The following is a 113,418-nucleotide window of genomic DNA, read 5'->3' on the forward strand; positions in this document are numbered from 1 at the left end:
TGCTGCCGATGGTGACGGTGATTGGCTATTCGTTCCAGAACAGCGCGGTGCTGCGTCGCGACCCGTCCTTTGCCGGATTGAAACACTACCAGGCGATCTTTGCCGATCCGGTGTTCTGGGCCTCGCTGTGGCACACGCTCTACTTCACCTGCATGAGTGTCGTCTTCCATATGACCATCGGCATGCTCTTCGCACTCATGCTGAACAGCGACCGCATCAATCCGACGCTGCGCAATGTCCTGCGCGTGCTCTACATACTGCCCTGGCTGTTCACCGCGGTGATTATCGCGGTGATCTGGCGCCTGCTGCTTGAGCCGAACGGTGTCGTCAACAGCGTTCTCATGCAGATGGGCATCATCGGTTCCAAGGTCGAGTGGTTTTCCTCGCCCGCGACCGCGCTGCACGCCGTCACCTTCGCCAATATCTGGGCGGGCTACCCGCTTTTCATGGTCAGCCTGCTCGCAGGCTTGCAGGGCATTCCCAAGGATTTCTACGAGGCCGCCGATATCGACGGCGCGAAGGCCTACCAGAAGCTGATCTTCATCACCATTCCGCAGCTGATGCCGATCATCATCAGCATCTCGCTGCTCGACTTCATCTGGACCATGCAGGTCTTTCCATTGATCTGGATAACGACGGGTGGCGGTCCGATCTACTCGACCGAGGTCCTCAGCACCTACACGTACAAGCTGGCGTTTTCGAGCTACAACCTGTCGCAGGCCTCGGCGAGCGCCGTGGTCATCCTGCTGATCTCTCTCGGCCTGACGCTGTTCTACATCCGCTATCAAAAGGCTCGGTAGTCACATGAGGAAAAGACACACACCGAAAGACAGGCTGATCACCGCCGCGCTCCATGTCGCGCTTGCCGCAGGCCTCTTGTTCGCGGCCTTCCCGATCTACTGGATGCTGAGCAGCTCGTTCAAGTCGAATACCGAAATCTTCGCCCTGCCGCCAACCGTCCTGCCGAAGGCCTTCACGCTGGAAGCGTATGCGGCCATCCTTGGTGATCCGGTAAAGCTGCGCTTCTTCTTCAACAGCTACTTCGTCGCCGGAGCGGTGACCGTGCTGACGGTGCTGATCGCCTTGCTGGCAGCCTATGGGTTCAGCCGTTTCAATTTCCGCGGCAAGGGCAGCCTCAACACTCTCATCATCAGCACGCAGACGATCCCGCCGATCACGCTTTTGATCCCCTTCTTCGGGCTTGTCGTCTCGTATGGCATCTTCGACACCTATGTCGCGCTGATCCTGACCTATCTGGTGTTTACGCTGCCCTATGCGATCCTGCTGATGACGGGATATCTGAACACCTTGCCCCGCGACCTCGATGAAGCGGTGGCTGTCGACGGCGGCACCAGTTGGACCGCACTGTGGCGGGTGATCGTCCCGATTTCACTGCCTGGTATCGTGGCGACGTCGGTCTACACCTTCCTGTTGTGCTGGAACGAATTTCTCTTTGCGCTGACACTGACGAAGTCGACGTCCATGCGCACCGTCCCGATCGGCATCCAGTTGTTGATGGGGCAACACGCCTTCGAATGGAACCAGATGATGGCGATGAGCGTGCTCGGCTCGCTGCCGCTCCTGGTCATCTACCTGGTTGCCCAGAGGTTCTTCCTCGCCGGCATGACCGCGGGCTCGGTCAAGTAGGGTATCCCTCGAACGGAGGTGGAATCAAGGAATGAAAGGATGACCGTGAAAGACCTGAAAGTCGGCTGCCAGACCTTTACCTGGGAAATGCTGGGCGACCGTTTTGCCGGCGGCCCGGACGATCTGCTCAAGGCGATCGCCAATGGCGGCTATGCCGGCATCGAGATTACCGACACGATGATCGGCCGCTATGCCGGCAAGCCAAAGGAGTTCGCGGCCGCGCTGAAATCATCCGGGCTGACGCTCGTCTCCTTCGCCTTCGGCTCCAAGAGCGGTTTCACGCTCAGGGATGAGATCGGCGCCGACCTCGAGACCGCCAAACGCTGGATCGACTTCGCCGCCGCCTTTCCCGGCGCGCTGGTGTCGATGGGCTCGGCCACGATCGTTTCCGACGGGCCGCGCGACGACAAGTTTGCCATCGCCGCCGAGGTCTACAACAAAGCCGGCGAGCTCGGGCGCGAGGCCGGCGTCCAGGTCGCGGTGCATCCAAGCTCGCATCACAACACGCTGCTGTTCGACCGCGCCGACTACGACCGCATCTTCGGGCTGCTCGACGCCTCGCTGGTGGGCTGGGTGCCCGACACCGGCCACATCTTGCGCGGTGGCCAGGACATGGCGGATACGCTCACCACTTATCGCGACCGCATCCGCTATGTGCATCTGAAGGATGTCGACGCGAATGGAACCTGGGCGATGCTCGGCAAGGGCGTCTGTGACACGGCGAAGGTGATCGAGATCGCTGGTGCTGCACCCAATTTCAACGGCTGGCTGGTGCTGGAGGAAGAGTCCGAAACGGCCGCCGCCGACCCTGCCGGCGCGGTCAAGACCAACCGCCAGACAATGCGCGGCTACGGAGCCTGAGACGATGACGACGAACAAGCCCCTGTCCGGCCCCGCCGCAATTGCCGCCCTGCCGCGCAACCGGCTTATCGGCGAGTTTTCGCTGTGGTCGGCCGACCTCGCCAATATGGAGCGCGATTTGAAGCGCATCGAGACCCATGCCGATGTCCATCATATCGACGTCGCCGATGCCCGCTTCACCCCTGGCTTCCTGTTCTTCCCGGATCTGGTGGCGCACATCGCCAAGCTCACCGCAAAGCCTGTCCATGTCCATTTGATGGTCGAAGCCGAGATCGTCGAGGAACAGACGCGCCAGTTCATCGAGGCCGGCGCCGACCTGATCAGTGTGCACGCCGAAAACGGCGAGACCGGTCTGCGTGCCGTGAAACTGGCGCGTGAACTCGGGGCCGAGGCCGGCGTGGTGCTGCGGCTGGAAACACCGGTCGCGGCCGTCACGCCGTTCCTGCCGGAAGTGGCGTTCGTGACGCTGCTCGGCACTTCCATCGGCGTCAAGGGCCAGAGCCTGTCCGATCAAGCGTGTCCGCGCCTGATCGAGGCGCGCGCGCTGATGCGCAAAGCCGGCCGCGAGGCCGACATCGTGCTCGCCGCCGATGGCGGCATCCGCCACGAGACCGTGCCGCTGCTGCGCGCCGCAGGTGCGGAAACCGTGGTGCTGGGCTCGCTGGCCTTCGGCGATCCCGACCTTGCCCGGCGCATGGCCTGGCTGCACGGGCTGGAGGTCGCCGCCTGATGACCAAGCTTGCGCTCGCCTTCGATCTCGGTGGCACGGCGCTGCGCGGTGCGCTGGTCGAAAGCGATGGCCGTATCGTCGCTCATGCTTCAGCGTCGACGCTTGCCGGTGCGGGATCGGAGGCGGTGATCAGCCAGATCGTCGCTTTGGCAGGCACGCTGCTTAGGGAACACCCGCAGGCAAAGGTCGCCGGCATCGGCGTCGGTGCGCCGGGGCCACTCGACCCCAAGGCGGGGATCGTCATTGCGCCGCCAACGCTGGCCGGCTGGCATGATGTGCCGCTGATCGACATTCTGGGGCGGCATTTCGGCCTGCCGGTGCGGCTGGAAAACGACGCCAATGCGGCGGCGCTCGGCGAATGGCGTTTTGGCGCCGGACGCGGCAGCGGATCGCTGGTGTTCGTGACCGTATCGACCGGCATTGGCGGCGGCGTCGTCGCCGATGGCCACATCTATCACGGCAGGCGCGGACTGGCGGCCGAGATCGGCCACATGACCATCACCGGTGAAGGCGACCGCTGCTTTTGCGGCGCCATCGGCTGCTTCGAGGCCGTTGCCTCCGGAACCGCGCTCGGCCGCCGCGCCACGCGACTGACCGCGCCGGGCGACGGCTCGCTCTTACGACGGCTGTCAAATGATGGCGACGTCTCGGCCAGGCATGTCGTAGAGGCTGCCAAGGCCGGCGACGCCAACGCTCTCGACCTGATCGAGGCGGAAGCACAATGGCTGGGCATCGGCTTCACCAACCTGCTTCATCTCTATTCGCCCGATCTGATTGTCATGGGAGGCGGCCTTTCCAACGGGTTCGACCTTCTGGCACCGTCGATCAGAGCGGTCATCCAGCAGCGGGCGATGCCGGCCTATCGCGACGTGCCGATCGTGCAGGCTGAACTCGGCGACCGCGCCGGGCTGATCGGCGCCGCCAGCCTGATCCTGTGGGAAGGCGGTGCGCCGCTGGCGATGGCGCAGGACGACAAGGACAGAGGCGCGACCCCCGATGCCACGGAGGCACGCCATGGCTGAACTCGAGCTGCGCGGCGCGCGCGAAGATGGTGAATGGTCCAGTTTGAATGCAGCGCCAAGGTCCCCGAAGAGGACCCCTACCCTTCGCGATTCCAGCTGGCGTATTTTCGGATCGTTTGCCGCTTGTCTTCCGACAAGCCAACAAGGAGATTCTCCTCGAGATAGCCTTGCCGGATGAGATTGGCGAAGACCTGTATTAGCTGTGAATAGCGATAGTCGAACATCTGGTCCATCTTCCGTCGCTGCTGCAGCAGAAGTCTTCGACATCCCACATTTCGGAAGGCGTTGCCGCAACGTGGGCCCTGCTCTTGAGTTCAGCCAGCATCTTGTCGAGCGCCACCTTCAGCGCTGCGTCATAGGCAGTGCGGGCGACTTTCTTTTCGGACGGAGACCATTTCTCATCAGCGGTCATCGACTGTCTCTCTCAAGTTCGCGGCGGCCGTCATCCGGTAAAACCTGGGACGCAGGACAACCCCGCCGTTGGGACCAATCTACTTTCCGCAATGGTGATCGTTGACCTTGTTCAGCGCATTCGCGTCCGGCCCGACCCGGTCGTAAGAGCACGGGCCGGCCGCCGTGGTGATCAGCATCTTGTCATAGTAGCGCGGGCCGCCGAACAGGGCATAGACGAGGTCGCGATGGGCGGGAACGTAGCGTTGCTCCGGTTCCGGCTGGCGATGGCGGTGCTTCTTCTCCTTGGCGAGCGCTGCGGTAGACAGGCTGCAGCCAAGCGCGAGAACAAGGGCGGAGATCGCGAGGATCTTGATGGTCATCGGCAATACCCTTCTGACGGTTCGGAATCGCAGCATATCCAAAAGCGTGGGCCGAACAAAGGTTCCCTGATTACCATAGCCAGCGAAATCAGCCTGTAACGGCACTGCGCGCGCGCCGCCGTTCGGCTGCAACCAGGAGGTCGACGAAAGCGCGCACCTTGGCCGGCCTGAAGCGCGCCGGCGGGAAGACGGCATGGATGCCACCGGACGGCAAGGTCCAGTCCGCGAACACCCGCACCAGCCGGCCGCGCGCAATGTCGTCGGCGACACTGTAATCCGGAAAGATGCCGAGGCCGATGCCGGCCAGCACGCAGGACAGCACGCCTGGTGTCTTGTCGCAGCTGACGACGGGGTTGAGTTCGGCCAGCACCGTTTCCGTGCCCCTCGAGAACAGCCATTGGCCGACCCCGCGCAACTGGGCGTTGCCGACCCAGGGCAGCGACTTCGCCTGCCTGGGGCTGGCTTCCCCAGGCAGCCTGGCGGCCAGTTCCGGGCTGGCGACGACGAATTGCTGCAGGCTGCCCAGCCGCCGCGCCAGATTGCTGGAATCGGCAAGCCAGCCGACGCGGATGCCAAGATCGATCTGCTCGTCGACCAGGTTGCTGACCGCATCGTCGAAGATCGTCTCGACCCGCATTTTCGGGTATTTTCTGATGTAGGCGGCGATGGTCGGCGCCACGACCTTCTCGCCATAATCGAGCGGCGCCGTCAGCCGCAGCGTCCCCGTCGGCTGCGCCGCTCGCTGCGAAATGTCGCCATAGGCTGCCTCCGCCTCGCGCAGGATGATCGCGGTCCGGTCATAGAACAGACGACCCTCTTCGGTCGCCGTCACGCGCCGGGTCGTGCGCCGCAACAGCGTAGCGCCAAGCTCTTCTTCGAGCTTGCCGACCTGATGGCTGACCACAGCCTTGGCAACATCGAGACGGTCGGCAGCGGCCGTGAACGAGCCGGTCTCCACCACGGTGGCGAAGTAGACGAGCCGGTTGAGATTGAGGAGTTCGGTCACAGGCCGCTCATTGTCCGATTTTATCAGACAGTTTGTATGATTGATCGCTATTTTTCGCAAGCCGTCCAGCTGTCATCTATCGGGCAACAGAATGAGGCCGCCATGACCAATGTAACCCTAACCTATCTTTTCGACCCGCTCTGCGGTTGGTGCTATGGCGCCACGCCGATGCTGGATCGACTGGCCGCCGGGACCGCGCTCGAACTGCTGCCGGTGGGGCTTTTCTCCGGTGCCGGCGCGCGGCCGCTGGATGCAGGCTTCGCCGCCCATGCCTGGGACAATGACCAGCGCATCGCACGGCTGAGCGGACAGCGCTTCAGCCAGGCCTATCTCGACAATGTGCTCAATGTCAGCGGCACCTTGCTCGATTCTTCCGCTGCCACCATGGGCATCAACGCCGCCGGACTGGACGACTGGCGCCAGGAACTTGCGGCACTGAAGGCGATCCAGCATGCCCGCTATGTCGACGGCCGCGATATTGTGACGGTTGACGGCGTCGCCGCGGTACTGGCCGACGCCGGCATGAGCGACGCGGCAAAGCTTTTGAAAGCGCCGACGCAGGCGTTTCTGGCGAAGCATGACGACCTGGTCAGCCGCGGGCGGACATTGTTCCAGCGGCTGCATGCCAATGGCGTTCCCGCGCTCGCGGTGATCGGCCAAACGGCGCCGCGCCTGATCGGCGCCAACGCGCTGTTCGGCAGCTACGACAATCTCGTCGCTCACATCGAGGCGGCGTAGTCCCAGAAATTCTCCCCAGACGAAATTCTCCCCAGACGAAAGGAAAATCCCCATGAAAATCGCACTTATCGGCGCGTCCGGCCAGGTCGGCTCCCGCCTGCTTAAGGAACTCTCCGATCGCGGTCACAGCATCACCGCCATTGCCCGGCATCCAGACAAGATCGCGGCACTTCCGGGCGTGACTGCCAAGAAGGGCGACGTCTTCGACAAGGATGGCCTTGCCGCCCTGATCAAGGGTCATGACGCGGTGATCTCCTCGGTTCATTTCCTCGACAGCGATCCCGATACGCTTATCGCAGCCGTGCGTGCTTCCGGCGTCAAACGCTACCTCGTCGTCGGCGGCGCCGGCAGCCTTGAGGTTGCGCCCGGCAAGCGCCTGGTCGACACGCCGACCTTCCCTGATATCTACAAGGCCGAGGCGCAGAAGGGCGCCGACTTCCTCGACACGCTGCGGACGGTCGACGATCTCGACTGGACCTTGCTGTCGCCTTCGGCGCTGTTCGTCGCCGGCGAGCGGACCGGCAAATACCGCATCGGCAAGGACACGCTGCTGACGTCCGACAAGGGCAGCAGCATTTCCTTCGAGGACTATGCCATCGTCATGGCCGACGAGATCGAAAAGCCGGCGCATATCAAGCAGCGCTTCACGGTCGGCTACTGAGCGCACTTCATTGACAGGTGGGCCACTCGACGGAGCGGCCCGCGCCGGTTCCTATAGACGATAGTGCCATCGGAGTCTCCGATGGCACTATCGCTTTCTTCCGTTTCCACTCCTGCCGCCGGCCTGCGAACTCTCGCCCGGAGCGGTTCAGGACAGGAACGGAAACATGGCAGACATAGACATCTCAAAATCGAAAATCATTATCGTTGGCGGCAGCTCCGGAATGGGGCTGGCGTTGGCAAGGCGGTGCCTGGTCTCAGGCGCCGAAGTCATCATCGTCGGCCGCAGTGAAGCCAGGCTCAAGCGTGCCGGCGAGGCGCTGCAGAACCCTTCCGCTTTGAGCGCCGTCGCGGCCGATATCGCCAGGGAGGATCAGTTCGCTGACCTGTTCAAGCGAATTGGCCGGCTCGACCATATCGTCAGCACCGCCGCCGACATCGAAGGCGCCTATGAGCTATTGCCTTCAGTCGACCTGAAGGCGGCGCAGCGGGTCGTCGAAAGCAAATTCTACGGGCCGCTGCTGCTCGCCAAGCATGGCGCGCCGCAGCTTTCGGCCAACGGCTCCATCACCTTCACCTCAGGCATCGCCGCCTACCGGCCGGCGGCGCGCGGCTCGGTCGTTGCCGCTGTCAACGCTGCGCTGGAAGCGTTGGTGCGGGCGCTGGCGGTCGAGTTGGCGCCGGTCCGTGTCAACGCCGTCTCGCCGGGCTGGGTCGACACGCCGATTTGGAGTTTTGTGGCCGGCGACAAGAAGGACGAGACGCTCGATGCAATGGCCAGGCGCCTGCCGGTCGGCCGCGTCGGGCAACCGGACGACATCGCCGATGCCATCGCCTTTTTGATGGGCAATGGTTTTACGACAGGGACGGTTCTGCATGTCGAGGGCGGTCACCGGCTGATCTGAGCGCAGCGAAATTCCTGGCCGCGGCCGCCAGCAGCAGTTTCAGCGCCGGCGGCTGGACGCGCCGGCGGCGCCAGATCATGACCAGCGACGCCGTGCGGGCCGGACCGGCCACGGCAATTCGACGATCTCGCCGCGATCGAGCGCGTCGGCAACGGCCAGCCGCGGCACCAGGCCCATGCCGACACCAGTCGCCACCAGGCCCGCAATGGCGCCGATGCTGCCGACTTCGGCGGCAAGTTTCTGGCGCTGCCATCTCGGCAAAGGCAGTGTCGAACAGATGCCGGTAGACGCATCCGGTTTCCGTCACCACGAAACGCATCGCGGCGAGCGCGGCCAGGTCGCTCTGCCCCGATGCGGGCGCATGTTCGGGTGAGGCGACAAGGACCAGCGGCTCGGCCGATATCGTGCGCCGGGCCAGGCGTTCATCCAGACCGCCCTTGTCGAAACAGAAGGCGACGTCGATCTCGCTCTCTTCGAGCTGCCGCAGCAGGGCATCGCTGCCGGCGATTTTGAGCCGCAGACCGATCTCCGGGTGGTCGCCTCGAAAGGCCGCCAGCCATTGCGGAAGTTTGACAGTGGCAATCGTCTCCAGCGCGCCGACCGTAACCGTTCCGGCGGTCATTCCCGTCGTTGCCTCGGCGGCAATACGCGCCTCCTCCGCCAGTTGCAGAATCTCTTCCGCATAAGGTTTCAGCGCGTCGCCGGCCGTCGTCAGGTCGAGGCCGTGGCGCGAGCGGATGAAGAGGACGATACCAAGTTCGCTTTCCAGCGACTGGATCTGGTCGCTGACGCTCGACTGCGCCAGATGAACCTCCCGCGCTGCGCGGGTGATGTTGCGGTGCCGCGCCACGGCGAGGAAGGTCTTGAGCAATCGTGGGTGCATGCCGTTTCCGGATCTGGTCTCAGTCCGATATTTCGGGCTTGGCCGGTCCATTTGCAACCCTGGTCCATTTGCAACCCCGGTCCATTTGCAACCCATTGACGCCGGCGTCATCTGGTTGCGGCAGACCAAGGGGCCAGAATTTCGCGGCAATGACCCGCAAGTTTTCCCACGGCCGGCGCGGTGGCCCAAGAGATCGCCTCTGGCAGATCGCATCGCACGTATGCTCTATGCCAAGCTGATTTCCAGCACCGATGGAAGGACCGACATGCCCCGCCCGCAAGGAACCATCGCCCCGATCCTGACGCCGTTCGAGAACGATGGCCGCATTGCCCGTGACCTGTGGATCTCACATGCCAAATGGGTGCTGGGCCAGGGCGCCCATTTGCTGTCGCCGTTCGGCACCACGGGCGAGGCACTGTCGCTCTCGCTCGACGAGCGCATGCAGGCGCTGGAATGGCTGGTTGCATCAGGCATTTCGCCGGGGCGCATGATGCCCGGCACCGGCGTCACCGCACTGCCCGAAACCGTCGAACTGTCGAAGCACGCGGTCGGCCTCGGCTGCGCCGCCGTGATGGTGCTGCCATCGTTCTTCTACACGGCCGCCGGGGACGATGGCCAGGCGCGCTACTACAGCGAGCTGATCGAAAGGGTGGCCAACCCGGCGCTGAAGATGATCCTCTACCACATCCCGCAGAACTCCGGCGTGCCGGTAAGCCCTGCCCTGACCGCCCGGTTGAGCGCGGCGTTTCCAGAGACGGTCGTCGCCTACAAGGATAGCGCCGGCGACTGGAACAACACGGCGGCGGTGATTGCCGCCGCACCAGACGTCGCGGTGTTCCCCAGCTCGGAGGCGCAACTGACCAAGGGGCTCGCCAGTGGTGCTGCGGGCTGTATCTCCGCGACCGTCAATCTCAACGCTGCGGCCATCCGCGCCCTCTACGACGCGACGATCGCTGGCCAAGACGTCACGGAAGCGGACGCCGCGATCAGGGCGTTCCGCAAGGTGATCCAGGATGCCGGCCTGATCCCGGCGATGAAGGCAGTGCTGGCGGTGCGCTCCGGCGACAAACGCTGGCTCAACCTGCGCGCGCCGCATGAGAATGCGACGCTGGAAAGCGGCAAGGCGCTGCTCACTGCGCTCGGTCCCGCAGCCGATCACATTGGCCGAGGTCACCCATGATGGCGGTTGGCGCAACCCACATGCTCGCATCTTTTCAATCGGCCTAAAGTGACGAGCCTGCCGCCTCTAACGCCGACACGGGCTTAAGCGGTCGCGGACGATCAGCCCCTTTCAGGCACAGTGCGATACCGCCATTGGCCCTTGAACGGTCAAAATCGAGGCGTACCATCGCGGTATCTGAAACTGAGTCTGTTTTCATTCGTCTGGGCTAATGTCCGGATCGGATTGGGTATTTTCCTTGGCAATGGATGCAACCCGCGGCGCAGCGATGCGCGGCAAATCGTTTGCCCATGTGGCGGAGGCGTCCTGGGGCAAGGGCCTCAGCACGCTGCTGCGCATCCTGCGCATGACGTTGCGCCATCCCTGGCAGGTTGCGATCACCATCTTCTCGACCTTCATCGCCGCGACGCTGCAGCTGTTCATCCCGCGCCTGCTGGGCCACGCCATCGACCAGGCGCAAGGCGTGATGGCTGGAGGCGGCGGCGCGGCGGCTGAGCAGGCGCTGTGGACGACGGCGATCACCTTGCTCGTCGTCAGCATTCTGCGCGGCCTCTTCACCATGGCGCAGAATTATTATGGCGAGGCCGTTGGCCACCGCACCGGCTATGAGCTGCGCCTGGCCTTCTACGAGAAGATCCAGCGGCTGAGCTTCTCCTTCCATGACCGGGTGCATACCGGCGACCTGATCACGCTTGGCCTGCTCGACCTCGACGGCGTGCGCATGTTCTTTTCCACCGGCATATTGCGCGTGGTGCTGCTCGGCGTGCTGATCGGCGTCGGCTCCTATCTCCTGATCAGCACCGATCTCGAGCTCGGGCTGCTCAGTCTGAGTTTCGTGCCGTTCGTCGCCTGGCGCTCCTCGGTCACACAGCTCAGGCTGCGCAGCACCTGGCTGACGCTGCAGGAGCGGCTGTCAGTGCTGAGCCGGGTGATGGACGAGAACCTCGGCGGAATCCGCGTCGTGCGCGCCTTTGCGGCGCAGCGGCATGAGCTGGAAAAATTCGACCGCGCCAAGAAGTCGGCGCTGGAGCTTGCCGACCAGCGCGTCGACATCCGCGTCTCTAACACCAGCGCCATGAATTTTTCCTTCCTGGCGGCCATGGGCCTGGTGCTGTGCTTCGGTGGCCAGAAGGTGATCGCGGGCCAGATCAGCGTCGGCACGCTGGCGCAGTTCCTCACCTTCATGACCATCCTGCAGATGCCGGTGCGCCAGCTCGGGCTGATGGTCAACTCGTTCGCCCGCGCCTCGACCTGCGGCACAAGGCTGTTCGAACTGCTTGACGCCGAACTTGACATCGAGGATGCGCCTGATGCCAAGGATCTCGTGGTCACCGAAGGCTTGCTGCGCTTCGACAATGTCGGCTTCCGCTACGCGGGCGCCGGCGGCCGGCCGGCGCTGTCGGGCATTTCCTTCGAGGCCAGGTCCGGCGAGACCGTCGGCATTGTCGGCCCGCCGGGCAGCGGCAAGTCGACCATCGCGCATCTGATCCCGCGCTTCTACGATGTGAGGTCAGGCGCGATCACCATCGACGGGCAGGATATACGCGAGGTCACGCTGCAATCGCTGCGCAAGGCGGTCGGCGTCGTGCAGCAGGACGCCTTCCTGTTCACCACCTCGATCGAAAACAACATCGCCTATGGCAATCCGTGGGCGCGCGAGACCCGCATCGGGCAGGCGGCTGAATACGCCCAGCTGCACAATTACATCATCGGGCTTCCGGCCGGCTACACCACGGTCGTGGGCGAGCGCGGGTCATCGCTTTCCGGCGGCCAGCGGCAGCGCCTGACCATCGCCCGCACCCTGATGCTGCGGCCTTCGGTGCTGGTCTTCGACGATTCCACCGCGGCTGTCGACGCCGGCACCGAGCAGCGAATCCGCACCGCGATGAAGCGCTTCGCCAAGGACCGCGTGACGCTGATCATCTCGCACCGGCTGAGTTCGCTGATGCATGCCGACCAGATCCTGTTCATCGAGAATGGCCGCATCGCCGAGCGCGGCACGCACCAGGAATTGCTGGCGCTGGGTGGTCGCTACCGAGCGCTTTACGACCTGCAGCTGCGGCCGGACGACGATTTGCCGGTGGCGGTGGGAGCCGCATAATGTCGACACCGGGTCACGACGAAAAAGAAGACACCAGCCGGCGGCCCACCAGGGCCGTCGTCGGTTCGCACCGCGACGAGGAAGAGGTCTTCGGCAAGGTCTACGATCCGCGCATCGTGCGCCGCATCTGGAGCTTCGTGAGACCGTATCAGTGCCGGATCTTCATCTCGGTGGCCGCCGTTTTGGTGTTCACTCTGACGCAATTGGCGATCCCGCTGGTCATCCGTTACGCCATCGACCACGGCATGGCGGCGGGCAAGGCCGACAGCTCCGTCATGAACTGGGCGATCGGTGCCTTCGCCCTGATCATCCTGATCAACTATGCCGCCAGCTATGTCCAGGAAAGCGTCGTCGGCAAGGTGGCCGAGAATGTGCTGTCGGATTTGCGCCGCGCCATGTTCAGCCATCTGCAGCGCGTCTCGCTGAGCTTCATGGACAAGACCGAGGTGGGCCGGCTGATGTCGCGCCTGCAGGGCGACGTCAATTCGATGCAGGAATTCCTCGAGACGTCGGTCATGTCGGTGGGCGACATCGTGCTTCTTTTCGGCATTGTCAGCGTGCTTTTGTGGCTCGATTTTCGTCTCGGCCTGTTGACGCTGTCGACCATGCCGGCGCTGTTCATCGTGCGCCTGTTCTGGCTGCCGCGCGCCAAGGTCGCCTTCATGGCCGCGCACGAGACCAACTCGATTGCCAATGGGGCGCTGGCGGAAGGCATCCATGGCGTGCGCACGGTGCAGAGTCTCGAACGCCAGCACGTCAATTTCGACCTCTATGACGAGAAGGTGCTGGCCAATCTCAGGGCTCACCTGACCTCGGCCAAATATGCGCAGGTGATGGTGCCGATCGTTGACACGCTGACCGGCATTGCGATGGCAACCGTGATCGTCGTTGGCGGTTCGATGGTGCTGTCGCACAGCCTCGACATCGGCGTCATGGTGGCGTTCCTGTTCTACATCCAGCGCTTCTTCGACCCAATCCGCTCGCTCACCATGCAGTACAGTGTCATGCAGCGCGCAATGGCGTCGGGCCAACGCATCTCCGAAGTGCTGGACGTGCCGGTCGACGTCAGCGACCGACAAGGCGCGGTGGCGCTGACGCGCGACATGGACGGTTCGGTCGAGTTCAGGAACGTCACTTTCGGCTACCGGCAGAACCAGCCGGTGCTGAAAAACATCTCCTTCCGCGTCAATCCGGGCGAGACGGTTGCGCTTGTCGGTCCGACCGGTTCGGGCAAGTCGAGCTGCATGGCGCTGGTGCACCGCTTCTATGATGTCTGGTCGGGCGAGGTGCGGGTCGGCGGCCACGATGTCCGTGACGTCACGCAGGATTCGCTCGGCGACCAGGTGGCGATGGTGCTGCAGGAGCCGTTCCTGTTTTCAGGCACGGTGCTGGAAAATATCCGCTACCACAAGACCGAGGCCACCCGCGAAGAAGTGGTGCGCGCCGCGCAGGCCGTCGGCGCGCACGACTTCATCGAGCATTTGCCCGATGGCTACGACACCGAGCTCGAGCAGCGCGGCGGCAATCTCTCGCTCGGCCAGCGCCAGCTGATCAGCTTTGCCCGCGCGCTGGTGGCGGACGCCAAGATCCTGGTGCTCGACGAGGCCACGGCGAGCATCGATTCCTACACCGAGATGCTGATCCAGAAGGCGCTGGTCACGCTGCTGGAGGGGCGCACCGGCCTGGTCATCGCCCATCGGCTGGCGACCATACGCGGCGCCGACCGCATCATCGTTTTACAGAACGGCGAGATCGTCGAAAGCGGCAACCACGAGCAGCTGATGGCGGCCAAGGGCCTCTATGCCAGGCTCTACAACATGAACTACGCATCGTTCGACGATATTGCCGAGGAAGACATAGGCGCGCTGGCCGGCAAGGCGACGTGAGCTGCTGCCGGTTCGGCTCGACTGGAAATGGTGCGGGGCCAAAACTCGTCGTCGACCAATTCGGCTTCAGATGTCGACACGTTTAAGCTCGCCTTCCAGCGTAAGCTCGGCGTCACGCCTGCCGGCGCGTTCGGGTGGACGAGCCGCCGGCCGCCTTAAGGGCGATCCCGCGCAAATTCTGAATTCTACGCGCCGCCCAGCGCGCGTGATGGCACGCCGAGCTTGCGCCTGAACCTCAGCAAACGCCGTGATGATGGCTTTCGTTCCTTAGCCGTCGGATGAAAATCGCCGGGGAACAGGAAGGCTTGCTGGGAGTTTAGTTCTTCGAGCCGCGCCGTGAACGGCGCGGCAGCGAAGGAGACGGCATATGGGCCTGGGTACCATTCTTATTATCATCCTGATCATCGCGTTGCTCGGCGGCTTCAGCGGCCTCGGCGGCGGCCCGTTCTACGGCACTGGTTACTATGGCGGCGGTGGCCTCGGGCTGGTGCTGATCATCGTGATCATTCTGGTTGTTCTCGGGCGAATATAGCGTCGCCATTGGCGGCCGCCGAGTTTCTACGGCGGCCGCGTTTTCGCCTGACATCGAGGTTTGAAGACATGGCAGCTGAAGACATTGCTGGTCCGGACTGGGCCGGCGTCGGCGCGAGCGAGAGCGAACGCGACGAGCTGGGATATCCTAATGGTGGCACTATCCGAAGGCGGCGGGCGTAAGCTGCAGACCCCGACACCCGCCTGGCGGCCGTGGCGTTCATCGAGGCGGATCGGACGCTTCGAGAAACCCAGGACGGCGACGAGGCGGGTCCGGCCTTTCTCGCTATTGTCGACAAGGGCAGCATCGGCCTGAAGGCCGCAATGGCAGGCACGCCTTACGCCTGAACGCGGTCAACCCGCCGTAACTCCGCCAGCAGAAACACCACCAGCACGCAGCACAGCAGGCCAAGCGACAATGGCAGTCCCTGATGTCCGGTCAGTTGCATCGCCAGCCCGGCCACGGGTGAGCCGACGATGCCGCCTACCCCCCATACGAACGCGAAGGCGGCATTGCCGGCGATCAAGGCTTGACCGGTGAAACGCTCGCCGAGCTGGATCAGCGACAGCGTGTAGATCCCGAACGAGACCCCGCCCCAGACGAAGAAGAGCGGCCAGACAAGCCATGTAGCGAAGAGCAACGGCAACAGCAAACAACCGGCCAGGCAAGCCAGGACACAGAACAGCATCATCGGCTTCGAGCCAAACCGTTCGGCGGCGCGCCCAAGCACGACCTGCAGCACGGCATTGCCGGCGATGAAACAGGTGATGAGCGAAGCGATGCGCTGCTCAGTGCTGCCGAGCGCGGCACCATAGACCGCGAACAGCGAAAGCAGGACTTGCTCGAAGGCGGCAGCCGTGAAGACTGCGAACAAGAGCAGCGGCGCCAGCGCGAAGAAGCCGCCGACCGACACCGCTTCGCCCTCACGCGGCATGTCGGGCAGGCGTGGCGCGACGGCAAGCACGATCAGGCCGCAGACAAGGAAGGCCGCGCTGCCGATGATGAAGGGTGGCCATCCTTGCGTGCCGACCAAGCCTAGCGACAGCGGGCCGAGGCCAAAGCCGGCGGAAACGATGGAGGAGTATAGGCCCATGATGCGGCCTCGGCGTGCGGCGGGTGTGATCGAGACCAGCCAGGTTTCACTGATCACGTAAAGCGGATTGGCAAAGAAGCCGAGCAGGAAGCGCAACGGCATCCAGGCCCATACATCCTGCGTCCAGGCAATCGCGATCAGGACGGTTGCTGCCAGGATCGAACACACAACCGCAAAGCGCGCCGCGCCCACCCGCCGGACCAGCGCCGGCGTGAAGAGCGACGATATAATGAAACCCAGAGGCGTCATCGCGGCCGAGAGGCCGATAAGGCCCGGTGTCGTCCCTTGCCGTTCCAGGATGAAGCTGAGCAGCGGATACGTCAGCCCCTGTGCTATGGCGAACACCGTAACTGTCGCGATGATGCCGGCCATCGCGGCCCATGCGATGAGGTTCTCCGGCGGTGACGTCGCGTCTTCGGCGCTCATGCCGACTTCGAAGCAGGATCGGCACGTTCCGGCAAGTGCAAATGCCGGCAAAACGCCGCGGTACGCCCAAACAGGCGGGCGGGTCTTATCCGCGACATCAGCTCACACTTGCCAGAAGCGTTTGACGATTTCGGCCTCGACCTGGCGTCTGGTCAGACCGATATCGTCGATCAGGTGCGGATTGGCCTCCGCCATCTGCTTGAGGTCCCAGCGAAAGCGTATCCGCTCGCGCCAGGCCGCGATCATGCCCCGCGGGCCCGTCGGACGCCGGCCCGATGACACCGCCTTTTCCGGCAAGGCTGCACGAGCAGAAGCAAGGGTATCGTTCATGGCAACCTCCATTCGGTTTGAGGGGCGACAGCCCTCGGCTTGAAAGAGGTTGAATTCTGCCGCATGCGGACGGCGCCGTAATTAAGCGCGGCCAAATAGTTCTCAAAAGTTCCAAAGCAGTTAGAGCACCTCGCCGATTCATCGAAACGACGAGGTGCTCAACTCTTTGTTTTGACGCCATACGTCCGTGAAGCGCTCTGCGCTTTCCCGTGGGAAAACCGCCTTCACACCTTTCCTGGAATTGCTCTATAGATGCGCGTTATGCAGGGATCGCGCTTTGCCTTTGGTCCGTTCGTGCTTGATCCGGGTGCGGGAACGCTCCTTCGGGACCAAGTTCCCGTCGCCGCCGGCCACCGCGGACTGCAGCTGCTGGCGGCGCTCGTCGCCCGGCCCGGCGAGATCGTGGCCAAGGCCGAGTTGATGGATGCGGCCTGGCCAGGCACCGCCGTTGAGGAAGGCAACCTCACCGTCCAGATTGCGCAATTGCGCAAGCTGCTGGGTCCGGCCACGAACGGCGGAGAATGGATATCGACCGTTCCGCGCGTCGGCTATCGCTTCGCCGGCGCCATCGAACAGCTCGGCGACGAGAAGCGACAGGCTTTGCCGCTGCCCGCCAAACCGTCGATAGCCGTGCTGCCCTTTGCCAATTTCAGCAACGACCCCGAGCAGGAAGCCTTCGCCGACGGGTTGACCGAAGACCTGATCACCGACCTGTCGAGGATCGGCGGCCTGTTCGTCATCGCGCGCAACTCGACCTTTGCCTACAAGGGCAAGGCGGTGGATGTGCGCGAGGTCGCCAGGGAACTTGGCGTGCGCTATCTCTTGGAGGGCAGCGCCAGACGCGCCGCCGGGCGCGTGCGCATCAACGCCCAGCTGGTCGACGCGCTGAGCGGCGAGCATTTGTGGGCAGACCGCTTCGATCGCGGCCTGGAAGATATTTTTGCCGTTCAGGACGAGGTGACGGCCAAGATCGTCGAGGCGCTGCTTGGCCGGCTGCGCGCGCCGCTGCCGCGCAACCGGCCTCGAAATCTCGAGGCCTACGATCTGTGCGTGCGAGCCCGCAACCTGATCGACGTCTCGCCGGAGACGGCGCGCGAAGCGCATCTGTTGCTGACGCGCGCGCTTGCGCTCGATCCGGACTATGCCGAAGCCTATCGCTGGCTTGCCATGAACCACTGGATGGGATGGGTGCATTGGGGAGAGCCCATTGAGCCTGCCCGCAGCCTTGCCCTGGAACTGGCGCGCAAGGCTGTGGCGATCGATCCCAACGATGCCGGCTGCCACTGGGTGCTTGCTAACCTGCTTGCCTATGAGCGCAGATTCGACGAAGCGGATGTGGGATTTGCCAAGGCGTTCGAACTCGACCCGAACGAGGCCGATGCCTGGGCGACATTGTCCGACATCGCGGTCCTGGCCGGGCGCGTCGAGGACGGCCTCGACTATATCGGCAAGGCGTTCCGGCTGAACCCGTTTCCGGCAAGCTGGTACTACCTGACGCTCGGCCAGGCGCAATATGCGGCGCGCGACTATGAAGCCGCCGTCGAGACGACGCGCCGGGACGAGACGTATCGGACAAGCTCGCGCCGTTTCCTTGCGGCAAGCCTTGCGCAACTCGGCCGGATCGATGAGGCGCGCGCCGAGGTCGACCTGTTCCTTGTCGCTAACCCACATTTCACCACCCGCCACTGGGTCGAGACTGAGCCGTTCCGCGACACTGCCACGCTCGACCATTTCGTCGATGGCTTCCGAAAGGCCGGACTTCCGGAGTGACGGACCGGCGTGCTCGATCGATGCAGGCACCGTCGGTTGCGGCTCAATCTGCCAATGTTTGCAAGTCGCGAGGCCGCTGACCGATCTTGCTTCCGCGAGCAGTCATCCAACAGCGATTGCAGCGAAGCGGCGCGCGAAACCTCTGTCACGGTGAAGCCGGCTGGAACGGCCACGATTCGATCCGGCCACGGGTGAGCGCTGGGTGGCGGCTGGCGACTACCTGTTGCGCTCTCGTCTGCAATGCCGGCATCGCGGTCGCCGTGGGCAATGATCGGCTTGCCTCCTTGAGCTTTCAGCGACGCGCTCCGACAACTCGCGATGATTTTTCTAGATGCCGGTGATTTTCTAGATGCCGTTTGTCGAAGCATGATCTTTTCCGAAAACCGTTTCCCACTTTTCTGGATCACGCTCTAGCGGCTGGCGTGATCGGGAAGTCCGCGCAATCTGATTGTCCGAGCGCCCTTTAGCTTTCCTTGTTTGAGGTCGGCGGCGGGAGTAATAGTCGCCACGGAATTGCGAGGAGGAAGAGATGACGCTGAACTTCGACCCGAAGGCGAAGGCCACGGCGTTGTACCATGGCGAATTCCGACCGATGTTCATTGGCGGCAAGTGGGTCGCGGCGCAGTCCGGCCACGGCATGCAGGCACTCAATCCGGCAACAGGCGAGGTGCTGGCGACAGTGCCGCGCGGCGGGGCTGCCGATATCGACTCGGCGGTGGCCGCCGCGCGCGCGGCCTTCGAAGGCCCATGGTCCAAATTCTCGCCCTACGAGCGGCAGTGCGTGCTGCTCAGGATCGCCGATCTCTTCGAGACGCATTGGGAAGAGCTCAGCGTTTCCGACACGCTGGATATGGGGCTGCCGATCACGCGCACGCTCGCTAACCGGCGCCGCGTCATCGGCATGCTGCGCTTCTATGCCGGCATGGCGACGGCGCTGCATGGCGAGACGATCGACAATTCGATTCCCGGCGAGATCGTCACCTTCACCCAGCGCGAGCCGGTGGGCGTCGTTGGTGCGATCATTCCCTGGAACGCGCCGACCGCCGCCTCGATCTGGAAGATCGCGCCGGCGCTGGCGACGGGCTGCACCATCGTGCTGAAACCGTCCGAGGATGCGTCGCTGACGCCGCTGCTGATCGCGCAACTGATGCAGGAAGCCGGCGTGCCCGACGGCGTCGTCAACGTCGTCACCGGCACCGGGGCCGAAGCCGGTGCGCGGCTCGCCGAACATCCAGACGTCAACAAGATCGTTTTCACCGGATCAACGCTGACCGGCCAGGCCATCGCGCGGGCAACCGTGGCCAACCTCAAACGCGTTTCACTGGAGCTCGGCGGCAAGTCGCCGATCATCGTCTGCCGCGACGCCGACATCGACAAGGCTGTTCCGATCGCGGCGATGGCGGTGTTCGTGCATTCGGGCCAGATCTGCATTGCCGGCTCGCGGCTGTTCGTGGCGCGCGAAATCCATGACGAGTTCGTCCGCCGGCTCGCCGATTTCGCGGGCAGACTGCGGATCGGCCATGGCATCGAGGCAGAGACGGAAATCGGACCGCTCATCAATGCCAGGCAGGCAGGCAAGGTGGAGGGCTATATCAGGGCCGGCAGCGACGAAGGCGCCGAACTGGTCGCCGGTGGCTCGCGGCTGACCGGCGAGCTCTACGATGGCGGCAACTTCATTGCGCCGACGGTCTTCGGCGCCGTGTCGGACCAGATGACCATCGCGCGCGAGGAGATTTTCGGCCCGGTCATTTCGGCGATGCCCTTCGACACGCTCGACGAAGCGGTGGCGCGTGCCAATGCGACGCCCTATGGCCTGGCCGCCGGCATCTTCACCACGCATCTGGGCACCGCGCACAAGCTTGCGCGCCGGGTCAAGGCCGGCTCGGTCTGGGTCAACATGTACCATGCCATCGACCCGGCGGTGCCGTTCGGCGGCATGAAGATGTCGGGTTATGGCCGCGAGGGCGGCATCGAGCATCTGCACGAGTATCTGGAGACCAAGTCGGTCTGGATCCAGACCGACTGATATTCGCGCGGCGTACTCTGCGAAATCACGATGAAACCACAAGGGCCAGGACGGCGGCGCAGTCACCGGCTTTGACCAGGCCGGGGAAATGCCGCGCCGCCAGAATGCCGGACATTTTTGCCTTGATCTCCTGCGGAGCGATGCCGGTGCGGCCGGTGGAATGGATGCGCGCCAGCACCGAGCCTTCTTTCACAGGCTCGCCGAGATCGACCATGGTCTCGATCATGCCGTCGTCCTCGGCGAAGGAGAAACAATCGCCTGACGGCATGTCGAGCCACTGAGTTCTGCCCTTCTCGACCGCACCATCAACAATACCGGCATGGCGCAGCACATTGCTGATGCCGCGCCGCGCGATCCGCACGGTCTGGGCACGCGAGGTGCCGCCGCCGCCAAGCTCGGTGCTGACGAAGACCTTGCCCATTTCCTCGGCCGCCGTGTCATACATGCCGACGGAGTCAATCTCGATCATGCGCATCGAGAACGGGGCCGAGAACGCGGCGACCGCGTCGAAGGCTTTCTGCTCCAGCGCCTTGTCGGGCACCGTATGGGCGGCACAGAAGGGCACGAAATCCAGCGTCCTGCCGCCGGAGTGGAAATCGAAGACGAGGTCGGCGCGCGGCAGCAGTTCGCGTTGAAAGTAGTCGGCGATCTTCTCGGTCACCGTGCCGTCGGGACGGCCGGGAAAGCTGCGGTTCATATTGCCCTTGTCGATCGGCGACGTCCGCGTGCCGGCGCGGAAGGCCGGATAGTTCATCGCCGGCACGATGATCACCGTGCCGCTGACCTGTTTGGGATCGAGCGTGCGGGCGAGATCGAAGAGCGCCAGCGGCCCCTCATACTCGTCGCCATGATTGCCGCCGGTGAGCAGCGCGGCCTGTCCCTTGCCGTTGCGGATGACGCAGATCGGGATCATCACCGAACCCCAGGCCGAGTCGTCGCGGCTGTAGGGCAGGCGCAGGAAACCATGTTGCACGCCGTCCTTGTCGAAATCGACGGTCGGCGCGATCGGAGATGGGCGGAGGCTAGGCATCGGGCTCAATTCTTCACCACCAGTTTGCGCGGTACATTGGCGAGGCACTCTACACCGGTTTCGGTGATCAGGATGGATTCGGTGATTTCCAGTCCCATCGTCTCCAGCCACAGGCCGGTCATGAAATGGAAGGTCATGCCGGGCTTGAGTTCGGTGCGGTCGCCGGGGCGCAGGCTCATGGTGCGCTCGCCCCAATCCGGCGGATAGGACAGGCCGATCGAGTAGCCTGTGCGGTTGTCCTTGACGATGCCGTATTTCTTCAACACGGCGAAAAAGGCGTTGGCGATGTCCTCACAGGCATTGCCGGGCTTTGCCGCCGCAAGCCCCGCCTCCATGCCTTCCAGCGTCGCCTTCTCGGCATCTAGGAATTCCTGCGTCGGCTTGCCGAGAAAGACGGTGCGCGACAGCGGGCAATGGTAGCGGCTGTAGCAGCCGGCGATCTCGAAGAAGGTGCCCTCGCCCGACTTCATCGGCTGGTCGTCCCAGGTGAGATGTGGCGCCGAGGCGTCGGCGCCCGACGGCAGCAGCGGCACGATCGCCGGATAGTCGCCGCCGATGCCGTCGACGCCGCGCGTGCCGGCATCGTAGATCTCGGCGACCAGATCGCATTTGCGCATGCCGACCTGGATCTTGTCGACGATGCGCTGGTGCATGGCTTCGACGATGCGGGCCGCCTTGCGCATATAGTCGATTTCAGTCGGGCTCTTCACCGCGCGCTGCCAGTTGACCAGCGCTGTCGCGTCGACGAAGCGGGCGTTGGGCAGGTGCTTCTGCAACGCGGCGAAGGCGGCAGCCGAGAACCAGTAATTGTCCATCTCGACGCCGATGGTCAGCTTGCCCCAGCCGCGATCACTAAGCACGCTGGCCAAAAAATCCATCGGGTGGCGCTCGGTCGACTGCACGTAGTGGTCGGCATAGCCGACGATGTTGTCATGCGCGAGATAGGCGGTGCGCTTGGCGCCATTGGCATCCTGGCCGCGGCCGTACCAGACCGGCTCGCCCGATGGGGGCACAATCACTGCTTGGTGCACATAGAACGACCAGCCATCGTAGCCGGTCAGCCAGGCCATGTTGGAGGGGTCGCTGACAACCAGGAGATCGACGCCCTTCACCTCCATGGCTTTCCGCGTCTTGGCGAGGCGATCCGCAAATTCGGCGCGCGAGAATTTCAGGTTCGGTTGCATTGTTCTTGGTCCTCGTTTGTTGGGCCTTGCGGCCAGCATCAGCTTTCAAAAATGGTTCCGGCATTGGCCGCCCGCGCCCGGTCGCGAGCGAGCGTGGCGATCGCCGTATCCTGCACGCCGGTGCCGGTGAGGTCGGCAATGGTGATATCGCTGGGTGAGCGCCTTCCGTGCCGTTCGCCGGCGATGATCTGGCCGAGTTCGGTGACCGCGGCATCGGCTCCCATCACGCCCGATGCGATGGCGTGATGCAGTTCTCCCAGACGCCGTGTCTGCTTGGCGCTGTCGGCGACATAGAGATCGGCCATGCGCAGGATCGCCGGCGCGATCTCGTTCTTGTGTTCGGCATCCGAGCCCATGGCGGTGATGNAGAGATCGGCCATGCGCAGGATCGCCGGCGCGATCTCGTTCTTGTGTTCGGCATCCGAGCCCATGGCGGTGATGTGCTGCCCGGCAACGACAAAGCCGGCCTTGATCAGCGGCTCGGTCGACGGCGTGGTGGTGACGATGATGTCGGCGCCGATGGTTGCTTTGGCTGCATCCGGCTCGGCGCGCACGAGAATGCCGAGCTTTTCGCGCAGCGCGCCTGCGGCCGTCTGCGCCTTGACCGCATCGCGCGCCCAGATACGTGCCTCGGCGATCGGCCGCACCAACATGAGTGCTTCGAGTTGCAGCCCGGCTTGCACGCCGGCGCCGAAGATTGCGGCGACGGACGAATCCGGCCGCGACAGATGCTTCGCCGCGACGGCGCCGGCAGCAGCGGTGCGGACATCTGTGAGATAGCCATTGTCCAGCAGCAGCGCCTCGACCACACCGGTTCTTGCCGAGAGCAACACCATCATGCCGCCCCCGCTGGGCAGACCGAGCTTCGGATTATCGAAGAAGCCGGAGCTTATCTTGACGGCGAAACCGTCTATTCCAGGCACATAGGCGGACTTCACATCCACCTCGCCGCGCTGCTCGTGAATGTCCAACCGCAGAATCGGCGGCATCGCCACCGGCAATGTGGCGAGCGCGCGGAAAGCGTTTTCGACGCAGGCGACCGCGTCGAGATCGAGCGTCACGATTGTGCGCAGTTCCTTCTCGGTGAGGATCGTCATCCGGCTCATGCGACGCGCTCCGCGAAGGCGCGCACTGCGAAGGATAGTGTTCCGTCACCCCCCCCTCTGGCCTGCCGGCCATCTCCCCCGCAAGGGGGGAGATTGGACTGCACTCCTGCCTTCGCCAATCTCCAGCGCAGCAAGAACAGCGACCGCATCGAAGCTGCCGATCTCCCCCCTTGCGGGGGAGATGTCCGGCAGGACAGAGGGGGGTGGGCGGGAATTCGGCGTGGGAGAGTTTTCATGCCGCGCGCTCCGCGAGTGCGTCACCGCAGACGATCTTGCGATGCGTGTTCATGTCGATATTGCGGCCCGAGAGAAGAACGACCACCGGCCCGGTCGCCCTGACCTTGCCGACGAGTAGCGCAGCGATGCCTACCGCTCCGGCGCCTTCGACGATCTCGCGCTCCTGTTCATAGGCATGGCGGATGCCGGCGGCGATCTCGTCCTCGCTGAGCAGGATGACGTCGTCGAGCAGATCGCGGCACATGGCGAAGGTCAGCCGGTTGCCGAGACCGATGCCGCCGCCGAGCGAATCCGCCAGCGTCGGCAGTTCTTCCACCTCGACCGGGCGACCGGCATCCAGGCTCGCCTTCATCGCAGCACCACGCGCCATCGAAACGCCGATGATTTTTGTCCCGGGGCTGACGGCCTTGACGGCGGCGGCGATGCCCGAGGCGAGTCCACCACCGGAGAGTTGCACCAGGACGAGAGCGGCATCCGGGACCTGCTCGATCACCTCCAGTCCGAGCGTGCCTTGCCCGGCGATGATGGCCGGGTGGTCGAAGGGCGGCAACATCACCAGCCCCTCTTGCGCCACCAGCCGCTCGACCTCCTGCTGCGCCTCGTCCTGACTGTTGCCGATGATGCGGACATCCGCGCCAAGCCGACGGATTTCGTCGAGCTTGTTGCCCGGCACCAGTCGCGACATGCAGATCACCGCACGCATGCCTTCCAGCTTCGCGGCATGGGCCAGCGCACGGCCATGATTTCCGGTCGACGCCGCGACCACGCCGCGCGCCTTCTCCTCGGCGCTCAGCGAAGCAACGGCATTCGAGGCGCCGCGCAGCTTGAAGCTGCCGGTGGTCTGGCGGTGTTCAAGCTTGAGGTGGACAGGGACCCCCAGTCGTTCGGAAAGGCTGTGAGATAACCCTGTCGGCGTGCGTTCGATTTTGCCGGCAATTCGCTCCCGGGCGACACGAATATCGTTAAGGGTGACTGTCGTCATGATCGTCAATCGCGCGGCAAAGGCAGCGTCATCAGACGGCCAAATTCGGGATGCGACGTCCCGTCGCCACACAACCGCAAACAGTTCCAGGCGCTCGCCTGGTTGCTGGTGACGACCGGGCGGTCGATCGCCTGTTCCATGCCGGGAACCGCGAGCGCTCCGCGCAATGCGGTGCAGGACACGAACAGTGCATCGGCCTGCGCATGCGTCGCCTCACGAGCCAGGTCGACGATCGCTGCCGGCGCAATGCGCGCCATCTCGCGATCGTCCTCGAAGCCGAGGCAGGTGAAGCTGACGATCTCGAAGCCGCGCTCGGCGAAATACGTCGCCATCGGCCTGGAGGTTTCGACCGTGTAAGGGGTGAGGATGCTGATCTTTTTCGCGCCTAGCGCCTTCAACCCGCGCACGCCTGCCATGGGCGGCGTGACCATAGGAACACCCGGCTTGGCAGACTGGATCGCCGCCTCGATCTCGGCGTCGCCAATCACCACCGAGGCCGAGGTGCAGGAGTAGCAGATCGCGTCGAGCGGCTCATCGGGCAGGATGAGGGCAGCACCCGCTGCCAGCTCGGGCTGCATCTTGCGGAGATTCTCGGGTGTGGTCGGATTCTTGTAGGGAATGCGCGCGACATAGACGCCGACCCGCTCGCTCGCCACCATGCGGCGGAAATCCGGTTCGCTGGTGTGGTCGGTGGCAAGGATGATCAGGCCGACGCGCTTTTCCAGCGGGCGCGCATCGAGCGCCGGCCTTGTCGGCATCAGCCTGATCTCGGGCAGCGGTTTCATCTCAGAATTACCTTTCGATCTTGCCGTAGCGATGTTCCAGCCAGCGCAGCAGCACGACCGAGAAGAGGCTGATGACGAGGAAGAAAGCGCCGACCAGCGTGATCGGCTCAATGTAGCGATAGTAGGTGTTGGCGACGCTCTTTGCCTGGTTCATCAGCTCCAGCACGGTGATTGCCGATAGCAGCGGTGTCTCCTTGAACATGGCGATGAAATAATTGGCCAGCGCCGGGATCATCGGTGGGATCGCTTGCGGAATGATGATGTTGGTCCAGGTCTGCGTGGCGCTCAGATTGCAGGCCTTGGCCGCCTCCCACTGGCCGCGCGGCACGTTGTCGATGCCGGCGCGATAGACTTCCGCCGTGTAGGTGCCGTAGTGCAGGCCGAGCCCGATGACGCCGGCGACCAGCGGCGGCAACAGGATGCCGAAATCCGGCAGGACATAGAAGATGAAATAAAGTTGCACCAGAAGTGGCGTGCCGCGGATGAATTCGGCCGCCCAGCCGACGGTGCGCGACAGGACCTTGTTGGGCGAGCGTCGCGCCAGCGCGATGCCCAGACCCACGATAGCGGCCAGCACGGAGCCGAGCAGCGTTGCCAGGATGGTGATCTTCACGCCCTGGATCAGCGTCGGCAGGATCTCCCAGACGAAGTTCCAGTCCCAATCCATCAGACGCGCACTCCGTCGAGGCCGCGCGCCATGCGGCGTTCCAATGAACGCACGCCCCAGGAGATGATCAGCGCCAGGGCGAAATAGATGATCAGGATGGTGGTGAACGGCGCCAGCGTGTTGCCGGTCTGCGAGCGCACGACCTGCGCCTGAAAGGTGAGATCGGCGAGCGAGATCAGCGACACCACGGAGGTCGCCTTGAGCAGCTCGATGGCGTTGTTGCCGAAGGTCGGCAGCATGACCAGCAGCGCCTGCGGCAGGATGACATGGCGCATACCTTGCCAGCGGGCGAGGTTGAGCGCGATGCAGGCTTCATATTGTTCGCGGCCGACCGACTGGATGGCGCCGCGTACCACCTCGGCCGCATAGGCGCCGACATTGAGGCCCAGCGCCAGCACACCCGCCTGCAGCGGGGTCAGTTCGAGGCCGATCAACGGCAACACGAAATAGGCAAAGAACAGCTGCACGAAGATCGAGGTGCCGCGGAAGAATTCTATATAGGCGGTGGCCAGCCAGCGCAGCGCAAAGAAGCGCGACACGCGGCCCATGCCGGCGAGGAAGGCCATGATCAGGGCGAGCACCGACCCCATCAGCGTCAGCTCGATGGTGACAAGCGCTCCCTGCAATATGAGGCCGAGGTAGCCGGACCACTGGGTCATTCGGGTTCCAACGTTGGCGGTTAGCTTCCTTCTCCCCGTTCACGGAGAGAAGATGCCAGTCCACCCTCCGAAGCTGCAGCGCAGCTGCTGCGGAGGACGGGCAGGCAGATGAGGGGCAGCGCTAAATTCTCAGAACTTGGCGCCGCCCCTCATCCGGCCCTTCGGGCCACCTTCTCCCCGTGAACAGGGAGAAGGCAAAAACGGCGCTATTTCGCCGCGCAGAGCTTGTCCCGCGTGGTCGACATCGCGGCTGCGGCCGAGAAGCCGTAGGGCTCGATGATCTTGGCGAACTCGCCGGATTTCTTCAGCTTGGCGAGCTCGACATCGAAGGCATCGCGCAGGGCCTCATCGCCTTTCTTGAAGGCGGCGCCGTCGCAATAGACCGGCGCGCCGACCACCGGGGCGATGACTTCGAGGTTCGGATCGTTGGCTTTCTTGACGAGGTCGTTGATCGACAGGACGGGAAGCGAATAGGCATCGATGCGACCGTCCTGCAGCATCTTCAGGCCGCTCTGGCCGTCCGGCACGACGATGACGCGCTCGCGCGGCACGCCGGCGTTGAGCGCCAGCTTCTCCTCGGTGCCGCCGCCCGGCGCGCCGATGGTGGCCGACGTGTCCTTGGCGACGTCCTCGTAGCTCTTGAAGCCCTTCGGATTGCCCTTCTTCACCAGCATCGCCTCGGCGTCGCACAGCACCGGCTCGGAATAGACGACCGCCGCGCAACGCTCCGGCTTCATGAACAGGCCGGCGGTGACGACGTCGAAGCGGCCGGCCTGCAGGCCGGGAATCATCGCGCCATACTCCGAAATGGAAGCGACGATGTCGGCAACACCGAGGCGCTTGAAGACCTCGCGCGCCACGTCGGGCGCCGCACCCGAAACCTTGCCGTCGGCAGCGACCGCAGTATAGGGCGGCTCGTTGGCGATGGCGACGCGGGCAAAGCCCTGTGCCTTCAATTGCTCGAGCTTGCCGTCATCGGCCGAACCGGTGCTCGACGCGGCGAGCACCGCCGTCAGTGCGAGACCGGCGACGCCGGCCAGAATGCCAAGTTTCTTCATTGTTCCCAACTCCTTGTTGTCTTCTTGGTTTTGTCTGGGGCGGTCTTCCGCCCCGCAAAGCGGTCAGACACGATGTCCGGCCGCGATGATCTTCTTCAGGAAGCCTTGCGTGCGCTCCTGCTTTGGATGGCGGAAAATCTCGTCTGGTTTGCCCTCTTCGACGATCTTGCCGCGGTCGAAGAACAGCACGCGGTCGGCGAAGTCGTGGGCAAAGCCCATCTCGTGGGTGACCAGCAGCATGGTCATGTCGGTCTCTGCGGCGAGCTTGCGCATGACATTCATCACCTCCTCGACCAGCTCCGGATCGAGGGCCGACGTCACCTCGTCGAACAGCATGATCTTCGGCGACAATGCCAGCGCACGGGCAATCGCCACGCGCTGCTTCTGGCCGCCGGACAGCTGCGCCGGCATCGACTTCGCCTTGTCGGCCATGCCGACCATGTCGAGCAGTTCCATGGCCCGCTTTTCAGCGGCGGCGCGAGGCGTGCCCTTGGTCAGCATCGGCGCCAGCGTGACGTTATCCATGACGCATTTGTGCGGAAACAGATTGAACAGCTGGAAGACCATGCCGATCTTCTGCCGCATCTTGGTCAGGTGCCGCTCGTCGGCGGGCAGCAGCTGGCCGTTGCGCTCCATGTGATAGAGCTGCTCGCCATCGATCTGGATATGGCCGCCGTCGATCTTCTCCAGCGTCATCAGGATTCGCAGGATCGTCGTCTTGCCCGAGCCGGACGGGCCGATCAGCGCCAGCTTCTCGCCGGGCATGACCTGCATCGACAGGCCGTCCAGTACCTTGAACGAGCCGAAGCTCTTCGAAATGGCGTCGACCTTGATGATGGGTGAGGACAAATGAATTTCCCCTGCTGGAGAAGCCTGTGCCCTTAACGATGCGGAACGCGCCAAATCATGTCAATTGGGAAAATAAAATCATGACAATATTTCCGGCACTGCATGATTCCAGAGCAATTCCCGCTTAGATTGCGAGCAGCAGATGCTCCGGATCGCCAAGCAGCAACTTGGTGACAACGCCGAGGCCGGCGCGCAGTTCCCCCTCGGTGGTCGAGCCGAGCGAGATGCGCACCGCCGGATGCCAGGGCGCATCCGAGATGCGGAAGGAGGTGCCGGGCGCGATCGCCACGCCTTGCAGGCGGGCCTGGGCGACGAAGCTTTCCTCGGCACGGTCCGCGGGCAGTTGCAACCAGACATGCAGCCCGTCGCGCCTGGCGCGATAACCAACCCCGCCCAGCACCTCGGCTGCGATGTCCTGGCGGCGGCGCAATGCCGCGCGCTGCCAGCGAACGAGTTCCATCGCCGTGCCGTCGGTCACCCATTTGGTGGCGATCTCGGCCACCAGCGGCGTCGCCATCCAGTTCGACACCAGATGCCGGTTGGCAACGGCGGCGACATAGCGGTCGGGCGCCGCGAGATAGCCGATGCGCAGGCCAGGTACGGTGATCTTGGTGAAGGAAGTGACGTAGAGCGTGCGCTCCGGCGCAAAGGCGGCGACCGGCGGCGGCCGGTCCTCGACCAGCGGACCCAGCACATCGTTCTCGATGATGGCGATGTCGTGCTTGCGCGCGACCGCGGCGATCTCTTCGCGCCGCCGAGCGTCCATCAGCGTCGCCGTCGGGTTGATCACCGACGGTTGCACGAATACCGCGCGAATGTCGGTGAGCCGGCAGACCTCGTCCAACGCCTCCGGGATCAGGCCATTGCCGTCGATCGGCAGGCCTTCCAGGTTGAAGCCGAGATAGCGCGCCAGCGGCACCAGCGTGTGGTGGCCGATAGCCTCGGTGGCGACGGTCGAGCCCGGCGGCGCCACGCTCATCAGCGCTACGGTCATCCCAGCAGTGGCGCCGTTGGTCAGGCTGATATTTTGCGCGGAGACGTCAAGCCCGCACAGTTTCAGCCATTCGACCGCCACCGCGCGGTGGCGCGGAAACACCATGTTGGGCCGAAACGACAGCGCCGAACTCGATGGCAGGTTTTCGGCCAGCCAGCCCAGCGCCTGCTTCAGCCGCTCCAGATGCATCGGCTCGCAGACCGGCTTCAGGATCGATAGGTCGATGACCTCGCCGAGGCGCTCCGGCAGATAGGGCGGCTCCGGTTCACGGCGCTGCGTCTGGACAAAGCTGCCGCGGCCGATCTCGCCCGAAATCAGGCCGCGCCGGATCAGTTCTTCGTAGGCGCGGCTGACCGTCTGCACCGACAGTTTTAAATCGTCTGCCAGCCTTCGATGCGTTGGCAGCCGCGCGCCATTGGCCAGCCGCCCGTCATGAATGGCGCGGGCGAACTGGTCGGCCAGCGATTGATAGGCTGGCCGGCGGAGGAGCGCAGGGTCGGGTTGCCATAATGTCATGACTTAATAGAGATCGAAATCAGTGCAATTGACAATCGAAATAATGCGCCGTCATGGTGATGCCGACAAAAAGCGGACGCCGATGACATCGAAACTCGACGCGGTCGACCTCAGGATACTCGACGCCATCCAGCGCGACGGGCGCATCACCAAGCTGGCGCTGGCCGAACAGGTCGGGCTGTCGCCGACGCCGTGCTGGATGCGGCTGCGCAAGCTGGAGAAGGCCGGCATCGTCTCGGGCTACCACGCCAGGATCGCCATGCGCGTCGTGGCGCCGGTCGCCACCGTGCTGATGGAGGTGACGCTGGCCAGCCATCGCCAGGCCGATTTCGATCGCTTCGAACGCGTCATCCGCGATATCCCCGAAATCGTCGCCTGCTGGTCGGTGGGCGGCGGCGTCGACTATGTGGTGAAGGTGATGACGCGCGACATCGACGCCTATCAGCGGCTGGTCGACGGCCTGCTGGAGCGCGAGATCGGCATCGACCGCTACTTCACCTACATCGTCACCAAGACGGTGAAGGACGAAATCGTGCTACCGATATCCGACCTGTTGCCGGCGTCGGCATAAGCCCGGAGAGAATGTCTGTCGGGACGGCACAATAGAGAGAGTCTCTCTCCTTCAGGGCGTCGAAACAGTCTCTCTGTCTGTATGTGACGGATAGTCTTCCCGCATCGTCCGAACCGGGAGGCCTCGACCATGTCCGCGCATTTTGCCCGCTCGCATCGCCATGAGGCGCTCGACCGCCTCTCCGACCGCCGGCTGCTGCGCGAGCTCGCCTATGTCGACGGTCACTGGACGGCAAGCGGAGCGGCGAAGAGTTTCGAGGTTACCGATCCGGCGACCGGCACCACTGTCGCATTTGTCGCGGCGCTCGATGCCGGGCAGACGACCAAAGCAATCGACGCCGCCGCACGTGCCTTTCCGGCTTGGCGTTCGTTGCTGCCGCAGGAGCGGTCCAAAATTCTGCGAAAATGGTTCGAGCTGATCATTGCAGCCAAGGATGATCTGGCCCTGCTGATGACACTGGAACAGGGCAAGCCGCTGCAGGAATCGTTTGGCGAAATCGACTACGCCGCCTCCTTCGTCGAATGGTATGCCGAAGAGGCAAAGCGCCTCAACGCCGAGAGCGTCACCAGTCATCTGCCTGATGCCGAAATGATGGTGCGGCGCGAGCCGCTCGGCGTTGTCGGCGTCGTCACGCCCTGGAATTTTCCGGCGGCGATGCTGACCCGCAAGGCGGCCGCCGCACTCGCCGCCGGCTGCACCATCGTCGCACACCCATCCTCGGAGACGCCGCTGTCGGCGCTGGCGCTGGCTGAACTCGGCGAGCGCGCCGGCCTGCCCGCCGGCGTCTTCAATGTCATCACCGGCAAGGCTGCTGCCATTGTCGGTCGCATGTGCGAGGACCCGCGCGTTCGCGCCATAAGCTTCACCGGCTCGACCGAGATCGGCCGGCTGATCGCGGCGCAAAGCGCGCCGACGATGAAGCGGCTGGTGATGGAGCTTGGGGGCCACGCGCCGCTGATCGTCTTTGCCGATACCGATCTGGACAAGGCGGTGAGCATCGCCATCGATGCCAAATTCGCCACCTCCGGCCAGGACTGCCTCGCCGCCAACCGCATCTACGTCCAGCGCCCGATCTACGATCGCTTCTGCGCCGCTTTTGCCAGGCGTATCGAGGCGCTGCGCACCGGCAACGGCCTTACCGACAAGATCGACATCGGGCCGCTGATGCATGAGCGTGCCGTCGCAAAGGTCGAAGAGCAGGTCGCCGATGCCATCGCTCGTGGCGCGCGCTGCCTCACCGGCGGCAAGCGGCATCAGGCCGGGCCGCTGTTCTACCAGCCGACGTTGCTGGCCGATGTCAGCGACGAAGCGCTGATCATGCGCGAGGAAACCTTTGGGCCGGTCGCCGCAGTCACGCCGTTCGACAGTGAGGACGAGGTGATCGCCCGTGCCAACGCCACAGAATATGGCCTCGTCGCCTATGTCGTTACCGAGAATGGCGCCCGCCAGCAACGTATGGGCCGCGCGCTCGACTACGGCATGGTCGCCATCAACCGCGTCAAGATCACCGGAGCGCCGATCCCCTTCGGCGGCGTCAAGCAATCCGGCATCGGCCGCGAAGGCTCGCGCCACGGGCTCGAAGCTTTCGCCGATCTGAAGTACCTCTGTCTGGACGTCGCATAGTCCGTCCGGCCATCTCTCAAGGAGTAAAAAAAATGCTCGACCAGTCCAACGAACTCAACGCCTGGGATCGCGACCACTTCTTCCATCCCTCGACCCATATGGGCACTCATGCGCGGGGTGAATCGCCGACCCGCATCATGGCCGGCGGCGAGGGCGTCACGGTATGGGACAACAATGGCAGGAAGAGCATCGATGCCTTTGCCGGCCTCTATTGCGTTAATGTCGGCTATGGCCGCCAGAAGATCGCGGACGCGATCGCCACCCAGGCGAAAAACCTCGCCTATTACCACGCCTATGTCGGCCACGGCACCGAGGCTTCGATCACACTGGCCAAGATGATCATCGACCGCGCGCCGAAGGGCATGTCGCGGGTCTATTTCGGCCTCTCGGGTTCGGATGCCAACGAGACCAACATCAAGCTGATCTGGTACTACAACAATGTGCTGGGACGGCCGGAGAAGAAGAAGATCATCTCGCGCTGGCGCGGCTATCACGGCTCGGGCGTGATGACGGGATCACTGACCGGGCTCGACCTGTTCCACAACGCCTTCGACCTGCCGCGCGCGCCGGTCCTGCACACCGAAGCGCCCTACTATTTCCGCCGCGCCGACCGCTCGATGAGCGAGGAGCAGTTCTCGCAGCATTGCGCCGACAAGCTTGAAGAGACGATCCTGGCCGAAGGTCCCGAAACCGTCGCCGCCTTCATCGGCGAGCCGATCCTCGGTACTGGCGGCATCGTGCCGCCGCCGGCCGGCTACTGGGAGAAGATCCAGGCGGTGCTGAAGAAGTATGACGTGCTGCTGGTCGCCGACGAGGTGGTGACGGGCTTCGGCCGTCTGGGCACCATGTTCGGCTCCGACCATTACGGCATCAAGCCGGACCTGATCACCATCGCCAAGGGCCTGACCTCGGCCTATGCACCGCTGTCGGGCGTCATCGTTGCCGACAAGATGTGGCAGGTGCTGGTGCAGGGCTCCGACAAGCTTGGCTCGCTCGGCCATGGCTGGACCTATGCGGCGCACCCGATCTGCGTTGCCGCCGGCGTCGCCAATCTCGAACTGATCGACGAGATGGACCTGGTGACAAATGCCCACGAGACCGGCGCCTATTTCCGCGCCGAACTCGCCAAGGCTGTCGGCGGCCACAGACACGTCGGCGACGTGCGCGGCGATGGCATGCTGGCGGCGGTCGAATTTGTCGCCGACAAGGACGACCGGGTGTTCTTCGACGCCTCGCTCAAGATCGGGCCGCAACTGGCGACAGCACTTGCCGCCAGCGGTGTCATCGGCCGCGCCATGCCGCAGGGCGACATCCTTGGCTTCGCGCCGCCGCTCTGCCTGACGCGTGAGGAAGCCGACATCGTCGTCTCGAAAACCGCCGATGCCGTCAACAGCGTGTTTTCCAATCTCTGAGATCGACCCATGAATGCCATGACCAAGACCCTCCCCGCCACCATGGCCGCCGTGCTGCTCACCGGGCATGGCGGACCGGAAAAGCTCGTCTATCGCAGCGATGTGAAAGTGCCTGTGCCTGCCGCCGGCGAGGTGCTGGTCAGGGTCAGCGCTTGCGGTATGAACAACACCGATGTCTGGGTACGCCAGGGCGCCTATGGCACGGAGGAGGACGCTGCCGCCGTGTCGACGTGGCGGCGGCAAGGCAACACGCTTACCTTCCCGCGCATCCAGGGCACCGACACGGTCGGCACCATCGCTGCCGTCGGCGAAGGCGTTTCCCCGGGCCGTATCGGCGAACGGGTAATGGTCGATTTTTCGATCTACAACCGCGACGACGATTCCCTCGCCGACATCGACTATATGGGCCACGGTCGCGATGGCGGGTATGCCGAGTACCAGACAGTGCCGGCCGAGAACGCTCATGTCGTAGACACCGGGATGAGCGACATCGAACTCGCCACTTTCTGCTGCGCCTACCTCACCGGCGAGCAGATGCTGGAACGCGCCGGGCTGAAAGCCGGCGAGCGCGTGCTGGTCACGGGCGCCTCAGGCGGCGTCGGTTCCGGCATCGTGCAGCTGGCGCGGGCGCGCGGCGCCATTCCCTACGCCGTCGTCGGCAAGGGCAAGGAGCAGGCGGTGCGCGACATCGGCGCCGAAGCGGTTATTACCCGTGGGGTTGCCGATCTTCCCGCCGCCGTGAATGAAGCCACTGGCGGCCAGCCGATCGATGTGGTCGCCGATCTCGTCGGCGGCGCGATCTTCAACGACCTCTTGCGCATCCTGAGGCCCGAAGGCCGCTACACCACCGCCGGCGCGATTGCCGGTCCGGTTGTGCAGCTCGATCTCCGGACCATGTATCTGAAGCAGCTGCAACTGCACGGATCGAGCCAGGGGACGCGCGCCGACTTCCGCCGCATCGTTGGATACATCGAAGCGAAGAAAATCCGGCCGCTGGTCGGCGGTGTCTACAAACTGTCCGATTTCCACAAGGCGCAGGCCGACTTCATCGCCAAGGATTTCGTCGGCAAGCTGGTGGTTGTGCCGGACGCCATGTGGAACATCCGCGCATAACGGCTCCCAACGTCAGAGCGCGTCGTAAACGGCATCAATCAACACCTTGCGGCGTGGATCGACGTCGTCGAAACCCAGCATGCGGTTGGTGACGTAGCCGAATCCGACACCGGCGCCGGGATCGGCAAAATCGAGGGCGCCGCCCCCAGCCGCCATGGCCGAGGATTGCGGCGACGCGCGGCTGGCATAGGCGGCGTCCTCGAGCTGAAAGCCGGCGGCGAATTGCCGGCGCTTGAGACATAGCGCGCATGAGGCGAACCGGAATCATCGCAACGAATGCAAGCCACAGGCCGGCAACCAGACCCTGCATCTTGACAGACGAGGCGAAAGCCAAAAGAGTGAAACCGGTTTCACTGGGGACCGCCGGTGCATTTCGATCTGTCCATTCTGCTCCCGCATCTGGGTTTTCTGGCGCGCGGCGCCGAACTTACGGCGGCGGCTTGCGCGCTGTCGCTGGTGGGAAGCGTCGTCATGGGCGCGTTGGTGGCGATCGCACGCACCTCCGCCTCGGCACTGCTTCGACGGATCGCCTTCGTCTACGTCGATCTCTTCCGCAATGTGCCGTTCATCGTCCAGCTGTTCTTCTTCTATTACGGCCTGCCCGAGCTCGGCATTTACATCGACGCCTTCACCACCGGCGTCGTGGCGCTTTCCATTGCCGGCGGCGCCTATGCCTCCGACATCATTCGAGCCGGCATCCTCGCCATCGACCAGGGCATCATCGACGCCGCTGAAGTGAGCGGCCTGTCCAGGCGCAAGATCTTTACCCGCATCGTGCTGCCGATTGCGCTGCGCACCTCCGTGCGACCGCTCGGATCCGTGCTCATCAACATGATCCTTACGTCCTCGATCCTCTCGACCATCACGCTCAACGAGCTCACCGGCTCAGCCCAGATCGTGGTCTCGCAGACCTATCGGCCCTTCGAGGTCTATGTGGTGCTGCTCTGTGCCTATGCGGCCCTGACTTATCTGGTTTCGCTGGGCGTCACCCTGCTCCACCGCCATCTCAATCGGGACATGATGGAGGCGGTCGGCTGATGCGGTTCAGCGATTTCACCTCCTACGACCTGATCCTGCTGGCGCAAGGTCTCGGCACCAACGTCGCGCTGTTTCTCGTCACCTCTCTGATCGGACTGCTGATTGGCCTGAGCTGGGCGCTGGTGCGGTTCTACCGTGTGCCGGTTCTGGCCCAGGTCGTCACCTTCCTGTCGGAGCTGTTGAAGAACTCGCCGGTGTTGGTGCAGCTGTTCCTGGTGTTCTTCGGCCTGCCGGCGCTGTTGCATATAAGGGTGACGCCGGTCACCGCAGCGACCATCACTCTGTCGGCGAACACCGTGGCATTCGTCTATGTCATCGCGGTCTCGGCGATCGAGTCGATCGAACGCGAGCAGGTCGAGGCCGCGCGTGTCTTCGGCCTGACCCGGTGGCAGGTCCTGCGCCATATCGTTTCGCCCCAGGCTGCCGCCTTCGCGGTCGGCCCGCTCGTCGCGCTGCTGGTCAACCAGCTTCAGGTGACGTCGCTGATTTCTGTCATCGGCGTCGTCGACCTGACCAAGATTGGCCACATCCTCAACATGCGAACCTTGAAGCCGTTCGTGGTCTGGACCGTCGTCGGGCTGCTCTACTATGGCGCGGCAAAGCTGGTCGCCCTGCTTGGCGAGCGTCTTGAAAACCGCCTGCGGGCGCACAGCGCCTGGCGGGGGCTTTAACATGCTCAAGATCGAAAACGTGCACAAAGCGTTCGGCGAGGTCACTGTGCTGGACGGCGTCGACCTGACGATCGCGCCCGGCGAAGTGGTCTCGATCCTCGGGTCGTCGGGGTCCGGCAAGTCGACACTGATCCGTTGCATCAACGGCCTCGAAAAGCTGAAGTCGGGCCGCATCACGGTCGACGATTTCGATGTCAGCAAGCCGAAGGAGCTGGCCGAGGCGCGCAAGCGCTCAGGCACCGTCTTCCAGCTGTTCAACCTCTATCCGCATATGAGCGCGCTTCAGAACATTACGCTCGCCCCGATCGAGGTGCTGAAGATGCCGCGCCCTGAGGCCGAGGCGCTGGCGCGCAAGCTGCTCGAGTCCGTCGGCCTCGCCGATCGGGCCAACGCCTACCCGGCGCAGTTGTCGGGCGGGCAGCGCCAGCGTGTCGGCATCTGCCGGGCGCTCGCCATGCAGCCGCGCTATCTGCTGCTCGATGAAGTGACCAGCGCGCTCGACCCGGAAATGACTTCCGAGGTGCTGGCCATCCTGGCAAAGCTCGCCGCGCAAGGCACGACGATGCTGTTCGTCACCCACGAGATCGAATTCGCGCGCGAGATTTCCAACCGCATCGTCTTCCTCGACAAGGGCAGGCTGGTGGTCGATCTGCCAACGGATCGTTTCTTCGCCGCGGACGGCGGCCGGGCGCAGCCGCGGGTTGCGCAGTTTCTCTCCAAGATGCGCAAGGACTAGGAATGCTGCTGTTAGCCAACAACGAAGCATGGCCGGGATTCGAAACCTCGGTGCAAATGCTGCGCGATGGCGCCGTCAGCCTGGACGCGATGGTTGCCGGCATCGGCATGGTGGAGAAAGAGGTCAAGGTTCGCAGCGTCGGTTATGGCGGCTGGCCGAACATGCTGGGCGAGATGGAGTTCGACGCCGGCGTCATGGACGGCAATACAAGAGAGGTCGGTTCAGTCGGCGCCGTGCCAAGGACCTTGGCGGTCGCTGCCCTGGCGCAGCAGGTAATGAAGCGCCTGCCGCATGTGATGCTGACCGGCGAAGGGGCGCGGCGCTTTGCCAGCGAAATCGGTTTTGCCGAAGACGAAGTCTTGTTCGAGGACAGCAAGCGCGTCTGGTGGGAGCGGCTGCAACAGGAACTCACACCGCAACAGCTGGCGAAATTCCCCGATATCGATCTGGCGCCGCTCAGCCGTACTATCACCGATCCCGAGCGGGTCCGCGACACCACCGTCTTCCTGTCGGCGGATGCGCGGCGCGGCGTCCATGCCGCGAGTTCGACCTCGGGCTGGGCGTGGAAATATCCGGGCCGGCTCGGCGATTCTCCCATTCCCGGCGCAGGCTTTTACGCCGACAGCCGCTATGGCGCGGCGGCGTGCACCCATACCGGCGAGATGACGATGCGCTGCGCCACCGCACGGACCGTCGTGCTGGCCATGAAGCTTGGCCGATCCCTGTCGGATGCGGTCGCGCTGGCGGTCGAGGAACTGGCTGAACTCGACACCGGCTTCCTGGCCGGAGTGGTCATCCACGCCGTCGACGCCGAGCAGAACCACGAGGTGGTGAATTTCAGATGCGAGGGCGAGGTCCGCTACTGGCTCTGGAAGGATTCCATGCCCGCACCCGAATTGCGGGCAGCAAAACGTGTCACTAGAAAATAAGGAGAGGAACCATGAAAACCGTACTGCGTGCCTTCGCCGCGCTGGCCATCGTGGCCGGTTCGGCTTTTCCGGCCCTTGCCGGCATGATTGACGACATCCGCTCACGCGGCACCATTCGCATCGGCGTATCGCTCGGCGGCGAGCCGATCGGCTTTCGCGATGCACAAAACAACCCTGTCGGCTACGATGTCGATGTCGCGACGCTGCTGGCGCAAAAGCTCGGGGTGCCGGTCGAGTTCGTCGACGTCTCGGGCGATGCCCGTATTTCCATGCTGGTGTCGGGACAGATCGATGTCGCGGTCGCAAACACCTCGGCAACGCTCGAGCGGGCCAAGACCGTCAACTTCACCATCCCCTACAACCGGGCCGGGCTGCGCGTCATCGTCCAGAAGGATGCCGGGATAACCGACCTCAAGGGGCTCGCCGGCAAGAAGGTTGTCGTCGGCCGCGGCACCACGGGCGAAACCTTCCTCAAGGCGGCCGTGCCGGAAGCAGAGCTCGTCTATGTCGACCAGTTCGCGCCCGACGGGGTTCTGCAGCTGCAACAGAAGCGCGTCGATGCGGCGATCGAGGATTCCTCGCTGCTCGATTACCTCGCGACCAAGACACCGAGCCTGGTGACGCTGCCTGGCCTCTATTCCAACGATCCGATCGGCATCGCGGTCGCCAAGGGTGATCCCGAATTCGTCCGCTGGCTCGACATGTTCGTGTCCGACTTCATCCAGTCGGGCACCTATGAGACGACCTACAAGAAGTGGTGGGGGCCGGACTCCAACCCGCCGGCGCTCAACCCGCTGTGGTGACACCCACTACCGGTAACCGATCGGCGCACACTCGAGGCGCCGTCGCAACGATCGCCGATGTCGCGCGGCTGGCAGGCGTGTCGCGTGCCGCGGCCAGCCGTGCGCTGTCGAGCGGACCGCGACCGGTCTCGGCGGACAAACGCGAACGTGTCGTGCAGGCCGCCGCGCAGCTAGGCTACAAACCCAATCTCCTGGCGCAAAGCCTGACCACCAAGACCGTCAATCTGGTTGCCGTCGTGGTCAACCACATTCACGACCTTTCAGATCTCGACCTGTTCGACCGGCTGCTCGACGCAATCCAGTCGATCGGCAAGCAGGTCATCCTCATCCGCATCGGCTCGGCGGACGGGGTCGAGGATTTTCTGCGCAATGGCGTTGCCTATCATGTCGATGCCGCCGTGGTGTTCTCCGACTTTGCCGATGCAGCGACGGTGCGGCGCATGTTTCGCTCGGACCTGGTCATCATGCTGAACGGACTGCATGACGATCTGTCACCCACCGTCATTCCCGATGAATGCGTCGGCATCGCCGAGGCCGTGGCGGATGCGGCGGCCAAGCGCGCGCGCACGGCCAGCCTGCTGACCGGCCGTTCGTCCTCGCGGGTCGAACAGCTGCGCATCGGCCACTACCTCGAAGCGTTCCGGCATCATGGAATTGAACTGCTGCAGACGGTCCAGGGAGACTATTCCTACGAGTCGGGCTATGCGGCAGCCGCCGGCCTGACGGGACGCGGCTGTCCCGATGCGGTCTTTTGTACGTCCGACGCGATGGCCATGGGTGTTCTGGATGTCTGCCGGGCGGATTTCCCCGACAACCGGCCCAGCCGCTTCCGCCTCTATGGCTTCGACAATGTGTCCCTGACCAATTTCGACGCCTACCCGATATCGTCAATCGGCTACGACAAATCAGACTATGTGGGTCATATCGTCGGCGCCCTCTCCAATCCGCAGGTCTTCATGCCCGGCCAGCCGCCTGTCGTTATATTGACCCGGCTGATTTCGCGCTTGACCGCGTAACTAGCGCCGATGTTGGACTGCTTGTCCGGCGTCGATCTCCCAGAGATCGAACGGAGATCGCGCCGGACAATGTACCGGCGCCTACTGCAATTTCGCCTGCAGCGCGTTGACGTCGTCGGTTGTCATTTCACCGTCGGTCGTCACCTTGCCGTCGACGATCTTCCACAGCCGGAACGGACCGGTGATGTCGCCATATTTGTCGAAGCTGACCGGACCGATGACGCCTTCATAGCGGATCGGCTTGCCGTCCTTGATCAGGCCGAGCGCCTTGGCGAACTCGTCCTTGCCGGCATAGATCGGTGTGCCGGCAGGATCGACCGCCTTGTACATGGCATCCTTGATCTTGGCTGGATCCTCGGAGCCGGCAATGGCAATGGCGAGGCCGACAATGGCGCCGGCATCATAGGAACGGTCGGCTGCCGGGTTCGACGGTTCGATGCCCGAAAACTCCTTGTAGTTTTTCAGGAAATAGTCGGTGGATGCCGTCGGGCTGGTGCCGGAAGAGGTACCATAGGCATCCTTCAGATAATCGGCGCCGACGGATTCGATGAAGTCCGGGCTGTTCATACCGTCATTGAGCAGGAATTTCTGCACGCCGCCCTGCGATATCCAGGTGCGGGCGACCGTTGCGCCGTCGACCGGCGTGCTGACGAGGTAAAGTCCGTCCGGCTCGCCTCCCATCGCCGCCGTCACTTCCGAAGCATAGCTCGACTGCTTTTCATTATAGGGCGTGTCGGAGACGATGGTGCCGCCGAGCGCTTTGTAGGCACGCGAGAATTCGGCCACCATGTTGACGCCGAAGTCGTTGTTGACATGGATGATCGACAGTTTCTTGAAGCCCTTGTCGATGGCGTATTTGGCGGCGGCCACGCCTTGCAGCGCATCCGACGTGATGGTGCGGAAGAAGATGCCGTTGGTCTTGCCGTCGCGGCCAAGGGCGGTCAGCGTCGGCGAGGACGAAGCCGGCGACACCTGCACGATCTTGGCCGGCCCGGTGACCGAGGTCAAAATCGGGATCGACACCGAGGAGATGATGCCGCCGATGATCACCGGCACCTTCTTGACCTGTACCAGCTGGGTCGCGGCATCGACCGCGATATTGCCCTGGCTCTGGCTGTCGCGCGTGTCGGTTGCGAGATCGCAGCCGCGTACGCCACCGGCTTCATTGATGTCGCGGAAGGCCATTTCGACGGACTTCGCGCCGGCCTGGCCGTATTCGCCGGCCGGACCGGTGAGCTCCATGACCAGGCCGACGGTGATCTTGCAGTCCGCTGCGTGTGCGGCGCCGGCCATCGTCACGAGAGCCAGTGCTGTGGTGATTTGAAGTATCGTCTTCTTCATTGCCGTTCCCCTTTTCTTGTTTGAACTTTTGCCTGTTCAGCCTTCCGGCGCCTGCAGCCAGGTCTCATGCAGATGCCGCCATTCGACGCCGTTTGGTGCCGATGAACTGGTGGTGAAGACCGCACTGGACTGCCGGCGACTGTGTTTGCCGGCGCGCAGTTGCGCCTCGATGTAGAAGATGACGATCGTGTCCGCGTCCTGCCAACCCGGCCTGATGTCCTCGATCGATATGGCAAAACCGTCGTCGCAAGTGGCGCGGCTTGTCCGGACATGATCTACGACCGCGTCGCGATCGAGGATCTGGCCATTCGGCGCCACCATGGTGAGGCCTTCGCCCATGACAGCCTCGAAGCGGCCGAACTCCACAGCGTCGGCTCGCGCGGCGACAAACCAGTCGACGAAGAAGCGATGCAGGTCGATGATTTCAGCGCTGGCACGCGAAAAAAGGGAAGGCTCTCCGCTCATTTCTTCCCCGCATTGAGGTTGTAATGCATGATCGAGCCGTGGCGGCCATGACGGTCGCGCTCCAGCGCGTAGACATCGCCCGCGAGGCCGGTGCCTTGTGCGATGGCGGCAGCAATCCGCGCGCGATCGTCGGCGTCGAGCGCGACGTCCATGATTTTCGTATTGGCCAGCGCATGTGCCTGGTTGCGCGCACCGACAATGACGGCCGCGACCTGCGGCTGCTCGAGCACCCATGCCGAGGCGATGGTGGCAATGTCGACGCCGTGGCGATCGCCGACCGCTTTCAGCGCCTTGAGCAGGGACTGGAACAGCTCCCAGCCGCCGAAGTCGTCGATGATCAGCTTGTATTTGACCAGCGAGCGGTTTTCGAGCGGCGTGGAGGGCTCGGCCACGCCAAGCCATTTGTCGCTGAGGAAGCCGCCCGCCACCGAGCCGTAGCAGAGGAAGCGGACACCGTTCTTAGCGGCAAGGCCCGCAAGGCTGTTTGCCGGCCGCTGGTCGAGCACTGAATATTGCAGTTGCTGGCTGACCAGCGGGATGCCCGCGGAGAGGATTTCGGCTAGCCTCGGCGTATCGAAATTGGTGGTGCCGAGATTGCGCACCTTGCCTTCCAGCCGAAGCTCGTCGAGCCAACCCATCGCCTCGACGTAACGAGGCTGGTCATAATCCCACCAGTGAAACTGCACGAGGTCGATCCGCTCGGTCTTGAGCCTGCGAAGCGACTGATCGACGATGCCCCTGATGTAGTCGCGGCTGATGCCTGCCAGTCGTTCGAGGTCCGGCACCAGCTTGGTGTGCACCTTCATCCTGGCCGCAACATCGAGACCGCGCTCGCCGGCCAGCCGCAGGCGCGCGGCGCCGATCAGTTCCTCGACGCCGGTGTAGATGTCGGCGCAGTCATAGGTCCAGATGCCGGCATCGAAAGTGGCGATGAGGTCGGTCACCGCCTGGCTGCGGTCGACGGCGCCATGCCCGCCGGCAAGCTGCCAGCCACCGCGGATGACTCGCGAGATCGCATAGCCGGGGCTGAGTTCGACGGTCCTGGCGGTCATCCCTTGTCGGTCTCCTTCGGCAGCGGCACGGCCGTGGTTTCGGCATGGCTGAACCGCCGCTTGGCAAGCCTGACGATGCGGAGCCGGCTGGCGCAATTGGGATCGGGACAGGCGATCTCGGCATCCGAGGTCATCCAGTCATTTGCATGCGTCGGGCGCTGCTTTGCCGCCAGGAGCGGCAACACGGCCGAGATCGAATAGATCGAAAAACCCTGCCCTGCCGGCAGCGAGAGCATTTCGCCCTTCAGTTCGAAATAGTCGCCGGCCCTGGCGCCGCAATAGACCGGCTTGCCTTCGGGAATGACCGCTTCGACGCGCAGATCGAAGAGCTCGAAACTGTCGTCGGCCATTCAAGCCTCCACCAGGCTGAAGGTGATGTCACAGGCGCCGTTGCGGCGGATAACGCCGCAGGCGGCGGCAAACTGATCGCGCTCTCCGGCAAGCACTTGCGCGACCACGCTGCCGGCCAGCCAGCCGATCGGGAACAGCAGCCGCGCCCCCTGCCCGTAGTACAGGCCGATATCGAAGATGGCATTGGGATTGCCGCCCCACACGCGTGGCGGCACATAGGACAGCACGATATCGCCGGGCTGCGGCGTCAGCGTTGCATTCTCCGGTGGCAAAGACTGGGCATAGGCCTGGCCGTGGAGATCGGCTGACGGAACCGGGCACGAGATTTCCGGTCCTGTCCACATCGCATGGATGCCTGGGATGATGCGTGGCTGCGCCAGATACGCCAGCAGGAAGGCGGCATTCTCCGGCGCCTTTTCGGGCAATAGCAGCGCCGTCACGGAAAGCTTCGAGCGTGGTTCTGTGATGCCGATGGCGGGCTTGGGCATGTCAGTCCTTCGCCGATTGAAGTTTGTCGCGCAGGAAGGCGAAGGGGCGGCTGATGTCGGCTACCAGCGCCTCGCGCGCCGCTTGCGCATCCTGTTTGGCAAGTGCCGCGACAATGCCGCGGTGATAGTGCGCGGTATCGACCTCGCCGGCCTCGGAGAAGGCATAGATGGCGACGCGGATGCAGGGTCCCGATTGAAGCCAGAGGCTTTCGATCATCGGGATCAGCACAGCCGAGCCGCAGCAGCGGTAGATCTCAAAATGGAAGCTCTGGTTGAGCGTCGCTTCGCGATCGATATCCTTCTTGTGCTTCAGGGCCCGCATCTCGTCCCATTCGCCCAGCATGGCTTCGATCGACGCGATCTGGCGCGGGCTCATGCGCCTGGCGGCAAGCGCGATCGCTTCGCCTTCGATGAGTGAGCGGGCACGCAGGAGGTCGTCGATGCGCTCCAGCGTGATCGGCGGCACGCGCACGGAACGGTTGGGCAGCGCCTCCAGTGCCTTTTCCGTGATCAGCCGGCCGAGCGCTTCGCGTACCGGCATGGTCGAGGTGACCAGCGCATCGGCAAGACCGCGGATGGTCAGCACCTGGTTCGGCTCGAAAAGGCCACCGATCAGAGCACGGCGCAACTCGGAATAGACGCGATCCTGCACCGTCTCGCGGCCGACCGGCGTAAGCTGGGCTGCGATCGTCTCGTTGTTCTTTTCGATGGCAGCCTTCTGCATTACCGGCATTTGCCCCGTTTTCGGCTTGCGAATGAAATTAAAGCCGAATAGCGTGATCAAAGCAAGTGTGATCACAAATCAAAAATCAGGAGGCGACAACGATCGTCTTCGGCCAGAGGGTTTGATGAGCGATGCAGCGGAGCGCCAACGGCAGGAGACCCGTGCGCCAGTTCTGACGGCACGAAACGTCGTCAGGCGTTTTGGCGGCCTTGTCGCCGTCAACGATGTCTCGTTTGATGTCAAAGCGGGCGAAATCCTCGGCCTGATCGGGCCGAATGGCGCCGGCAAGACGACGATGTTCGATCTGTTGGCGGGCAGCATATTGCCAACCAGCGGCGATATCCTGCTCAATGGCACGCGCGTCTCCGGCGAAGCCGCTCATCTGCGTATCGGCCGTGGTCTTGGCCGCACCTTCCAGATCCCGCGCCCCCTGCCCAATCTGACGCTGATCGAAAACATCATGCTGGCGGCGCAGGGCCAAGCCGGCGAAAAATTGCTCGCCAACTTCGTCACGCCGTGGCGAGTGGCGGCACAGGAAAGAGCAGCCAGGGCAAAGGCACTCGAGCTGCTCGAGCTCGTCTCGCTCGCTCGGCTGGCGCACGAACCGGCGCGCGTGCTTTCCGGCGGTCAACGCAAGCTGCTCGAACTCGCCCGCGTCATGATGGCCGATCCGGCGATCATCCTGCTCGACGAACCGGCCGCCGGCGTCAACGCGACGCTGCTCGAGATCATCATCGACCGCATCCGCGACATCAACGCGCACGGCATCACCTTTCTGCTGATCGAGCACAATATCGACATGGTGACGCGGCTCTGCCACCGTGTCCTCGTCATGGCGAGCGGCCAGTTGCTCAGCGAAGGCACGGCAGAGGAAGTCGCCCGCGACCCGCGCGTCATCGAGGCTTATCTCGGGGGCGCCACATGAACGAGACCGTCCTCGACGTGCGCAACCTCGAAGCCGGCTATGAGCTTGGCGTGCCGATCGTGCGCGGCGCCTCGATCACCGTCGGCAAGGGCGAGATCGTCGTCGTGCTCGGCCCCAACGGCGCCGGCAAGTCGAGCTTCATCAAGGCGATCGCCGGCCTTGTCCCGATCACCGGCGGCGCGGTGTTCCTGGACGGCAAGGACATAACCGCCGCGCCCGCCCACACCATGGTCCGGCTCGGCCTGGCCTTCGTACCGCAGACGGAGAACATCTTCCCGCTGATGTCGGTCGAGGACAATCTGAAAGTCGCCTGCGGCATCCTCGAGCGACGCGAAATCCCTGCCCGCATCGAGGAAATGTACACGGCCTTCCCCGACCTCGTCCGCCAGCGCCGCACCGCCGCCGGCAATCTGTCGGGCGGACAGCGGCAGATGCTCGCCGTCGCACGTGCGCTGATCGTCCATCCCAAGGTGCTGCTGCTCGACGAACCGTCGGCCGGCCTGTCGCCGAAATTCGTATCGACGGTGTTCGAGATGCTGGCCGGCATCCGCAGGTCCGGCGTCACCATCCTGCTGGTCGAACAGAACGCCAAGGCAGCGCTTGCCATCGGCGACCGCGCCTATGTGCTGGTCGACGGCAAGGACCGGCACGAGGGCGTTGCTTCCGAACTGTGGAACGATCCTGTCGTCGCCGAACTCTATCTCGGCCAACGCCCGTCCCCCGTCGGCAAGGGAGGCGCGGCATGAGCCTGCAATTTGTCGTCGATGGGCTGCTGACCGGCTCGATGATCGGCCTTGGCGCCATCGGCGTGACGCTGACCTACTCGATCCTGCGCTTCTCGAACTTCGCCCATGGCGACTTCATGGCCTGGGGCACCTATGCGACGCTCGCCGTCGTCAGCGCCATCGGCGCGATCTTCGGCAAGGTGGCGCCCATTGGACAGCTGTCTTTCGGCTGGCCGCTGCTGGTTGCGCTGCTTGTCGGCATGACTTTCACCGCCCTGCTGGCGCTGTTGCTCGACAAGGTGCTGTTTTCGCGGCTGCGCTCGCAGGGGCAAGCGATCATCGTGGTGATGGCGAGCTTCGGCGCCTCGATGGCACTGCGCAGCCTGCTCGAATTCACCTTCAGCTCACGCCCGACCTATTTCAGCCGGGCGATCCAGATCGCCATGCCGGTCGGCTTCGGCATCCGCATCACGCCCGATCAGATCGCGCTGCTGCTGCTGACCGCAGTGCTGGTGCTCGGCGTGCATCTGTTGATGAGACGCACGCAGACCGGCCGCTCCATGCAGGCGCTGAGCCAGAATGCGGCCCTGGCCCGCATCGTCGGTATCGACGTTGCCTCCGTTGTGCGTGTCACCTGGATCATCGGCGGGGCGCTGGCCTGCGTGGCCGGCGTGATGATCGGCATTCTGGTGCAGATCCGCCCGTTCATGGGCTTCGACATGCTGCTGCCGATGTTTGCAGCAGCCATCCTCGGCGGCATCGGCAGCATTCCGGGCGCTGTGCTCGGCGGCTTGATCATCGGTCTTGCCGAAGCCGGTGCGGTGCAGCTGATCGGCGCCGAATGGCGCGCCGCAATCTCCTTCATCATCCTGATGGCGGTGCTGTTCGTGCGGCCGATCGGCCTGTTTGGTGTGAGGGAACGCTGATGGACCTGCTCGGCTACGGCGCCTTCTTCCTGACCACCGCACTGATCTTTTCGCTGGTCACACTGGGGCTCAATCTGCAGTGGGGGCTGACTGGCCTTTTCAATGTCGGCCTTGCCGGATTCGTCGCCATCGGCGCCTATACATCGGCGCTGCTGACGACCCCGGACGATGCCGCGCGCTTCGGCGGCTTCGGTCTGCCGATCCTGGTCGGCTGGGCGGGCGCCATGGTCGTCGGCGGTATCGCCGCAGCACTTACCGGCATGGCCACGCTGCGTCTGCGATCCGACTACCTGGCGATCACCACCTTCGGCGTCGCCGTCGTCGTGCAGCTGGTCGCGCTCAACGCGCAGAAACTCACCGGCGGCCCGTTCGGCATCGGTTTCATCCCGCGCCCGTTCGGCGGCCTTGCCGAAACGCCGCTGCTGTTCAACCTGTCGAACCTCGCCGTCGTTTCGGCTGTGACGCTGATCGCCTATCTCGCTCTGGAGCACCTGTCGCGCAGCCCCTGGGGCCGCGTGCTCAAGGCGCTGCGCGAGGACGAGCGAGCGGCGATTTCGCTGGGCAAGAGCGCGCGCTTCTACCGCGTCCAGGCCTTCGCCGTCGGCGGCGCTATCATGGCGCTGGCCGGCGCTTTGCAGGCGCATTTCACCGGCTTCATCGCGCCCGATAACTATCTGCCGATCCTGACCTTCCAGGTCTGGGTGATGCTGATCGTCGGCGGCTCGGGCAGCAATGCCGGCGCCGTTGCCGGCAGCATCCTGGTCTGGGCGATATGGGCGGGGTCGGGCACGCTGACCAGCGTGCTGTTTGCGCCCGAGCAGCAAGCACGCGCGGCCTCACTGCAGATCGTCGCCATCGGCGTCATGCTCTGCGTCATCCTGCTGATCCGGCCTAACGGATTGTTCGGCGACCGGCCGCGCCGACCGAAGCCCGGCACACAGACAAAGGCGGCGGCCAACGAGAACGAGGCCGGATCATGAATGCCATGATCCGGCAGCAAGCGTATGGCGTTTCGCTCTGGCATGCCGTCAGCCGCAACCGCCGCGACCGGGGCGCGCTGCAAGGCGGACTCGACGTCGATCTCGCGATTGTGGGCGGCGGCTTTTCCGGCCTGTCGACGGCATTGCATGCCTCTGAGAAAGGGCTTTCGGTCGCGGTCCTCGAAGCCGAATTCATCGCTTGGGGTGCGACCGGCCGGAATGCCGGCTTCGTCGTTCCGAACTTCGCCAAGCGGGATCCAGACGACATCATCGCCGAACTCGGACCCGAGCGCGGCGGGAGGCTGATCGATTTCGCCGCGGGAAGCGCTGACCTCGTCTTCGGCCTGATCAAGCGGCATGGCATCGAATGCGACGCTGTGCAGAACGGTTGGATCCAGCCGGCGCATTCGTCCGCCGCGCTGGAAAAGACGCGATCGCGCGCCGAGCAATGGGCGGCGCGGGGCAGGCCGACCGTAACGCTCGATGCCAAGGCGGTCACGACGCTCACCGGTATCGGCGGCTACGCCGGCGGTTGGATGGACAACTCGGGCGGCGTCCTCAATCCGGTCGAGTATGCGCGCGGCCTGGCCGACGCCGCGGAAAAGGTTGGCGCACGCATCTTCGAGCAGACGCGTGTCACTTCCATCGACCGCACGCCGGATGGCTGGGCCTTGAAGACTGCGTCCGGCACTGTGCGAGCGGGCAAGGTCTTGGTCGCCACCAACGCCTATGGTGGAGAGCTGAACCCGACACTGGCACGGACGTATATCCCGCTGAAAGTCTTCCAGATCGCCACTGCGCCGCTGTCGCGCGCCATACGCGCGCGCCTGATGCCCGGCGGCCAGGGCGTTGGCGACACCAGGCGCAACCTGTTCACGTGCCGCTGCGATGGCCAGAACCGGCTGATCAGCGGCGGCATGCATGTCGTCGGAGCCGGCGCCGAGACGCGGGTGCCGCAAACAATCTGGCGACGGCTCGCCAGGCATCTCGATTTGCCTGACCTGCCGCCGCTTGCCTACAGCTGGACAGGCGTGGCGGCGGTGGGGCCGGATTTCCTGCCGCGTCTCATCGACCTCGGCCCAGGCCTGATCGCAGGCTTCGCCTGCAACGGCCGCGGCATCGCCATGACCACGGCAATGGGCAAGGTGCTGGCCAACTGGGCGAGCGGAACGGACGCCCGCGATCTGCCGCTCCCCTTCGCGCCGCCAGCGCCGATCCCGCTGCACAAGCTCGTGCGCTATGCACCGAATATGCTGCTCCCCTGGAGCATCCTGCGCGACCGGCTGGATTAGACAGCCACCACCTTCCGCAATCGATGACCATGGTGGCCCAAGAGGATATCGTCAGATCCAGCCGCACCTACTCCGCAGCCTGAACCCGATTGGCCTGGATGACCGCCCGGATCTCGGACCGGCAGGAGCCGCAATTTGTGCCGGCCTTCAGGGCGCCGCCTACGGCTTCGACTGTCGTGCACCCGGCCGCCACTGCCGCCACGATCTGGTTGACCCCGACGCTGAAACAGGAGCAGACGGTCGCGCCCGCATCGGGCCGATCGGCGCCGGCGCGACCGGCGACGATCCTGAAGCGTTCGCGCTGGCTGGTGTGAACCTCCTGGAGTTGCTGTGCCGCCCAACCCCGCGAAACCGCCACCGGTCCCGACGCGATAAACAAAGCCCCGGCGAGGTGCTGGTCGTCAAAGGCAGCAATGCGATGCTGGCCGGTATCGCGGTCGTGATAGGCGAGCATGTCGGCTACGGGAGCATCGAAAAGCGAACCAGCAAAACCAGCCCAGTCGATGTCATCGCCGGCAAAGGCAAGCTCCACCCGCCAGCCGCCCTTGCATTTGGCCACGGCCCAGTAATCTGCTGCGAGCGCCACCGGCTTGCGGCGCACCACAGCGAAGCCGAAGGCTCTCGCGGCGAATTTCTCGATACGGGCGCCGACATGTTTCAGCGCAGGTTGGCCGGAAACCGGATCGGTCAGAGGCGCGGTCAGCGTGTCGAGGCGGCCCTTTGCCGAAAACTGATCGGTCCAGTGCATCGGCGCAAACACGCTCCCCCGGCGCTGGCGTGCCGTCACCAGCGCGCGCACCAGCACATCCCCGCGCAGGCTGGAGACGCGCACGATGTCGGCGTCGCCAATGCCGTGATGCGTGGCATCCGCCGGGTGGATCTCGACGAAGGGCTCGGCCATGTGCTGGGAGAGACGTGGGCTTTTGCCAGTGCGGGTCATCGTGTGCCAATGGTCGCGAACACGGCCGGTGTTGAGGATCAGCGGATAGTCCGGGCTGGTGCGTGTCTCGACGATGGGACGAATGGCGATGAAGCGCGCCTTGCGGTCGGGATTGTAGAAATTGCCGTTGGCGAAGAAGCGGGTGCTGGAAGGGTCAAGTCCCGCTTGAACACCCCCCTCTGTCCTGCCGGACATCTCCCCCGCAAGGGGGGAGATTGGCAGCTTTGACGCCGGCATATCTTCTGCATCGTTGGTAATTGGCGAAGGCCGAGGCGACGGCTGATCTCCCCCCTTGCGGGGGAGATGGCCGGCAGGCCAGAGGGGGGTGGCTGGGCTCGGCGCCGGCCATTGGAACGGAGCCAATTCTTCATAGGCGTCGGCATCGATCGCACCATAAGCGCCGATATCGAAATCCCGCGCGCCGTCATTCTCGAAACCCGACAGCGCGGCGTGTTCGGCGAAAACCTCCGCCGGCGTCACATGCGCAAACGCCTCGCCAAACCCCATCCGCTTGCCCACCTCGGCAATGATCTGCCAATCCGGCCGCGCCTCGCCGGGCACCGCAAGAAAGCTGCGCTGGCGCGAGATGCGGCGCTCTGAATTGGTCACGGTGCCGTCCTTCTCGCCCCAGGCGGCGGCGGGTAGCCGCACATGGGCGTGACGCACGGTGTCCGTGCTCGCCAGCACATCCGAAACCACGACAAACGGGCAGGCCTTGATCGCTGCCTCGACGGCATCGGCATCCGGCATCGAATCGACCGGGTTGGTGGCCATGATCCACAGTGCCTTGATGCGGCCGGCGGCGATCGCCTGAAACATCTCGACCGCCTTCAGACCGGGCTTTTGGGCGACGGCCGGCGCATTCCAGAAACGCTGCACGCGGTCGCGGTGCTCGGGGTTATCGATCTCCATATGGGCAGCCAGCATGTTGGCCATGCCGCCGACCTCGCGGCCGCCCATGGCGTTGGGCTGGCCGGTCACCGAAAACGGCCCTGCCCCAGGTTTGCCGATGCGGCCGGTGGCGAGGTGGCAGTTGATGATGGCGTTGACCTTGTCGGTGCCCGAAGACGACTGGTTCACTCCCTGGCTGTAGACAGTGACGGTTTTCGCAGTCGCGGCGAACAGGTTGTAGAAGCGGGTGAGCTCGTCCTCGCTCAGGCCGGTGGCGGCGGCAATGCCGGCAAGGTCGAGCGCCGATGCGGCGAAGAGAGCTTGGCCGAAGCCGGTCGTGTGTGCGGTCACATAGCCGCGCTCGAGCGCGTTGTGCCGGCCGAGCCAGGCGAGCAGTCCGGTGAACAAAGCAACGTCGCCATCCGGTGCGATCGCCAGGTGCATGTCGGCGATATCAGCGGTCATGGTGCGGCGAGGATCGACCAGCACGACCTTCATCTCCGGTCGTTTTTCCCGGGCCGTCGCGATGCGCTGGAAGAGCACGGGATGGCACCAGGCGAGATTGGAGCCGACCAGCACGATCAGGTCGGCGAGCTCGAGATCCTCGTAAGTGCCCGGCACGGTGTCGGAGCCGAAGGCGCGGCGGTGGCCGGCAACCGACGAGGCCATGCACAGGCGGGAATTGGTGTCGATGTTGGCCGAGCCGATGAAGCCCTTCATCAGCTTGTTGGCGACATAATAGTCTTCGGTCAGCAACTGGCCCGAGACATAGAAGGCGACGGAGTCCGGACCATGCTCGGCGATGGTTTGCGAGAGGGTCGAAGCGACGAGATCGAGCGCCTCGTCCCAGCCGGCATGGCGGCCGTGGATTTCGGGGTAGAGCAGCCTGCCGTCGAGGTCGATGGTCTCGGCAAGCGCGGAACCCTTCGAGCAGAGCCTACCGAAATTGGCTGGATGGTCGGGGTCGCCGCGGACAGTGACTTCACCGTCCGCGGCGACCTTCGCCAGCACGCCGCAACCTACCCCGCAATAGGGGCAGGTGGTCCTCACCTCGCGCGCTTCGCCAGGTTCCATGCTTCAGGCCGCGCGGCTGGCCAGCGCTTTCAGCGCAATGAACAGGTGCTCGCCCTCGATCCGCACAGGAATGGTGCGCACCACGCCCTCGTCGGCGCCGAGCGCCTTGCCCGTCTCCAGCGAAATGACCCAATTGTGCAAGGGGCAGGTGACGGCGGTGCCGTGGACGATGCCTTGGCTCAGCGGCCCACCCTTGTGCGGGCAATGGTCGTCGATGGCATAGACCTGATCGTCCTGCGTGCGGAAGACGGCGATCTTACCCTCGGGTGTGTCGACGCAGCGCGCGCCGCGGCGGGGGATGTCGGAGAGCGAGCCGATTGCGATCCAGTCCATTTTAATCACTCCGCAGCCTGCGCAAACCCGACAGAAGCCATTGGCCGGAACTCGTGCTTGTCCTTGCCGGAGACGCGTTCCGACCACGGGTCGACTTGGGCGAATTTCTGGCTGAAGACGAAGCGTTCGTAATAGGCCTTGCGCTTGGCACCGTCGTCCATGATCTGGCGCTTGATCTCGGGGATGCCGATGCGCTTGGCCCATTTGTAGATGCGCTCGAGATAGCGGCCCTGCTCGCGGTACATCTGCGTCAGCGCCACGATATGCTCCAGCGCCTCGTCCTCGGTCTTGACCAGGCCAAGCACTTCGGTGCCCTTGATGTCGAGGCCGGCGGCGCCGGCGAAATGGATCTCGTAGCCACTGTCGACACAGATCACGCCGACATCCTTGCAGGTCGCCTCGGCGCAGTTGCGCGGACAGCCCGACACCGCCATTTTGACCTTGGCCGGGGTCCACGAGCCCCACATGAATTTCTCGATGCGAATGCCGAGGCCGGTCGAATCCTGCGTGCCGAAGCGGCACCAGTCGGAGCCGACACAGGTCTTCACCGTGCGCAGGCCCTTGGCGTAAGCATGGCCTGAGACGAAGCCGGCCTGGCCGAGATCGGCCCACACCGCCGGCAGATCCTCCTTGCGGATGCCCAGCATGTCGATGCGCTGGCCGCCGGTGACCTTGACCATCGGTATCTCGAACTTGTCGACGACGTCGGCGATGGCGCGCAGTTCGGCGGCGTTGGTGACGCCGCCCCACATGCGCGGCACCACCGAATAGGTGCCGTCCTTCTGGATGTTGGCGTGGACGCGTTCGTTGATGAAGCGCGACTGATAGTCGTCGGCGTAATCGTTCGGCCAGTCGCAGACGAGGTAGTAGTTGAGCGCCGGCCGACATTTTGCGCAGCCGCAGGAGGTCGTCCATTCCAGCTCCTGCATGACGGCGGGAATGGTCTTCAGGCTCTTGGCGATGATCAGCCGGCGCACCTCGTCATGGCCGAGCGTGGTGCAGCCGCACATCGGTTGCACGGCGGCCGGGTTGTATTTGTCGCCGATGGTCAGCACCATCAGCTTCTCGACCAGCCCGGTGCACGAACCGCAGGAAGCCGATGCCTTGGTGTGGGCGCGCACGTCGTCGAGCGAAGCCAGGCCCTTGGCCGTGATCGCGCCGGTGATCTTTCCCTTGCAAACGCCGTTGCAGCCGCAGATTTCCGCATCATCCGGCAAGGCTGCAACGGCCGCCATAGGGTCCAGCGGGGCACCCCCCTGGTAGGACTGGCCGAAGATGAGCGTGTCGCGCATCTCCGATATGTCGGTCTGCTTCTTCTTGAGATCGTTGAACCAGGCCCCATCCGCCGTCTCGCCATAAAGCACGGTGCCGATGATGCGGTCGTCCTTGAGCACAAGGCGCTTGTAGACGCCGGCGGCGGCATCGCGCAGCACGATCTCCTGGCGGTCCTCGCCTTCGGCGAAGTCGCCAAGCGAGAACAGGTCGATGCCGGTGACCTTGAGCTTGGTCGGCGTGTCCATGTGGACGAAGGCCGCTGCCTCGTTGCCGGCCAACTGGTTCGCGGCAACGCGCGCCATCTCGTAGAGCGGCGCGACCAGCCCGTAGACCTGGCCGTAGACCTCGGCGCATTCGCCGAGCGCGTAGATGTCGGGGTCGTTGCTGCGCATGCCGGCATCGACGACAATACCACGATTGACGGCTATGCCGGCCTCCCTGGCCAGCGCCGCATTCGGCCGGATGCCGACCGCCATCACCACCAGCGTTGCCGGGATAATAGTGCCGTCGGCAAGCTCCACCTGCCCGACCTTGCCGTTGCCGGTGATCGCCTGGGTGTTGGCCTTGGTGATGACCTTGATGCCGCGCTGTTCCACCGCGCGCTGCAGGAGATAGCCGGCGGCTGGATCGAGCTGACGCTCCATCAATGTCGGCATGACATGCAGCACGGTGACGTCCATGCCTTGGGCGTTCAAACCTGCTGCCGCCTCCAGCCCGAGCAGGCCGCCGCCGATGACCACGGCCTTGGCGCGCGACTGGGCGGCAAGCATCATGGCCTGAACATCGTCGAGGTCGCGATAGGTCAGCACCCCCGGCAGATCATGGCCGGGCACCGGAATGATAAAGGGCACCGATCCGGTGGCGATGACGAGCTTGTCGTAAGGCTCGGTGACGCCGTGATCGGAGGTGACTGTCTTGGCCGCCCGGTCGATGGCGACGATCTTGTGACCTTTGTAGAGGGTGATGTTGTTGGCGATGTACCAGCCGTCGCCGTGGATGATGATTTCCTCATAGGCCTTTTCGCCGGAGAGAACCGGCGACAGCATGATGCGGTCGTAGTTCACCCGCGGCTCGGCGTTGAAAATGGTCACGGTGTAGCGGCCCGGCGCCTGTTCGAGCAGATGCTCCAGCATGCGCCCGGGGGCCATGCCGTTGCCGATGATGACGAGTTTTTCGGTCATGGCGTTACTCCGCGGCTTCGACGAAGCGGTGGCGTTCATAGAGGAACTTCAGCACCGCTTCGCGGCAGCGCAGGAAGGTGCGGTCGGAAGAGAGTTCGACGCGTCGACGCGGCCGCAGCAGCGGCACCGCAAGCACCTCGCCGATTGTCGCCGCCGGACCGTTGGTCATCATGACGATGCGGTCGGACAACAGCACCGCCTCGTCGACATCGTGGGTGATCATGATCGTCGTCGAGCCGAGCCTGGAATGGATGTCCATAACCGCATCCTGCAGATGGGCGCGCGTCAGCGCGTCGAGTGCCCCGAACGGCTCGTCGAGCAACAGGATCTTCGGCTCCATGGCAAGCGCCCGGGCAATGCCGACGCGCTGCTTCATGCCGCCCGATATTTCGGCCGGCCGCTTGTCCTTGGCATGGGCCATCTGCACGAGATCGAGATTGCGCATGATCCAGTCATGTCGCTCGGTCCTGCTCTTGGAACGGCCAAAGACTTTCGACACCGCCAGGCTGATGTTTTCGTAGACGGTGAGCCATGGCAGCAGGCTGTGGTTCTGGAACACCACGGCGCGCTCGGGTCCGGGGCTGTCGACCTCCTTGTTTTCAAGCAGCACGGCGCCGGCGGAAACCTTGGTCAGCCCGGCGATCAGATTGAGCAAGGTCGACTTGCCACAGCCGGAATGGCCGATGATGGAGACGAATTCGCCCTTGTCGATGGTCAGCCTGATGTCCTTGAGCACCTCGCTGACCTGACCGCCGCGGGCAAAGGATTTGTCGATATGGTCGAGCTTCAGATAGGCCGTCATCGCCCTCTCCTCACTTTGCCGTTGTGCCGCGGGTGACGAAAGCGCCGACCGCAGCGACCAGGCGGTCGAGGCAGAAGCCGGTGACGCCGATATAGGCGAGCGCGACGATGATGTCGGGCAGCCGCGACGAGTTCCAGGCGTCCCAGATGAAGAAGCCGATGCCGACGCCGCCGGTCAGCATTTCGGCGGCGACGATGGCGAGCCAGGACAGGCCGATGCCGATTCTGAGGCCGGTGAAGATGTAGGGTGCGGCGGCCGGAACCATGATCTTGACGAAGAATTCGAACTGGTTGAGCCGCAAGATGCGCGAGACGTTGCGGTAGTCTTCCGGAATGTTTCGCACGCCGACGGCGGTGTTGATGATGATCGGCCAGATCGAGGTGATGAAGATAACGAACAGCGCCGACGGGCTGGAATCGCGGAAAGCAGCCAGCGACAGCGGCAACCAGGCCAGCGGCGGCACGGTGCGCAGTATCTGGAACACCGGATCGAGGCCACGCATGGCCCAGATCGACTGGCCGACCAGGGCGCCGAGCGCGACGCCGACGATCGCCGCCAGGCCGAAGCCGATGGCGACGCGCTGCAGAGAGATCAGCACCCGCCACGCAAGGCCGATATCCTGCGGGCCGTTGTTGAAGAACGGATGCGCGATCAGGTCATAGGCCTCGTTCCACACCTGGCTGGGCGGCGGTAGGCTGGCGGTCGGCGACGAGCAGGCGATCTGCCACACGACCAGCATGAAGGCGATAACGATGACCGGCGGCACCAGGGCGGTGGCCAGCCTGCCGGCGATCGCGATCGGGTCGAAGCGGCGCCGCGCTTTGGCGGTGAAAGCGATGACTGCGGCAGGCTTGGCGGGGAACGCCTTCACCGTGGTTTCCTCAATGGCTTGGATGGACATGTCTGGGTATAACTCCGGGGTCGGTGCGGGCGACAACGGCGAAGCGCCGTTGCGCTGGGGCGACAAACGGCGGAACGCGCCGTTTGCGCTGGTCAAGCCGATGCCTTGATCTTCAGGCTGTCGAGATAGGCCGACGGGTTGGCCGGGTCGAAAATCTTGCCGTCGAAGAAGGTCTCGACGCCGCGCGACGACGAGGCCGGAATATCGGCTGCGGCAACGCCGAGATCCTTCGCCGCCTCGCGCCAGATATCCTCGCGATTGACCTGATCGACCAGCGTCTTGATGTCGGTGGTCGGCGCGAATTTTCCCCAACGGATGTTTTCGGCGAGGAACCAGCTGTCGTGGCTCTTGTAGGGATAGGAGACGCCACCCTTCCAGAATTTCATGTAGAGGTCAGTGCCGGTGGCCACGCGGCCGTTGCCGTAGTTGATGTCGCCCTTGAGGCGGCCGATAATGTCGGCGACAGGCACGTTCATCCATTGCCGCTTGCCGATGATGGCGGCCATCTCGTCCTTGTTCTCCGTGGCCTCGCACCATTGCTGGGCCTCCATGACGGCCATCACGATCGCCTTGGTGGCGTTCGGGTATTTGTCGATGAATTCGGCGCGGAGGCCGAGCGCCTTTTCGGGATGACCCTTCCACAGTTCGCCGGTGGTGGCGGCGGTGAAACCAACGCCTTGGTGGACGAGTTGTTCGTTCCACGGTTCGCCAACGCAGAACACGTCCATGTTGCCGACTTTCATGTTGGCGACCATCTGCGGCGGCGGCACGACAATGGTCGAGACGTCCTTGTCGGGATCGATGCCGCCGGCGGCCAGCCAGTAACGGAGCCACAAATCATGGGTGCCGCCCGGGAACGTCATGGCGGCCTTGATTTCCTTGCCGGCCGCCTTCTTGGCGGCGAAGGCGTCCTTCAGCTTGGAGGCGTCGAGGCCGACACCGGTGCCGGCGTATTCCTGCGCAACCGAAATGCCCTGGCAGTCGTAGTTGAGCCGCGCCACGATAGCCATCGGCATCGGCTGGTTGTTCTGCGTCACCTTGCCGGTGTGCATGAGATAGGGCAGCGGCGTCAGGATGTGAGCGCCGTCGATGCCGTTGGCTGCGCCGCCGAGCATCAGATTGTCGCGCGTCGCGCCCCAGGAGGCCTGCTTGAGCACCTCGACGTCGGGCATGCCGAACTTGGCGAACAGCCCCTTCTCCTTGGCGATCATCAGCGGCGCCGCGTCGGTCAGCGCGATGAAGCCGAGCTTGGCGCCGGTGACCTCCGGAGCGGTCGTGGCGGCATAGGCGCCCGAGGGGAAGAGCTTGCGGGCCGCCACGAACAGGCCGGCCGTCATGGCGCTGCTGACAAGAAAATCGCGGCGCGTCACATCCTTGAGCGATGTTCCCGTCCCGATCCATTTCCCTATTTTTTCTTTCATCGTGATCTCCGGTTGAACGCGAGGGCTTCGTCGAGTGGCCAAAACAAAAAAGCCGCCGTCCAGGCCTCGCGCGTCCGTACATCCGGGATCGCGTCGTTGACCTGAGCGGCAGCTTTGCCTGTGGCGCCCGCCATTGGACGCCTGTTCCGTGACCCGCGAAGGGCCTGACTAATTCAAAGCAGGAACCGTGCCAGTTTTGGGTGAAACGAAAAACCTAAATGAAATCAACATTACGCGCCAGATGCCGGCACGCGAGCCGACATCGCAAGCAGATCAAAGATTGTTCACTACAGCAATCGCACGCACATTTTTTGTGCAATGCACAAGAATGGCGCGAGAATGATCAGGCTTCCGCGCGAGCGGCTTTCTGGCGCGCTATATAGCCGTCGATCTCGTCGGGGTCGAAGGTCTGACCGTCGAAGAAGCCGTCCGGCCCAAGCACCAAGCCTGCCCCGGTCGCACCGACAGCCGTGGCGACCTTAAGCGCGCCCTCGACCTTCGCATTGGCGCCGGGAAGTGCAACGCCAAGCGGCTTTAGCGCCGAGCGGTAGAGGTCCGGACGGTAGCAGTCACGGGCGATAGCAAGGTTTTCCGGCGTGTGCTCGACATGCCCCCAGCGCACCATCTGCGTATAGAACCACAGCGCATGGCTCTTCCACGGAAAGTTCGCCGCCTTGTCGAAGGGCAGGAAGAAGTCGTCGACATCCAGTTCGGCGCCGCCGCCCAGTTCAAGATGGCCGGTCAGGATCGGCATCTGGACAGCTGGTGGCAGGCCCAGGAAGCCAGCTTGAGCCATCACACCAGCCAGTTCGGCGTGGTTGCGCCGATCCTGGCACCAGCGCGCCGAATGATGCAGCGCGCGCAGCAATGCTGCCAGCGCGACCGGGTTCTCCTGCGACCACGCCTTGCGCACGCCGATCACCTTCTCCGGACTGTTGCGCCACAGCAGCGCCTTGACGGTGACGATATGGCCGGTGCCGGCGGCGACCGAGGCGCTGTTCCAGGGCTCGCCGACGCAGTAGCCGTCGATCCGCCCGGCGACCAGCGCATCGGCCATGAAGGGCGGTGGCACGATGACGATCTCGATCTCGCGCTCCGGATCGATGCCGCACCCGGCAAGCCAGTAGCGCAGTTCGTAATTATGCCCCGAATGCGGGTGCACCACGGCAAAGCGCAGCGGATCGCCGCCAGCCCCGGCGCGGTCGCGAATGAAGGCACCGAGGGCTGCGCCCGCGCGCGCGGGCTCGAGATCGGGTATGGCGCCGTGTGCCGCCATGCCTTCCCAGACGGCGTTGGAGATGGTGACGCAATTGCCGCCAAGCCCGAGCGAAAACGGCACGATGGTCTCGGAAGCAAGCGGCGTCAGCCCGAGATTGCAGGCGAGCGGCATCGGCCCCAGCATGTGCGCCAGGTGGAAATGGCCGATGGCGATGCGGTCGCGGATGTTGGCCCAGGAGGTCTCGCGGTGAAGTGTGAGATCGATGCCCTCGCGCGCGGCAAATCCAAGCTCACCCGCCGCAACCAGCACGGCACTGTCGAAGAGCGGCATGAAGCCGGCGGTGATCTGGTGCTCGGCGCTCATGCTCATTCGTCCTCCGACGGCCCGAGCAGCCCGGCGGCAGTCACCAGGCTCTGAGCAATGTCGCCGATCTTGCGGTTCTGGTTCATCGCCGTCTTGCGCAGCAGCGTGTAGGCGGCCTCTTCGGTCAGGCCGCGCGACTTCATCAGGATGCCCTTGGCACGGTCGATCACCTTGCGGCTCTCAAGCTCCCCTCGAACCTCTTCCAGCTCGCGCGCCATGCGCGAGAAAGCGTTGAAGCGGCTGACCGCCATGTCCAGGATCGGCTTGACGCGCTCTTGCCTGAGGCCGTCGACGACATAGGCCGAAACGCCGGCATCGACCGCCGCTTCGATCGATGCCTGGTCCGATCGGTCGACGAACATGGCGATCGGCCGCTTCACCGCACGCGACAGCTGGAACATGTTTTCCAGCATGTCGCGGTTCGGGTTTTCCAGGTCGATGACGATGACGTCCGGCTCGATCTCGGCGATGCGCCGCGCAATGCCGGTCACGTCGTGGATGACGGTGACCCGCTCATGGCCGGCCTCGCGCAAACCTGCCTCGATGATCGCGGCGCGGATACGGTTTTCGTCGATGACCAGGACGGCGAGTGAGCTGCGGACCATGCGTGCATTGTGGGCAAGGTCGCAAAATTGTGCAATGCGGCATGGTCACAGGCTCCCGCCGCGGAGCAACCGACGACCGACAACGACCCGGTCTAGGTGGTCGGGACAAGGAACGCAGCGCAACGCTGGCGCTGGTGATGACAGCCTTGCCGGTCGCCTGGTGCCCTACCCAACGGTCTAGGTGCGATGAGACTTGCACCGCAACATCGGCTTGTTAAAGGTGGGGGCAACGACGGACATAGCTGTCCTTGCTCGCCGATCTGACCGGAAGGTTACCGCACGATGCTGCTCATGAAACGACGATTGGGGGCCAGGGAGCCGGCGCGCCCGGCACGGCGTCCCGGGAACCTGACGGCGATGTTCGTCCTGATAGCCGGGCCACTCGTCCTTGGCATCGCCCTCCTGTTGGCTGGTCCGGCACAGGCCCAGGCACCGGCCGCCGTCACGCCCGACAAGGTCAAACAGCTGTTCGAGCTTCTCGACGATCCGTCGGTGAAGGCCTGGGTGGCCGAGCAACGAAATCCGGCCGCAGGATCGACGGAAGCGCCTGCCGAGACTAGCGCTCCGCCGGCCGACGCCGTGGCCGCACCGGGCCAGATGAATACTATGGCATCCTCGACGCTCGATCGGATCAAGCATCACATCGAAAAGATCGTGCGAACCTTGCCTTCGCTGCCGGACCAGTTCGCGCGCGTCCGGGCCAATACCATGGACGATATGTCCAGCAAGGGCCCCGTCAGCATATTGGTGCTGATTGCGATCTTTATCGCTGCCGGCCTGGCGCTCACCTGGGCAATATACAAGCTCACCCGTCCATTTCGTCTTTGGATCATCGCGCAACCCAGAGATACGCCCATCGGGCGGGCCAAGAAGATCGGCGGCCGCACGCTTTATTCCAGCATGATGATCGGCTCGTTCGCGCTGGGCAGCGCCGGTGCGTTCATGCTGTTCGACTGGCCAGCGCTCATCCGCGAGATTGTGCTGACATTTCTGATGGCTGCGGTCTTTACGTGGGCTGTGCGCCTATACGTGATGGCCACACTCGTCCCTTCTTTCATGGAGGTCGAGCACGCCATCGAGGTTCGTGCCCTGCCGATCACCAACGGAGCTGCTGACCATTGGGCTTATTGGCTGCCCCGGATCGTCGGCGTTTTCGCCTTCTTCGCCGCCGCGTTTGTCCTCTTGCCGGGTCTCGGCATAGACCAGGACGGAATGATGGTCCTGTCGGTGGGCGCCGATTTCATCCTGCTGTTGCTCTTCCTGCTGGCCATTTGGCGTCGGCCAAGAACGCAGCGAGACGGCGCGCGCCACAGCGGTGACACGGCAGTGACATGGTTGTTGACGGCTTACTTCGTCGTTCTGTTCCTCGAACGCATTGCCGGCCTCTACACATTCTTCTGGTTTACCTTCACCGCATTCTTCCTGCCTTTGGCAATTGTGCTGACAGAGCGCGGGGTTAATTTCGTCCTGCGGCCCGGTTCGGAAGATGCCGGCCGGCCGACGATCCCGGCGGTGACGATCGCTGTCATCGATCGCGGTATCCGGATGATTTTCATCCTCGCGGCGGCTTACCTTCTCGCACGCGTACTGGGCCTGGACATGCAATCCATGCGCGGCAGCGATACGACCACCATGCTCATATTGCGCGGCTTGATCAACGTCGTGGTCATTGCCCTTGCTGCCGATTTCGGCTGGTCGATCATCAAAGCCTTGATCGAACGAAAGCTGGGCGTCGCGATACCGCAAGCGGTGGTGAGCGAAGAAGACATCCTCACCCTCGATCCGCATCAGGCGCGGCTGCACACGCTGTTGCCGATCATCCAGAACATTCTGCTAGCAGTGATCATCGTGATGGCGGTGCTGATGATGCTCGCTTCGATCGGCATCCAGATCGGCCCGCTGATCGCCGGCGCCGGCGTCGTCGGCGTCGCCGTGGGTTTTGGCGCGCAAACCATCGTCAAGGACGTGATCTCTGGCGTGTTTTATCTGCTCGACGATGCTTTCCGTGTCGGCGAATACATTTCATCGGGCAGCTACAGGGGTACGGTGGAGAGCTTTTCGCTGCGCTCGGTGAAGCTGCGCCACCATCGTGGTCCGCTGTTCACGATACCTTTCGGCGAACTCGGCGCCGTGCAGAACCAGAGCCGTGACTGGGTCACCGACAAATTCAACATCACCGTTGGCTATGACACCGATATCGACTTTGCTCGCAAACTGATCAAGCGAATTGGCCTGGAACTGGCGGAAGATCCGGAGTTCAAACACTGGGTGATCGAACCGATCAAGATGCAGGGGGTGCAGGAGTTCGGCGAGTACGGCATCGTCTTGAGGGTCAAGGTCACGACCAGACCTGGAGGCGCCTTCAGCATGAAAGGCAGGTTCTTTTTGCGCCTCCGCCAGGCCTTCAAGGAGCAGGGCATCGAGCTCCCATTCCCGACCGTCCACGTCCAGGGGCTGCAAGACCCGCATGGGACAGAGAATGCGCGTTTGGAGGTCACACCTGAATTACGAATGGCCGTCGCCCAGTCGCACACCAATCGGCGCAGAAAAAAAGCCGGCACAACGGAGTAGGACGCTGTGATACCCGCCGGTCGCAACACGGCTTTCCGCGCAAAGCCTGGACCCGCGACACCACGCTAGTCGAGCTGCCGATAGCGACGACCTGATCGCCGCCAACCAGCACCAGCGTGGCGTTCTGAGGCCAAGCTTGACGAAAAGAGCAGATATGCTGGCCTTTCCGCGAGGCTCAGAGCGCAATCCAGGCGGTCTTGAGGTCGACAAATTTCTCCAGCGCATGCAGCGACTTGTCACGGCCGAAACCGGACTGTTTGACGCCGCCAAGCGGCACGGTGATATCGGCTCCGCCATAGGTGTTGACGTGGACGACACCGGCGTTGATGGCGCGCACCATGCGATGGGCCGTGGAAAGATTGGCGGTCCACACCGCCGAGGCAAGTCCGTAGACAGTGGAGTTGGCCAGATGCACCGCCTCCTCCTCGGTCTCGAAGCGCATCACGCCGAGCACCGGTCCGAACACCTCCTCGCGCGCCAACTGCATCTCTTGCGTCACGTTCTCGAAGATCGTCGGCGCCATGTAGCTGCCGCCGGTCTCGGTCAGTATCCGTTCGCCACCGGCGACGAGACGGGCGCCTTCGGCTTGCGCCATGGCGACGAAGCCGAGATTCTTGTCCAGCTGTTCGGCGCTCGATACCGCACCGATATCGCTGGCGAGATCGAGCGGGTCGCCGACCTTGAGCCGCGTGGTTGCCGAGACAAGTTCGTCCATGAAAAGATCATAGACCGACGACTGGACGAGCAGACGCGAGCCCGCCACGCAGACCTGGCCTGAATTGCGAAAGATGCCGTTAGCCGAGACGACCGCCGCCTGCTTCAGGTCCGGAGCGTCGGCAAAGACGATGTTGGGCGACTTGCCGCCAAGCTCGAGGAAGACCCGCTTCAAATTGGAACGGGCGGAGTATTCGAGCAGCCGCCGGCCGACCGGCCCCGATCCGGTAAAGGCGATGGCGTCGACATCCATATGGAGGCCAAGCGCTTCGCCGGCGACAGCACCATGACCGGTAACGACGTTGAACACGCCTTCGGGAAGTCCAGCCTCGCTTGCGAGTTCGGCCAGCCGCAGCAAGGTCAGCGAGGCGATCTCCGGCGGCTTGACGACGACGCTGTTGCCGGTGGCCAATGCGGGCGCAATCTTCCAGGCACCGATCATCAGCGGGAAGTTCCACGGCACGATGACGCCGACGACACCGAGTGGCTCCCTGTGGATCAGCCCGAGCACATTGTCGGCCGTCGGCGCGATCTCGCCATAGACCTTGTCGATCGCCTCGGCGTAGTAGCGGATGGTGCCGGCCGCCGACAGCGGCTCGGCCTTGTAGGCCATGCCGATCTCGGTGCCGTTGTCGCGCACGCCAAGCACGGCCAGCTCATCGACATGTTTTTCGATCAGCTCGGCAAATTTCGTCAGCACCTTCTTGCGAAAGGCAGGGGCGGCGCGCGACCATGAACCCTTCTCGAATGCTTTTCGCGCCGATCGGACCGCGCGATCGATGTCAGCGGCATTGCCGTCAGCGATGCTGGCAAAAGGGCGGCCGTCGATCGGCGAAATCACCGCCAGCGTCGCGCCGCTCGTCGCTGCGGCCTGTACGCCGTCGATAAACAAGCCCCGCTCGCCGATCTCCGTCTTGCGCAGCGCGTCGATGGCATTCTGGCTGATCATTGGTGGCGGACTCCCAGGGAAACATACAACGTGGTTGGCGCGCGGAATTCCCAGCCGCGAAACACCGGCACCTTGCCTGGCACCAAGCTGAGATCGGGGAAGCGCAGGAGCAGCAGCCTTAACGCAAGGCACATCTGCTCGCGCGCGAAAAACCGGCCCGAACAGAAATGATGACCAAAGCCGAAGGCGGCATGATTGCCTTCCCTGCGGTTGATGTCGAAGCGGTCTGGATCGGCAAAGCGGCTCTCGTCGCGGCTTGCCGAGGAGACAAGTGCAGCGACCGCGGCGCCGGCAGGGATCGTTACGCCGCCAAGCTCGACCGCCCGCGTCGTCTGCCGCGTCTGGGTTCCGATCGGCGCCACCCAGCGCAAGCCTTCATCGACAGCCCTGGGCACAAAGGTCTCGGGATCGGCGAGCACCTGCCGCACTTGTTCGGGATGCGCAAGCAGGCCGGCGAGGATCGAACCGGCACCATGTCCGGGCTCCTGCATGCCGCCAAGCAGGATGACCTTGATGCTTGGCATCAAGAAATCGATCGGCCGCGTCGTGCCTTCCGGCATGCCGTCATGCAGCATATGCGACAGCGCCGAGTCGTCGGGTGCGCGCGCAAGTCTATCCAGAGTCGGCCGGATGGCAACGCCGACCTCGGCGCTGATCGCATCGGCGATCTCTTGCCGTTTTTGGTCGTTCTCGAAATTGATGGCACCCTGCGCAAGGCCATAGAACCAGCGGCGCAGCGTCGCCATGTCGATGTCGGCAAGGCCCAGCGAGCGCGCCAGGCTGAGCGTCGACACCGGCTCGAAATAGTCCGCCATCAGCTCGGCGGAGCCTTGTTCGGCGATCCGGTCCAGAAAAGGTTCGGCAATCGACCGTACGAGATCGCCGGCATAGGCGGCGACGGTGCGCGGCCGGTATTTCGGATCGACGCCTTGGCGTAGCTGTCTATGCGTTTCGCCGTCGGTGGTCAGGATGGTCGGCTTGCCGAACGAGCGTTCGACCGGAGACGTACCGACGACGGCGGAGAAGATGTCGGGTGACTTTGCGACGGTCTCGACGTCCTTCCAGCGGGTGACGAACCAGAGATTGACCGCCGGCACGAAAGCGACAGGGGCGCTGCGCCGCAGTTCCGCATAGATCGGATACGGATCGGCTTCCAACGCCTCAACGGTGATGCTCTCGGCAAAGCTCAACGCCGGTACTCCCTTTGCCATGGAAAGGGGCGGCGCCGAACGCGCTACCCCCTTGTCCTTTGTCCTAGTCCTTCAGCGGCACGCCGAGATTTTCGAAGGCAACCGGATCCCGGCTCTTCAACGCACCGGCAAGCAGCAGGCCGACCACCGCGGCAATCAGCACCAGCCCCGGCAGCAACACGCCGAGGAAGCCGCTGGCGCCCGACAGGCCACCGAAATTAATGACGATCAGGTAGATGATGATGACGAAGGCGACGAAGGTCAGCCCCGGCAGGATGGTGGTCTTCAGCGCGTTTTCCTGGGCAGACGGATTGGCGCGAAAGTACATCACCACGGCGAGCGAGGCCACGGCCATCATCACGATGACTCCGAGCGTCGCGACATTGGTTAGCCAGGAAAACAGCGCCAGAACTGGATCGAGGCCGAGTATCGCGAACAGTCCGATGACGAGCGCGGCCAACACGCTCTGGATGACGGAAGCGGCATGCGGGCTCTGGTGCACTGAATGCGTCACGCCGATCGATTCAGGCAACAGCTTCTCGCGGCCCGAGACGTAGATGTAGCGGGCAACTGCGTTGTGGAACGCCAGCACGCCGGCAAACAGGCTCGATACGAACAGGATGCTCATGGCGTGCGACAGCATGGTTCCGGCGTAGCGGTCGGACAGGCCGAACAGGAAGGTCGTCGGATCCTGAAGCGTCTGCAGTGCAGGCAACAATTTGTCGACGCCGGCCCCGACCGCCATCAGCCAGGCCGTGACCATGTAGAAGACGCCGATCAGCAACACTGAGAAATAGGTGGCGCGCGGAATGGTCACCTTGGGATTGCGGGCTTCCTCGGCGTAGATCGTCGTCGCCTCGAAACCAATGAAGGCGGCGAAACAGAACAGGATGGCGATGGCGGGCGAGCCGCTGACGATCTGGCTCCAGCTGAACGGCGCCGCCGAGAGACCACTGTCGCCACCGGTCTTGAGGATGGCGAGGTCTAGCACCAGCACAACGATGTATTCGCACAGCACCAGCACCGTCAGGATCTTGGCCGACAGGTCGACCTGGCGGTAGCCCAACACCGCGACGATGGCGACGGCGATGAAGCTCCACACCCACCAGGGCAGGTCGATGCCCCAGCCGGCGAACAGGCCGGCGGTCGCGGCCCCCAGCAGGCCCATGACCCCGATCTGCATGGCGTTGTAGGACAGGATCGCGATGATTGCGGTTGCGCCGCCGGCAAAACCGCCCAGCCCGCGCGCGGCATAGGCATAGAAGGCGCCGGCATTGCCGACATGGCGCGACATGGCGACGTAGCCGACCGCAAACAGCAGCAGCAACACGGTCACGATAAGATAGGTGCCGGCAAAGCCCGCCCCATTGCCCATAAGCATGCCGAGCGGCGTGCCGCCGGCGACCGCGGTGAGCGGCGCCGCCGCCGAAATCACCATGAAGGTGATAGCGCCGACGCCAAGACTGTTCTTGCGCAGCCTGTTGGCGGGCGCCTGTTCCGAAACTGCTGACATTTGTCCCTCCAGTTTACGAACCCCTGGGTTCGCGGCCGCTCGGCCTGTTCCCTGAATGCCATCGGTTCATTATTTGAACCCTTATTTTGAATATAGACTTGCAAAGAATGCCGATGCCTGTCAAGTTAATTCACACATTAAGTTTCTATCCGAGCGGGAGGCTGGATGGGTACGGTCGGCAAGGCGATTTCACTTCTGGAGCTGTTCACGGCGGACGAGCCCGAGCTCGGACTTTCCGATCTCGCGCGGCGGTGCGCCTTGGACAAGNGGCGACGACGCGGCGGCTGCTGATGGCGCTGGGCGGCCATGGCTTCGTCGAGCAGGATGCCGGCACGCGGCACTATCGCCTCGGCGCCGGCCTGTCGCGGCTAGCGCGTATCCGCGAAGCCTGCTTCCCGTTCCTGCCAACGGCAATTCCCGTGGCGCAGGATTTGGCGGGTTCGACAACCGAGACGGTGCATCTGTCGGAATTCGGCGTCGACAGGCTGATCACCGTCCATGTCGAGCATTCAAGCTGGGCAAACCGGGTGAACATCGATGTCGGCCAGCTTCTGCCGCTGCATTCCACCGCCTCCGGCATCGCCTATCTCGCCTTCGCCGACAACGCGACCGTGAAAGCATGCCTGACAGGTTCGCTTGAGGCCTTCACCGATCATACCCTCGTCGAGCCGGCCGCCATTTCAAAGTCGATCGGCGAGGCGCGCGACCGCGGCTATTCAATCTGCGACCAGGGCCATGAGGACGGCGTGATCGGCGTCGCGGCTGCAATCCGCGCCGCCGATGGTCTTGCGCTGGGGACAATTGCGGTGGCAGCCCCGAAGGCCAGGACGACACCGGCTACGATCGTGGAACGAGGGCTTGCGGTTGTGACCGCAGCACGGGAGATTTCGATGCGCCTCAATGGCGAAAACCTGCAAACCCTGAGGAGGCAGGCCTGATGTCTGCAGATATGGCGACGCCCCGCATCCTGGTCATCGGCACGGGCGATACCAAGACCGACGAACTGCTGTTCATGAAAGCGTGTATCGAGGCATCCAGTGGCCGCGCCGTGATGATGGATGTCAGCGTGCTGGGCGACCCCGCCTATAGTCCCGATCACGACAAGCATGCCGTTGCGCGGGCCGCTGGCGTGACGATGGCCGAAATCGTCTCGAGCGGCGATGAAAACACCGCCATGACATTGATGGCCGTCGGCGCCGTTCAGCTGGTGCGCCAGCTTCACCAGCGCGGCGAGATCGACGCCTTCATCGCCATCGGTGGTTCGATGGGAACCGATTTGGCGCTCGATGTCGCGCTGTGCCTGCCGCTCGGCGTGCCGAAATTCGTCGTCTCGACCATCGCCTACTCGCACCTCATTCCGCCCGAGCGTGTCGCGCCCGACCTGATGATGATCCTGTGGGCAGGCGGGCTCTACGGCCTCAACACCATCTGCAAGCTGGTCCTTTCCCAGGCCTGCGGCGCGGTCGTCGGTGCGGCGAGGATCGTGCTTGCATCCCGTGCTTCGGCCCCGGCGGTCGGACCGACCATCGGCATGACTTCGCTGGGCAGCAGTTGCCTGCGCTATATGAAGACGCTGAAGCCGGCGTTGGAGCAGCGCGGCTATGATGTCGCGGTCTTTCACACCACCGGGATGGGCGGCCGGGCCTTCGAATCGATCGCCAGCCAGGACCATTTCTGCGCGGTGTTCGACTTCAGCCTGCAGGAGATCACCAATCATCTTGCCGGCTCGGTCGTCAGCTCCGGCGCCGACCGGCTCGAGAATGCCGGCGCCCGCGGCATTCCGCAGATCGCAGCCCCTGGCGCCGTAGACATGGTCGATTTGCCGACCTGGCAGGCGCTGCCGACAAAGTTCGCGCAGCGGCCATTCCATGCTCATAACAGGTTGATCGGCTCGATTACCGTCGATGCCGCCGACCGCCGTGAAGTCGCCAGGACCATCGCCGCCAAGCTCGGTGCGTCGAAGGGGCGCTCCGCTTTCATCCTGCCCTCCGGCGGCATCCAGGAATGGGATGCGCAGGGCGAGCCGCTGTACGAACCCGAAGCCCTCGCGGCGTTCACCGATGAGATGCGCAAGGCCATTCCCGCCGGCGTCGAGTTCCACGAGATCGACGCCCACATTAACAGCGACGAGTTCGTCGGCAAGGCGCTCGAAATCTTCGACCGCTGGGTCGAGGAAGGCATCATCCCGCGCGGCATGCCGGCCAAGGGAGTGGCTGCGTGAGCGCTGTTCCTGCCCAGGCGCTCGTCCTCGATTTCGGCGGCGTCGTCACCCGGACCCTTTTCGAGACCCATGCCTTGACCGAACAGGCGCTCGGCCTCGCGCCGGGAACGCTGCAATGGTACGGGCCGTTCGACCCGGATTCAGATCCGCTGTGGCGCTCAATGCAGGCCGACGAGATCAGCGAGCGCGATTATTGGCGCACCCGCACCAGCGAAGTCGGCCGGCTCGTCGGCGAGGACTGGCAGGCGATGGAGACATTCGTCCAGCGCGCACGCGGAGCCGAGCCGGAAAAGATCGTGCGGCCCGAAGCCGTCCGCGCAATCCGGACCGTGCATGCGGCGGGATTTCGCCTGGCGATCGTGTCCAACGAGCTAGATCTGTTCTATGGCGCCGGCTTCCGTCAGCGGCTGCCGCTGCTCGAGCTGTTCGACACCATCGTCGACGCCACTTATACCGGCATCCTCAAGCCCGATCCGCGCGCCTATGCCTTGGTGACCGAGGCGCTTGGCCTGCCTGCCGGCGCCTGTGTGTTCGTTGACGACCAGCAGCGCAATGTCGATGGCGGCCGTGCCGCCGGCATGCGCACGGTTCATTTCGACGTCGCGCGACCGGCACTTTCCTATGCCGAGGCCCTCGGCCATTTCGACCTCATCTCCTGAGACATTTGCGGAGCCTTGCGATGCGCGACATCAATTTCCTCACCGAGAAAAACGCCAAGCCGATCTGGCATCCGATGGCACACCCGGCCGAGATGCGGGCCAACCCGCCAAAGGTGATCATGAAAGGCGAAGGCGTGATGGTCACAGACATCGACGGCAACACCGTGCTCGATGCGGTTGGCGGACTGTGGAACGTCAATCTCGGCTACTCCTGCGACCCGATCAAGAAGGCCATCGCCGACCAGCTCAGCGCCCTGCCCTACTATTCCGGGTTTCGCGGCACGTCGACCGGCCCGTCGATCGAGCTCGCTTACGAACTCAGCGAATGGTTCGAACCGGAAGGCATGGTGCGGACCTTCTTCACCTCGGGCGGCTCGGATTCGGTCGAAACCGCACTGCGGCTCGCCCGCCAATACTGGAAGATCCGCGGCCAGGGCGACCGGACAAAATTCCTCGCGCTGAAGAAGGGCTATCACGGCACCCATTTCGGTGGCGCGTCAGTCAACGGCAACGCCAATTTCCGCCGCAACTATGAGCCGCTTATGCCCGGCGTCTTCCACATTCCCGCACCCTGGACCTTCCGCAATCCGTTCGATGAGACCGATCCGGCGCGGCTGGCCAAACTGTGCGCCAAAGCGCTGGAGGATGAGATCGCCTTCCAGGGCGGCGACACCATTGCCGCCTTCATCATGGAGCCGGTTCTCGGCGCCGGCGGCGTCATCGTTCCGCATGACAGCTTCATGCCGCTGGTGCGCGAGATATGCGACCGCCACGAAATCCTGCTGATCGCCGACGAGGTGGTCACGGGCTTCGGTCGCACCGGCGCCTGGTCGGGTTCGCGGCTATCCGGCGTGAAGCCGGATTTCATGACCATCGCCAAGGCGATCACCTCGGGCTATTTCCCGCTCGGCGCCACCTTGATCGGCGCCAAGGTCGCCGACGTCTTCGAGGCCGACAAGACCAGCTTCGGGGCGATCGGTCATGGCTATACCTATTCCGGCCATCCTGTCGGCTGCGCGGCAGGGCTGGCTGCACTTGTCGAGACCAAACGGCTTCGCCTGGACGAGAACGCAGCCGCGCGCGGCATCGAGCTGGCGGCGATGCTGGAGGGGCTAAAAGCCAAGCACGCGATCGTCGGCGACATCAGGTACAAGGGCCTGATGGCTGCGCTAGAGCTGGTCTCCGATCGCACGACGAAAAAGCCGGTGGACAAGAAGACCATGGCCGTGGTTTCGGAAGCCACTTATGACGCCGGCGTCATGCTGCGCGTGTCCGGCAACAACATCATCCTGTCGCCGCCGCTGATCATCGGCGCCGCCGACGTGGCAAAGATCGGCGAGGCCATCGATGCAGGTCTGTCGAGGGCCTGATGCCCGCTGACGCAATGGAGTTTGGTACGCAATGACCCAATCTGAGAAGAACCCGAGCGAGGAAGCGCTCGTCAAGCGGCGTGCCCGCCTGCTCGGCGCGAAATCGCAATTGTTCTACGACGAGCCCGTGCACCTGGTGCGCGGCGAAGGCGTCTGGCTCTACGATGCCGACGGCCGCAAGTATCTCGATGCTTACAACAACGTCGCCCATGTCGGCCATTGCCACCCGCATGTGGTCGAGGCCTTGTGCCGTCAGGCAAGCCTGCTCAACACCCACACACGCTATCTGCACACCGCAATTCTCGACTATGTCGAGCGGCTGACGGCGACCTTCGATGCAAGCCTCGCCACCGCAATCCTGACCTGTACCGGCAGCGAGGCCAACGACATAGCGCTGCGCATGGCGCAGGCCGCCTCCGGCAATATGGGCATCATCGCCACCGACGCCACCTATCATGGCAACACGGCGGCGGTTTCGCAGCTCAGCACGCGCATGCCTCCGATCCGCGGCCGCGCCCCCCATGTCAGGCTGGTGCCGGCCCCCGACAGCTATCGCCATCCCGATGCGATGGCCAATGGCAAGGCCTTCGGCGACGCCGTGCGTCAAGCGATCGCTTCGCTGGCACAGGACGGCATTGGCCTGTCTGGCATCATCTTGTGTCCGCTGCTCGCCAATGAAGGTTTCCCGGCTCTGCCCACCGGATTTTTCGACGACGCCTTGGGGGCCGTGCGCGAAGCCGGTGGTCTGGTCATCGCCGACGAAGTGCAGCCCGGCTTCGGCCGCACCGGCAGCCATTTCTGGGGCCATCAGCGCGCCGGCTTCGTCCCCGACATCGTCACCATGGGCAAGCCGATGGGCAATGGCCATCCGATCGCGGCCGTGGTCACCACCAAGGAGATACTGGCGACCTTCCGCGACGCTTTCCGCTACTTCAACACCTTCGGCGGCAACCCGGTCTCCTGCGCGGTCGCCAATGCCGTCCTCGACGTCATCGAACAGGAAAACCTTGTCGCCAACGCGCAAGACGTCGGCGCTTATGCGCTTGGCCTGCTGCGCCCGCTGGCCGATCGGCATGAGTGCATCGGCGAGGTCAGGGGCGCCGGACTGTTCTTCGGCGCCGAGCTGGTCCACGACCGCGACACGCGCGAACCGGCGCCCGACATTGCCGAGCAGGTCGCCAATCGCATGCGCCATCGCGGCGTGCTGATGGGCAAGACCGGCATCCACGGCAATGTGCTCAAGATCCGCCCGCCCATGCCGTTCTCGCGTGACAATGCCGACTTCCTGATCGGCCTGCTGGACGAGGTGCTGGGCGAAGTCGGCGGAGTGCCGGCGTGAATTCTGTTTCCACCCAATCCGAGCCCGAAACGGCAGCCGATGTCACGGAGCTCGCCAGGCGTGCGCTCGAACATTGGGGCGTCCGCAACTCTGAGCCGGAACTTCTGAAGCACCGCGAGAACGCCGTCTTCCGCGTGCGGCTGCCGGATGGCCAGCCGGCAGCCATGCGCATCCACCGGCTCGGCTACCACACGGACGCCGCGCTGCGTTCGGAACTGCAATGGATGGGCTTCCTGCAATCCGCCGGCGTCGCCACGCCGTCTTGCGTCGCAACACAGGCCGGCGATCCGTTCGTACTTGTCAGCACGGCCACCTCGGCGCAGCCCCGGCAGGCCGATTGCCTGAGCTGGCTGGAGGGCCGCGCCGTGGGCGCACGCGGCGTGCCACTGGCCTACACGGCCGACCAGTCGATCCAGATCTTCACGGCGATCGGGCGGACCATCGCCCATATGCACAATGTCACTGCCTCGTGGGCGCCGCCCGCGGGCTTCGCCCGCCATGCTTGGGACTTCGACGGCTTCTTCGGTGCGAACCCGGTCTGGGGCCGGTTCGAGACCTCGCCCTTTCTCGATGGTCCTCGCCGCGCGCTGGTCTTGCAGGCGCGCGACAAGGCAGTGAAGGCGCTGTCGCAACATGAGCGCAGCGCGCGCAATTTCGGCATCATCCACGCCGATCTGGTGCGCGAGAACGTGCTCATCCATGACCGTGCCGTACGCATCATCGACTTCGACGATTGCGGCCATGGCTGGCACATGTACGACCTTGCCGTCGCCCTCTACCAGAACCGCGAGGAGGCGATCTACCCGCTGATCGAAACCGCTTTGCTTGACGGCTACCAGCAAGAGCGTGCGCTGACCCCGCAGGACATCGCCGCATTGCCTCTATTCGCCGCCTTGCGTGCCTTCGCGTTTCTTGGCTGGGTGCAAAGCCGCGTCGAAGGCGACATCACCAGGGATGTCGGCTTGCGCATGTCGACCATCGCAGCCGATGTGGTGATTGACTACTTGCGCGGCGAACAGCCCAACTGACGAGCCGATGAGAGCCGTCAGCTCTTGGCGAAATGGATACTGACCGTTCCCGAGCTGCCGAAGTCGGCGACGATCGTATCGCCGGGCCGCGCCTCGACCGGGCGCACGAACGATCCGGACAGCACCACCTCGCCGGCCGCGATGGACATGCCGTAGCGGGCGAGCCTGTCCGCCAGCCAGGCAATGCCCATCGCGGGATGGTTGAGCACGCCGGCGCCAAGCCCGGTCTCCTCGACCTCCGCATTGCGCGAGACGATGGCGCCGATCCAGCGCATATCGGCTTCATCGGGTCGTTGCGGCCGGCCGCCGATGACAATGCCGGCATTGGCGGCGTTGTCGGAAATCGTATCGAAGAAAGTGCGCGCCTTCTTTGTCTCGGCATTGACGCGTTCGATGCGCGTGTCGAGGATTTCGAGCCCCGGCGTGATATAATCGGTGGCGTTGAGCACGTCGAAGATGGTCACGCCTGGGCCCCTCAGCGGCGCCTTCATGACGAAGGCTATCTCGGCCTCGACGCGCGGCTGGATGAAGCGGCCGACGGGTATCGTCGCGCCGTCGTTGAAGAACATGTCGTCGAACAGCACGCCCGAATCCGGCGTGTCGATGGCGAGCGCATATTGCATCGCCTTCGATGTCAGGCCGATCTTCCAGCCCTTCGGGGTCAGCCCGGCATCGGTCTTGCGTTTCACCAGCGCTGCCTGGACGCGATAGGCATCCTCCATCGTCGCATCGGGAAAATCGAGGCTGAGCAGACGGATCTGGCGGCGCGAACGCTCAGCTTCGAACAGCCTTGCCGCGGCATCTTCAACTTGCTCGGGGGTCACGATGCTGCCTCGTCGACGACGCCGTTGCGGAGCACGCCGATGCCGTCGGCTTCGACTTCGATCACGTCGCCCGGCTTCAGCCAGATCGGCGGGTCGAAGCGGGCGCCGGCGCCGGTCGGCGTACCGGTGACGATGATATCGCCTGGCACCAGCGTGGTGAAGGTGGAGACATAGGCGATGATCTTGCGGAACGAGAAGATCATCCGGCTGGTGCGGTCCTGCTGGCGCAATTCGCCATTGACGCGGGTGGTCAGCGCGATGTCGGCAATCTGCGCCTCGTCGGTGAACGGCACCAGCCACGGACCGAGCGAGCCGGTGCGGTCGAAATTCTTGCCCTGCGTGACGTTGAACTTGGCGTGCCGTACCCAATCGCGAATGGTGCCTTCGTTGCACAGGGATAGTGCCGCGATATGGTCAAGCGCATCCCTCTCGGCGATGCGTCGTCCACCCTTGCCGATGACGATGACGATCTCGCCCTCATAGTCCAGCTGCGGCGATTCCGGCGGCCGCACCAGCGGCGCGTTGTGGCCGACGAAGGAGCGGGGGAAGCGGATGAACAGCGACGGGTTCGAAGGCGCGGCCTGGCCGTCCTTGTACTCTTCGTTGCGGTCCGGGTAGTTGACGCCGACGCAGATGATCTTTTCCGGCGACGGCACAGGGATTTCATAAGCGATGGCGCCGACTGGAAAATCGACGGCGTAGGCTTCGGCCTCTTCCGCCAGCCGCCGTAGCACGCCGGCCTCGATCACTTCGCGCAGCGTCGGCCACTGGCTGTGCCGCGCCGACAGGTCGACGACGCCCTTATCTGTGACCACGCCATAGCGCGTCTTGCCGCCGACGGTGAAGGTGGCGAGCCGCCCATGTGCAGTCATCCCGGTCTCCGTCAGGTTCGCGTCTGTGGTCACGGTGCGATGATCGGCGACGCCGTCAAATCCGGTTGGCGTGCGGCCGCGCCGGCAAAGGTGCTGCCCTCCTCGAACCAGCTTTTCGGCGCCGGCGCGCCCCACAGCGTCTGGCGCTGCGGGTCCTTGAGGTCCCACTTGATCGGCTCGAGATCCGGATCGACCGTCTGGTAGTCCGAGCAGTAGATCTCGATGCGGTGATTGTCCGGGTCTCTGACATAGAGGAAGAAGGCGTTGGAAATGCCATGCCGGCCGGGGCCGCGCTCGATATTTGCGAGGTAACCCGTCGTCGCCATCAGATCGAGCAGGTCGATGATGTTGAGCGGTGTCGGCACCCAGAAGGCGACGTGATGCAGGCGCGGACCCACACCGTTGGTGAAGGCGATGTCGTGGACGCCGCCCTTGCGGTGCGTCCAGGCCGCCCACAGCTTTCCGCTACTGGCATCCTCGGTGTATTCGGTGACGCGGAAGCCAAGCTCGTTGTAGAAGGCGACGGACTCGTCGACATTGGGCGAGAAGCAGTTGAAGTGGTCGATGCGCAGCGGCTTCACGCCCTTGTAGAGCGCATATTTCTGATGAATCGGCGGCAGCCTTTCCATTTGGGCAAAGAACTCGAGCGGAATGCCGTGCGGGTCGCGGGTGCGGAAGGTGCGCGACTGGTACTGTCGCTCGACCCACTCGACCGGCAGGCCTTTTGCCTTGAAGAAATGCTCGGCCTTGTCGAGATCCTCATCCGAAAAAACCTTGAAGCCGAGATCGCGGGCTTCGGCGCTGCCGGCCTTCTTCAGCACGATGCAGTGGTGTCCGCGCTCTTCCAACGCCCTTAGATAGATGGCTTCCGATGTCTCGTCGGTAACCTGCAGGCCAAGCGTGTCGACATAGAAGGCGCGGGATTTCGCAAGGTCGGTGACCGCCAGTTCGACATGGCTGAGGCGCACGATGTTGAAGGCGGGATAGAGGTTTGGTTTGGGCAGTGGCATGCGATGTCCTCCGGTCAGCCGCCGAGTTTCTGGATCGTGTGCGCTGAAGTGGCGAAGGCGATGTTCTTCGTCTCCATGTAGAAATCGAAGGAATGGTCGCCGCCGTCGCGGCCGATGCCGGAATTCTTGACGCCGCCGAACGGCGTCGGCAAATGCCGCACATTCTCCGAATTGACCCAGATCATGCCGGCGTCCAGCGCATCGGTGAAGCGGAAGGCGCGGGTGACATCCGACGTCCAGAGATAGCCGGTCAGGCCGTATTGGGTGTCGTTGGCCAGCGCCAGCGCTTCGGCCTCGTCCTTGAAGGAAATGGCGGTCAGCACCGGCCCGAAAATCTCTTCCTGGGCAATGCGCATCCTGTTGGTGGCGCCGGTAAACAGCGTCGGGCTGACATAGCAGCCACCGCCCGGACCGGCGAACTTGTCGCCGCCGGCGGCTACCACCGCGCCTTCCGATTTGCCGATCTCGATATAGGAAAGCACCTTTTCCTCGTGCACCGGATGGATCAGCGGACCAACAACCGTTTTGGGATCGAGCGGATGGCCAACCTTGATGCGCTTTGCCTTCTCCGCAACCAGATCCGTGAATGTGTCGTAGACCGAGGCTTCGACCAGAAGCCGCGACGATGAGGTGCAGCGTTCGCCGTTGAGCGAGTAGATCATGAACACGGCCGCATCCGCCGCACGTTCGAGATCGGCGTCGGCGAAGACGATCACCGGGTTCTTCCCGCCCAGTTCGAAATGCACGCGCTTCAGCGTATCGGCGCCTTGTTTCATGATCATCGAGCCGGTGCGGCTCTCACCGACAAAACCGATCGCCTTGATGTCAGGGTGCTCGGTCAGCGCCTTGCCGGCGTGCTCGCCGAGGCCGTTGACCAGGTTCCACACGCCTTTCGGCAGGCCGGCCTCCTCCGCGATCTCGACCAGCAGGCGAGCGGTCAGCGGCGAAAATTCGGCCGGCTTGTGGACGACGGTGCAGCCTGCCGCCAGCGCCGGCGCGATCTTCCATGTCGACAGCATGAACGGCGTGTTCCACGGCGTGATGATGCCGACCGGGCCGATCGGCACGCGCGTGGTGATGTTGACCTGGCCTGTCGTGCGCAGCGTCTCGCCGTCGCGCGCTTCCGGCGCGCGGTCGGCGAAGAAGCGGAAATTCTCGGCGCCGCGCAGCGCGGCCTTGGCCATGAATTTCAGCGCCTGGCCGGTGTCCATGCACTCGACGAAGGCGATCTCCTCGGCGCGCGCTTCGATCGCATCGGCTATCTTGTGCAGCAGCTTCTTGCGCCCGTCGCCCGGCATGGCGGCCCAGGCCGGGAACGCCGCCTTTGCCGCCTTGGCGGCGCGGTCGATATCGGCGGCACTGCCACGCGCGACCTTGGCCAGCGGCTTGAGATCGACCGGCGACATGCTCTCGAAGGTCGAGCCATCCACCGCCGGCACCGCTTCGCCGCCGATCTGGTTCAGCACGCCGTCGCGCTTGAAACGGGCCAGATAGGCCTCGGCCTTTTTCAGATTGCCTTCGAGGTCGGACATATCAGCTTCCGTCACTTGCCGCGCAGTCGCGGATGGATTGCGTTTTTCTTCCAGCTCAGTACCGGGTCGATCTCCCTGATCTCCAGGGAAAGAGCGAAATGCGGGGTCTCGAACAGGGGCCCAAGGTATTCGCTCACCGCGGCGAAGACCGCCTCCCCGGTTCGTTTCTTGTCCTGGGCGCTGCGCCCGGTTCCAATGCGAAACGACATGTCGAGGAAAGCGTTTTCCGGCAGGCTGTCGGCGATGGCATAGGCTTCCGCACGGAAGGCCCGCACCCGCACCGCGCCGGTTTCAAACAGCCCGGTGCCGAGCACGGTGCGCAACACCAGCGCGCACAATTCGCTCATGTCGACCTTGGCATCGAGGTTGGCCGAATACTCGATGGAAAAGTGAGGCACCGCGTCTCGTTCCCCGGATTGTTCCACTGTTGTAGTTAACGCGTTAATTACATGCAGCATCACTGAAGTCAAGCCTTGCATCCAAGTTGAGGCGACGATACGGGATGGAAAGGTCAGGTTTTGGCGTGCGGTCCCGCCGACCGCCCGCATCATTGGGGACGCTGCTTCTTGCTGCCTGAAAACACCCGTCGTTCTCTGCCGATGGCGCTGCTCCATGCCCGCGAAGTGGTGATGGCGCGGTTTCGCCCTATGCTGGCGGCGCATGACGTGACCGAACAGCAATGGCGTGTGCTGCGCGTTCTGAGCGAGGCCGGCCCTGTCGAGGCGACGGAACTTGCCGATCGCGCTTCGGTGCTGCCGCCCAGCCTGACACGCATCATCAAGACGCTCGAGGGCCGAAAATTCATCACCCGCAACAAGGCGGAAGGCGATGGCCGCCGTGTCGTTCTGACGATCGCCCCGGCGGGCTCCGCCCTTATCGATGCCTTGTCGCCGGAACGCCTCGTCATCTACCGCGACATCGAACAGCGCTTCGGACATGAGAGGCTCGAGCAATTGCTCGATCTGCTGGAGAGCCTGATCGCCGGCGAGAGCTGATCGCTGCGGCTCAGCCGCCAAAGCTGCCAAGCCGCGTCGGCTGCGTGTAATTGCGGTCGACATAGAGCAAGGCCGAGCCGCCGCTGCCGTGCCTGACATCGATAACGCGGCCGATCATGACATTATGCGTGCCGACGATGTGCACATCCTCGATCTCGCAATCGAAATTGACGATCGCATCGGACAGCGCCGGCGTGCCTGACGCCAGCGTTTGCCAGCGCGCCGCCGAATAGCGTGCCTCCATGTCCCTGGTCGCGCCGGCGAACTTGCCGGCTAGGTGCATATGGTCATGCGTCAGCACGTTGACGCAGAAGCGCCGGTTGGCGAGGAACATGGCGGCCTGCGTCGAGCGGCCGTTCATGCACACCAGCAGTGTCGGCGGTTCGTCCGACACACTGCACATGGCGGTGGCGGTGAAGCCGCCGCGCCCGGCCGGACCATCTGTCGTGACGATGTTGACCGGCGCGCAGACCCTTGCCATGGCGTCGCGGAAATCGGCCTTCGAAATCTGCGTGGCCATCTGACATCACCCGGCCGTAGAAGCGAGCGGATTGAGCCAGGTATCTCCCGTCCAGCCGTTCTCGTCATAGTCGGCCATGCAGGTGTCGACCAGTTCTTCCATGGCCTTCAGGCGGCCGCCGCGTTCGGCGCCCTTCAGCACCTGCAGCCGCACCTCTTCCGGCGCACCGGCATAGTTGAGTTCGTAGAGTGCGTGGCGGCCGCCGAACTCGGTGCCGGTCGCGTCCCACAACAGTTTCATGATCTTGATGCGCTCGACATGGCCCATGTCGTTGGAACCGCGCACATATTGCGCGAGGTATTTGTCGATCTCGGGATTGTTGAAGTCGCGCACCGATGACGGCAGGTAGATCAAGCCGGAGGCGATCACCCGGCGCACCGTGTCGATGACGCGCGGATAGGCTTCCGACATGAAAGTCCGGTAGGCAAGGGCTGCTTCCAGGTTGGGCAGGACAGCGCCATTCGCCCACGGGATCGGATTGTAGGCCATGGCGTTGGAAAAGCTCCAGAACATGTGCCTGAGCGCGATGACCTCGCCCAGCGCCGCCTGGTTGCCTCGGAAGGCATCGCCGCCGGTGGCGCGCAGCGCCTTGGCTAGCAGGCCGGCGAGGAAGTCGAGCTTGACGGCAAAGCGTGTGCAGCCCTGGAAGCAATAGCCATGCATGAAGCCCGAAGCTGGATGGAAGGACAGGATTTTCTGCGCGTCGCGCAGCACCAGTACGTCCTCCCAGGGGATGAAGACATTGTCGAGCACCAGGATGGCATCGTTCTCGTCGAAGCGCGACGACAACGGATAGTCGAACGGAGCCGCCGCCGTGTTGGCCGTCTGCTCATAGGAGACGCGGCAGAACATCTTTACCCCCGGCGCATTCATCGGCACGATGAACATGACCGACAGCGACGGATCTTCGGTGACCGTCGCCGAACTCTGCGCCAGGAAATTGTAGTGGGTCAGCGCCGAGGACGTCGCCACCACCTTGGCGCCGGAGACATAGATGCCGGCGTCGGTCTCCTTGGTGATGTGGACGAAGACATCCTTCACCTGTTCGGCCGGCTTGTGCCGGTCGATCGGCGGGTTGACGATGGCGTGGTTCATGAACAGCACGGCTTCCTGCGCACGCTTGTGCCAGGCGAGCGCATTGTCCTTGAACGGGCCGTACCAGTCGGCATTGGCGCCGAGCGTGTTCATCAGTGCCGCCTTGTAATCGGGCGTGCGGCCCATCCAGCCATAGGACATGCGTGACCACTCGGCGATCGCGGTCTGCTGGGCCGCGAGTTCGCCGGAGGATTTGGCGACGCGGAAATATTTGTGGGTGTAGCCGCCCGAACCGGTATCAGTCGGCGAGGTCAGCGTGCCCTGCCGCTTGGGATCGTGCAGCGCATCATAGAGGCGCGCCAGCGACCGCGCCGAATTGCGCATCGCCGGATGGGTGGTGACATCGGCAATGCGCTCGCCGTTGATGTAGACCTCGCGGCCGTCGCTCAGGCTCTCCAGATACTCGGCCCCGGTGAACGGGCGCCCATTGTCGGCACGAAAGTCTTCCGATCGCATGATGTTCCTCCACTTATGGCATCAACTCTAGCGCTCCTGGCAAGGATCGGTTAGGACGTAACGGCAAAACCGATTGGACTTTTTCCGGCGCTATGAGCCTCAATTCCATTCCTGATTTCTTTGTCTATGGCGAGCCGGTGCGGCCGCTCGATGTCGGCTTCCTGCATGTCGAGACGGTGCTTGCGCGCAGCAATATTCATCTCGGCCAGGTTGCCGCGCACAAGCATCCGCAAATGGGCCAGATCACCTACTGGACCAGCGGCTCCGGCACCTACCGCATCGAAGACCAATCCTGGGACTTTTCGGCACCGGCCGTCAGCTTCGTGCCGAGCACCATCGTGCATGGCTTCTCGATCGGGCCCGGCACCGACGCCATCGTCGTTTCGGTCGCCGATGATGCGCTTGCGGCAATAGCCGCTCACAGCCTGCTGCCATTGGACCGGCCGGTCTTTGCCGATAGCCTTCCTCAGCACGTCGCGTGGAAAAGGCTTGCGGCGGTGCTGGAGATGATCGCCACCGAATATGCCGAGGCGCAGGCCGGGAGTGACAAGACCCTGCCGGCGCTGATTGCCGTCGCGCTCTCGCACATCGCGCGTCTTGGTCCCGAGGTAATGGATCCCACTGGCTCTTCCGATGCTGCATTGGCGCGCGGCTTGCGCCGCCTGGTCGATGCGCATTTCCGCGACAACTGGCCCGTCGACCGCTACGTCGGGGCGCTGGCCACGACACCGCATCTTCTCGACAAGGCCGCCCATACGGTGCTTGGCAGCGGCGTCAAGCGACTCATGGGGGAGCGACGGTTGCTGGAGGCCAAGCGCTTGCTGCTGTTCACCGTGCGCACCGTCGAGGACATCGCCTACGAAATCGGCTTCGAAGATCCGGCCTATTTCTCACGCTTCTTCCGGGAGCGGGTTGGCCAGGCGCCCGCCGCCTGGCGCCGCGCGCAGCTGGGGCAGAGTTGAAGCTTCCGCGCCGGCCAGGATCAGGCGTTTGGGCCGACACGCCGGCCAGGCACGGCGCCGCCGAGTTGATCCACCTTGATAGGTGTTGCCGCGCAGCATTACCCCGCGCACGGCGCGGCGCATCGAGATTGATGTCGCCGCGAAACTTGCTGGTGTTTTTTGTCGCTTCCAAACGGTTCGTTATTTGAACCACCGTTTGATGTGCTATGAGCGGACTGCAAGGTGGATTGGCTTTCGTCCCATGCGAAGTATCTTGAGGATGCACGATGAGCACAGTCGGCAAAGCGATATCGCTGCTGGAGCAGTTCACGCTCGGCGAACCGGAGATCGGCCTGTCCGAGCTCGCCCGCAAAACCGGCCTCGACAAGGCGACGGCGCGGCGCCTGCTGATGGCGCTGGCCGACCACCGCCTGATCGAACAAGAGCCGGCAAGCCGCCGCTACCGGCTCGGCGCCGGCCTGTCGCGGCTGGCCCGCTTTCGCGACGCGCATTTTCCCTTCGTGCGCGTGGCAGCACCTGTGGTTCGCGAGCTGGCGCTGGAAACAGGCGAAACGGTGCATCTGTCGGAATTCAGCGCCGGCGCACTGCTGACCGTCCACGTCGAACTCTCGGCAAAGGCCAACCGGGTCAATGTCGATGTCGGCCAGGTGCTGCCCTTGCACGGCACCGCCTCCGGCATCGCCTTTCTCGCCGCTTCGCCTCAGGAAGCGGCCGAGGCCTATGTCGACAAGCCGTTGCCGACCTTCACGCCACACACGGTGACGCAGCCCGACAGGCTGATGAAGGCGATCCGGCTTGCCGCCAAGCGCGGCTATTCCTCGAGCTCCCAAGGCTATGAAGAAGGCGTCCACAGCATAGCCGCGGCAATCCTCGGCTCCGATGGCCGTCCTTTAGGCACTCTGGCGGTGGCCTCGCCTGTGTCACGCGCCGATGACAGCATGGCGGCCAGCCAGGGCGAAGCGGTGATCAAGGCGGCGCGGCTGATTTCAGCGCGCCTGGCCGGCGAAGCCTGACATCTCTACCGTCGCAGGGGAGATGATTAGCGGGTTAAGTTCCCAGCGGCGCACCGGCCTTGCCGCGAGACCGAAACGCTTCGTCTGGGACAGGCGGCTGGAGCGCAGCAAGGAAGAATTGTTGTCGCCCGCCCGAGTGTCGCCCACGATCTCGGAAATCGCCTTTGCTTGCGGGTTCAATTCGAGTGCGCATTTTTCGCGCGCGTTCGAGAGCCGGTACGATGTGGCCCGCGGGAGTTGCGCCAGAGGCTGAGGGCGGGTGCATTAAGGGGTGGGCCGTTTGCCGGATCTCGGAGAGCGCCCTAGCTCGCCGAAAGCCGGCATCCGGCAGCAAGTTCTACATATTGGCAGCGGTTGGCCGCACGATCACTTCGTTGACGTCGACGCCATCGGGTTGATCAAGCGCAAAACGGATCGCCCGTGCAATGGCGTCCGGTGTGAGCGACTTCTGCCGCCATTCTTTCAGAGCCGTGGCGACCTGAGGATCGCTGATATCGTCGCCCAGTTCGGTTGCGGTCACTCCGGGGGAGATGATCGTGGCGCGGATGTCGTCATGCTCCTGCCGCAGCCCCTCGGTGATTGCCCAGACGGCATATTTCGTGCCGCAATAGACCGCCGCGGTGGGCAGCACGATATGCGCACCGACCGAGGCGACATTGACGATATGCCCATTCTTCTGGGCGACGAAGCGCGGCAGCACCGCGGCGATCCCGTTCAGCACGCCGCCGATGTTGACATTGATCATGCGAGACCACTCATCGCGCTTCAGCGCGGCAAGCGGCGACAGCGGCATGACGCCGGCATTGTTGACCAGCACATCGATCTGCCCGAATTCGGCATGGGCGGCATCGGCAAAGGCGTCGAAATTCGCCGCGTCAGTCACGTCGAGTTCGCGCCACGCGACGCCTTTGCCTATTTCTGCGGCCAGCGCCTTGAGCCGCTCGGTGCGGCGGGCCCCGATGAACAGTCTGGCGCCGGCACCGGCAAGTTCCCGAACCGTCGCTTCGCCGATGCCGCTGGAGGCGCCGGTGATGAGTACAACCTTGTCTTTAAGTCCCGTCATGATCGTTCCTTTTTCGCTGCGGTGACGGGGAGATAGATGGCGCGAACCGGCAAAGGCCGGTAGCGTGATCGTCCAGAGAGTTTGCACGATCCTCCAAATGAACTCGAAATGCCTTGCAACATTTCGCGCCATGAAGATTTATGCGGCATGGAGAAAATCAATGAACTCGCCGAGCTGATCACCCGCTTTGCGCCGAAATCTGGCATGGCCGGCACTGCGGTGCCGCGGCTGTCGCTCATTCGCGCCAACCAGCCCAGTGCACCCGTGCCTGCGGTCTACGAGGCGTCGCTTTGCATAATCGCCCAAGGATCGAAGCGCGTCTCGCTGGCCGACCAGAGCGTGGTCTATGACGCATCGAGCTACCTGCTCGTCTCGGTCGACCTGCCGCTGGTCGGGCATGTGTTGGAGGCGAGCCCGGCGGCGCCCTACCTCTGTTGCAAGATAGATTTTGATTCCACCGCGCTGGCCGAACTGCTTGTGAAAGAAGGACGTGCATCCCCCAGCAGGGATCTGCCGGTGTTAGCTGCCTATCCAAGTGACCCCGACCTGATTGATGCCGCCTGTCGGCTTGTCAGGCTGCTCGATCGCCCCGAGAGCATCACCGTGCTGGCGCCGCTGATCGAACGCGAAATCCTTTACCGGCTCCTCACCGGACCGCACGGTGACACGCTTCGCCAGATGGCGTCGGTGGACAGCCACCTGAACCAGGTCAGCCGCGCCATCGCCACGATCCGCAATCATTTCCAGGCTCAACTGCGCATCGAAGAGATTGCGGCGGCATCAGGCATGAGCGCGTCGTCCCTTCATGCCCATTTCAAGGCGATTACGCGCATGACCCCGCTCGAATACCAGAAGCAGCTGCGCCTGCAGGAGGCGCGAAGGATTATGCTTGCCGGCGGCGCAAACGCAGGCACGGCCGGGTTCGCGGTGGGCTATGACAGCCCTTCGCAGTTCAGCCGAGAATATCGTCGCCTGTTCGGTGCGCCGCCCCGGAAAGATATTGACCGCCTTCAGGCGACACCCAGTTCGGCTGCGGCTTATTGAGTTTTCCGAGCGGCATGCGCCAGCCATGGCTGGTCAGGAGCCAGCCGCCTCCAGGTGGCGAAGCGTCCGATCATGCTCGGTAGAACTCCCGGTACCATTCGACAAAGCGCGGAACCCCTATTTCGATCGGGATTTTGGGCTTGAAGCCGGTCGCCTCCTCGAGCGAGCTGACATTGGCGAAAGTTGCTGGAACGTCGCCTGGCTGAAGTGGCCTGAGGTTGCGGTTTGCCTTGCGTCCCAGCGCGTCTTCGAGCACCTCGATCAATCGGTTCAGTTGAACGGGCGAATTGCCGCCGATGTTGTGAATCCTGAACGGGGCGTTGCTGGTCGCTGGGTCTGGCGCGACACTTTTCCACTCAGGATTGGGTGTCGCGGGTTGCTGCATGACGCGGATAATACCTTCGACAATGTCGTCGATATAGGTGAAATCCCGCTGCATGTTGCCATAGTTGAAGACCTCGATCGGCTCGCCGGCGAGGATAGCCTTGGCGAAGATGAACAGCGCCATGTCCGGCCGCCCCCACGGACCATAGACGGTGAAAAAACGCAGCCCGGTGGTCGGCAGTCGAAACAGATGGCTGTATGTGTGCGCCATCAGCTCGTTCGCCTTCTTGCTTGCGGCGTAAAGGCTGAGCGGATGGTCCGCCGGATCGTGCACGGAAAACGGCATGCGGGTGCTGCCGCCATAAATCGAACTCGACGATGCATAGACCAGATGGCCGACGGAGGCCTGCCGGCATCCTTCCAGGATGTTGACAAAGCCGCTGAGGTTGCTTTCCACATAGGCGTGCGGATTGCTGATCGAATAGCGTACGCCGGCTTGCGCCGCGAGATTGACGACAACCTCCGGCGCGGCCGAGAGGAAGAGCTCCGAAATACGGTCCCGCTCCGTGAGATCGGCATGCTCGAAACAAAAATTCGAAAACGCTTTCAGCCGCTCGAGACGAGCCTGCTTCAGGCTGACGTCATAATACTCGTTCATGGAGTCGAGGCCGATAACCTGGCGTCCTTCGGCAAGCAGCCTCAGGCAAAGATGAAACCCTATGAACCCGGCTGCGCCGGTGATCAGTATCGGCCTGCTTGATGTCACTGCATATCCTAGCGTTAATTTCAGGCGAGCTTTACAAGCTCCAGTATTTTATGTTGTCGGGAACTTCATTGGGCTTGATGGCCGACTTGACATCGAACAGTGTCCCCCCCGGCCTGATCATTTGAAAAAGACGCGCTCTTTCGTTGGTGAGATATTGCCTGTGAGGCACCGCCAGAACAAGCGCCTGCAAATCGTTTATCTCATCGAGCGGCAGGATTGTTTCGCCGTGATCACGCCGAGCGGTTTCGACATCGGCAAGGGGATCATGGACTTTGGGGACAATTCCGAACTGCCTTAGTTCCTTGACCATGTCGAAAACGCGGCTGTTGCGCAAATCCGGCACGTCCTCCTTGAATGTCAGCCCGAGAATGCCGACAGAAGCCCCTTTGACGGGCGTGTCAGAACCAATCAGCCGTTTGACAACCTGCTGGGCAACGAAGGCCCCCATGCCGTCATTGATGCGACGTCCGGCGAGGATGATCTGCGGATGGTAACCTTCGGCCTCGGCCTTGGCGGTCAGATAATATGGATCGACGCTGATGCAGTGGCCGCCGACGAACCCCGGTTTGAAGGGAAGGAAGTTCCATTTCGTCGACGCAGCATCAAGAACATCCTGCGTCCGGATATCGAGCCGCTCGAAGATCATTGCCAGTTCGTTCATCAGCGCGATGTTCAGATCGCGCTGGGTGTTCTCGATAACCTTCGCTGCCTCGGCCACCTTGATCGACGGGGCGCGGTAGACGCCGGCATCGATGATACGGCCATAAACGTTCGCGACGCGCTCCAGCGTCTCGTTATTCTCGCCGGAGACGACTTTGACGATCTTTTGCAGCGAGTGTTCCCGATCGCCGGGGTTGGCGCGTTCGGGCGAATAGCCGAGGGCAAAGTCGCGGGGATGTCGCAGGCCGGAAACCTGCTCGATGATCGGCCCACAGAAATCTTCGGTCACACCTGGATAGACTGTCGACTCAAAAACGACGACGGCGCCTTTGCTCACCGCCTCGCCGACGAGTTCGGACGCCAGTTTCAAAGAAGCTAGATCGGGAGCGCGATTTGCGTCGATAGGGGTTGGCACGGCGACGATGAAGAAAGTAGCGCCTTTCAACATCTCCCGGTCGGTGGTCAGCCCTATCGAGGTCTCCTTGAGCGCCGTTGCGTCAACTTCCCCCGTACGATCGACGCCGCCATGCAATTCCCCGATCCGACGCTCGCTGATGTCAAAAGCTATGGTGCCGGGGAAAACCTTCCCAAAGGCAATGGCTACCGGCAGGCCGACATAACCCAGGCCGATAACTGCAATGCGTTCGGACATCCGTGGGGTTCCTCGAGCCACCTGTTGAGCCGACGTGCTTGTATGGCAGGCTGTTGGCCAATTCAACGATGCTCTATCGCGAAGAGGAATGTCTCACGCAAATAGGCGTCACCGTTTTTTTCATGTTGCCATCCGCCGATGTCATCGAAGTTGTGGATAAAATCCAGCAGGATCGGGTTTCGAGCCACTCTCTGCTGCGGATTGGGGTGAACCGTCAGGTTCTGCCGGCCATCTACGCAGCGGCGGCCCTGACGACAGGGCTGATATTCTCTGCTGCCAATCCATAGGCCACTATCGGCCTCAATCGTGCCTTCTGATCAAACCAAATGCCCGGATCGGAATTCGCATCGGCACCGAGCGGATCTGCGAAATTCAGTTTGGTCCTTGTGCATTGGCTGCGGACACGTCGTATCCTGCGTGTGGCGACCGATATCTGGTCGATCAGCATTTGCCTGGGAGCAGAAATTGGCAAGACTCTATGACAGCCGCAGACGCATTCTCGTTACCGGGGGCGCAGGGTTTATCGGCTCGCATCTTATTGACCGCCTGTTGGAACGAGGCGACGAAATCTTGTGTGTCGACAACCTTTTCACCGGATCAAAGCGCAATATCGACCATTTGGCCAAGCATCCCCGCTTCGAATTCATGCGCCATGACGTGACCTTTCCGCTCTACGTCGAAGTCGATGAGATTTACAACCTGGCGTGTCCGGCCTCGCCTGTTCACTACCAGTACGACCCGGTTCAGACGATCAAGACCGCCGTGCACGGCGCCATCAATGTTCTTGGACTGGCAAAGCGGCTGAAATGCAAAGTCTTTCAGGCCTCCACCAGTGAGGTCTATGGTGACGCGTCTGTGCATCCGCAGCCCGAGAGTTACTGGGGCAATGTAAACCCGATCGGGCCGCGCTCATGCTACGATGAAGGCAAACGCTGCGCCGAAACGCTGTTCTTCGACTATCACCGACAACATGGCTTGTGGGTCAAGGTCGCGCGGATTTTCAATACGTTCGGGCCGCGCATGCACCCGGCAGACGGCAGGGTTGTCTCAAATTTCATCGTGCAGGCGCTTCGTGGTGAACCGATAACCATTTTCGGCGACGGCTCACAGACAAGGTCGTTTTGCTACGTCGACGACCTGGTGAGCGGCATGCTGCGCCTCATGGATACGGGGCCGGAGGTGACCGGTCCAGTAAACATCGGCAATCCAAGGGAAGTAACGATCAGGCGCTTGGCCGAACTGACGACGCAGATGACCGGATCAGGTTCGGATATAATTTACGGCGATCTTCCGCAAGACGATCCGCGGCACCGCCAGCCCGATATCACCCTTGCCAAAAGGCTTGTCGGCTGGGAGCCGACGGTGACTTTGGAAGCCGGGCTGCAACAGACGATCGACTATTTCAAAGCCCTGCTGCCGAAGGTTTCCACAAACTCGCCTTGACCCGGCACCGCAGTGCAACCGTCAAGTCTGACCGATCACCGTCGTGGTAGCGACGCCTTTTGCAGTCGACTCCGGTAGGCTTGAAGTTTTCCGAATTCTAATTATTTTAAGCTTGAAATTATTTTGAAGATCCATGGCGCTTCATCCGTCCGAGCCGGGACCCCGGCATTTGGCGGAGAGCGAAGGAGGAGGAAGATTTGCCGTCGTTCCGGGATAAAACTCCATGAACACAGCACGATTTTCCGAGAGTGTCACAGGCAAGATCGTCGATGGCGTTCTCGTCGTCACAATCGAAAATCCGCCGGTCAACGCGCTGTCCTTCCATGTCAGGGCCGGACTGATGGCTGCGCTTGGGCGTGCGGCGTCGGATGAAGTGTCTGCCGTGGTGCTGACCGCCATTGGGCGCACCTTCATCGGTGGCGCCGATATCAAGGAATTCGGCAAGCCCGCTATCGAGCCCACACTGCCTGACGTGATCGAAGCGATCGAGAGCTTCGCGAAACCGGTCGTCGCGACAGTTGGCGGCGCGGCGCTCGGCGGCGGCTGCGAGATTGCGCTGGCCTGCCACTACCGGGTGGCCAGCAAGGCGGCCAGCTTCGGCCTGCCCGAGGTCAAGCTCGGGTTAGTGCCTGGGGCCGGCGGAACCCAACGCCTGCCCCGCCTCATCGGCACGGTCGCCGCAATCGACCTGATCGGCACGGGTCGGCCCGCGAAAGCCGACGAAGCGCTCACTCTCGGTCTGATCGATGCCATTGCAGACGATCTTCCCGAAGGCGCGCTCGATGTCGCCCGCCGTCTCGTTGGCCAACCGCTGCGGCGCACGGGCGCGCTTTCCGTCCCGCGCTCGCAACCTGAGGCCGACGCGGCAGCCGCAAAGAAGGTACTTTCCCGCAACCGAGGGCAGATGGCGCCTGCAGAAGCCGTGAGACTGGTCCAGGCCGCGTCCACGGCCAAACTTGAGGACGGTCTTGCGGACGAACGCGCGACCTTCCTGCGCCTCCGGGATACTCGCGAAGCGGCAGCGTTGCGCCACGTCTTCTTTGCCGAGAGGCAAGCCAGCAAAGTCGACAGGCTGGAGGGTGTCACGCCTCGCAAGGTCGAGACCGTCGGTATCGTCGGAACCGGCCTGATGGGTGCAGGCATCGCGGTCTCGGCCTTGAATGCCGGCTATCGCGTAATCGGCATCGAGCAGAACGACGACGCCGCGGCAAAAGGATACGAGCGGGTCGCCGGCCTTCTCGACAAGTCGGTCCAATCCGGCCGTCTCACCGATCATGCCCGCAGGGAGGCGCTGAGCCGGTTTGAAGCGGCCAGTGACGCCGGCAGGCTGGTGCAGGCCGATCTGGTCATCGAGGCAGTGTTCGACGATCTCGCGGTAAAAACCGAACTCTTCCGGAAGCTTGATCGTATCGTCCGCCCCGACGCCATACTGGCGACCAACACCAGCTACCTCAATCCCGACGAGATCGCCTCGGCAACCGCCCGGCCCGAACGGATCGCCGGCCTGCATTTTTTCTCCCCGGCCAACGTCATGCGGCTCACCGAAGTGGTGGATTGCGCGGCGACGGCGCCCGATGTGCTCGCCTCGGCGATCGCCTTCGTCAGGACGCTCGGCAAGCTGCCTGTCGTGTGCGGCGTTACCGAGGGTTTCATCGGCAACCGCATCTATTCGGCCTACCGCCGCGAGGCGGAGTTCATGGTGGAGGATGGCGCAGCACCCGATGAGGTGGATGCCGCGCTGGAGGCCTGGGGCTTCCCGATGGGGATCTTCGCGGTCAACGATATGGCTGGGCTGGAGATAGCCTGGGCGCGGCGCAAGCGACAGGCGGCGATGCGCGATCCGCAAGCACGTTATGTCGAAATCGCCGACCGGCTGTGCGAGGCCGGCCGCTTCGGCCGCAAGACCGGGCGCGGCTGGTACGATTATTCGGACGGCGAACGCAGGAGCGACCCGCAAGTAACGGCGCTGATCGAGGCCGTGCGAGCGGCCAACGGCATCGTGCCGCGCCGCTTTTCGTCCGATGAGATCGTCACGCGCTTACTGGCGGCAATGGCCGAAGAGGGCAAGGCACTGCTGGCCGAAGGCATCGCGGCGCGTGCCTCCGACATCGATCTGGTGATGATCAACGGCTATGGCTTCCCGGCCCACAAGGGCGGGCCGATGTTCCACGCCGGAGACATCTGACGGACAAGCTACGACAGCTTGGCTACGACGGCGCGCAACGCCTGGCCGAAACGCCTGACCTCGTCGACCGTGTTGTAATGGACCAGCGAGGCGCGGATGGCGCCGCTGTCCATCGACAGGTTGAGACGCTTCATCAACCGGGGCGCATACATATGGCCGTCGCGGATGCCGATCTGCATCTCAGCCATTTCCTCGACGATCCGCTGCGGCGACAGCTTGCCGATGTTGAAGCAGAATGTCGGCACGCGTTCGTTGATGCGGGCTTCCTCGGCGACGCCGTAGATCGTGGCATTGCATCCCTTGAGCACGGCGAGCATCACACGCGCCAGGAGCACTTCGTAATCGCGGATGGCGCCCATGCCGGCAACGATGTTGTCGCGCCGCGAGCGGTTGTTGGAGGGCGCCAGATTGCGGCCGATCAGTTCCAGGTACTGCACTGCGGCATCCATGCCTGAGACGTTCTCGTAGATGAAGGTGCCTGCCTCGACCTTGTAAGGCGGCTCGTCGGGGATGAAATCCTCGCGGAAGGTCGGCAGCCGCTTCAGCGTTTCGAAGCGGCCCCACAGAAAGCCCATATGCGGCGAGAAATTCTTGTAGCCGGAGCAGACGAGATAGTCACAGTCCCAGGCCCGCACGTCGATCAGCCCGTGCGGTCCGTAATGCACGCAGTCAAGGAACACTTCGGCGCCGGCCGCATGCGCGATCGCGGCCACCGAAGCGACGTCGACGATCGAGCCGATCGAATGCGCGGTCACCGTGCAGGCGACGAGACGGGTGCGATCGGAAACCAGCGGCTTGAGGTCGTCGACATGCAGGTTGCCGTGCTCGCGCATGCGCCACCATTTGAACTTGGCTCCGGCGGGCTCCAGCGCCAGCCACGTGGCGATGTTGGCGTCGTGGTCCATATCGGTGATGACGATCTCGTCGCGCTCTGTGTCCTTGGCCAGCATCTGGCCGATGCCGAGGCTGACCAGGCGAATGAACGAGGTGGCGTTCATGCCGAAGCAGATTTCCGACGGACTGTAGGCGTTGATCAGCAAGGCCACGCTCGTCCGAGCATCCGCAACCGATTGGTCGACCGTGACCGAGCGCCCATAGCGACCACCACGCTGCACATTGTGCGAGACCAGGTGATTGGTCACCGCGTCGAGCACGCTCTGCGGGATCTGCGCGCCGGCGGCGTTGTCCATGAAGATGAAATCACCGGCGCGCTGCAAGGCCGGAAACATGGCGCGGATGGTGTCGACCGGAAAGCCGCCGGCGGCTTGGGAATTGCTCAACTGTATCTCCTGCGAATGGCTTGGGAAGCGGGACGGTTGATGAGGTCAGCGCGTCTTCTCGGTCTTGAAGCGGTCTTCGAGCAGGCTGACGAGGCGGACCATGGGCCAGAGGAAGATGAGATAGACCAAAGCGGCGCCGATCAGCGGCGAGGGATTGGCATAGAGCGATTGCGCGTTGGTCGCTTCCTTCAACAGTTCCGGCAGCGCAACGGTGGAAGCGAGCGACGTGTCCTTGAACATCGAGACGCAATTGCTGGTCATCGGCGGGATGACGACGCGGATCGCCTGCGGCAGCACCACCTTGCGCAAGGTCAAAAGGAAAGGCAGGCCGAGCGCCTGTGCTGCCTCGAATTGGCCTTTCGGAATGCTCTCAATGCCGGAGCGGAACACTTCTGCCGAATAGGCCGACATAATGATGGCGAACGCCGTCACGGCGGAGGCCCAGGACGACAGACGGATGCCGAGGAAGGGCAGCGCATAGTAGATCAGGATCAGCACCACCAACACCGGCAGGGCGCGGAAGATGTCGGTGTAGCCGACCGCCAGCCAGCGCAGCGGCTTCGGCGCATAGAGCCGCAACAGGCTGATCCCCAGGCCGATGGGAATGCCGATGCCGATACTCAAAATGCCGAGCAGCAGCGTGTTCAGGAAGCCACGCAACAGCGCCGGCAGGCTGGACATGATCACGTCAGGATTGAAGAAGGTGTCGATCAGCGACATGGGAGCGTTCCCGAACCCCAGAGCAAAGGATGCTCAAGTTAAAACCAATCGACCTTGCCTCCGATGAGGCTATCCGTGTGGCAGCAGGCGCCGGAGCGTGAAATGAATCGTGCCGGCCTGGGAGCCGGCACGATTTAAGTGCATTGCCGGTCAGGCCTTGGGCAGCGGCATTTCCTTGACCGTCGAGGAATCGGCTGGCGCGTCGCTGCCGAACCACTTCTTGTGGATCGCGGCCAGCGTTCCGTCCTTCTTCATCGCGGTCAGCGCGTCGTTCAGCTTGCCGAGCAGCGGATGGTCCTTGCTCATCATCAGGCCGTACTGTTCGCCGGTCTTGATGCGCTGCTTGACCTTCAGGTCCTTCATCTTGGTGAAGGAGTATTCCATGCCCGGAATATCGCTGACGGCGGCGTCCACGCGGCCCGCGCTGAGGTCGAGCAGAAGATTCTGCTGCGTGTCATAGCCCTTCACGTCGCTGTAGCCGTCAGCCTCCTGATGCGCCTTGACCCAGGTCTCGCCGGTCGAGCCTGAAAGCACGCCGACGATCTTGCCCTTGAGGTCGGCCTCGGTGTTAACAGCGCTATCGGTCTTCGTCGCAATGCCCATGTCGGAGTCATAATAGGGCTGGGTGAAGGACAGCGTTTTCAGTCGCTCCGGCGTGATGGTGATCGAGGAGATCGCGACATCGATGCGGTTGGAACTGACAGCCGCGAACAGCGCCTGGAAGCCGAGGTCGGCAATGTCAGTGGTCATGCCGGCACGTTTGGCCGCTTCGTTGACGATGTCGACTTCAAAGCCCTCGAAAGTGCCGCTCTCGTTCTTGTATTCGAAGGGCGGATTGGTCGGGTAGGCGCCGACATTGAGCACATCGGCGGCAAAGGCGGTGGCCGGGCCGGCAGCGATGCCGATCGTGGCGGCGAGAAGAAGCAGGTTGCGACGAGTGAAGCTCATTTTGTGTTCCCTCTGGTTGTTGATCGGGCGGGTTTGCTCCCGCACGGTTTGTTGCCGTCCCACCTCCCAGCGGGGCGTCAATTCATGGCGGCGACCATGCGCTCGAGCGCGGTCGCTATCTGGTCGCGTTCACGGCACACGCACATCCGCAGGAAGGCCGCTGCCGAATTTCCAAAGAGGTGGCCGGGAGCCAGCCCGACGCGCGCCGTCTCCAGTATCCTGGCGCAGGCCTGCCGGGCGTCGCTTTCGCCGTCCATGGCAAAGAAGGCATACATGCCTCCGCGCGGCTTCGTCGGCAGGATGATGCCGGGAATCTGGGCCAGCCTGTCATAGGCAAGGTCGAGGCCGGTTTTGATCCGCTGCCTGATCTCCTCGACCAGCGGCTCGCCTTGGCGGATGGCGGCGACAGCGCCTGCCTGGATAGGCGCGGCGGTGCCGCTGTTGATGTACTGCGTCATGGCGCCAAGCTGGTCGGCCACCCCCGACGGATGCGTCAGCCAGCCGATGCGCCAGCCGGTCATCGCCCACGCTTTCGAAAAACTGTTGACCGACAGCACCCGGTCGCCATCCTCGGCGATCTGCAGGATGGAAGGCGCAACATTGCCGTCGAAATAGAGCCGGCCATAGACCTCGTCGGAAATGATCCAGATGCCGGTGCGCCGGCTGAAGTCGAGCAGCGCCTGCATCTCATCGCGCGACGCGGTCCAGCCGGTCGGATTGGAAGGCGTCGACAGGAAGATCGCGCGTGTGCGCGCATCGCAAGTGGCGAACAGCCGGTCGAGATCGAGATGCCAGTCGCCCTTGAAGTCGAGCGAAAACGGCCGTGGCTCGCCGCCGATCAGATGGATGGCGTTGTGGATGTTGGGCCATTGCGGCGCGACATAGACGACGTTGCTGCCGGTATCGACCAGCAGTTCCAGCGCCAGGTACAGCGCCTGCATGCCGCCGGGCGTGACGGTGGTGCGCGCAATCGGGATCGACCGGCCGTGGATGCGCGTCTGATACTCGGCCAGGGCTTCGTTCAGTGGCCCATGGCCACGCATGTTGGGGACGTAGAACGTCTGGCCTTCATCGAAGGCGGCCTTCGCGGCATCGCGGATGAAGGCCGGCGTCACCATGTCGCCTTCGCCGTACCAGAGCGCGATCACGTCGCCCAGTTCTCGGGCGCGCACGGCAAGGTTGGCAATGTTTTCGGTGTGCAGGTCACGGATCTGGGCACGTACGCCGTCGAAAGCATAACGCGCGCTGGACGATGACTGGGGCAGTATGAACGACAAGGACTGAAACCCCTCCCACCCGGAGCACCGCGACGGACTGCCCGGCAAGCCCCACCGGCACGACAGTCGCCATCGAGTTTGGATGCTATCCAATGTGCTGCGCTTTTCAAGGAAAAAGTTTTAAGCTTAAAAAGTTTTTGCCCGATCCCGCCCGTCTCACCCCAGCTCGGCGCGCGCAGCGGTGCAGTTGGCCGCAGCGCCGGCGCCAAGAAACATCGTATCGCTGGCCAGCACGAAGAAGCTCGCGCCGATAGCGGCCCACTGGCTGATCGTCTGTGGGCTGGCGCAAAATATACCCGATGTCCTGCCATGCGCGACGGTCGCGCGGATGATCCTTGTGATCGCCTCATTGAGCTTGTCCACGCCTTTCGGCCCGATCGCATCGATCGACACGGAGAGATCGCCGGGGCCGACGAAGACCACATCGATGCCGTCTATGGCCGCGATCGCCTCGATGTTGGCCAGCCCCTCCGATGTCTCGACCTGGACCGCGACGACCACCCTGTCATTGGCCGCGGCCAGATATTCGGGAATGCGATAGCCATAGCCGGCCGCGCGGCCAGGCCCGACGCCGCGCTCGCCCAGCGGCGGATAACGCGAGGCTTTCACCGCCGCCTCGGCCTGAGCAGCGGTCGAGACGCGCGGCACGAGCACGCCTTGTGCGCCGCTGTCGAGCGCCGCCTGGATAGCTTCCGGCGCATGACCGGGAACACGCACCATGGCCGGCACGCGATGCACGTCGGCCGCGCGCACCATGGTTTCGATCGTGTCGCGCGCGATCTGGGCATGTTCCCAGTCGATGCAGACGAAGTCGAGGCCGGTGAGCGCCATCACTTCGACGGCGACGGGATGGGGAATAGCGGCGAAGGAGCCGACGAGATTGGTCTTGCCGATGCACTTCTGACGGAACGCGCTCATATCCATCCCCCTTTTTTCCCCTCCGAATTGATATCCGCAATCGGCGGCGAGGCGAAGCTATTTCAGGCTTGAAATATTTTTGCGCGGGCCTAGCGTGTCGGTCTCCCGCCACGAGTTCCCATGATGATCAAAACGCATCCCCTGCACGGCTCGAACAAACTGAAGCTCGGCGTCTTTTCGACCAATGCCGATGGCGGTCTGGCCATCACCGATGTGCCGGAACGCTGGACGGCAAGCTGGCAGGACAATCTGACGGCGGCGCAGATCGCCGACCGCGCCGGGCTGGAATTTATGCTTCCGATCGCGCGCTGGCGTGGCTTTGGCGGCCGCAACAAGGTGCGCGAATGGTCGTTCGAGACCTTCACCTGGGCAGCAGCTCTGGCGGTGGCCACCGAGCAGATCGGCCTGTTCATGACCGTGCATGTGCCGCTGGTGCATCCGCTCTATGCCGCCAAGGCGCTGGCAACTGTCGACCATATCAGCCAGGGCCGCGCCGGCTTGAACATCGTCTGCGGCTGGAACCCGAAGGAATTCGGCATGTTCGGCACGCCTTTGGTCGAGAAGGGCTACGACCAGGCCGCCGAATGGATCGAAATCCTGGAAAAGCTCTACGCCTCGGACCAGCCTCTGGACTATGAAGGCACATACTATCGCCTCAAGGAGGCGGTGAGCCGGCCGGCGAGCCTGCAGGTTCCACGCCCGGTGACCATGAACGCTGCTTTCGGTGGCCCGGGCCGGGATTTCGCCGCCGCCCGATGCGATTATCTGTTCACGACCTTTTCGGAAATGAGCGATGCCGGCAAGCATGTCGCCGACATCAGCGAGCGGGCCGACAAGGTTGGCCGCAACGTCGGCGTCTACACGGTGGCGCATGTCGTCTGCCGTCCAACCATGGAAGAGGCGCAGGCCTACTACNGCTATGCCGTCGATCTGGTCGACCACGATGCGGTCGATGCTCATATGGCAGGCAAGAAGGAGTTCTCGCAGTCGCATGACCCGCATGCCTATGACCGCTACCGGCAGCGTTTCGCCGGCGGCGCCGGCACCTACCCGCTGGTTGGAACGCCGGAAACGATTGCCGCCGAGATGGCGGCAATAGCCGGGCATGGCTACCAGGGCATCGCGCTGTCGTTCGTCAACTACACCCAGGAACTGCCCTATTTCTGCGACCACGTATTGCCGCTGCTGAAGCGGGCGGGGCTGCGCTGCTGACAATCCGGGAATAACGAATTCGTTAATCCGGAATGACGGCGGTTGCCTGAATTTCGATCTTGGCGCGATCTTCCACCAGCGCCACCACCTGCATGGCGGCCATCGCTGGGAAATGCCGGCCGATCACCTCGCGATAGGCCTCGCCTATACCCTTGAGATTGCCGAGATATTCGGCCTTGTCGGTGAAATACCAGGTCATCGTGGTGATGTGCCGTGGCTCCGCGCCGGCTTCCGCCAGCACGGCGACGATGTTTTGCAGCGTCTGCCGCACCTGGCCGGCGAAATCGTCGGTTTCGAACTGGCACTGCCCGTTCCAGCCGACCTGTCCGCCCACGAAGACGAGCCTGCCGCGCGCAGCAATGCCGTTGGCGTAGCCGACCGGTTTCGCCCAGCCCTCCGGCTGCAGGATCTCGTGCATTTTCAAGCCTCCCCGGTATTCTTAAAACCAAATCTCAAAATCAAATACGTCGCTGTCAGGCCGCGCCCATCACCTGCCGTGCGATCACCACCTTCTGCACATCGGATGCGCCCTCGTAGATGCGTAGCGCGCGGATCTCGCGATAGAGGCTCTCGACGATATGGCCCTTGCGGACGCCGTCCCCCCCATGCAACTGCACAGCCTTGTCGATCACCTCTTGCGCCTTGTCGGTGGCGAACAGCTTAGCCATCGCCGCCTCGCGGGTGACACGAGCCGCGCCCATGTCCTTGGTCCAGGCAGCGCGGTAGACCAGCAGCGCCGCGGCATCGATGTCCAGCGCCATGTCGGCGATATGGCCTTGCACCATCTGCAGCTCTGCCATCGGAGCGCCGAAAAGTTTGCGCTCGGCCACCCTGCTGATGCTTTCGTCCAGCGCCCGGCGGGCAAAGCCGAGTGCCGCCGCGCCGACCGTCGATCGGAACACGTCAAGCACCGACATGGCGATGCGGAAGCCGTCTCCCGGTTTGCCGATCAGCGCCGAGGCCGGTACCCGGACCTGGTCGAAGGAGAGCCGCGCCAGCGGATGCGGCGCGATCACTTCAAGCCGCTCGGCGATGCCGAGTCCCTTGGTGTCTGCAGGCACGAGAAACGCGGAAAGCCCCTTGGCGCCCGGCGCCTCGCCGGTGCGCGCAAAGACGACGTAGAGATCGGCGATGCCACCGTTGGATATCCAGGTTTTTTCACCCGACAGAATATAATCGTCGCCATAGCGCGTCGCAGACATTTCCATATTGGCGACGTCCGAGCCTGAACGCGGCTCCGACAACGCGAACGCCGAGATCGCCTTGCCGGCCCTGGTCTTTGCCAGCCATTGCTGCTGGCCGGGCGTGCCGAACAGGCTGAGCGCGCCGGTGCCGAGGCCCTGCATGGCGAAGGCGAAGTCGGCCAGGCCGTCATGGCGCGCCAGCGTCTCGCGCGTGATGCACAAAGTGCGGACATCGAGTGGTCCGGGATTGTCGGTATCGAGCGCCGTCGGCTTCAGCCAGCCGTCGCGGCCAAGTTTGGCCACAAGCTCACGGCAGGCGGCATCGACGTCATGGTGATCGACCGGCAGGTTCCTGGCGCACCAGGCATCAAGGCGCTCGGCGAGTTCGCGGTGGCGATCTTCAAAGAACGGCCAGCTGAGGAAACTCTTGTCAGCCATCAATTGCCCTCGAACACCGGTTTTTCCTTGGCGACTAAAGCCTTGTAGGCGCGCTCGAAGTCACGCGTCTGCATGCAGATCGCCTGCGCCTGCGCTTCCGCTTCGATCGCCTGGTCGAGGCCCATCGACCATTCCTGGTTGAGCTGCGTCTTGGTGATGCCGTGCGCGAAGGTCGGGCCGGAGACGATGCGCGCCGCCATCTCGAGCGCGTCGGCCTCGAGCACTGCGGCATCGACCAGCCTGTTGTAGAAGCCCCAGCGCTCGCCTTCCGCCGCCGTCATCGTGCGGCCGGTGTAGAGCAATTCGGCGGCACGGCCCTGGCCGATGATGCGCGGCAGGATCGCGCACGCGCCCATATCGCAGCCGGCAAGCCCGACGCGGGTGAACAGGAAAGCGGTCTTGGCCTCCGGCGTGGCGATGCGGATGTCGGCGCTCATGGCGATGATGGCGCCGGCGCCGACCGCGACCCCGTCGACCGCCGCGATGATCGGCTTGCCGCAATTGAGCATCGCCTTGACGAAATCGCCGGTCATGCGGGTGAAGGCGAGCAACTCCTTCATGTCCATCTTGACCAAGGGGCCGATAATGTCGTGGACATCGCCGCCAGAGCAGAAATTGCCGCCATTGGGCAGGAACACCACGGCGTCGACGTCGTCGGCATAGACAAGATCGCGGAACGTATCGCGCAGTTCCGCATAGCTGGCGAAGGTCAGCGGATTCTTGCGCTCCGGCCGGTCGAGCCGCACCCTGGCGATCCTGCCTTCGACTTCCCAAAGGAAGTGCTTCGGCTTGAGGCCGGCCATCGAACTCATTCGCGTCCCTCCCAGTTGCTGCGGAACGAGGTCAGCATGCCGGTCAGCCGGCGCGCATCCTCCTCGCTGACCTTGGCCAGCAATTCTCCGATCCAACCCTCATGCGCCGCGGCCATTGCGGCAAAAGATTTGGAACCCTCGTCGGTCAGTCGCACCATGGATGTGCGGCGATCGCCATTGCGGCGCGCGCGCGCGACCACCCCTTCCGAAACCAGCCGGTCGACAATGCCGGTGACATTGCCGTTGGATACCAGCAGGAAGCGCGACAGATCGCTCATCAGCATGCCTTCCGGCGCGCGGTAGAGGGCGGCCATGACGTCGAAACGCGGCAGTGTCGTATCGAATTCCTTCTTCAGGCGCTCGCGCAGCTCGGCCTCGATCGTGCGCGAGGCGCGCAGCAGCCTGATCCAGAGACGCAGCCGGTCCTTGCCGGGTCCCGACGGCGCGGGCAATGGGCCGGCTACCATGTTTCGCCTCCTGAGATCGAAATCGCTTGTCCGGTAATCGACGCAGCCGCATCGCCGCACAGCCAGAGCACCGCCGCGGCAACTTCCTGCGGCTGGATGAAACGGCCTTGCGGGTTGGTCGAGGCAAGGCTCGCCCGCGCCTGCTCGACTGAGCGGCCGGTCTTTTCGACGACGCGCTGAATGGAGTCCACCAGCATGTCGGTCTCTACGAAGCCCGGGCAAACGGCGTTGACGGTCACGCCGGATTTCGCCGTCTCGGCCGCCAGTGCCCGCATCAGCCCGACCACCCCATGCTTGGCCGCCACGTAGGGCGCGACATAGGCGTAGCCTTTCAGCCCTGCGGTCGAGGCGACGAAGACGATCCGGCCCGCCTTGCGCGCGGCCATGCCGGCCAGCGCCGGCTTCACCGTCAGGAAGGCGCCGGTCAGATTGACGTCGAGCGTCCGCTGCCAGTCGGCAAGCGAGGTCTTGTGCGCCGGCGTGCTGCCGGCCATGCCGGCATTGGCGACGACGATGTCGAACGGGCCGCGCACGGCTTCCGCTTGCGCGTAGAGCGATGTCACCGCCGCCTCGTTGGCAACATCGGCTGACATGGCGTGGATGCGGTCGTTCTCGCCAGCCACCTTGGCAAGCTCGGCCTCGCGCCGCCCGCATATGGTCACCTCTATGCCGGCCTCGGCCAGCACGAGTGCTATGGCCCGGCCGACGCCGGAGCCGCCGCCAGTGACCAGCGCATGCTTGCCTGAAATCGCCAAGGCCGTCGTCATACTTTCAGCCCCGCCGCCGCATCGCGCTCGGCCAGCCGGTAGATCTGGTCGCGTCCGGGCAGATAGGGATCCGGCCATTTGACACCACGATCACCGAGCGTCACGGCCGCATGCAGCGTCCAGTAGGGATCGGCGAGATGCGGCCGTGCCAGGGCCACCAGGTCGGCGCGGCCGGCCATCAGGATCGAATTGACATGATCCGGCTCGTAGATGTTGCCGACCGCCATCGTCGCCATGCCGACCTCGTTGCGGATGCGGTCCGAGAACGGCGTCTGGAACATTCGGCCATAGACAGGCTTGGCGGCAATCGAGGTCTGGCCTGCCGAGACGTCGCATATGTCGACGCCGGCTTCGTGCAGCATCCGCGCGATCTCCACCGCATCGGCCGGCGTCACACCTTCGATGCCGACCCAATCATTGGCCGAAATTCGCACCGAGATCGGCTTTCGCGTCGGCCAGGCGGCGCGCACCGCATGGAAGATTTCCAGGGGATAGCGCATGCGATTTTCCCGCGAACCGCCATACTCATCCGTGCGCTGGTTGGTGACCGGCGTGATGAAGGACGACAGCAAATAGCCATGCGCGGCATGGATCTCGAGCATGTCGAAACCGCAGCGATCTGCCATCTCGGTGGACGCGACGAACTGGTCACGCACCTCGTCCATGTCGGCGCGGTCCATGGCTTTCGGCACCTGATTCTCAGGCGACCATGCAATCGCCGAGGCCGCCATGACCGGCCAATTGCCCGAGGCGAGCGGCACGTCGGTGCCTTCCCACCCGACACGGGTCGAGCCCTTGGCCCCGGAATGGCCAATCTGGGCGCAGATTTTCGCCTCGGTCTCGGTGTGGACGAAATCGACCAGCCGCTTCCACGCCACCTCATGTTCGGACGCATAGAAGCCGGGACAACCGGGCGTGATGCGTCCTTCCGGGCTGACGCAGGTCATCTCGATATAGACAAGCCCGGCGCCGCCCTTGGCACGCTCGGCATAGTGGGCGAAATGCCAGTCGGTCGGGCAGCCATCGACTGCCTTGTACTGCGCCATCGGCGAAACGACGATGCGGTTGTTGAGCTGCATGTCGCGCAGTTTGAACGGCGCGAACATCGGTGCCCGGCGCTGCCTGTTGCCGCCTGCCCCTGCCTGGCGCTGGAACCATTCCTCGGCGCTTTCAAGCCATTTGGCATCGCGCAGCCGCAAATTCTCGTGGCTGATGCGTTGCGAGCGGGTCAGCAGCGAATAATTGAACTGCACCGGATCGAGGCCGAGATAGCGCTCGACCTCCTCGAACCACTCCAGCGAATTGCGCGCCGCCGACTGCAGCTTCAGCACCTCGGTGCGGCGCGCATCCTCATACTTGCGGAAGGCGGCGTCGAGGTCCGGTTCGGTTTTGACATATTCGGCCAGCGCCACCGCGCTTTCCAATGCGAGCTTGGTCCCGGAGCCGATCGAGAAATGTGCCGAGGCCGCCGCGTCGCCCATCAGAGCCAGGTTCTTGTAGGACCAGCGTTCGCACAGCACGCGCGGGAAATTGATCCAGGCCGAACCTCTGATGTGATTGGCATTGGTCATCAGCGCGTGGGCGCCGAGATGTTTCTCAAAGATGCGCTCGCAGACGGCGATGGATTCCTGCTGCGACATGGCGCCGAAGCCGAAGGCAGCCCAGGTCTGTTCGCTGCACTCGACAATGAAGGTCGCTGTCTCGCTGTCGAATTGATAGGCGTGCGCCCACACCCAGCCATGCTCGGTCTTCTCGAAGATGAAGGTGAAGGCGTCGTCGAATTTCTGGTTGGTGCCGAGCCAGACGAATTTGCATTTGCGGGTGTCGATGTCGGGCTTGAAGACTTCGACGAAGGTGTTGCGCGCCCTTGAGTTCAGCCCATCGGCGGCGACGACCAGATCATGCGTCTCCATATAGGGCTGAGGGTCGGCGATATCGCTCTCGAACATCAGCCTCACGCCAAGTTCGCGCGCGCGTCGCTGCAGCAGGACCAGAAGCCGCTTGCGGCCGATGCCACAGAAACCGTGGCCCGACGAGACCGTGCGCACGCCGTCATGGATGACGGCGATGTCGTCCCAATAGGCGAAATGCTTCTTGATCCAGACAGCGCTGACCGGGTCGTTTTTGGCAAGGTTGTCGAGTGTTTCGGCCGACAGCACGACGCCCCAGCCGAACGTATCGTCGGCGCGATTGCGCTCGAACACCGTGATCTCGTGGGCGGCGTCCCGCAGCTTCATTGAAATGGCAAAGTAGAGGCCGGCTGGTCCGCCACCGAGAACCGCAACCTTCATCCGTGCGATCTCCTCTTCGCTTGCTGCATATCAAGTATCGCGCCGGAGATAAAATATTTCAAGCTTAAAGTTTCATGTTGGAACGATTGCTGGACACGGGTGGCGCGCCTGCGGGCTGGCCCCGCAAGCGCGCTCTGGAAATCACTTGTCCGGGTTCTTCGGGCTCCACAGCACAGTCTCGGCACCCTTCTCATAGGCCATCCCATCGGGATAGCTGATCGCCTCCAGTTGCAGTCCCCATGGCGCCTGGAAATAAAGGATGGTCTGGCCGGCCGCCGGACCTTCCTTGACCGGCAGCGGACCCATCCGCGTCTTCACCCCCTTGCCGTCGAGATAGGCTTTCGCCGCGGCGACATCATCGACATACATGGCAATGTGGAAGCCGCCGATATCGCTGTTCTTCGGCGTCAAATCCTTCTGGTCAGGCGCGGTGTATTTGAACAGCTCGATGTTCGATCCATAGCCGCAACGCACCATGGTGACCTGCTCGATGACAGCCTTCGGATCGACGCCCAGAAGATCCTGCATGAAGGTGCCCTTGTCGTCGGCAAAGGGCCCGAACGACATCGCCTTCTTGCAACCGACGACCTCAGTGAAGAAGTCGACCGCCTGCTTCATGTCGGGAACCGTTATGCCGGTGTGGTCGTCGCCGCGCATGCCGGGGATCGAATCGGCCGAGGCCGCTCCCATCGAGCCGAACAGGATCGCGGCAAGCATCGTGCCGCGGGCTGCATAGTTCATGTTACCCTCCGTTCGCGGGCTGATTTTGCTCTTCTGCACGTCCGAGGCCCGCTGTTGGGCGTGCAGATGAACAATCCTATTCCGGCGCTTTCGCCGCTGGCCGCAGCCAGTCCGCATCGATCTCGGGCAGCGGAATGGCGGCAAGCAGGTCGCGCGTGTAGGTCTCCCTGGGATTGTCGAACAGCGCATCGGTGGCGCTCGCCTCGACGATCCTGCCCTCGCGCATGACGATCACCTGTTGGCAGAGCCGCCGGATGACCGACAGGTCGTGGCTGATGAAGGCGACCGTCAGCCCCATCTCCGCGGCCAGTCTCTCCAAAAGGGTGAGGATCTGCGCCTGCGTCGATACGTCGAGGCCGGAGACGATCTCGTCGGCCAGCACGAATTTCGGCGAAAGCGCCAACGCGCGCGCAATTCCGACGCGCTGGCGCTGCCCGCCCGACAGTTCATGACGATAGCGACTAGCGAAGCTTTGCGGCAGGCCGACGCGATGCAATGCCTCGGCGACGCGTTCCCTAAGCCTGTCGCCAAGCCCATTCTGCTTGAGCGGCGCGGCAATGATGCCGGCGATGGTGCGACGCGGGTTGAGCGACGACATCGGGTCCTGGAAGATCATCTGCAGGTCGCGGCGCAGAGGTCGCAGCTCCGCATCCGGCAGATGGGCGATATCGCGGCCCTCGAAATGGATGCTGCCGACGCTCGGCTCCAGAAGTCTGACAAGCGTGCGGCCGAGCGTCGATTTTCCGGACCCGGATTCACCGACGATGCCGGTCACCGAACCTCTCGGCAGATCGAAGTCCAGGCCTTTCAAAATCTCGGCCAGCGGCGCGCGGCCGATCAGCGGCTTGCGGGTCATTTCGGGCAGCGCCACCTTCAGCCCGCGCACGGAAAACAGCGGCTCAACCATGCGGCCGCCTCCACGCCTGGTCTGCCGCGCCGATCTCGGCGGCAAGCCCGGCCAGCACGGTCTCGTCCACCGGCTTCAGCGAGGCCAAGGGATGGGTGTAGCGTGGCGTGGCGGCTATCAATGCCCGCGTATAGGGATGCTCAGGCGCGGCGAAGAGAGCGGCTGTATCAGCCTCTTCCACCACCTTGCCGGCGTAGAGCACAGACACTTGCTGGCTGATCTTTGCAACGACGCCGAGATCGTGGGTGACGAACAGGATCGCGGTGCCATGCTCGCGTTGCAACTCGGCGATCAGGCGCAGGATCTGCTTTTGCACGGTCACGTCGAGCGCGGTTGTTGGCTCGTCGGCAACGATCAGCCGTGGCTCGGCGGCGAAGGCGGCGGCGATCAGCACACGCTGGCGCATGCCGCCGGACAGCTCGTGCGGATAGCATTTCAGCACCCGGTCGGGATCGCGGATCTGCACCTCATCCAACAATTGCCGGATACGCTTGTCCGCCTTGTCACCGTTCCAGCCGAGAATGCGCACCAGCCGGTCAGTCATCTGCGGACCGATGCGGCGCGACGGGTTGAGCGCAGTCAACGGATCTTGCGGGATCAGCGCCGTGCGAGCGCCGATCAGCGTGCGCCTTGCCTTGGGCTGCAGCCTGCCGAGGTCTTCGCCTTCGAGCTGCATGGCGCCTTCGACGATGCGCACGCTTGACGGCAGCACACCGAGCACCGCCTTGCCGATCATCGTCTTGCCGGCGCCGCTCTCGCCAACAAGGGCACGCACCTCACCCGGCTGCACGGAGAGCGACACCGACCGCAGCACGCGCTGGCCGTTCGGCAGCACGGCGCTCAGATTGGCAATATCCAGGCAAGCGCTCATCGCAGCACCGGATCGAAGCGTGTCTTCAGCGCCTCACCGAACTGGCTGAACGACAGCACGGTGAGGATCAGCGTGACAAGCGGAAACACCAGCACCCACCAGGCCTGATGGATCGACAGCCGGCCCTCGGCGATGATGCCGCCCCAGGTCGGATCGTCGGTCGAGATCGACAGATTGACGAAGGACAGGATGGCCTCGACGATGACGGCGATGCCCATCTCCAGCGACAGCAGTGCCACGATCGACGGCACCACATTGGGCAGCACCTCGCGCAGCATGATGCCGATGCGGCCATAGCCGGCGATGCGGGCGTTCTCGACATAGTCCATGCGCGACTGGCCCATCGCTTCGGCGCGGATCACCCGGCAAAAGCGCGTCCAGTCGATTATGACGATGGCGAGGATGACGGAACTGAGGCCGGTGCCGAGCACCGCGACCAGCAGGATGGCGAACAGCACCGGCGGGAATGCCATCCAGACGTCGACGATGCGTGAAATGATGCGGTCGGCCCAGCCGCCGAAATAGCCGGCGACCAGTCCGAGCGTCGAGCCGACAAGGCAGGCGGCGATCGCCGCCGCGAAAGCGACGATGAAGGCGATACGGCCGCCGAAGATCAGCCGGGAGAGGAGATCGCGGCCGAGGCTGTCGGTGCCCAGCCAATAGCCGGATTCCGCACCACTCATCCAGAATGGCGGCAGCCGTTCCAGCATCAGGTCTTGCGCCAGCGGGTCCTGCGGTGCGACCAGCGGCGCGAAGATCGCGGCCAGCAGCGCCAGCAGCAGCCAGCCGCCGGCCAGCCACAGCCTCGGGCCCAGTCCGCGCCGGGCGATGCGTGCCTCATCCATGGCGCAGCCTCGGATTGAGCAGCGCGTACATCATGTCGACGCCAAGATTGATCAGCACGAACAGCAGCGCGAACACCAGCACGATGCCTTGGATCAGCGGCAGGTCGCGGTTGATGACGGCATCGATCGCCATGTTACCGAGCCCTTCGTAGGAAAACAGCCGCTCGACGATGACCGTGCCGCCGATGAGGAAGGTGAACTGGACGCCGACGAGAGTCAGTGTCGGCAAGGCAGCGTTCTTCAGCGCCTCGCGTAAGATAACCTGCGTTTCCGAAAACCCCTTCACCCGCGCCAGCACGACATAGTCGAGGTCCAGCACTTCCTTCAGCGACTGTTTCAGCAACTGCGCGATGATTGCGGCCAGCGGCAGCGCCAGCGCCACAGCCGGCATCAGCATGTGCTTCAGGAGATCCCAGGTCAGGTCGAGGCGCAGCCGAAGCAAGCTCTCGAAGAAATAGAACTGGGTGACGAAGGGCAGGTCGAGCTGCGGCGATACGCGGCCGGAAATGTCGAAGATCGGCACCAGCACGCCAAACAAAAGGATCAGCACGAGGCCCCACAGGAAATCGGGAATGGAAAGGGCGGCACCGCTGGCGATATCGATGCCGGCTTCGACCGCCGTGCCACGTTCGCGGGCGCCGAGGATCGCCGTCGTGCCGCCGAGCCCAACCGCCATGATCAGCGCGACGATGGCGAGTTCCAGCGTTGCCGGCAAGCGGTTGAAGACGAGGCTGAGCACATCTTGCCTGAGCGAAATCGAGGTGCCGAAATCGCCCCTGACGACGCCGGACAGCCAGATGAAGAATTGCTGCACGATGGTCTTGTCGAGCCCGTAGAGTGCACGCAGCCGGTCGATGTCGGCATCTGTCGCACCGGGGGGCAGCATCATGGCGATCGGGTCACCAGGCGCGACGCGGATCACGACGAAGACGACGACAGCCACGCCGAACAGCGTGATCAGCATCGTCAGCAGACGGATCAGGAATCGTTGCAGGAGCATTCTGGTGTTGGCCCAGTGCGTTTCTAACGAAGAGCCCCCTCATTCGTCCGCTTCGCGGCCACCTTCTCCCCGAGGGGAGAAGAGGTCACGGACAGCTGAGCTGGTCTCTTCTCCCCAGCGGGGAGAAGGTGGCCCGAAGGGCCGGATGAGGGGGCCGCTCAGCGAAGGGTGGCGCCCACAAGCCGATATCAGGCCGGGGTCATCAGCGCCGGCAGCAGCGCGCCGGACACATGCTGCACCACGTTGACGCCCTTGGCATGCACGATAGGTTGCGCATACTGAATCAGCGGCAGCACATAGGCCTGCTCGGCGATATACTTGTCGACAGCCTTCCAGCCGGCGATGCGCTTGGCCTCGTCCTTCTCGCCCCAGAGCGGATTGATCATGTCGATCAGATCCTGGCTGTCCCACACCGAGTGCGGGCTCGGCCCATACATGGCAAAACCCGTCGACGTCGTCGGGTCGCCGATGGCGTTGCCCCAATTGTAGAAGGCGGCCGGCGCCAGCTTGTCGGCGGCGCGCAGTTCATAGTGCTTGGCGATCTCGTAGACCTCGATCGTCGCCTCGATGCCGACCTTACGCCACATGCCGACGATCGCCTGGATCATCTCATAATCCTTGGGCTTGAAGCCCTTGGTCGTCTGGATGGTGAACTTGACCGGTTTTTCCGGCGAATAGCCGGAAGCCGCGAGCAGCTCCTTGGCCTTTTCCGGATTGTGCTCGACCTTGATCGAGGCGTCGAAGGCCGTGTACTCCGGGGTCTCCAGCGTAGCGATCGGTTGGCCATAGCCGCGCAGCAGCCGCTTGACCAGAAGCTCCTTGTCCACAGCCATGACGGCGGCCTGGCGGACGTTCTTGTCCAGCATCGCTTCGATGTCGTTGAAGAAGATCATGCCGATGTCGGAAACGGGCTTGCACGAGCCGGCAAGCCCGTCCTTGGCGATCAGCCGGTCATACTCTTCATAGGGGACCTCCAGCGTCACCTGCGAGGAACCGGATTCGATTTCGGCAACGCGGCTCGCCGCATCAGTGACGAACTTGATCGTCACATTCTCGAAGGCCGGCTTGTCGCCCCAATAGTGCGGGTTGGCCTTCAGTCGGAGGAAAGCATTTCGCTCGAATTTTTCCACCATGTAAGGGCCGGTGCCGATCGGCGCCTTCTCGAAACCTTCGGCGCCGACCTTCTCATAATAGGCCTTCGGCAGGATGTAGCCGGTCAGGAACGACATCCATTTAAAGTAGACCGGATCGAACTGCACGACGTCGCCGGTGATCTTGTTGCCGTCGATCTTGAAATTGTTGACGTTCTTCCAGACGAACTGGATCGGATTGCCGGTCTTTTCGTCGCCCGCCCGCTGCAGCGACCAGACCACGTCCTCGGGCGTGAAGGGCGAGCCGTCATGCCAGGTCACGCCCTCGCGCACCGTCATCGTCACCTTGGTGCGATCCTCGTTCCAGCCCCATTCGGTGAGCAGGCCAGGCGCAAAGGACAGGTCCGGCTTTTGCGGAATGAACTGGTCGAACACTGACTGGTAGAGGCCCTGGATCGTCGGGTTGACGGCCGAGGGTCCGGTGGTCGGATCCCAGGACGGCAGGTTGACGTTATAGGCGATGGTCAGCTCGCCCGCTGCCGCCTTGGCGATCTCAGGCAGGCCGATCGCCGCCACCCCAAGTGCCGCGGCACTGTATCCCAGCAATTCTCGTCTGTTGATTGTCATGGTCGTTCCCCTTGTTGGTTTTGTTGTCTTTGCGCGGCACTATCAGTTTATCGATCCGGGCTTCGTGGGCAGCAGCGCCTTGCCTCTCGTCGCCTTCATGAAATCTTGCGAGCTACCTCCCGCCAAGCTGTTGCGCGAGCATGAAGCCGGAGGCCGCGCCGGTGCCGGCGCCGGGCCATGTCGCGGCGCCTATGAGATGCAGATTGCCGACCGGCGTGTTCCAGCCGGCATAACCGCGCGCCGGGCGGAACAGGAAATTCTGTGCCAGATGGTGGCTGCCGCAGACCTGGTCGCCACCGACGAGATTGGGGTTCTCACGCTCGAGGTCGATTGGCGAGAACACTGCACGGCCGAGGATTTTCGGGCGCAGTCCGGGTGCGTATATCTCGATGATGTCGAGCACGCGCTCGGCGTAGGCATCCTTGACCTGATCCCAATGCGCGGGCGCGATCCTGCCTGCCGCATCGCCCAGGATTTCGGCAGGCAGCATGCGCACCTGCACCCACAGCACATGCTTGCCCTGAGGCGCGCGCGACGGATCGATCGCGGTCGGCTGGCCGACGACCAGCACCGGTTCGTCCGGCAGCATGCCCGCCATCGCCTGCTGATAGGTGCGCGACATCGCGTCGAGCGACGGCGACAGATGCACATAAGCGAACTGCCGAAGCTCCGCGCCGGCGCGCCAATCGGGCAGGTCGTCGAGCGCCAGATGGATCATCATCGTGCCCGGCGCGTGCCGGAATTTCTGCATCGCCGTGTCGAAGCCGGCGTCGCCGGAACCGTTGGGCAGCAACTTGCCGGTCAGCGCCCTGGGCGCGACGCCGGCAATCACTGCCTTGGTGGCCGTATGTGTCTCACCTGAAGCGAGTCGCACGCCCGATGCCTTGCCGCCGGCAACGGTGATCTCGGCAACTTCCGCCCCGGTGACGATCGTGCCGCCCGCCGAGGTGACCATACCTGCCAGCGCCCGGATGATCGTGTCGGCGCCGCCCTTGCCTAGCACCATGCCAAAGCTCTGGTTGGCGATCGATTCCAGATAGGGGAACACGGCGCCGCCGGCGATGTCGGGTGCGAAATCGAGATGCATGCCCCAGGTGGCAAGCGTTGCCCGCACATAAGGCGACTCGAAGGTCTCCTCCAGCCAGGCGCGAGGTGACGACAGCAAAAGCCGGCCGGTATCGAGCGCGCCTGACATGCCCTTCTTGCGCCACAGGTTCCAGGCGGTGCCGGCAAGCGCACGCGCACTCATCGGCGATCCCAGCAGCCGGAACAGGTGCTCGGCTTCACCCGGAAAGGCGGCGACCAGTCTACGCCAGGTCGCGGCATCGGCGGCGGAGAAAGCGGCCATGCGGGCGGTGGTTTTTTCCAGATCGTTGCTGACGCCGAACCAGCGTCCGTCCGGGAAGGCGCTGGCAAAACAGTCGGCGACCGGCGCGAACTCAAGACCCTGTGCTTTCAATTCATTTGCATATTTCCGGTGGAAGGCGGACCCGGCGAACAGGCTCAGATTCATTGCACCGAAATCGTGCCGGAAGCCGGGAAGCGTGTATTCGTGGGTCTGGACGGCGCCACCGATTGCTGCGCTGCGCTCGAAAATCCCGGTTTTCCAGCCTTTGAGCGCGAGATGCGCGGCGCATGCCAGACTGTTGTGGCCCGCCCCGACGAATATGGCGTCAAACTCGCTCACGCCCCGTTCCCATTTCCTTTATGCTTAAAGATAATTGCAGATGCATATGTTTTCGTCTAGTAGGATATTAAGGGCCGAGACGAGCCTTGATCTTCACCATAAAGAGGGAACTTCAGACCATGGACACGCAAAAACTCCTCGGCGAAGTCGCCGGCCAGCTGCTTTCAGGCGCCATCAGGGTGGTCGACCTCTCTGCGCAACTCGGACCCGACACGCCTCTTATCAAGCTGCCGCCGGAGCTTGCCGTCGACACGCCAAAGGTCGAGATCCATAACATCTCCCGTTATGACAAGAACGGCCCGTGGTGGGCATGGAACTGGCTGAAGCTTGGGGAGCATTCGGGCACGCATTTCGATGCGCCGCAGCATTGGATCAGCGGCAAGGATTATCCGGACGGCGCCACCGACACCATTCCGGCGCAGAACTTCGTCGGCCCGGTCAATGTCATCGACTGCTCGAAGGAAGCCGCCGCCGATCACGATTTCCTGCTCACCGTCGACCACATCAAGGCGTGGGAAGCCAAGCATGGCGCCATCAACGCCGGCGAGTGGGTGGTGATGCGCACCGACTGGTACAAACGCAACGGTTCGGAAGCCGAATTCCTCAACGCCAACGAAACCGGCCCGCATACGCCAGGTCCCACAGCCGAAGCCATCCAGTTCCTGATCAGCAAGGATATCAAGGGCTGGGGCTCCGAGACCATCGGTACCGATGCCGGCAAGGCCGGCGGCATGGAGCCGCCATTTCCGGCCCACACGCTGATGCACAAGGCCAACCGCTATGGCCTCGCCAGCCTCTGCAATCTCGACCAGTTGCCTCCGAAGGGCGCCATCCTGATCGCCGCACCGCTCAAGATCGAACATGGCACCGGCAGCCCTATTCGCGCGCTGGCGCTTGTATCCAACGGCTAGGTGAAAGCACGCCAGGGTGAGCCAGCCGGATCACATCATCGTTGGCAGCGGCATCAACGCGCTGGTCTGCGCGGCGATGCTGGGCGGCAAAGGGGCGCGTGTGCTCGTCCTCGAGCGCAACGACCGCATCGGCGGTTGCATGCGCACCGAGGAGATTACTGCACCCGGCTTCATCCATGATGTAATGGCGACGACCTTCGTGCTGTTCGTCACCTCCCCGGCCTTTGCGGCATTGGGCGGCGATCTCGCCAGGCACGGGTTGGAGTTCTGTCACACCGGCACGCCAACCGGCGTGCTGCGGCCGGACGGCAGTCATGCAGTGCTCACCACCAACCGCGCCGCCAATGTCGCTGCAATCAATGCGATCATGAATGGCGATGGCGACCGGCATGCCGGCGATGTCAGCGGCATCGAGCGCAATGCCGGCCTGTTGTTCGGCCTGCTTGGCGGCAGCCTGTGGTCCTATCCGACGGCCAAACTGCTGGCGGGCGACGCCTGGCGGCGAAGCCCGCGCGGGCTTGCCGCCTTTCTCGGTGAAGCACTGGTGCCGGCGCGCAGTTGGCTGGAAAGCACCTATCGGTCCGAGACAATCCGCGCGCTGTGGGCGCCCTGGGTGCTGCACGCCGGGCTCG

General features: G+C 63.6%; 110 protein-coding genes and 1 pseudogene (2 of these 111 cut by a window edge). 49 read left to right on the forward strand and 62 right to left on the reverse strand.

Annotated features, from left to right (window positions below):
• The 5 genes in view from X727_RS141710 to X727_RS141690 are tightly spaced (at most 39 nt apart) and all read left to right on the forward strand, a layout consistent with a single transcriptional unit that may run on beyond the window.
• On the forward strand, positions 1–800 hold the 3' portion of the coding sequence (locus X727_RS141710; protein WP_023729220.1) for a sugar ABC transporter permease. Its footprint begins 97 nt before the window's first position; the window shows 800 of its 897 coding nt (coding positions 98–897); its start codon lies off the left edge, out of view; its stop codon occupies positions 798–800.
• Between the two features lie 4 nt (positions 801–804).
• The gene (locus X727_RS141705) at positions 805–1,647 is read left to right on the forward strand and encodes a carbohydrate ABC transporter permease (protein WP_023745614.1); all 843 of its coding nucleotides are present in this window, start codon (positions 805–807) and stop codon (positions 1,645–1,647) included.
• Positions 1,648–1,686: 39 nt separating this feature from the next.
• Complete coding sequence (locus X727_RS141700; RefSeq protein ID WP_023745615.1) at positions 1,687–2,508, forward strand: sugar phosphate isomerase/epimerase; 822 nt, start codon at positions 1,687–1,689, stop codon at positions 2,506–2,508.
• A gap of 4 nt (positions 2,509–2,512) precedes the next feature.
• Positions 2,513–3,238 carry a ribulose-phosphate 3-epimerase gene (locus tag X727_RS141695; RefSeq protein WP_023745616.1) on the forward strand — a complete coding sequence of 242 codons (726 nt, stop codon included), beginning with the start codon at positions 2,513–2,515 and terminating at the stop codon, positions 3,236–3,238.
• Positions 3,238–4,260 (forward strand): ROK family protein, encoded by a 1,023-nt coding sequence (locus X727_RS141690; protein WP_023726305.1) that lies wholly within the window; start codon positions 3,238–3,240, stop codon positions 4,258–4,260. Before X727_RS141695 ends, X727_RS141690 begins: the two co-directional genes overlap by 1 nt.
• A 77-nt stretch (positions 4,261–4,337) precedes the next feature.
• Here the strand turns inward: X727_RS141690 and X727_RS1000000169135 are convergent, their stop codons facing one another.
• The 3 genes from X727_RS1000000169135 to X727_RS141680 all read right to left on the reverse strand — a co-directional run bounded on the left by X727_RS1000000169135 (position 4,338) and on the right by X727_RS141680 (position 6,039).
• A complete protein-coding gene (locus tag X727_RS1000000169135) occupies positions 4,338–4,493 on the reverse strand; it encodes a hypothetical protein (RefSeq protein ID WP_023834889.1) in 156 nt (51 codons plus the stop codon).
• Positions 4,494–4,751: 258 nt separating this feature from the next.
• Entirely contained in the window at positions 4,752–5,033 is a 282-nt protein-coding gene (locus tag X727_RS141685) for a hypothetical protein (RefSeq protein ID WP_023726303.1), read from the reverse strand.
• Positions 5,034–5,121: 88 nt separating this feature from the next.
• On the reverse strand, positions 5,122–6,039 hold the full coding sequence (locus X727_RS141680) for a LysR substrate-binding domain-containing protein (RefSeq protein ID WP_023726302.1): 918 nt from the start codon (positions 6,037–6,039) through the stop codon (positions 5,122–5,124).
• Positions 6,040–6,141: 102 nt separating this feature from the next.
• Between X727_RS141680 and X727_RS141675 the strand changes: the two genes are divergently transcribed.
• The 3 genes from X727_RS141675 (at position 6,142) to X727_RS141665 (ending at position 8,342) form a co-directional block, all read left to right on the forward strand.
• A complete protein-coding gene (locus X727_RS141675) occupies positions 6,142–6,777 on the forward strand; it encodes a DsbA family protein (RefSeq protein WP_031204597.1) in 636 nt (211 codons plus the stop codon).
• Between the two features lie 52 nt (positions 6,778–6,829).
• On the forward strand, positions 6,830–7,438 hold the full coding sequence (locus X727_RS141670) for an NAD(P)-dependent oxidoreductase (protein WP_023667893.1): 609 nt from the start codon (positions 6,830–6,832) through the stop codon (positions 7,436–7,438).
• Between the two features lie 166 nt (positions 7,439–7,604).
• Entirely contained in the window at positions 7,605–8,342 is a 738-nt protein-coding gene (locus X727_RS141665) for an SDR family oxidoreductase (RefSeq protein ID WP_023834891.1), read from the forward strand.
• On the opposite strand, the pseudogene X727_RS06520 reads toward X727_RS141665, so the two are convergent.
• Positions 8,293–9,225 (reverse strand): annotated as a pseudogene (locus tag X727_RS06520) (LysR family transcriptional regulator). The gene X727_RS141665 and the pseudogene X727_RS06520 overlap by 50 nt on opposite strands.
• 265 nt (positions 9,226–9,490) lie before the next feature.
• On the opposite strand from X727_RS06520, the gene X727_RS141660 reads away from it, so the two are divergent.
• The 5 genes from X727_RS141660 to X727_RS1000000169645 all read left to right on the forward strand — a co-directional run bounded on the left by X727_RS141660 (position 9,491) and on the right by X727_RS1000000169645 (position 15,271).
• Positions 9,491–10,405, forward strand: a complete 915-nt coding sequence (locus tag X727_RS141660) for a dihydrodipicolinate synthase family protein (protein ID WP_032889732.1) — start codon at positions 9,491–9,493, stop codon at positions 10,403–10,405.
• 268 nt (positions 10,406–10,673) lie between these two features.
• Complete coding sequence (locus tag X727_RS141655) at positions 10,674–12,506, forward strand: ABC transporter ATP-binding protein (protein ID WP_031204598.1); 1,833 nt, start codon at positions 10,674–10,676, stop codon at positions 12,504–12,506.
• Entirely contained in the window at positions 12,506–14,392 is a 1,887-nt protein-coding gene (locus X727_RS141650) for an ABC transporter ATP-binding protein (RefSeq protein ID WP_023834895.1), read from the forward strand. Before X727_RS141655 ends, X727_RS141650 begins: the two co-directional genes overlap by 1 nt.
• Positions 14,393–14,759: 367 nt before the next feature.
• Entirely contained in the window at positions 14,760–14,924 is a 165-nt protein-coding gene (locus X727_RS1000000166945; RefSeq protein ID WP_023667887.1) for a DUF3309 family protein, read from the forward strand.
• Between the two features lie 212 nt (positions 14,925–15,136).
• Positions 15,137–15,271: a hypothetical protein gene (locus tag X727_RS1000000169645; protein ID WP_023682661.1), complete on the forward strand. Its 135-nt coding sequence runs from the start codon at positions 15,137–15,139 to the stop codon at positions 15,269–15,271.
• Here X727_RS1000000169645 and X727_RS141645 read toward each other — a convergent pair.
• Together X727_RS141645 and X727_RS141640 are read right to left on the reverse strand one after the other, a co-directional pair.
• Positions 15,262–16,443 (reverse strand): MFS transporter, encoded by a 1,182-nt coding sequence (locus X727_RS141645; RefSeq protein WP_023834896.1) that lies wholly within the window; start codon positions 16,441–16,443, stop codon positions 15,262–15,264. The two genes, X727_RS1000000169645 and X727_RS141645, sit on opposite strands and share 10 nt — an antisense overlap.
• Positions 16,444–16,545: 102 nt before the next feature.
• On the reverse strand, positions 16,546–16,773 hold the full coding sequence (locus X727_RS141640) for a hypothetical protein (protein ID WP_023692229.1): 228 nt from the start codon (positions 16,771–16,773) through the stop codon (positions 16,546–16,548).
• A 252-nt stretch (positions 16,774–17,025) separates the two neighbouring features.
• Between X727_RS141640 and X727_RS141635 the strand changes: the two genes are divergently transcribed.
• The gene (locus X727_RS141635; RefSeq protein ID WP_023834897.1) at positions 17,026–18,543 is read left to right on the forward strand and encodes a winged helix-turn-helix domain-containing protein; all 1,518 of its coding nucleotides are present in this window, start codon (positions 17,026–17,028) and stop codon (positions 18,541–18,543) included.
• Between the two features lie 529 nt (positions 18,544–19,072).
• Positions 19,073–20,569, forward strand: a complete 1,497-nt coding sequence (locus X727_RS141630; protein ID WP_023834898.1) for an aldehyde dehydrogenase family protein — start codon at positions 19,073–19,075, stop codon at positions 20,567–20,569.
• Positions 20,570–20,594: 25 nt separating this feature from the next.
• On the opposite strand, the gene doeB is transcribed toward X727_RS141630, so the two are convergent.
• The 10 genes from doeB to X727_RS141580 form a co-directional block, all read right to left on the reverse strand.
• Complete coding sequence (doeB, locus tag X727_RS141625) at positions 20,595–21,599, reverse strand: N(2)-acetyl-L-2,4-diaminobutanoate deacetylase DoeB (protein WP_023745624.1); 1,005 nt, start codon at positions 21,597–21,599, stop codon at positions 20,595–20,597.
• Between the two features lie 5 nt (positions 21,600–21,604).
• Positions 21,605–22,783, reverse strand: a complete 1,179-nt coding sequence (gene doeA / locus X727_RS141620; RefSeq protein WP_023704766.1) for an ectoine hydrolase DoeA — start codon at positions 22,781–22,783, stop codon at positions 21,605–21,607.
• 38 nt (positions 22,784–22,821) lie between these two features.
• Positions 22,822–23,889 (reverse strand): ornithine cyclodeaminase family protein, encoded by a 1,068-nt coding sequence (locus tag X727_RS141615; protein ID WP_023834899.1) that lies wholly within the window; start codon positions 23,887–23,889, stop codon positions 22,822–22,824.
• Positions 23,890–24,121: 232 nt separating this feature from the next.
• Complete coding sequence (gene eutB / locus X727_RS141610; protein WP_031204599.1) at positions 24,122–25,108, reverse strand: hydroxyectoine utilization dehydratase EutB; 987 nt, start codon at positions 25,106–25,108, stop codon at positions 24,122–24,124.
• Positions 25,109–25,113: 5 nt separating this feature from the next.
• Positions 25,114–25,893, reverse strand: a complete 780-nt coding sequence (eutA, locus tag X727_RS141605) for an ectoine utilization protein EutA (protein WP_023834901.1) — start codon at positions 25,891–25,893, stop codon at positions 25,114–25,116.
• A 7-nt stretch (positions 25,894–25,900) separates the two neighbouring features.
• Positions 25,901–26,560 (reverse strand): ectoine/hydroxyectoine ABC transporter permease subunit EhuD, encoded by a 660-nt coding sequence (gene ehuD / locus X727_RS141600; protein ID WP_023686970.1) that lies wholly within the window; start codon positions 26,558–26,560, stop codon positions 25,901–25,903.
• Entirely contained in the window at positions 26,560–27,219 is a 660-nt protein-coding gene (gene ehuC, locus X727_RS141595) for an ectoine/hydroxyectoine ABC transporter permease subunit EhuC (protein WP_023686969.1), read from the reverse strand. The genes ehuD and ehuC overlap by 1 nt, the downstream gene beginning before the upstream one ends.
• Before the next feature lie 206 nt (positions 27,220–27,425).
• Positions 27,426–28,277, reverse strand: a complete 852-nt coding sequence (gene ehuB, locus X727_RS141590) for an ectoine/hydroxyectoine ABC transporter substrate-binding protein EhuB (protein ID WP_023686968.1) — start codon at positions 28,275–28,277, stop codon at positions 27,426–27,428.
• Positions 28,278–28,340: 63 nt separating this feature from the next.
• Positions 28,341–29,126, reverse strand: coding sequence for an ectoine/hydroxyectoine ABC transporter ATP-binding protein EhuA (ehuA, locus tag X727_RS141585; protein ID WP_023682675.1), 786 nt, complete (start codon positions 29,124–29,126; stop codon positions 28,341–28,343).
• 124 nt (positions 29,127–29,250) lie between these two features.
• Positions 29,251–30,636 (reverse strand): PLP-dependent aminotransferase family protein, encoded by a 1,386-nt coding sequence (locus tag X727_RS141580; RefSeq protein ID WP_023732236.1) that lies wholly within the window; start codon positions 30,634–30,636, stop codon positions 29,251–29,253.
• 82 nt (positions 30,637–30,718) lie between these two features.
• On the opposite strand from X727_RS141580, the gene X727_RS141575 reads away from it, so the two are divergent.
• From X727_RS141575 to X727_RS141560, 4 genes are all read left to right on the forward strand, one after another.
• Positions 30,719–31,207: an Lrp/AsnC family transcriptional regulator gene (locus X727_RS141575; RefSeq protein WP_023732237.1), complete on the forward strand. Its 489-nt coding sequence runs from the start codon at positions 30,719–30,721 to the stop codon at positions 31,205–31,207.
• A gap of 129 nt (positions 31,208–31,336) precedes the next feature.
• On the forward strand, positions 31,337–32,830 hold the full coding sequence (locus X727_RS141570) for an NAD-dependent succinate-semialdehyde dehydrogenase (protein ID WP_023834903.1): 1,494 nt from the start codon (positions 31,337–31,339) through the stop codon (positions 32,828–32,830).
• Positions 32,831–32,862: 32 nt separating this feature from the next.
• Positions 32,863–34,242 carry an aspartate aminotransferase family protein gene (locus X727_RS141565; RefSeq protein WP_023699813.1) on the forward strand — a complete coding sequence of 460 codons (1,380 nt, stop codon included), beginning with the start codon at positions 32,863–32,865 and terminating at the stop codon, positions 34,240–34,242.
• 9 nt (positions 34,243–34,251) lie between these two features.
• Positions 34,252–35,355: an alcohol dehydrogenase family protein gene (locus tag X727_RS141560; RefSeq protein WP_023834904.1), complete on the forward strand. Its 1,104-nt coding sequence runs from the start codon at positions 34,252–34,254 to the stop codon at positions 35,353–35,355.
• Positions 35,356–35,367: 12 nt separating this feature from the next.
• Here X727_RS141560 and X727_RS1000000166955 read toward each other — a convergent pair whose 3' ends face one another.
• Entirely contained in the window at positions 35,368–35,511 is a 144-nt protein-coding gene (locus X727_RS1000000166955) for a hypothetical protein (RefSeq protein ID WP_023709171.1), read from the reverse strand.
• A 210-nt stretch (positions 35,512–35,721) separates the two neighbouring features.
• Between X727_RS1000000166955 and X727_RS141555 the strand changes: the two genes are divergently transcribed.
• From X727_RS141555 to X727_RS141530, 6 genes are read left to right on the forward strand one after another with little or no spacing between them, the layout of a single operon-like run.
• A complete protein-coding gene (locus tag X727_RS141555) occupies positions 35,722–36,393 on the forward strand; it encodes an amino acid ABC transporter permease (RefSeq protein ID WP_023695231.1) in 672 nt (223 codons plus the stop codon).
• The gene (locus X727_RS141550) at positions 36,393–37,064 is read left to right on the forward strand and encodes an amino acid ABC transporter permease (RefSeq protein WP_023815165.1); all 672 of its coding nucleotides are present in this window, start codon (positions 36,393–36,395) and stop codon (positions 37,062–37,064) included. Before X727_RS141555 ends, X727_RS141550 begins: the two co-directional genes overlap by 1 nt.
• Position 37,065: 1 nt before the next feature.
• Positions 37,066–37,800 carry an amino acid ABC transporter ATP-binding protein gene (locus X727_RS141545; RefSeq protein WP_023699816.1) on the forward strand — a complete coding sequence of 245 codons (735 nt, stop codon included), beginning with the start codon at positions 37,066–37,068 and terminating at the stop codon, positions 37,798–37,800.
• A gap of 2 nt (positions 37,801–37,802) precedes the next feature.
• Complete coding sequence (locus X727_RS141540) at positions 37,803–38,729, forward strand: isoaspartyl peptidase/L-asparaginase (RefSeq protein WP_023667864.1); 927 nt, start codon at positions 37,803–37,805, stop codon at positions 38,727–38,729.
• 11 nt (positions 38,730–38,740) lie between these two features.
• Positions 38,741–39,532, forward strand: a complete 792-nt coding sequence (locus X727_RS141535) for a transporter substrate-binding domain-containing protein (protein ID WP_023695228.1) — start codon at positions 38,741–38,743, stop codon at positions 39,530–39,532.
• Positions 39,526–40,548 (forward strand): LacI family DNA-binding transcriptional regulator, encoded by a 1,023-nt coding sequence (locus X727_RS141530; protein WP_023815164.1) that lies wholly within the window; start codon positions 39,526–39,528, stop codon positions 40,546–40,548. Before X727_RS141535 ends, X727_RS141530 begins: the two co-directional genes overlap by 7 nt.
• 81 nt (positions 40,549–40,629) lie before the next feature.
• Here the strand turns inward: X727_RS141530 and X727_RS141525 are convergent, their stop codons facing one another.
• From X727_RS141525 to X727_RS141500, 6 genes are read right to left on the reverse strand one after another with little or no spacing between them, the layout of a single operon-like run.
• The gene (locus X727_RS141525; RefSeq protein ID WP_023692246.1) at positions 40,630–41,889 is read right to left on the reverse strand and encodes an ABC transporter substrate-binding protein; all 1,260 of its coding nucleotides are present in this window, start codon (positions 41,887–41,889) and stop codon (positions 40,630–40,632) included.
• Positions 41,890–41,925: 36 nt separating this feature from the next.
• A complete protein-coding gene (locus X727_RS141520) occupies positions 41,926–42,354 on the reverse strand; it encodes a hypothetical protein (RefSeq protein WP_023667860.1) in 429 nt (142 codons plus the stop codon).
• Positions 42,351–43,406 carry an aldo/keto reductase gene (locus tag X727_RS141515; RefSeq protein ID WP_023834906.1) on the reverse strand — a complete coding sequence of 352 codons (1,056 nt, stop codon included), beginning with the start codon at positions 43,404–43,406 and terminating at the stop codon, positions 42,351–42,353. The genes X727_RS141520 and X727_RS141515 overlap by 4 nt, the downstream gene beginning before the upstream one ends.
• On the reverse strand, positions 43,403–43,756 hold the full coding sequence (locus tag X727_RS141510; RefSeq protein ID WP_023667858.1) for a TIGR04076 family protein: 354 nt from the start codon (positions 43,754–43,756) through the stop codon (positions 43,403–43,405). Before X727_RS141510 ends, X727_RS141515 begins: the two co-directional genes overlap by 4 nt.
• Entirely contained in the window at positions 43,757–44,245 is a 489-nt protein-coding gene (locus tag X727_RS141505; RefSeq protein ID WP_023667857.1) for a DUF3830 family protein, read from the reverse strand.
• Position 44,246: 1 nt separating this feature from the next.
• Positions 44,247–44,969, reverse strand: a complete 723-nt coding sequence (locus X727_RS141500; RefSeq protein WP_023667856.1) for a GntR family transcriptional regulator — start codon at positions 44,967–44,969, stop codon at positions 44,247–44,249.
• Positions 44,970–45,093: 124 nt separating this feature from the next.
• On the opposite strand from X727_RS141500, the gene X727_RS141495 reads away from it, so the two are divergent.
• The 5 genes from X727_RS141495 to X727_RS141475 are packed head-to-tail and all read left to right on the forward strand — an operon-like array spanning position 45,094 to position 49,817.
• Entirely contained in the window at positions 45,094–45,894 is an 801-nt protein-coding gene (locus X727_RS141495; RefSeq protein ID WP_023735676.1) for an ABC transporter ATP-binding protein, read from the forward strand.
• Positions 45,891–46,640, forward strand: a complete 750-nt coding sequence (locus X727_RS141490) for an ABC transporter ATP-binding protein (RefSeq protein ID WP_023834907.1) — start codon at positions 45,891–45,893, stop codon at positions 46,638–46,640. The genes X727_RS141495 and X727_RS141490 overlap by 4 nt, the downstream gene beginning before the upstream one ends.
• The gene (locus X727_RS141485; protein WP_023834908.1) at positions 46,637–47,545 is read left to right on the forward strand and encodes a branched-chain amino acid ABC transporter permease; all 909 of its coding nucleotides are present in this window, start codon (positions 46,637–46,639) and stop codon (positions 47,543–47,545) included. The genes X727_RS141490 and X727_RS141485 overlap by 4 nt, the downstream gene beginning before the upstream one ends.
• Positions 47,542–48,525 (forward strand): branched-chain amino acid ABC transporter permease, encoded by a 984-nt coding sequence (locus tag X727_RS141480; protein WP_023692250.1) that lies wholly within the window; start codon positions 47,542–47,544, stop codon positions 48,523–48,525. Before X727_RS141485 ends, X727_RS141480 begins: the two co-directional genes overlap by 4 nt.
• A complete protein-coding gene (locus X727_RS141475) occupies positions 48,522–49,817 on the forward strand; it encodes an FAD-binding oxidoreductase (RefSeq protein ID WP_023710024.1) in 1,296 nt (431 codons plus the stop codon). Before X727_RS141480 ends, X727_RS141475 begins: the two co-directional genes overlap by 4 nt.
• A 67-nt stretch (positions 49,818–49,884) precedes the next feature.
• Here X727_RS141475 and X727_RS141470 read toward each other — a convergent pair whose 3' ends face one another.
• The 8 genes from X727_RS141470 to X727_RS141435 all read right to left on the reverse strand — a co-directional run bounded on the left by X727_RS141470 (position 49,885) and on the right by X727_RS141435 (position 60,822).
• A complete protein-coding gene (locus X727_RS141470) occupies positions 49,885–52,722 on the reverse strand; it encodes a nitrate reductase (RefSeq protein ID WP_023834909.1) in 2,838 nt (945 codons plus the stop codon).
• 3 nt (positions 52,723–52,725) lie between these two features.
• Positions 52,726–53,055, reverse strand: a complete 330-nt coding sequence (gene nirD / locus X727_RS141465; protein ID WP_023745647.1) for a nitrite reductase small subunit NirD — start codon at positions 53,053–53,055, stop codon at positions 52,726–52,728.
• A 5-nt stretch (positions 53,056–53,060) separates the two neighbouring features.
• A complete protein-coding gene (gene nirB, locus X727_RS141460) occupies positions 53,061–55,511 on the reverse strand; it encodes a nitrite reductase large subunit NirB (protein ID WP_023686953.1) in 2,451 nt (816 codons plus the stop codon).
• Between the two features lie 4 nt (positions 55,512–55,515).
• Positions 55,516–56,313, reverse strand: a complete 798-nt coding sequence (locus X727_RS141455; protein WP_023667847.1) for an ABC transporter ATP-binding protein — start codon at positions 56,311–56,313, stop codon at positions 55,516–55,518.
• Between the two features lie 10 nt (positions 56,314–56,323).
• Positions 56,324–57,214 (reverse strand): nitrate ABC transporter permease, encoded by an 891-nt coding sequence (ntrB, locus tag X727_RS141450; protein ID WP_023682697.1) that lies wholly within the window; start codon positions 57,212–57,214, stop codon positions 56,324–56,326.
• 92 nt (positions 57,215–57,306) lie between these two features.
• A complete protein-coding gene (locus tag X727_RS141445; RefSeq protein WP_023745648.1) occupies positions 57,307–58,635 on the reverse strand; it encodes a CmpA/NrtA family ABC transporter substrate-binding protein in 1,329 nt (442 codons plus the stop codon).
• A 343-nt stretch (positions 58,636–58,978) separates the two neighbouring features.
• A complete protein-coding gene (locus X727_RS141440; protein ID WP_023745649.1) occupies positions 58,979–60,217 on the reverse strand; it encodes a CmpA/NrtA family ABC transporter substrate-binding protein in 1,239 nt (412 codons plus the stop codon).
• A gap of 2 nt (positions 60,218–60,219) precedes the next feature.
• Positions 60,220–60,822 carry an ANTAR domain-containing response regulator gene (locus tag X727_RS141435; protein WP_023667842.1) on the reverse strand — a complete coding sequence of 201 codons (603 nt, stop codon included), beginning with the start codon at positions 60,820–60,822 and terminating at the stop codon, positions 60,220–60,222.
• A gap of 282 nt (positions 60,823–61,104) precedes the next feature.
• Between X727_RS141435 and X727_RS141430 the strand changes: the two genes are divergently transcribed.
• Positions 61,105–63,393 (forward strand): mechanosensitive ion channel family protein, encoded by a 2,289-nt coding sequence (locus tag X727_RS141430; protein ID WP_245265816.1) that lies wholly within the window; start codon positions 61,105–61,107, stop codon positions 63,391–63,393.
• A 175-nt stretch (positions 63,394–63,568) separates the two neighbouring features.
• Here X727_RS141430 and X727_RS141425 read toward each other — a convergent pair whose 3' ends face one another.
• Genes X727_RS141425 through X727_RS141415 form a run of 3 tightly spaced genes read right to left on the reverse strand, consistent with a single transcriptional unit; the run spans position 63,569 to position 67,759 of the window.
• Positions 63,569–65,056 (reverse strand): aldehyde dehydrogenase, encoded by a 1,488-nt coding sequence (locus X727_RS141425; protein ID WP_023692260.1) that lies wholly within the window; start codon positions 65,054–65,056, stop codon positions 63,569–63,571.
• Positions 65,053–66,267, reverse strand: a complete 1,215-nt coding sequence (locus tag X727_RS141420; protein WP_031204603.1) for a cytochrome P450 — start codon at positions 66,265–66,267, stop codon at positions 65,053–65,055. Before X727_RS141420 ends, X727_RS141425 begins: the two co-directional genes overlap by 4 nt.
• 43 nt (positions 66,268–66,310) lie before the next feature.
• Positions 66,311–67,759: an APC family permease gene (locus X727_RS141415; RefSeq protein ID WP_023745652.1), complete on the reverse strand. Its 1,449-nt coding sequence runs from the start codon at positions 67,757–67,759 to the stop codon at positions 66,311–66,313.
• A 165-nt stretch (positions 67,760–67,924) separates the two neighbouring features.
• Here X727_RS141415 and X727_RS1000000169140 point away from each other — a divergent pair, with 165 nt between their 5' ends.
• From X727_RS1000000169140 to X727_RS141390, 7 genes are read left to right on the forward strand one after another with little or no spacing between them, the layout of a single operon-like run.
• Positions 67,925–68,050, forward strand: coding sequence for a helix-turn-helix domain-containing protein (locus X727_RS1000000169140; RefSeq protein ID WP_023834911.1), 126 nt, complete (start codon positions 67,925–67,927; stop codon positions 68,048–68,050).
• Positions 68,050–68,697 (forward strand): IclR family transcriptional regulator, encoded by a 648-nt coding sequence (locus X727_RS06265; protein ID WP_023834912.1) that lies wholly within the window; start codon positions 68,050–68,052, stop codon positions 68,695–68,697. The genes X727_RS1000000169140 and X727_RS06265 overlap by 1 nt, the downstream gene beginning before the upstream one ends.
• The gene (locus X727_RS141410) at positions 68,697–69,980 is read left to right on the forward strand and encodes a Tm-1-like ATP-binding domain-containing protein (RefSeq protein WP_023738353.1); all 1,284 of its coding nucleotides are present in this window, start codon (positions 68,697–68,699) and stop codon (positions 69,978–69,980) included. The genes X727_RS06265 and X727_RS141410 overlap by 1 nt, the downstream gene beginning before the upstream one ends.
• Positions 69,977–70,639 (forward strand): HAD-IA family hydrolase, encoded by a 663-nt coding sequence (locus tag X727_RS141405; protein ID WP_023745654.1) that lies wholly within the window; start codon positions 69,977–69,979, stop codon positions 70,637–70,639. The genes X727_RS141410 and X727_RS141405 overlap by 4 nt, the downstream gene beginning before the upstream one ends.
• 20 nt (positions 70,640–70,659) lie before the next feature.
• On the forward strand, positions 70,660–72,009 hold the full coding sequence (locus X727_RS141400) for an aspartate aminotransferase family protein (protein ID WP_023745655.1): 1,350 nt from the start codon (positions 70,660–70,662) through the stop codon (positions 72,007–72,009).
• A gap of 31 nt (positions 72,010–72,040) precedes the next feature.
• Complete coding sequence (locus tag X727_RS141395) at positions 72,041–73,348, forward strand: aminotransferase class III-fold pyridoxal phosphate-dependent enzyme (protein WP_023686940.1); 1,308 nt, start codon at positions 72,041–72,043, stop codon at positions 73,346–73,348.
• Entirely contained in the window at positions 73,345–74,376 is a 1,032-nt protein-coding gene (locus X727_RS141390) for a phosphotransferase (RefSeq protein ID WP_023745656.1), read from the forward strand. Before X727_RS141395 ends, X727_RS141390 begins: the two co-directional genes overlap by 4 nt.
• A gap of 17 nt (positions 74,377–74,393) precedes the next feature.
• On the opposite strand, the gene hpaH is transcribed toward X727_RS141390, so the two are convergent.
• The 5 genes from hpaH to X727_RS141365 are packed head-to-tail and all read right to left on the reverse strand — an operon-like array spanning position 74,394 to position 79,012.
• Positions 74,394–75,203, reverse strand: a complete 810-nt coding sequence (gene hpaH / locus X727_RS141385; protein ID WP_031204606.1) for a 2-oxo-hept-4-ene-1,7-dioate hydratase — start codon at positions 75,201–75,203, stop codon at positions 74,394–74,396.
• Positions 75,197–76,072, reverse strand: a complete 876-nt coding sequence (locus X727_RS141380; protein ID WP_023834914.1) for a fumarylacetoacetate hydrolase family protein — start codon at positions 76,070–76,072, stop codon at positions 75,197–75,199. The genes hpaH and X727_RS141380 overlap by 7 nt, the downstream gene beginning before the upstream one ends.
• A gap of 29 nt (positions 76,073–76,101) precedes the next feature.
• Complete coding sequence (gene hpaD, locus X727_RS141375) at positions 76,102–77,082, reverse strand: 3,4-dihydroxyphenylacetate 2,3-dioxygenase (protein ID WP_023686936.1); 981 nt, start codon at positions 77,080–77,082, stop codon at positions 76,102–76,104.
• A 14-nt stretch (positions 77,083–77,096) separates the two neighbouring features.
• On the reverse strand, positions 77,097–78,614 hold the full coding sequence (gene hpaE, locus X727_RS141370) for a 5-carboxymethyl-2-hydroxymuconate semialdehyde dehydrogenase (RefSeq protein ID WP_023745659.1): 1,518 nt from the start codon (positions 78,612–78,614) through the stop codon (positions 77,097–77,099).
• An 11-nt stretch (positions 78,615–78,625) separates the two neighbouring features.
• Positions 78,626–79,012, reverse strand: a complete 387-nt coding sequence (locus X727_RS141365) for a 5-carboxymethyl-2-hydroxymuconate Delta-isomerase (RefSeq protein ID WP_023686935.1) — start codon at positions 79,010–79,012, stop codon at positions 78,626–78,628.
• 201 nt (positions 79,013–79,213) lie between these two features.
• Here X727_RS141365 and hpaR point away from each other — a divergent pair, with 201 nt between their 5' ends.
• Positions 79,214–79,609: a homoprotocatechuate degradation operon regulator HpaR gene (hpaR, locus tag X727_RS141360; RefSeq protein WP_023704722.1), complete on the forward strand. Its 396-nt coding sequence runs from the start codon at positions 79,214–79,216 to the stop codon at positions 79,607–79,609.
• 10 nt (positions 79,610–79,619) lie between these two features.
• Here the strand turns inward: hpaR and X727_RS141355 are convergent, their stop codons facing one another.
• Together X727_RS141355 and X727_RS141350 are read right to left on the reverse strand one after the other, a co-directional pair.
• Positions 79,620–80,129, reverse strand: a complete 510-nt coding sequence (locus X727_RS141355; protein WP_023692271.1) for a flavin reductase — start codon at positions 80,127–80,129, stop codon at positions 79,620–79,622.
• 6 nt (positions 80,130–80,135) lie between these two features.
• The gene (locus tag X727_RS141350; protein ID WP_023834915.1) at positions 80,136–81,680 is read right to left on the reverse strand and encodes a 4-hydroxyphenylacetate 3-hydroxylase N-terminal domain-containing protein; all 1,545 of its coding nucleotides are present in this window, start codon (positions 81,678–81,680) and stop codon (positions 80,136–80,138) included.
• A 92-nt stretch (positions 81,681–81,772) separates the two neighbouring features.
• Between X727_RS141350 and X727_RS141345 the strand changes: the two genes are divergently transcribed.
• From X727_RS141345 to X727_RS1000000166960, 3 genes are all read left to right on the forward strand, one after another.
• Complete coding sequence (locus tag X727_RS141345) at positions 81,773–82,642, forward strand: helix-turn-helix domain-containing protein (protein WP_023834916.1); 870 nt, start codon at positions 81,773–81,775, stop codon at positions 82,640–82,642.
• A gap of 266 nt (positions 82,643–82,908) precedes the next feature.
• Positions 82,909–83,655, forward strand: a complete 747-nt coding sequence (locus tag X727_RS141340) for an IclR family transcriptional regulator (RefSeq protein ID WP_023748001.1) — start codon at positions 82,909–82,911, stop codon at positions 83,653–83,655.
• Positions 83,656–83,677: 22 nt separating this feature from the next.
• On the forward strand, positions 83,678–83,908 hold the full coding sequence (locus X727_RS1000000166960; RefSeq protein ID WP_081726195.1) for a helix-turn-helix domain-containing protein: 231 nt from the start codon (positions 83,678–83,680) through the stop codon (positions 83,906–83,908).
• Between the two features lie 84 nt (positions 83,909–83,992).
• Here X727_RS1000000166960 and X727_RS141330 read toward each other — a convergent pair whose 3' ends face one another.
• A complete protein-coding gene (locus X727_RS141330; RefSeq protein ID WP_023682721.1) occupies positions 83,993–84,718 on the reverse strand; it encodes an SDR family oxidoreductase in 726 nt (241 codons plus the stop codon).
• Between the two features lie 147 nt (positions 84,719–84,865).
• Between X727_RS141330 and X727_RS141325 the strand changes: the two genes are divergently transcribed.
• Complete coding sequence (locus X727_RS141325) at positions 84,866–85,762, forward strand: AraC family transcriptional regulator (RefSeq protein ID WP_023686927.1); 897 nt, start codon at positions 84,866–84,868, stop codon at positions 85,760–85,762.
• Between the two features lie 70 nt (positions 85,763–85,832).
• Here X727_RS141325 and X727_RS141320 read toward each other — a convergent pair whose 3' ends face one another.
• Both X727_RS141320 and X727_RS141315 read right to left on the reverse strand, forming a co-directional pair.
• Positions 85,833–86,852: an NAD-dependent epimerase gene (locus tag X727_RS141320; RefSeq protein ID WP_023834918.1), complete on the reverse strand. Its 1,020-nt coding sequence runs from the start codon at positions 86,850–86,852 to the stop codon at positions 85,833–85,835.
• A gap of 31 nt (positions 86,853–86,883) precedes the next feature.
• Complete coding sequence (locus X727_RS141315; RefSeq protein ID WP_023692280.1) at positions 86,884–88,164, reverse strand: nucleotide sugar dehydrogenase; 1,281 nt, start codon at positions 88,162–88,164, stop codon at positions 86,884–86,886.
• A 68-nt stretch (positions 88,165–88,232) separates the two neighbouring features.
• Between X727_RS141315 and X727_RS1000000168620 the strand changes: the two genes are divergently transcribed.
• The 3 genes from X727_RS1000000168620 to X727_RS141300 all read left to right on the forward strand — a co-directional run bounded on the left by X727_RS1000000168620 (position 88,233) and on the right by X727_RS141300 (position 91,792).
• Positions 88,233–88,451 carry a hypothetical protein gene (locus X727_RS1000000168620; RefSeq protein WP_023692281.1) on the forward strand — a complete coding sequence of 73 codons (219 nt, stop codon included), beginning with the start codon at positions 88,233–88,235 and terminating at the stop codon, positions 88,449–88,451.
• Between the two features lie 178 nt (positions 88,452–88,629).
• Positions 88,630–89,607 (forward strand): UDP-glucuronic acid decarboxylase family protein, encoded by a 978-nt coding sequence (locus X727_RS141305; RefSeq protein WP_023818597.1) that lies wholly within the window; start codon positions 88,630–88,632, stop codon positions 89,605–89,607.
• 223 nt (positions 89,608–89,830) lie between these two features.
• Complete coding sequence (locus tag X727_RS141300; protein ID WP_023834919.1) at positions 89,831–91,792, forward strand: 3-hydroxyacyl-CoA dehydrogenase NAD-binding domain-containing protein; 1,962 nt, start codon at positions 89,831–89,833, stop codon at positions 91,790–91,792.
• An 8-nt stretch (positions 91,793–91,800) separates the two neighbouring features.
• On the opposite strand, the gene X727_RS141295 is transcribed toward X727_RS141300, so the two are convergent.
• The 5 genes from X727_RS141295 to X727_RS141275 all read right to left on the reverse strand — a co-directional run bounded on the left by X727_RS141295 (position 91,801) and on the right by X727_RS141275 (position 96,935).
• Positions 91,801–93,072, reverse strand: a complete 1,272-nt coding sequence (locus X727_RS141295; RefSeq protein ID WP_023834920.1) for a cysteine desulfurase-like protein — start codon at positions 93,070–93,072, stop codon at positions 91,801–91,803.
• Positions 93,073–93,117: 45 nt separating this feature from the next.
• Complete coding sequence (locus X727_RS141290) at positions 93,118–93,792, reverse strand: amino acid ABC transporter permease (protein WP_023667812.1); 675 nt, start codon at positions 93,790–93,792, stop codon at positions 93,118–93,120.
• A 150-nt stretch (positions 93,793–93,942) separates the two neighbouring features.
• On the reverse strand, positions 93,943–94,740 hold the full coding sequence (locus tag X727_RS141285; protein ID WP_023682726.1) for an ABC transporter substrate-binding protein: 798 nt from the start codon (positions 94,738–94,740) through the stop codon (positions 93,943–93,945).
• A gap of 77 nt (positions 94,741–94,817) precedes the next feature.
• Complete coding sequence (locus X727_RS141280) at positions 94,818–96,017, reverse strand: pyridoxal phosphate-dependent aminotransferase (RefSeq protein WP_023830407.1); 1,200 nt, start codon at positions 96,015–96,017, stop codon at positions 94,818–94,820.
• A 156-nt stretch (positions 96,018–96,173) separates the two neighbouring features.
• Complete coding sequence (locus X727_RS141275; protein ID WP_023710053.1) at positions 96,174–96,935, reverse strand: HpcH/HpaI aldolase/citrate lyase family protein; 762 nt, start codon at positions 96,933–96,935, stop codon at positions 96,174–96,176.
• Positions 96,936–97,058: 123 nt separating this feature from the next.
• Here X727_RS141275 and X727_RS141270 point away from each other — a divergent pair, with 123 nt between their 5' ends.
• Entirely contained in the window at positions 97,059–98,147 is a 1,089-nt protein-coding gene (locus tag X727_RS141270; protein WP_031204607.1) for an LLM class flavin-dependent oxidoreductase, read from the forward strand.
• A gap of 22 nt (positions 98,148–98,169) precedes the next feature.
• On the opposite strand, the gene X727_RS141265 is transcribed toward X727_RS141270, so the two are convergent.
• The 13 genes from X727_RS141265 to X727_RS141205 all read right to left on the reverse strand — a co-directional run bounded on the left by X727_RS141265 (position 98,170) and on the right by X727_RS141205 (position 111,875).
• Positions 98,170–98,565, reverse strand: a complete 396-nt coding sequence (locus X727_RS141265) for a RidA family protein (RefSeq protein WP_023682729.1) — start codon at positions 98,563–98,565, stop codon at positions 98,170–98,172.
• Positions 98,566–98,620: 55 nt separating this feature from the next.
• Complete coding sequence (locus tag X727_RS141260; protein WP_023834922.1) at positions 98,621–99,769, reverse strand: acyl-CoA dehydrogenase family protein; 1,149 nt, start codon at positions 99,767–99,769, stop codon at positions 98,621–98,623.
• On the reverse strand, positions 99,769–100,581 hold the full coding sequence (locus X727_RS141255; protein WP_023834923.1) for an enoyl-CoA hydratase family protein: 813 nt from the start codon (positions 100,579–100,581) through the stop codon (positions 99,769–99,771). The genes X727_RS141260 and X727_RS141255 overlap by 1 nt, the downstream gene beginning before the upstream one ends.
• The gene (locus tag X727_RS141250; RefSeq protein ID WP_023667803.1) at positions 100,578–101,048 is read right to left on the reverse strand and encodes a MarR family transcriptional regulator; all 471 of its coding nucleotides are present in this window, start codon (positions 101,046–101,048) and stop codon (positions 100,578–100,580) included. Before X727_RS141250 ends, X727_RS141255 begins: the two co-directional genes overlap by 4 nt.
• Positions 101,042–101,815: an SDR family NAD(P)-dependent oxidoreductase gene (locus X727_RS141245; protein WP_023834924.1), complete on the reverse strand. Its 774-nt coding sequence runs from the start codon at positions 101,813–101,815 to the stop codon at positions 101,042–101,044. The genes X727_RS141250 and X727_RS141245 overlap by 7 nt, the downstream gene beginning before the upstream one ends.
• The gene (locus X727_RS141240; protein ID WP_023834925.1) at positions 101,812–104,106 is read right to left on the reverse strand and encodes a bifunctional salicylyl-CoA 5-hydroxylase/oxidoreductase; all 2,295 of its coding nucleotides are present in this window, start codon (positions 104,104–104,106) and stop codon (positions 101,812–101,814) included. Before X727_RS141240 ends, X727_RS141245 begins: the two co-directional genes overlap by 4 nt.
• A 141-nt stretch (positions 104,107–104,247) precedes the next feature.
• Positions 104,248–104,847 (reverse strand): VOC family protein, encoded by a 600-nt coding sequence (locus tag X727_RS141235; RefSeq protein ID WP_023834926.1) that lies wholly within the window; start codon positions 104,845–104,847, stop codon positions 104,248–104,250.
• 76 nt (positions 104,848–104,923) lie between these two features.
• The gene (locus X727_RS141230; RefSeq protein ID WP_023834927.1) at positions 104,924–105,754 is read right to left on the reverse strand and encodes an ATP-binding cassette domain-containing protein; all 831 of its coding nucleotides are present in this window, start codon (positions 105,752–105,754) and stop codon (positions 104,924–104,926) included.
• Positions 105,747–106,625, reverse strand: coding sequence for an ABC transporter ATP-binding protein (locus X727_RS141225; RefSeq protein WP_023695186.1), 879 nt, complete (start codon positions 106,623–106,625; stop codon positions 105,747–105,749). Before X727_RS141225 ends, X727_RS141230 begins: the two co-directional genes overlap by 8 nt.
• Entirely contained in the window at positions 106,622–107,470 is an 849-nt protein-coding gene (locus X727_RS141220; protein WP_023714925.1) for an ABC transporter permease, read from the reverse strand. Before X727_RS141220 ends, X727_RS141225 begins: the two co-directional genes overlap by 4 nt.
• Positions 107,463–108,470, reverse strand: a complete 1,008-nt coding sequence (locus tag X727_RS141215; protein ID WP_023699867.1) for an ABC transporter permease — start codon at positions 108,468–108,470, stop codon at positions 107,463–107,465. The genes X727_RS141220 and X727_RS141215 overlap by 8 nt, the downstream gene beginning before the upstream one ends.
• A gap of 188 nt (positions 108,471–108,658) precedes the next feature.
• Positions 108,659–110,188, reverse strand: coding sequence for an ABC transporter substrate-binding protein (locus tag X727_RS141210; RefSeq protein ID WP_023686913.1), 1,530 nt, complete (start codon positions 110,186–110,188; stop codon positions 108,659–108,661).
• A gap of 112 nt (positions 110,189–110,300) precedes the next feature.
• Positions 110,301–111,875, reverse strand: a complete 1,575-nt coding sequence (locus tag X727_RS141205) for an NAD(P)/FAD-dependent oxidoreductase (RefSeq protein WP_023834928.1) — start codon at positions 111,873–111,875, stop codon at positions 110,301–110,303.
• A 119-nt stretch (positions 111,876–111,994) separates the two neighbouring features.
• On the opposite strand from X727_RS141205, the gene X727_RS141200 reads away from it, so the two are divergent.
• On the forward strand, positions 111,995–112,786 hold the full coding sequence (locus tag X727_RS141200) for a cyclase family protein (protein ID WP_023695181.1): 792 nt from the start codon (positions 111,995–111,997) through the stop codon (positions 112,784–112,786).
• A gap of 16 nt (positions 112,787–112,802) precedes the next feature.
• A protein-coding gene (locus tag X727_RS141195; RefSeq protein WP_023834930.1) for an NAD(P)/FAD-dependent oxidoreductase crosses the window boundary here: on the forward strand, positions 112,803–113,418 show its start. It continues 956 nt past the right edge of the window; the window shows 616 of its 1,572 coding nt (coding positions 1–616); its start codon is at positions 112,803–112,805; its stop codon lies off the right edge, out of view.

The sequence above is a fragment of the Mesorhizobium sp. L103C105A0 genome (assembly GCF_000502215.1).
Classification (GTDB): domain Bacteria; phylum Pseudomonadota; class Alphaproteobacteria; order Rhizobiales; family Rhizobiaceae; genus Mesorhizobium.

Excerpts from the sequence above, each read along its gene's own strand:
- X727_RS141705 (WP_023745614.1), top strand. The coding sequence starts at position 805 with ATGAGGAAAAGACACACACCGAAAGACAGGCTGATCACCGCCGCGCTC.
- X727_RS141700 (WP_023745615.1), top strand. The coding sequence starts at position 1,687 with ATGACCGTGAAAGACCTGAAAGTCGGCTGCCAGACCTTTACCTGGGAA.
- X727_RS141695 (WP_023745616.1), top strand. The coding sequence starts at position 2,513 with ATGACGACGAACAAGCCCCTGTCCGGCCCCGCCGCAATTGCCGCCCTG.
- X727_RS141690 (WP_023726305.1), top strand. The coding sequence starts at position 3,238 with ATGACCAAGCTTGCGCTCGCCTTCGATCTCGGTGGCACGGCGCTGCGC.
- X727_RS1000000169135 (WP_023834889.1), bottom strand. The coding sequence starts at position 4,493 with ATGGACCAGATGTTCGACTATCGCTATTCACAGCTAATACAGGTCTTC.
- X727_RS141685 (WP_023726303.1), bottom strand. The coding sequence starts at position 5,033 with ATGACCATCAAGATCCTCGCGATCTCCGCCCTTGTTCTCGCGCTTGGC.
- X727_RS141675 (WP_031204597.1), top strand. The coding sequence starts at position 6,142 with ATGACCAATGTAACCCTAACCTATCTTTTCGACCCGCTCTGCGGTTGG.
- X727_RS141670 (WP_023667893.1), top strand. The coding sequence starts at position 6,830 with ATGAAAATCGCACTTATCGGCGCGTCCGGCCAGGTCGGCTCCCGCCTG.
- X727_RS141665 (WP_023834891.1), top strand. The coding sequence starts at position 7,605 with ATGGCAGACATAGACATCTCAAAATCGAAAATCATTATCGTTGGCGGC.
- X727_RS141660 (WP_032889732.1), top strand. The coding sequence starts at position 9,491 with ATGCCCCGCCCGCAAGGAACCATCGCCCCGATCCTGACGCCGTTCGAG.
- X727_RS141655 (WP_031204598.1), top strand. The coding sequence starts at position 10,674 with ATGCGCGGCAAATCGTTTGCCCATGTGGCGGAGGCGTCCTGGGGCAAG.
- X727_RS141650 (WP_023834895.1), top strand. The coding sequence starts at position 12,506 with ATGTCGACACCGGGTCACGACGAAAAAGAAGACACCAGCCGGCGGCCC.
- X727_RS1000000166945 (WP_023667887.1), top strand. The coding sequence starts at position 14,760 with ATGGGCCTGGGTACCATTCTTATTATCATCCTGATCATCGCGTTGCTC.
- X727_RS141645 (WP_023834896.1), bottom strand. The coding sequence starts at position 16,443 with ATGAGCGCCGAAGACGCGACGTCACCGCCGGAGAACCTCATCGCATGG.
- X727_RS141640 (WP_023692229.1), bottom strand. The coding sequence starts at position 16,773 with ATGAACGATACCCTTGCTTCTGCTCGTGCAGCCTTGCCGGAAAAGGCG.
- X727_RS141635 (WP_023834897.1), top strand. The coding sequence starts at position 17,026 with ATGCGCGTTATGCAGGGATCGCGCTTTGCCTTTGGTCCGTTCGTGCTT.
- X727_RS141630 (WP_023834898.1), top strand. The coding sequence starts at position 19,073 with ATGACGCTGAACTTCGACCCGAAGGCGAAGGCCACGGCGTTGTACCAT.
- doeB (WP_023745624.1), bottom strand. The coding sequence starts at position 21,599 with ATGCCTAGCCTCCGCCCATCTCCGATCGCGCCGACCGTCGATTTCGAC.
- doeA (WP_023704766.1), bottom strand. The coding sequence starts at position 22,783 with ATGCAACCGAACCTGAAATTCTCGCGCGCCGAATTTGCGGATCGCCTC.
- eutB (WP_031204599.1), bottom strand. The coding sequence starts at position 25,108 with ATGACGACAGTCACCCTTAACGATATTCGTGTCGCCCGGGAGCGAATT.
- eutA (WP_023834901.1), bottom strand. The coding sequence starts at position 25,893 with ATGAAACCGCTGCCCGAGATCAGGCTGATGCCGACAAGGCCGGCGCTC.
- ehuD (WP_023686970.1), bottom strand. The coding sequence starts at position 26,560 with ATGGATTGGGACTGGAACTTCGTCTGGGAGATCCTGCCGACGCTGATC.
- ehuC (WP_023686969.1), bottom strand. The coding sequence starts at position 27,219 with ATGACCCAGTGGTCCGGCTACCTCGGCCTCATATTGCAGGGAGCGCTT.
- ehuB (WP_023686968.1), bottom strand. The coding sequence starts at position 28,277 with ATGAAGAAACTTGGCATTCTGGCCGGCGTCGCCGGTCTCGCACTGACG.
- X727_RS141580 (WP_023732236.1), bottom strand. The coding sequence starts at position 30,636 with ATGACATTATGGCAACCCGACCCTGCGCTCCTCCGCCGGCCAGCCTAT.
- X727_RS141575 (WP_023732237.1), top strand. The coding sequence starts at position 30,719 with ATGACATCGAAACTCGACGCGGTCGACCTCAGGATACTCGACGCCATC.
- X727_RS141570 (WP_023834903.1), top strand. The coding sequence starts at position 31,337 with ATGTCCGCGCATTTTGCCCGCTCGCATCGCCATGAGGCGCTCGACCGC.
- X727_RS141565 (WP_023699813.1), top strand. The coding sequence starts at position 32,863 with ATGCTCGACCAGTCCAACGAACTCAACGCCTGGGATCGCGACCACTTC.
- X727_RS141560 (WP_023834904.1), top strand. The coding sequence starts at position 34,252 with ATGAATGCCATGACCAAGACCCTCCCCGCCACCATGGCCGCCGTGCTG.
- X727_RS1000000166955 (WP_023709171.1), bottom strand. The coding sequence starts at position 35,511 with ATGGCGGCTGGGGGCGGCGCCCTCGATTTTGCCGATCCCGGCGCCGGT.
- X727_RS141550 (WP_023815165.1), top strand. The coding sequence starts at position 36,393 with ATGCGGTTCAGCGATTTCACCTCCTACGACCTGATCCTGCTGGCGCAA.
- X727_RS141545 (WP_023699816.1), top strand. The coding sequence starts at position 37,066 with ATGCTCAAGATCGAAAACGTGCACAAAGCGTTCGGCGAGGTCACTGTG.
- X727_RS141540 (WP_023667864.1), top strand. The coding sequence starts at position 37,803 with ATGCTGCTGTTAGCCAACAACGAAGCATGGCCGGGATTCGAAACCTCG.
- X727_RS141535 (WP_023695228.1), top strand. The coding sequence starts at position 38,741 with ATGAAAACCGTACTGCGTGCCTTCGCCGCGCTGGCCATCGTGGCCGGT.
- X727_RS141525 (WP_023692246.1), bottom strand. The coding sequence starts at position 41,889 with ATGAAGAAGACGATACTTCAAATCACCACAGCACTGGCTCTCGTGACG.
- X727_RS141520 (WP_023667860.1), bottom strand. The coding sequence starts at position 42,354 with ATGAGCGGAGAGCCTTCCCTTTTTTCGCGTGCCAGCGCTGAAATCATC.
- X727_RS141515 (WP_023834906.1), bottom strand. The coding sequence starts at position 43,406 with ATGACCGCCAGGACCGTCGAACTCAGCCCCGGCTATGCGATCTCGCGA.
- X727_RS141510 (WP_023667858.1), bottom strand. The coding sequence starts at position 43,756 with ATGGCCGACGACAGTTTCGAGCTCTTCGATCTGCGCGTCGAAGCGGTC.
- X727_RS141505 (WP_023667857.1), bottom strand. The coding sequence starts at position 44,245 with ATGCCCAAGCCCGCCATCGGCATCACAGAACCACGCTCGAAGCTTTCC.
- X727_RS141500 (WP_023667856.1), bottom strand. The coding sequence starts at position 44,969 with ATGCAGAAGGCTGCCATCGAAAAGAACAACGAGACGATCGCAGCCCAG.
- X727_RS141495 (WP_023735676.1), top strand. The coding sequence starts at position 45,094 with ATGAGCGATGCAGCGGAGCGCCAACGGCAGGAGACCCGTGCGCCAGTT.
- X727_RS141490 (WP_023834907.1), top strand. The coding sequence starts at position 45,891 with ATGAACGAGACCGTCCTCGACGTGCGCAACCTCGAAGCCGGCTATGAG.
- X727_RS141485 (WP_023834908.1), top strand. The coding sequence starts at position 46,637 with ATGAGCCTGCAATTTGTCGTCGATGGGCTGCTGACCGGCTCGATGATC.
- X727_RS141475 (WP_023710024.1), top strand. The coding sequence starts at position 48,522 with ATGAATGCCATGATCCGGCAGCAAGCGTATGGCGTTTCGCTCTGGCAT.
- X727_RS141470 (WP_023834909.1), bottom strand. The coding sequence starts at position 52,722 with ATGGAACCTGGCGAAGCGCGCGAGGTGAGGACCACCTGCCCCTATTGC.
- nirD (WP_023745647.1), bottom strand. The coding sequence starts at position 53,055 with ATGGACTGGATCGCAATCGGCTCGCTCTCCGACATCCCCCGCCGCGGC.
- nirB (WP_023686953.1), bottom strand. The coding sequence starts at position 55,511 with ATGACCGAAAAACTCGTCATCATCGGCAACGGCATGGCCCCCGGGCGC.
- X727_RS141455 (WP_023667847.1), bottom strand. The coding sequence starts at position 56,313 with ATGACGGCCTATCTGAAGCTCGACCATATCGACAAATCCTTTGCCCGC.
- ntrB (WP_023682697.1), bottom strand. The coding sequence starts at position 57,214 with ATGTCCATCCAAGCCATTGAGGAAACCACGGTGAAGGCGTTCCCCGCC.
- X727_RS141445 (WP_023745648.1), bottom strand. The coding sequence starts at position 58,635 with ATGAAAGAAAAAATAGGGAAATGGATCGGGACGGGAACATCGCTCAAG.
- X727_RS141440 (WP_023745649.1), bottom strand. The coding sequence starts at position 60,217 with ATGAGCGCCGAGCACCAGATCACCGCCGGCTTCATGCCGCTCTTCGAC.
- X727_RS141435 (WP_023667842.1), bottom strand. The coding sequence starts at position 60,822 with ATGGTCCGCAGCTCACTCGCCGTCCTGGTCATCGACGAAAACCGTATC.
- X727_RS141430 (WP_245265816.1), top strand. The coding sequence starts at position 61,105 with ATGCTGCTCATGAAACGACGATTGGGGGCCAGGGAGCCGGCGCGCCCG.
- X727_RS141425 (WP_023692260.1), bottom strand. The coding sequence starts at position 65,056 with ATGATCAGCCAGAATGCCATCGACGCGCTGCGCAAGACGGAGATCGGC.
- X727_RS141420 (WP_031204603.1), bottom strand. The coding sequence starts at position 66,267 with ATGGCAAAGGGAGTACCGGCGTTGAGCTTTGCCGAGAGCATCACCGTT.
- X727_RS141415 (WP_023745652.1), bottom strand. The coding sequence starts at position 67,759 with ATGTCAGCAGTTTCGGAACAGGCGCCCGCCAACAGGCTGCGCAAGAAC.
- X727_RS06265 (WP_023834912.1), top strand. The coding sequence starts at position 68,050 with ATGGCGCTGGGCGGCCATGGCTTCGTCGAGCAGGATGCCGGCACGCGG.
- X727_RS141410 (WP_023738353.1), top strand. The coding sequence starts at position 68,697 with ATGTCTGCAGATATGGCGACGCCCCGCATCCTGGTCATCGGCACGGGC.
- X727_RS141400 (WP_023745655.1), top strand. The coding sequence starts at position 70,660 with ATGCGCGACATCAATTTCCTCACCGAGAAAAACGCCAAGCCGATCTGG.
- X727_RS141395 (WP_023686940.1), top strand. The coding sequence starts at position 72,041 with ATGACCCAATCTGAGAAGAACCCGAGCGAGGAAGCGCTCGTCAAGCGG.
- X727_RS141380 (WP_023834914.1), bottom strand. The coding sequence starts at position 76,072 with ATGACTGCACATGGGCGGCTCGCCACCTTCACCGTCGGCGGCAAGACG.
- hpaD (WP_023686936.1), bottom strand. The coding sequence starts at position 77,082 with ATGCCACTGCCCAAACCAAACCTCTATCCCGCCTTCAACATCGTGCGC.
- hpaE (WP_023745659.1), bottom strand. The coding sequence starts at position 78,614 with ATGTCCGACCTCGAAGGCAATCTGAAAAAGGCCGAGGCCTATCTGGCC.
- hpaR (WP_023704722.1), top strand. The coding sequence starts at position 79,214 with ATGGCGCTGCTCCATGCCCGCGAAGTGGTGATGGCGCGGTTTCGCCCT.
- X727_RS141355 (WP_023692271.1), bottom strand. The coding sequence starts at position 80,129 with ATGGCCACGCAGATTTCGAAGGCCGATTTCCGCGACGCCATGGCAAGG.
- X727_RS141350 (WP_023834915.1), bottom strand. The coding sequence starts at position 81,680 with ATGCGATCGGAAGACTTTCGTGCCGACAATGGGCGCCCGTTCACCGGG.
- X727_RS141345 (WP_023834916.1), top strand. The coding sequence starts at position 81,773 with ATGAGCCTCAATTCCATTCCTGATTTCTTTGTCTATGGCGAGCCGGTG.
- X727_RS141340 (WP_023748001.1), top strand. The coding sequence starts at position 82,909 with ATGAGCACAGTCGGCAAAGCGATATCGCTGCTGGAGCAGTTCACGCTC.
- X727_RS1000000166960 (WP_081726195.1), top strand. The coding sequence starts at position 83,678 with ATGATTAGCGGGTTAAGTTCCCAGCGGCGCACCGGCCTTGCCGCGAGA.
- X727_RS141330 (WP_023682721.1), bottom strand. The coding sequence starts at position 84,718 with ATGACGGGACTTAAAGACAAGGTTGTACTCATCACCGGCGCCTCCAGC.
- X727_RS141325 (WP_023686927.1), top strand. The coding sequence starts at position 84,866 with ATGGAGAAAATCAATGAACTCGCCGAGCTGATCACCCGCTTTGCGCCG.
- X727_RS141315 (WP_023692280.1), bottom strand. The coding sequence starts at position 88,164 with ATGTCCGAACGCATTGCAGTTATCGGCCTGGGTTATGTCGGCCTGCCG.
- X727_RS1000000168620 (WP_023692281.1), top strand. The coding sequence starts at position 88,233 with ATGCTCTATCGCGAAGAGGAATGTCTCACGCAAATAGGCGTCACCGTT.
- X727_RS141300 (WP_023834919.1), top strand. The coding sequence starts at position 89,831 with ATGAACACAGCACGATTTTCCGAGAGTGTCACAGGCAAGATCGTCGAT.
- X727_RS141290 (WP_023667812.1), bottom strand. The coding sequence starts at position 93,792 with ATGTCGCTGATCGACACCTTCTTCAATCCTGACGTGATCATGTCCAGC.
- X727_RS141285 (WP_023682726.1), bottom strand. The coding sequence starts at position 94,740 with ATGAGCTTCACTCGTCGCAACCTGCTTCTTCTCGCCGCCACGATCGGC.
- X727_RS141275 (WP_023710053.1), bottom strand. The coding sequence starts at position 96,935 with ATGAGCGCGTTCCGTCAGAAGTGCATCGGCAAGACCAATCTCGTCGGC.
- X727_RS141265 (WP_023682729.1), bottom strand. The coding sequence starts at position 98,565 with ATGCACGAGATCCTGCAGCCGGAGGGCTGGGCGAAACCGGTCGGCTAC.
- X727_RS141260 (WP_023834922.1), bottom strand. The coding sequence starts at position 99,769 with ATGGCTGACAAGAGTTTCCTCAGCTGGCCGTTCTTTGAAGATCGCCAC.
- X727_RS141255 (WP_023834923.1), bottom strand. The coding sequence starts at position 100,581 with ATGAGTTCGATGGCCGGCCTCAAGCCGAAGCACTTCCTTTGGGAAGTC.
- X727_RS141250 (WP_023667803.1), bottom strand. The coding sequence starts at position 101,048 with ATGGTAGCCGGCCCATTGCCCGCGCCGTCGGGACCCGGCAAGGACCGG.
- X727_RS141245 (WP_023834924.1), bottom strand. The coding sequence starts at position 101,815 with ATGACGACGGCCTTGGCGATTTCAGGCAAGCATGCGCTGGTCACTGGC.
- X727_RS141240 (WP_023834925.1), bottom strand. The coding sequence starts at position 104,106 with ATGAAGGTTGCGGTTCTCGGTGGCGGACCAGCCGGCCTCTACTTTGCC.
- X727_RS141235 (WP_023834926.1), bottom strand. The coding sequence starts at position 104,847 with ATGAACTATGCAGCCCGCGGCACGATGCTTGCCGCGATCCTGTTCGGC.
- X727_RS141230 (WP_023834927.1), bottom strand. The coding sequence starts at position 105,754 with ATGGTTGAGCCGCTGTTTTCCGTGCGCGGGCTGAAGGTGGCGCTGCCC.
- X727_RS141225 (WP_023695186.1), bottom strand. The coding sequence starts at position 106,625 with ATGAGCGCTTGCCTGGATATTGCCAATCTGAGCGCCGTGCTGCCGAAC.
- X727_RS141220 (WP_023714925.1), bottom strand. The coding sequence starts at position 107,470 with ATGGATGAGGCACGCATCGCCCGGCGCGGACTGGGCCCGAGGCTGTGG.
- X727_RS141215 (WP_023699867.1), bottom strand. The coding sequence starts at position 108,470 with ATGCTCCTGCAACGATTCCTGATCCGTCTGCTGACGATGCTGATCACG.
- X727_RS141210 (WP_023686913.1), bottom strand. The coding sequence starts at position 110,188 with ATGACAATCAACAGACGAGAATTGCTGGGATACAGTGCCGCGGCACTT.
- X727_RS141200 (WP_023695181.1), top strand. The coding sequence starts at position 111,995 with ATGGACACGCAAAAACTCCTCGGCGAAGTCGCCGGCCAGCTGCTTTCA.